At 56.0% G+C, this 113,311-nt stretch carries 115 protein-coding genes and 1 pseudogene (2 of these 116 running past the window's edge); 69 read left to right on the top strand and 47 right to left on the bottom strand.

What is annotated here, in order from left to right:
• The 3 genes in view from ACR3EM_RS13320 to ACR3EM_RS13310 are tightly spaced (at most 10 nt apart) and all read left to right on the top strand, a layout consistent with a single transcriptional unit that may run on beyond the window.
• A protein-coding gene (locus ACR3EM_RS13320; RefSeq protein ID WP_480471140.1) for a DUF6638 family protein crosses the window boundary here: on the top strand, positions 1–894 show its 3' portion. Its footprint begins 444 nt before the window's first position; only the last 894 of its 1,338 coding nucleotides appear in the window; its start codon lies off the left edge, out of view; the stop codon is at positions 892–894.
• A gap of 1 nt (position 895) precedes the next feature.
• Complete coding sequence (locus ACR3EM_RS13315; RefSeq protein ID WP_480471139.1) at positions 896–1,162, top strand: hypothetical protein; 267 nt, start codon at positions 896–898, stop codon at positions 1,160–1,162.
• Positions 1,163–1,172: 10 nt separating this feature from the next.
• Positions 1,173–1,817, top strand: coding sequence for a DUF1523 family protein (locus ACR3EM_RS13310; protein ID WP_480471138.1), 645 nt, complete (start codon positions 1,173–1,175; stop codon positions 1,815–1,817).
• A 31-nt stretch (positions 1,818–1,848) separates the two neighbouring features.
• Here ACR3EM_RS13310 and ACR3EM_RS13305 read toward each other — a convergent pair whose 3' ends face one another.
• The 6 genes from ACR3EM_RS13305 to ACR3EM_RS13280 form a co-directional block, all read right to left on the bottom strand.
• Positions 1,849–2,943, bottom strand: a complete 1,095-nt coding sequence (locus ACR3EM_RS13305) for a flagellar basal body P-ring protein FlgI (RefSeq protein WP_480471137.1) — start codon at positions 2,941–2,943, stop codon at positions 1,849–1,851.
• Complete coding sequence (locus ACR3EM_RS13300; RefSeq protein WP_480471136.1) at positions 2,940–3,947, bottom strand: flagellin; 1,008 nt, start codon at positions 3,945–3,947, stop codon at positions 2,940–2,942. The genes ACR3EM_RS13305 and ACR3EM_RS13300 overlap by 4 nt, the downstream gene beginning before the upstream one ends.
• A 2-nt stretch (positions 3,948–3,949) precedes the next feature.
• Positions 3,950–5,398, bottom strand: a complete 1,449-nt coding sequence (flgK, locus tag ACR3EM_RS13295; protein ID WP_480471135.1) for a flagellar hook-associated protein FlgK — start codon at positions 5,396–5,398, stop codon at positions 3,950–3,952.
• A gap of 33 nt (positions 5,399–5,431) precedes the next feature.
• Complete coding sequence (locus ACR3EM_RS13290; protein WP_480471134.1) at positions 5,432–6,727, bottom strand: flagellar hook protein FlgE; 1,296 nt, start codon at positions 6,725–6,727, stop codon at positions 5,432–5,434.
• Positions 6,728–6,819: 92 nt separating this feature from the next.
• Positions 6,820–7,665 (bottom strand): flagellar motor protein MotB, encoded by an 846-nt coding sequence (locus tag ACR3EM_RS13285; protein ID WP_480471133.1) that lies wholly within the window; start codon positions 7,663–7,665, stop codon positions 6,820–6,822.
• Between the two features lie 85 nt (positions 7,666–7,750).
• Positions 7,751–9,088, bottom strand: coding sequence for a FliI/YscN family ATPase (locus tag ACR3EM_RS13280; protein WP_480471132.1), 1,338 nt, complete (start codon positions 9,086–9,088; stop codon positions 7,751–7,753).
• A gap of 89 nt (positions 9,089–9,177) precedes the next feature.
• On the opposite strand from ACR3EM_RS13280, the gene ACR3EM_RS13275 reads away from it, so the two are divergent.
• The 9 genes from ACR3EM_RS13275 to ACR3EM_RS13235 are packed head-to-tail and all read left to right on the top strand — an operon-like array spanning position 9,178 to position 13,723.
• Positions 9,178–9,564 (top strand): FlgB family protein, encoded by a 387-nt coding sequence (locus tag ACR3EM_RS13275; protein WP_480471131.1) that lies wholly within the window; start codon positions 9,178–9,180, stop codon positions 9,562–9,564.
• A 12-nt stretch (positions 9,565–9,576) separates the two neighbouring features.
• A complete protein-coding gene (gene flgC / locus ACR3EM_RS13270; RefSeq protein WP_480471130.1) occupies positions 9,577–9,963 on the top strand; it encodes a flagellar basal body rod protein FlgC in 387 nt (128 codons plus the stop codon).
• 12 nt (positions 9,964–9,975) lie between these two features.
• Positions 9,976–10,266: a flagellar hook-basal body complex protein FliE gene (fliE, locus tag ACR3EM_RS13265; RefSeq protein WP_480471129.1), complete on the top strand. Its 291-nt coding sequence runs from the start codon at positions 9,976–9,978 to the stop codon at positions 10,264–10,266.
• Between the two features lie 4 nt (positions 10,267–10,270).
• Positions 10,271–10,543, top strand: a complete 273-nt coding sequence (locus ACR3EM_RS13260; RefSeq protein ID WP_480471128.1) for a flagellar biosynthetic protein FliQ — start codon at positions 10,271–10,273, stop codon at positions 10,541–10,543.
• On the top strand, positions 10,543–11,253 hold the full coding sequence (locus ACR3EM_RS13255; RefSeq protein ID WP_480471127.1) for a flagellar hook-basal body complex protein: 711 nt from the start codon (positions 10,543–10,545) through the stop codon (positions 11,251–11,253). Before ACR3EM_RS13260 ends, ACR3EM_RS13255 begins: the two co-directional genes overlap by 1 nt.
• Positions 11,254–11,274: 21 nt before the next feature.
• Positions 11,275–12,060, top strand: coding sequence for a flagellar basal-body rod protein FlgG (gene flgG, locus ACR3EM_RS13250; protein ID WP_480471126.1), 786 nt, complete (start codon positions 11,275–11,277; stop codon positions 12,058–12,060).
• Complete coding sequence (gene flgA, locus ACR3EM_RS13245) at positions 12,060–12,473, top strand: flagellar basal body P-ring formation chaperone FlgA (RefSeq protein ID WP_480471125.1); 414 nt, start codon at positions 12,060–12,062, stop codon at positions 12,471–12,473. Before flgG ends, flgA begins: the two co-directional genes overlap by 1 nt.
• Entirely contained in the window at positions 12,473–13,204 is a 732-nt protein-coding gene (gene flgH / locus ACR3EM_RS13240; RefSeq protein ID WP_480471124.1) for a flagellar basal body L-ring protein FlgH, read from the top strand. The genes flgA and flgH overlap by 1 nt, the downstream gene beginning before the upstream one ends.
• Positions 13,205–13,216: 12 nt before the next feature.
• Entirely contained in the window at positions 13,217–13,723 is a 507-nt protein-coding gene (locus ACR3EM_RS13235) for a flagellar basal body-associated FliL family protein (RefSeq protein WP_480471123.1), read from the top strand.
• Between the two features lie 16 nt (positions 13,724–13,739).
• Here ACR3EM_RS13235 and ACR3EM_RS13230 read toward each other — a convergent pair whose 3' ends face one another.
• From ACR3EM_RS13230 to ACR3EM_RS13195, 8 genes are all read right to left on the bottom strand, one after another.
• Positions 13,740–14,087 carry a hypothetical protein gene (locus tag ACR3EM_RS13230; RefSeq protein ID WP_480471122.1) on the bottom strand — a complete coding sequence of 116 codons (348 nt, stop codon included), beginning with the start codon at positions 14,085–14,087 and terminating at the stop codon, positions 13,740–13,742.
• Positions 14,088–14,098: 11 nt separating this feature from the next.
• Positions 14,099–15,187 carry a flagellar type III secretion system protein FlhB gene (gene flhB, locus ACR3EM_RS13225; protein WP_480471121.1) on the bottom strand — a complete coding sequence of 363 codons (1,089 nt, stop codon included), beginning with the start codon at positions 15,185–15,187 and terminating at the stop codon, positions 14,099–14,101.
• Positions 15,184–15,957 carry a flagellar biosynthetic protein FliR gene (locus ACR3EM_RS13220; RefSeq protein ID WP_480471120.1) on the bottom strand — a complete coding sequence of 258 codons (774 nt, stop codon included), beginning with the start codon at positions 15,955–15,957 and terminating at the stop codon, positions 15,184–15,186. Before ACR3EM_RS13220 ends, flhB begins: the two co-directional genes overlap by 4 nt.
• Positions 15,954–17,981 carry a flagellar biosynthesis protein FlhA gene (gene flhA / locus ACR3EM_RS13215; protein WP_480471931.1) on the bottom strand — a complete coding sequence of 676 codons (2,028 nt, stop codon included), beginning with the start codon at positions 17,979–17,981 and terminating at the stop codon, positions 15,954–15,956. The genes ACR3EM_RS13220 and flhA overlap by 4 nt, the downstream gene beginning before the upstream one ends.
• 69 nt (positions 17,982–18,050) lie before the next feature.
• Positions 18,051–18,731, bottom strand: coding sequence for a transglycosylase SLT domain-containing protein (locus ACR3EM_RS13210; RefSeq protein WP_480471119.1), 681 nt, complete (start codon positions 18,729–18,731; stop codon positions 18,051–18,053).
• A 72-nt stretch (positions 18,732–18,803) separates the two neighbouring features.
• Complete coding sequence (locus ACR3EM_RS13205; RefSeq protein WP_480471118.1) at positions 18,804–19,232, bottom strand: Lrp/AsnC family transcriptional regulator; 429 nt, start codon at positions 19,230–19,232, stop codon at positions 18,804–18,806.
• A gap of 63 nt (positions 19,233–19,295) precedes the next feature.
• Positions 19,296–20,609 (bottom strand): MFS transporter, encoded by a 1,314-nt coding sequence (locus ACR3EM_RS13200; protein WP_480471117.1) that lies wholly within the window; start codon positions 20,607–20,609, stop codon positions 19,296–19,298.
• Positions 20,610–20,612: 3 nt separating this feature from the next.
• Entirely contained in the window at positions 20,613–20,870 is a 258-nt protein-coding gene (locus ACR3EM_RS13195; RefSeq protein WP_480471116.1) for a metal-sensing transcriptional repressor, read from the bottom strand.
• 132 nt (positions 20,871–21,002) lie between these two features.
• Between ACR3EM_RS13195 and ACR3EM_RS13190 the strand changes: the two genes are divergently transcribed.
• The 7 genes from ACR3EM_RS13190 (at position 21,003) to ACR3EM_RS13160 (ending at position 25,787) form a co-directional block, all read left to right on the top strand.
• Positions 21,003–21,617 (top strand): ribonuclease D, encoded by a 615-nt coding sequence (locus ACR3EM_RS13190; protein ID WP_480471115.1) that lies wholly within the window; start codon positions 21,003–21,005, stop codon positions 21,615–21,617.
• Positions 21,614–22,582: a KpsF/GutQ family sugar-phosphate isomerase gene (locus tag ACR3EM_RS13185; protein ID WP_480471114.1), complete on the top strand. Its 969-nt coding sequence runs from the start codon at positions 21,614–21,616 to the stop codon at positions 22,580–22,582. Before ACR3EM_RS13190 ends, ACR3EM_RS13185 begins: the two co-directional genes overlap by 4 nt.
• 13 nt (positions 22,583–22,595) lie before the next feature.
• Positions 22,596–23,195 carry an LPS export ABC transporter periplasmic protein LptC gene (gene lptC, locus ACR3EM_RS13180; RefSeq protein ID WP_480471113.1) on the top strand — a complete coding sequence of 200 codons (600 nt, stop codon included), beginning with the start codon at positions 22,596–22,598 and terminating at the stop codon, positions 23,193–23,195.
• A 3-nt stretch (positions 23,196–23,198) separates the two neighbouring features.
• Positions 23,199–23,690 (top strand): LptA/OstA family protein, encoded by a 492-nt coding sequence (locus tag ACR3EM_RS13175; RefSeq protein WP_480471112.1) that lies wholly within the window; start codon positions 23,199–23,201, stop codon positions 23,688–23,690.
• Complete coding sequence (gene lptB / locus ACR3EM_RS13170) at positions 23,690–24,448, top strand: LPS export ABC transporter ATP-binding protein (protein WP_480471111.1); 759 nt, start codon at positions 23,690–23,692, stop codon at positions 24,446–24,448. Before ACR3EM_RS13175 ends, lptB begins: the two co-directional genes overlap by 1 nt.
• Positions 24,449–24,700: 252 nt before the next feature.
• Positions 24,701–25,264, top strand: coding sequence for a ribosome hibernation-promoting factor, HPF/YfiA family (gene hpf / locus ACR3EM_RS13165; RefSeq protein WP_170428456.1), 564 nt, complete (start codon positions 24,701–24,703; stop codon positions 25,262–25,264).
• A 58-nt stretch (positions 25,265–25,322) separates the two neighbouring features.
• Positions 25,323–25,787: a PTS sugar transporter subunit IIA gene (locus ACR3EM_RS13160; protein WP_480471110.1), complete on the top strand. Its 465-nt coding sequence runs from the start codon at positions 25,323–25,325 to the stop codon at positions 25,785–25,787.
• A 66-nt stretch (positions 25,788–25,853) separates the two neighbouring features.
• On the opposite strand, the gene dalA is transcribed toward ACR3EM_RS13160, so the two are convergent.
• Positions 25,854–26,369 (bottom strand): divisome-associated lipoprotein DalA, encoded by a 516-nt coding sequence (gene dalA, locus ACR3EM_RS13155; protein WP_480471109.1) that lies wholly within the window; start codon positions 26,367–26,369, stop codon positions 25,854–25,856.
• A 168-nt stretch (positions 26,370–26,537) separates the two neighbouring features.
• Between dalA and ACR3EM_RS13150 the strand changes: the two genes are divergently transcribed.
• Both ACR3EM_RS13150 and ACR3EM_RS13145 read left to right on the top strand, forming a co-directional pair.
• Complete coding sequence (locus ACR3EM_RS13150; protein WP_480471108.1) at positions 26,538–27,137, top strand: L,D-transpeptidase; 600 nt, start codon at positions 26,538–26,540, stop codon at positions 27,135–27,137.
• A 139-nt stretch (positions 27,138–27,276) separates the two neighbouring features.
• On the top strand, positions 27,277–27,459 hold the full coding sequence (locus ACR3EM_RS13145; protein ID WP_005979327.1) for a hypothetical protein: 183 nt from the start codon (positions 27,277–27,279) through the stop codon (positions 27,457–27,459).
• 82 nt (positions 27,460–27,541) lie between these two features.
• Here ACR3EM_RS13145 and hemH read toward each other — a convergent pair whose 3' ends face one another.
• On the bottom strand, positions 27,542–28,591 hold the full coding sequence (hemH, locus tag ACR3EM_RS13140) for a ferrochelatase (RefSeq protein ID WP_480471107.1): 1,050 nt from the start codon (positions 28,589–28,591) through the stop codon (positions 27,542–27,544).
• 56 nt (positions 28,592–28,647) lie between these two features.
• Positions 28,648–29,478 (bottom strand): methyltransferase domain-containing protein, encoded by an 831-nt coding sequence (locus ACR3EM_RS13135; protein ID WP_480471106.1) that lies wholly within the window; start codon positions 29,476–29,478, stop codon positions 28,648–28,650.
• Here ACR3EM_RS13135 and ACR3EM_RS13130 point away from each other — a divergent pair.
• The 5 genes from ACR3EM_RS13130 to ACR3EM_RS13110 all read left to right on the top strand — a co-directional run bounded on the left by ACR3EM_RS13130 (position 29,459) and on the right by ACR3EM_RS13110 (position 32,509).
• The gene (locus ACR3EM_RS13130; protein WP_480471105.1) at positions 29,459–30,223 is read left to right on the top strand and encodes a double zinc ribbon domain-containing protein; all 765 of its coding nucleotides are present in this window, start codon (positions 29,459–29,461) and stop codon (positions 30,221–30,223) included. The two genes, ACR3EM_RS13135 and ACR3EM_RS13130, sit on opposite strands and share 20 nt — an antisense overlap.
• A gap of 37 nt (positions 30,224–30,260) precedes the next feature.
• Complete coding sequence (grxC, locus tag ACR3EM_RS13125; protein ID WP_480471104.1) at positions 30,261–30,518, top strand: glutaredoxin 3; 258 nt, start codon at positions 30,261–30,263, stop codon at positions 30,516–30,518.
• The gene (locus ACR3EM_RS13120; protein WP_480471103.1) at positions 30,518–31,348 is read left to right on the top strand and encodes a carbon-nitrogen hydrolase family protein; all 831 of its coding nucleotides are present in this window, start codon (positions 30,518–30,520) and stop codon (positions 31,346–31,348) included. Before grxC ends, ACR3EM_RS13120 begins: the two co-directional genes overlap by 1 nt.
• 14 nt (positions 31,349–31,362) lie before the next feature.
• Positions 31,363–31,803 carry a MarR family winged helix-turn-helix transcriptional regulator gene (locus ACR3EM_RS13115; protein WP_170327795.1) on the top strand — a complete coding sequence of 147 codons (441 nt, stop codon included), beginning with the start codon at positions 31,363–31,365 and terminating at the stop codon, positions 31,801–31,803.
• Positions 31,804–31,912: 109 nt separating this feature from the next.
• Complete coding sequence (locus tag ACR3EM_RS13110) at positions 31,913–32,509, top strand: imm11 family protein (RefSeq protein WP_480471102.1); 597 nt, start codon at positions 31,913–31,915, stop codon at positions 32,507–32,509.
• Positions 32,510–32,597: 88 nt separating this feature from the next.
• Here the strand turns inward: ACR3EM_RS13110 and ubiG are convergent, their stop codons facing one another.
• Positions 32,598–33,347 carry a bifunctional 2-polyprenyl-6-hydroxyphenol methylase/3-demethylubiquinol 3-O-methyltransferase UbiG gene (ubiG, locus tag ACR3EM_RS13105; RefSeq protein WP_480471101.1) on the bottom strand — a complete coding sequence of 250 codons (750 nt, stop codon included), beginning with the start codon at positions 33,345–33,347 and terminating at the stop codon, positions 32,598–32,600.
• A 48-nt stretch (positions 33,348–33,395) separates the two neighbouring features.
• Here ubiG and pip point away from each other — a divergent pair, with 48 nt between their 5' ends.
• From pip to infB, 6 genes are all read left to right on the top strand, one after another.
• Positions 33,396–34,373: a prolyl aminopeptidase gene (gene pip, locus ACR3EM_RS13100; protein WP_480471100.1), complete on the top strand. Its 978-nt coding sequence runs from the start codon at positions 33,396–33,398 to the stop codon at positions 34,371–34,373.
• Positions 34,370–35,182 carry an ABC transporter substrate-binding protein gene (locus ACR3EM_RS13095; protein ID WP_480471099.1) on the top strand — a complete coding sequence of 271 codons (813 nt, stop codon included), beginning with the start codon at positions 34,370–34,372 and terminating at the stop codon, positions 35,180–35,182. The genes pip and ACR3EM_RS13095 overlap by 4 nt, the downstream gene beginning before the upstream one ends.
• Before the next feature lie 160 nt (positions 35,183–35,342).
• The gene (gene rimP, locus ACR3EM_RS13090; protein ID WP_480471098.1) at positions 35,343–35,933 is read left to right on the top strand and encodes a ribosome maturation factor RimP; all 591 of its coding nucleotides are present in this window, start codon (positions 35,343–35,345) and stop codon (positions 35,931–35,933) included.
• Entirely contained in the window at positions 35,933–37,546 is a 1,614-nt protein-coding gene (gene nusA, locus ACR3EM_RS13085; protein ID WP_480471097.1) for a transcription termination factor NusA, read from the top strand. The genes rimP and nusA overlap by 1 nt, the downstream gene beginning before the upstream one ends.
• 22 nt (positions 37,547–37,568) lie before the next feature.
• Complete coding sequence (locus tag ACR3EM_RS13080) at positions 37,569–38,192, top strand: RNA-binding protein (protein ID WP_170395356.1); 624 nt, start codon at positions 37,569–37,571, stop codon at positions 38,190–38,192.
• Positions 38,193–38,200: 8 nt separating this feature from the next.
• Positions 38,201–40,675 (top strand): translation initiation factor IF-2, encoded by a 2,475-nt coding sequence (gene infB, locus ACR3EM_RS13075; protein WP_480471096.1) that lies wholly within the window; start codon positions 38,201–38,203, stop codon positions 40,673–40,675.
• Between the two features lie 61 nt (positions 40,676–40,736).
• Here the strand turns inward: infB and ACR3EM_RS13070 are convergent, their stop codons facing one another.
• From ACR3EM_RS13070 to ACR3EM_RS13045, 6 genes are all read right to left on the bottom strand, one after another.
• Positions 40,737–41,567 (bottom strand): alpha/beta hydrolase, encoded by an 831-nt coding sequence (locus tag ACR3EM_RS13070; RefSeq protein WP_480471095.1) that lies wholly within the window; start codon positions 41,565–41,567, stop codon positions 40,737–40,739.
• 3 nt (positions 41,568–41,570) lie between these two features.
• The gene (locus ACR3EM_RS13065; RefSeq protein ID WP_480471094.1) at positions 41,571–42,446 is read right to left on the bottom strand and encodes a tryptophan 2,3-dioxygenase; all 876 of its coding nucleotides are present in this window, start codon (positions 42,444–42,446) and stop codon (positions 41,571–41,573) included.
• 63 nt (positions 42,447–42,509) lie between these two features.
• Positions 42,510–43,538, bottom strand: a complete 1,029-nt coding sequence (tdh, locus tag ACR3EM_RS13060) for an L-threonine 3-dehydrogenase (protein ID WP_480471930.1) — start codon at positions 43,536–43,538, stop codon at positions 42,510–42,512.
• 19 nt (positions 43,539–43,557) lie between these two features.
• Positions 43,558–44,508, bottom strand: a complete 951-nt coding sequence (locus ACR3EM_RS13055) for a PLP-dependent cysteine synthase family protein (RefSeq protein WP_480471093.1) — start codon at positions 44,506–44,508, stop codon at positions 43,558–43,560.
• On the bottom strand, positions 44,505–45,692 hold the full coding sequence (locus ACR3EM_RS13050; protein WP_480471092.1) for a glycine C-acetyltransferase: 1,188 nt from the start codon (positions 45,690–45,692) through the stop codon (positions 44,505–44,507). The genes ACR3EM_RS13055 and ACR3EM_RS13050 overlap by 4 nt, the downstream gene beginning before the upstream one ends.
• A 109-nt stretch (positions 45,693–45,801) precedes the next feature.
• A complete protein-coding gene (locus ACR3EM_RS13045; RefSeq protein WP_480471091.1) occupies positions 45,802–46,365 on the bottom strand; it encodes a helix-turn-helix domain-containing protein in 564 nt (187 codons plus the stop codon).
• 112 nt (positions 46,366–46,477) lie between these two features.
• Between ACR3EM_RS13045 and ACR3EM_RS13040 the strand changes: the two genes are divergently transcribed.
• Positions 46,478–47,653: an acetyl-CoA C-acyltransferase family protein gene (locus ACR3EM_RS13040; RefSeq protein ID WP_480471090.1), complete on the top strand. Its 1,176-nt coding sequence runs from the start codon at positions 46,478–46,480 to the stop codon at positions 47,651–47,653.
• 96 nt (positions 47,654–47,749) lie between these two features.
• Here the strand turns inward: ACR3EM_RS13040 and ubiB are convergent, their stop codons facing one another.
• Entirely contained in the window at positions 47,750–49,279 is a 1,530-nt protein-coding gene (gene ubiB, locus ACR3EM_RS13035) for a 2-polyprenylphenol 6-hydroxylase (RefSeq protein ID WP_480471089.1), read from the bottom strand.
• On the bottom strand, positions 49,280–50,032 hold the full coding sequence (gene ubiE / locus ACR3EM_RS13030; RefSeq protein WP_480471088.1) for a bifunctional demethylmenaquinone methyltransferase/2-methoxy-6-polyprenyl-1,4-benzoquinol methylase UbiE: 753 nt from the start codon (positions 50,030–50,032) through the stop codon (positions 49,280–49,282). It abuts the gene before it with no gap.
• An 85-nt stretch (positions 50,033–50,117) separates the two neighbouring features.
• On the opposite strand from ubiE, the gene mutM reads away from it, so the two are divergent.
• The 6 genes from mutM to recF all read left to right on the top strand — a co-directional run bounded on the left by mutM (position 50,118) and on the right by recF (position 56,705).
• Positions 50,118–50,969: a bifunctional DNA-formamidopyrimidine glycosylase/DNA-(apurinic or apyrimidinic site) lyase gene (gene mutM, locus ACR3EM_RS13025; RefSeq protein WP_480471087.1), complete on the top strand. Its 852-nt coding sequence runs from the start codon at positions 50,118–50,120 to the stop codon at positions 50,967–50,969.
• A 66-nt stretch (positions 50,970–51,035) separates the two neighbouring features.
• Positions 51,036–51,812 (top strand): enoyl-CoA hydratase, encoded by a 777-nt coding sequence (locus ACR3EM_RS13020; protein WP_480471086.1) that lies wholly within the window; start codon positions 51,036–51,038, stop codon positions 51,810–51,812.
• Between the two features lie 231 nt (positions 51,813–52,043).
• The gene (rpsT, locus tag ACR3EM_RS13015) at positions 52,044–52,307 is read left to right on the top strand and encodes a 30S ribosomal protein S20 (RefSeq protein ID WP_142638226.1); all 264 of its coding nucleotides are present in this window, start codon (positions 52,044–52,046) and stop codon (positions 52,305–52,307) included.
• Positions 52,308–52,844: 537 nt separating this feature from the next.
• The gene (dnaA, locus tag ACR3EM_RS13010; protein WP_480471085.1) at positions 52,845–54,221 is read left to right on the top strand and encodes a chromosomal replication initiator protein DnaA; all 1,377 of its coding nucleotides are present in this window, start codon (positions 52,845–52,847) and stop codon (positions 54,219–54,221) included.
• 225 nt (positions 54,222–54,446) lie between these two features.
• The gene (gene dnaN / locus ACR3EM_RS13005; RefSeq protein ID WP_480471084.1) at positions 54,447–55,568 is read left to right on the top strand and encodes a DNA polymerase III subunit beta; all 1,122 of its coding nucleotides are present in this window, start codon (positions 54,447–54,449) and stop codon (positions 55,566–55,568) included.
• A gap of 39 nt (positions 55,569–55,607) precedes the next feature.
• Positions 55,608–56,705, top strand: a complete 1,098-nt coding sequence (recF, locus tag ACR3EM_RS13000) for a DNA replication/repair protein RecF (protein WP_480471083.1) — start codon at positions 55,608–55,610, stop codon at positions 56,703–56,705.
• Here the strand turns inward: recF and ACR3EM_RS12995 are convergent.
• Positions 56,702–57,268, bottom strand: coding sequence for a carboxymuconolactone decarboxylase family protein (locus ACR3EM_RS12995; protein ID WP_480471082.1), 567 nt, complete (start codon positions 57,266–57,268; stop codon positions 56,702–56,704). The genes recF and ACR3EM_RS12995 overlap by 4 nt on opposite strands.
• A gap of 100 nt (positions 57,269–57,368) precedes the next feature.
• Between ACR3EM_RS12995 and ACR3EM_RS12990 the strand changes: the two genes are divergently transcribed.
• The 3 genes from ACR3EM_RS12990 to ACR3EM_RS12980 all read left to right on the top strand — a co-directional run bounded on the left by ACR3EM_RS12990 (position 57,369) and on the right by ACR3EM_RS12980 (position 61,293).
• Complete coding sequence (locus ACR3EM_RS12990) at positions 57,369–57,941, top strand: TetR/AcrR family transcriptional regulator (protein WP_480471081.1); 573 nt, start codon at positions 57,369–57,371, stop codon at positions 57,939–57,941.
• A gap of 102 nt (positions 57,942–58,043) precedes the next feature.
• A complete protein-coding gene (gene gyrB, locus ACR3EM_RS12985; RefSeq protein ID WP_480471080.1) occupies positions 58,044–60,461 on the top strand; it encodes a DNA topoisomerase (ATP-hydrolyzing) subunit B in 2,418 nt (805 codons plus the stop codon).
• Positions 60,462–60,864: 403 nt separating this feature from the next.
• The gene (locus ACR3EM_RS12980; RefSeq protein WP_170769020.1) at positions 60,865–61,293 is read left to right on the top strand and encodes a LysR substrate-binding domain-containing protein; all 429 of its coding nucleotides are present in this window, start codon (positions 60,865–60,867) and stop codon (positions 61,291–61,293) included.
• Positions 61,294–61,304: 11 nt separating this feature from the next.
• On the opposite strand, the gene ACR3EM_RS12975 is transcribed toward ACR3EM_RS12980, so the two are convergent.
• From ACR3EM_RS12975 to ACR3EM_RS12960, 4 genes are all read right to left on the bottom strand, one after another.
• Positions 61,305–61,874 carry a carboxymuconolactone decarboxylase family protein gene (locus tag ACR3EM_RS12975; protein WP_170473744.1) on the bottom strand — a complete coding sequence of 190 codons (570 nt, stop codon included), beginning with the start codon at positions 61,872–61,874 and terminating at the stop codon, positions 61,305–61,307.
• Between the two features lie 137 nt (positions 61,875–62,011).
• Positions 62,012–62,497, bottom strand: coding sequence for a YHS domain-containing (seleno)protein (locus ACR3EM_RS12970; protein WP_480471079.1), 486 nt, complete (start codon positions 62,495–62,497; stop codon positions 62,012–62,014).
• A gap of 48 nt (positions 62,498–62,545) precedes the next feature.
• A complete protein-coding gene (locus tag ACR3EM_RS12965; RefSeq protein ID WP_480471078.1) occupies positions 62,546–63,412 on the bottom strand; it encodes a cysteine hydrolase family protein in 867 nt (288 codons plus the stop codon).
• Between the two features lie 161 nt (positions 63,413–63,573).
• Positions 63,574–64,551, bottom strand: a complete 978-nt coding sequence (locus ACR3EM_RS12960; protein ID WP_237217123.1) for an AraC family transcriptional regulator — start codon at positions 64,549–64,551, stop codon at positions 63,574–63,576.
• A 227-nt stretch (positions 64,552–64,778) separates the two neighbouring features.
• Between ACR3EM_RS12960 and ACR3EM_RS12955 the strand changes: the two genes are divergently transcribed.
• From ACR3EM_RS12955 to ACR3EM_RS12945, 3 genes are all read left to right on the top strand, one after another.
• Positions 64,779–65,651, top strand: a complete 873-nt coding sequence (locus ACR3EM_RS12955) for a bile acid:sodium symporter family protein (protein WP_170379994.1) — start codon at positions 64,779–64,781, stop codon at positions 65,649–65,651.
• A 478-nt stretch (positions 65,652–66,129) separates the two neighbouring features.
• A complete protein-coding gene (locus ACR3EM_RS12950) occupies positions 66,130–66,702 on the top strand; it encodes a carboxymuconolactone decarboxylase family protein (protein WP_170379995.1) in 573 nt (190 codons plus the stop codon).
• A 222-nt stretch (positions 66,703–66,924) separates the two neighbouring features.
• A complete protein-coding gene (locus tag ACR3EM_RS12945) occupies positions 66,925–67,704 on the top strand; it encodes a methyltransferase domain-containing protein (protein ID WP_480471077.1) in 780 nt (259 codons plus the stop codon).
• 169 nt (positions 67,705–67,873) lie between these two features.
• Here the strand turns inward: ACR3EM_RS12945 and ACR3EM_RS12940 are convergent, their stop codons facing one another.
• The gene (locus tag ACR3EM_RS12940; RefSeq protein ID WP_480471929.1) at positions 67,874–68,665 is read right to left on the bottom strand and encodes a methyltransferase domain-containing protein; all 792 of its coding nucleotides are present in this window, start codon (positions 68,663–68,665) and stop codon (positions 67,874–67,876) included.
• A 148-nt stretch (positions 68,666–68,813) separates the two neighbouring features.
• Between ACR3EM_RS12940 and ACR3EM_RS12935 the strand changes: the two genes are divergently transcribed.
• Positions 68,814–70,511: an adenylate/guanylate cyclase domain-containing protein gene (locus tag ACR3EM_RS12935; RefSeq protein ID WP_480471076.1), complete on the top strand. Its 1,698-nt coding sequence runs from the start codon at positions 68,814–68,816 to the stop codon at positions 70,509–70,511.
• A gap of 187 nt (positions 70,512–70,698) precedes the next feature.
• Here the strand turns inward: ACR3EM_RS12935 and ACR3EM_RS12930 are convergent, their stop codons facing one another.
• Complete coding sequence (locus tag ACR3EM_RS12930; RefSeq protein ID WP_170379999.1) at positions 70,699–71,580, bottom strand: LysR family transcriptional regulator; 882 nt, start codon at positions 71,578–71,580, stop codon at positions 70,699–70,701.
• Between the two features lie 104 nt (positions 71,581–71,684).
• Between ACR3EM_RS12930 and ACR3EM_RS12925 the strand changes: the two genes are divergently transcribed.
• Genes ACR3EM_RS12925 through ACR3EM_RS12915 form a run of 3 tightly spaced genes read left to right on the top strand, consistent with a single transcriptional unit; the run spans position 71,685 to position 73,648 of the window.
• The gene (locus ACR3EM_RS12925; RefSeq protein WP_170380000.1) at positions 71,685–72,479 is read left to right on the top strand and encodes a VOC family protein; all 795 of its coding nucleotides are present in this window, start codon (positions 71,685–71,687) and stop codon (positions 72,477–72,479) included.
• 35 nt (positions 72,480–72,514) lie between these two features.
• On the top strand, positions 72,515–73,285 hold the full coding sequence (locus ACR3EM_RS12920) for a nuclear transport factor 2 family protein (RefSeq protein WP_170380001.1): 771 nt from the start codon (positions 72,515–72,517) through the stop codon (positions 73,283–73,285).
• A 60-nt stretch (positions 73,286–73,345) separates the two neighbouring features.
• Complete coding sequence (locus ACR3EM_RS12915) at positions 73,346–73,648, top strand: hypothetical protein (protein WP_214648679.1); 303 nt, start codon at positions 73,346–73,348, stop codon at positions 73,646–73,648.
• A gap of 138 nt (positions 73,649–73,786) precedes the next feature.
• Here ACR3EM_RS12915 and ACR3EM_RS12910 read toward each other — a convergent pair whose 3' ends face one another.
• Complete coding sequence (locus ACR3EM_RS12910) at positions 73,787–75,280, bottom strand: DUF1254 domain-containing protein (RefSeq protein ID WP_480471075.1); 1,494 nt, start codon at positions 75,278–75,280, stop codon at positions 73,787–73,789.
• A 34-nt stretch (positions 75,281–75,314) separates the two neighbouring features.
• Positions 75,315–76,826 carry a DUF1214 domain-containing protein gene (locus ACR3EM_RS12905; RefSeq protein ID WP_217360881.1) on the bottom strand — a complete coding sequence of 504 codons (1,512 nt, stop codon included), beginning with the start codon at positions 76,824–76,826 and terminating at the stop codon, positions 75,315–75,317.
• A 96-nt stretch (positions 76,827–76,922) separates the two neighbouring features.
• Here ACR3EM_RS12905 and ACR3EM_RS12900 point away from each other — a divergent pair, with 96 nt between their 5' ends.
• Entirely contained in the window at positions 76,923–77,945 is a 1,023-nt protein-coding gene (locus ACR3EM_RS12900; protein WP_171212500.1) for a helix-turn-helix domain-containing protein, read from the top strand.
• A gap of 315 nt (positions 77,946–78,260) precedes the next feature.
• Here ACR3EM_RS12900 and ACR3EM_RS12895 read toward each other — a convergent pair whose 3' ends face one another.
• The 6 genes from ACR3EM_RS12895 to ACR3EM_RS12870 form a co-directional block, all read right to left on the bottom strand.
• Positions 78,261–78,854, bottom strand: a complete 594-nt coding sequence (locus ACR3EM_RS12895; RefSeq protein WP_480471074.1) for a hypothetical protein — start codon at positions 78,852–78,854, stop codon at positions 78,261–78,263.
• 198 nt (positions 78,855–79,052) lie between these two features.
• Positions 79,053–79,364, bottom strand: a complete 312-nt coding sequence (locus ACR3EM_RS12890) for a hypothetical protein (RefSeq protein WP_170334771.1) — start codon at positions 79,362–79,364, stop codon at positions 79,053–79,055.
• A gap of 144 nt (positions 79,365–79,508) precedes the next feature.
• Positions 79,509–79,673 (bottom strand): hypothetical protein, encoded by a 165-nt coding sequence (locus ACR3EM_RS12885; protein WP_170334772.1) that lies wholly within the window; start codon positions 79,671–79,673, stop codon positions 79,509–79,511.
• Positions 79,666–80,724: a hypothetical protein gene (locus ACR3EM_RS12880; RefSeq protein WP_170334773.1), complete on the bottom strand. Its 1,059-nt coding sequence runs from the start codon at positions 80,722–80,724 to the stop codon at positions 79,666–79,668. Before ACR3EM_RS12880 ends, ACR3EM_RS12885 begins: the two co-directional genes overlap by 8 nt.
• A gap of 3 nt (positions 80,725–80,727) precedes the next feature.
• Entirely contained in the window at positions 80,728–80,907 is a 180-nt protein-coding gene (locus ACR3EM_RS12875; protein ID WP_170334774.1) for a hypothetical protein, read from the bottom strand.
• Positions 80,907–81,413, bottom strand: a complete 507-nt coding sequence (locus tag ACR3EM_RS12870; protein WP_170334775.1) for a hypothetical protein — start codon at positions 81,411–81,413, stop codon at positions 80,907–80,909. Before ACR3EM_RS12870 ends, ACR3EM_RS12875 begins: the two co-directional genes overlap by 1 nt.
• A 1,241-nt stretch (positions 81,414–82,654) precedes the next feature.
• Between ACR3EM_RS12870 and ACR3EM_RS12865 the strand changes: the two genes are divergently transcribed.
• The gene (locus ACR3EM_RS12865) at positions 82,655–84,586 is read left to right on the top strand and encodes an amidohydrolase (protein WP_480471073.1); all 1,932 of its coding nucleotides are present in this window, start codon (positions 82,655–82,657) and stop codon (positions 84,584–84,586) included.
• Positions 84,587–85,062: 476 nt separating this feature from the next.
• Here ACR3EM_RS12865 and ACR3EM_RS12860 read toward each other — a convergent pair whose 3' ends face one another.
• Positions 85,063–86,070 carry an AraC family transcriptional regulator gene (locus ACR3EM_RS12860; protein ID WP_170367315.1) on the bottom strand — a complete coding sequence of 336 codons (1,008 nt, stop codon included), beginning with the start codon at positions 86,068–86,070 and terminating at the stop codon, positions 85,063–85,065.
• Between the two features lie 133 nt (positions 86,071–86,203).
• Between ACR3EM_RS12860 and ACR3EM_RS12855 the strand changes: the two genes are divergently transcribed.
• The 13 genes from ACR3EM_RS12855 (at position 86,204) to ACR3EM_RS12795 (ending at position 99,988) form a co-directional block, all read left to right on the top strand.
• Positions 86,204–87,601 carry an amidohydrolase family protein gene (locus tag ACR3EM_RS12855; protein WP_170367314.1) on the top strand — a complete coding sequence of 466 codons (1,398 nt, stop codon included), beginning with the start codon at positions 86,204–86,206 and terminating at the stop codon, positions 87,599–87,601.
• 26 nt (positions 87,602–87,627) lie between these two features.
• A complete protein-coding gene (locus tag ACR3EM_RS12850) occupies positions 87,628–88,392 on the top strand; it encodes a DUF3299 domain-containing protein (RefSeq protein WP_170367313.1) in 765 nt (254 codons plus the stop codon).
• Positions 88,389–89,567 (top strand): carbohydrate porin, encoded by a 1,179-nt coding sequence (locus ACR3EM_RS12845; protein ID WP_480471072.1) that lies wholly within the window; start codon positions 88,389–88,391, stop codon positions 89,565–89,567. Before ACR3EM_RS12850 ends, ACR3EM_RS12845 begins: the two co-directional genes overlap by 4 nt.
• A 114-nt stretch (positions 89,568–89,681) precedes the next feature.
• Positions 89,682–90,062: a hypothetical protein gene (locus tag ACR3EM_RS12840; RefSeq protein ID WP_480471071.1), complete on the top strand. Its 381-nt coding sequence runs from the start codon at positions 89,682–89,684 to the stop codon at positions 90,060–90,062.
• A 230-nt stretch (positions 90,063–90,292) separates the two neighbouring features.
• A complete protein-coding gene (repC, locus tag ACR3EM_RS12835) occupies positions 90,293–91,267 on the top strand; it encodes a plasmid replication protein RepC (RefSeq protein ID WP_480471070.1) in 975 nt (324 codons plus the stop codon).
• Positions 91,268–91,401: 134 nt separating this feature from the next.
• Positions 91,402–92,493, top strand: a complete 1,092-nt coding sequence (locus tag ACR3EM_RS12830; protein ID WP_480471069.1) for a MarR family transcriptional regulator — start codon at positions 91,402–91,404, stop codon at positions 92,491–92,493.
• Positions 92,490–93,377 carry a hypothetical protein gene (locus tag ACR3EM_RS12825; protein ID WP_480471068.1) on the top strand — a complete coding sequence of 296 codons (888 nt, stop codon included), beginning with the start codon at positions 92,490–92,492 and terminating at the stop codon, positions 93,375–93,377. Before ACR3EM_RS12830 ends, ACR3EM_RS12825 begins: the two co-directional genes overlap by 4 nt.
• 347 nt (positions 93,378–93,724) lie before the next feature.
• Positions 93,725–94,798 carry a DNA (cytosine-5-)-methyltransferase gene (dcm, locus tag ACR3EM_RS12820; RefSeq protein WP_480471067.1) on the top strand — a complete coding sequence of 358 codons (1,074 nt, stop codon included), beginning with the start codon at positions 93,725–93,727 and terminating at the stop codon, positions 94,796–94,798.
• Complete coding sequence (locus ACR3EM_RS12815; RefSeq protein WP_480471066.1) at positions 94,791–95,249, top strand: very short patch repair endonuclease; 459 nt, start codon at positions 94,791–94,793, stop codon at positions 95,247–95,249. The genes dcm and ACR3EM_RS12815 overlap by 8 nt, the downstream gene beginning before the upstream one ends.
• Before the next feature lie 48 nt (positions 95,250–95,297).
• Complete coding sequence (locus tag ACR3EM_RS12810; RefSeq protein ID WP_480471065.1) at positions 95,298–96,929, top strand: ATP-binding protein; 1,632 nt, start codon at positions 95,298–95,300, stop codon at positions 96,927–96,929.
• The gene (locus ACR3EM_RS12805; RefSeq protein ID WP_480471064.1) at positions 96,929–97,756 is read left to right on the top strand and encodes an HNH endonuclease; all 828 of its coding nucleotides are present in this window, start codon (positions 96,929–96,931) and stop codon (positions 97,754–97,756) included. The genes ACR3EM_RS12810 and ACR3EM_RS12805 overlap by 1 nt, the downstream gene beginning before the upstream one ends.
• Positions 97,749–99,560, top strand: a complete 1,812-nt coding sequence (locus ACR3EM_RS12800) for a DEAD/DEAH box helicase (RefSeq protein WP_480471063.1) — start codon at positions 97,749–97,751, stop codon at positions 99,558–99,560. Before ACR3EM_RS12805 ends, ACR3EM_RS12800 begins: the two co-directional genes overlap by 8 nt.
• Positions 99,557–99,988 carry an EcoRII N-terminal effector-binding domain-containing protein gene (locus ACR3EM_RS12795; RefSeq protein WP_480471062.1) on the top strand — a complete coding sequence of 144 codons (432 nt, stop codon included), beginning with the start codon at positions 99,557–99,559 and terminating at the stop codon, positions 99,986–99,988. The genes ACR3EM_RS12800 and ACR3EM_RS12795 overlap by 4 nt, the downstream gene beginning before the upstream one ends.
• A gap of 16 nt (positions 99,989–100,004) precedes the next feature.
• Here ACR3EM_RS12795 and ACR3EM_RS12790 read toward each other — a convergent pair whose 3' ends face one another.
• Positions 100,005–102,119 carry an AIPR family protein gene (locus tag ACR3EM_RS12790; RefSeq protein WP_480471061.1) on the bottom strand — a complete coding sequence of 705 codons (2,115 nt, stop codon included), beginning with the start codon at positions 102,117–102,119 and terminating at the stop codon, positions 100,005–100,007.
• 496 nt (positions 102,120–102,615) lie between these two features.
• Entirely contained in the window at positions 102,616–103,104 is a 489-nt protein-coding gene (locus tag ACR3EM_RS12785) for a hypothetical protein (RefSeq protein ID WP_480471060.1), read from the bottom strand.
• Between the two features lie 507 nt (positions 103,105–103,611).
• On the opposite strand from ACR3EM_RS12785, the gene ACR3EM_RS12780 reads away from it, so the two are divergent.
• From ACR3EM_RS12780 to ACR3EM_RS12760, 5 genes are all read left to right on the top strand, one after another.
• Positions 103,612–105,402 carry a M20/M25/M40 family metallo-hydrolase gene (locus tag ACR3EM_RS12780; protein WP_480471059.1) on the top strand — a complete coding sequence of 597 codons (1,791 nt, stop codon included), beginning with the start codon at positions 103,612–103,614 and terminating at the stop codon, positions 105,400–105,402.
• 229 nt (positions 105,403–105,631) lie between these two features.
• Positions 105,632–107,683, top strand: coding sequence for a pyridoxal-dependent decarboxylase (locus ACR3EM_RS12775; RefSeq protein WP_480471058.1), 2,052 nt, complete (start codon positions 105,632–105,634; stop codon positions 107,681–107,683).
• A 124-nt stretch (positions 107,684–107,807) separates the two neighbouring features.
• Entirely contained in the window at positions 107,808–108,644 is an 837-nt protein-coding gene (locus ACR3EM_RS12770) for a hypothetical protein (protein WP_480471057.1), read from the top strand.
• Between the two features lie 60 nt (positions 108,645–108,704).
• Positions 108,705–109,817, top strand: coding sequence for a M4 family metallopeptidase (locus tag ACR3EM_RS12765; protein WP_480471056.1), 1,113 nt, complete (start codon positions 108,705–108,707; stop codon positions 109,815–109,817).
• An 86-nt stretch (positions 109,818–109,903) separates the two neighbouring features.
• Complete coding sequence (locus ACR3EM_RS12760) at positions 109,904–110,251, top strand: protealysin inhibitor emfourin (protein ID WP_480471055.1); 348 nt, start codon at positions 109,904–109,906, stop codon at positions 110,249–110,251.
• Between the two features lie 122 nt (positions 110,252–110,373).
• Here ACR3EM_RS12760 and ACR3EM_RS12755 read toward each other — a convergent pair whose 3' ends face one another.
• From ACR3EM_RS12755 to ACR3EM_RS12745, 3 genes and pseudogenes are all read right to left on the bottom strand, one after another.
• Entirely contained in the window at positions 110,374–110,745 is a 372-nt protein-coding gene (locus ACR3EM_RS12755) for a hypothetical protein (protein ID WP_480471054.1), read from the bottom strand.
• 139 nt (positions 110,746–110,884) lie between these two features.
• Positions 110,885–112,240, bottom strand: a pseudogene (locus ACR3EM_RS12750) (30S ribosomal protein S1); the annotation flags it as partial.
• Positions 112,241–112,794: 554 nt separating this feature from the next.
• Positions 112,795–113,311, bottom strand: the end of a protein-coding gene (locus tag ACR3EM_RS12745) for an ISNCY family transposase (RefSeq protein ID WP_480471928.1). The gene runs 845 nt beyond the window's last position; the window shows 517 of its 1,362 coding nt (coding positions 846–1,362); its start codon lies off the right edge, out of view; the stop codon is at positions 112,795–112,797.

Genomic DNA, 113,311 nt, shown 5'->3' with positions numbered 1-113,311 from the left:
GGCACTCTGCGCAAGGCTGAGCAACTGGCGGGTATGGTCGAACGGTTCAAAACCGAAGAGGACGCCTGGTTCGATGACGTTCTGATCGCCAAGATGATCGAAACGGCCAAGGAAACCGGCGACGTCACCCGCAACCCCGTCCGCCTGCGCCACACTGCGTTCGAGCAGCGGAATTTCTGGACCGCGCATTTCGGTGGGCTCTATCTGTTTCCCGATCTCGATCACCCGGCGGCGATTTGCAAGGGCGAAACGCCGGACGATCTGCCTTTGAAGCACGTGTTTCAAAAGACGCAGCACAATCAGATCGCCAAGTTCCTTGGATTGAATAATCTGGTAGAAACGATCATCGAAGCGCGGGGCGTGAACTCGGCGGCGATCCTTCAGCAAAAAATGGATTTTCTGACCATTTCCGCCGCTGCGGATGCGGATGTCGATTTGGCGGGACTTGATCGCAGCGATATGCGCCGTCTGGCGCGAAACCACGCGGATCGCCTGCCTGAGGCGTATCACGGGCTTGCTCAACTTCTGCGCTGGGCAACCGATGGGGGGCCATGGCCGCGCATCGCCTCGGATCATCCGGCCTATTTCTACACGCTGCGTGCAACCGATACGCCGCATCGGGATCTGGTCAACATGCTCCTTTCCGAACTGGCCCCGCTGGATCCTCGGCAGCTGTTCATTTGCCACAAAGAGCTGTTCTACAACACCTACAAATCCTGGCCCGAGAGCAAGAAAGCCTATGTTGCCGACTTCCTCGCGCGCGAGTATCAGGTGGACAAATCAGGCGCCCGCGCCGCACTGTTCGGGCATGAGCCGGACATGAGCGGCAATGATCGTGCCAGTGATGCAGTCATTGCTCGGGTTGGTCCTTGGGGCGCGATAAGGAAGGGTTGAGATGTTCGGAGCGATGCGCCTGATAGTGATCCTGCTGATCCTCCAGACGATAGCTTATGTCGCTTTGTCCTTGTATTCGCGCGGTGTGCGTCGCCGCAAGCTTGAGGACTGGTGGGATGCAAAGGGTAAGACCGGCGACAAGGATGCCTTTGTCGCGCGGGGGCTGCATGTCTATGATAACTCGTTCCGGCGCAAGCTGATCCTGGGCATCTATATCGTGCCTTGGGTGGCGATCGGCGCGCTGATCTATATAGTGAATTACATGTGAGAGGTACGGCATGGCCTATGTGAAATGGGCATTCATTATCATCTTTTGGGTCACCGTTGGCGCGATCCTGCAATACTCGCTGCCGCAGCATGACATCGTGCGGATCGTGAATACCTATGAAGAACGACAGGATCTGAATGATTGGACCCGGATTTTCTGGTCCGAGCCCGAGGATCAATCGACCAGCCTGTCCAATCGCGACGTGCAGTTCATTCAGGCCGTCCGCGCCAATGGCAAACCAATCGTCTATCGCAACGAGGATACCGGCTGGGGTTGGCCGCCCTACTTCAAGTTCGATACCGCGAACCTGTATACTGAGGCGAACGATGCCAAATCCACCAAAGACAATCCGGATTGGGTGGTTGTAACCCACTATGGCTGGCGCAATGAATTCATGTCGATCTTTCCCAACGCTGTATTCATCCGGCATGTTGATGGGCCGGATGTGCGGATCATCCCTTGGTTCAACATTATCTTCCTGACCGTGCTCGCAGCCGTTCTCTGGGCGATCTGGGTCCGGTGGCGCCGGTTTCGGCAGAAACGGATTGATCCTGTATTGGAGAACATGGAAGACGGTATCTATGCCGCAGGCGATGCGATCGGCGAAAAGCGCAGAGGTTTCCGTCGCTGGATTGACAGTTGGAAATCAAAGTAGCGCGTGTGTGACGCGGCCCGAGGCCGCCCGCTCATCTGACGATGAACTCGGCGTGCAGGGCACCTGCGGCTTTGATCGTTTTCAGGACGTCGATCATGTCACGTGGCGAAACCCCCAATGCGTTCAGGCCTGCAACCACCTCGGAGAGTGTGGTTGCCTCGGGGATTTCGGCCAGGCCGGTGCCTTCTTCTTCTTCGATTCCGGCGAAAGTACGGGGGACGACAACCGTTTCACCTCGGGCAAACGGGTTGGGTTGCACTGCAATGGGGGCTTCTTCGACTGTCAGCGTCAGGTTCCCTTGCGACACAGCAACACGCGAAATCCTGACGTCCTGACCCATTACAATAGTCCCTGACCTCTGATCCACGACCACACGCGCTTTGCTCTCGGGTTCGACAAGGATGTTTTCGATCCGGCCAATCGCGTGTGCCGTTGAGACCGCCTGTGTCGCGGTGATGCTCAACTCGACCGTTCCGGAATCCCGCATCAGCGCCACTGCGCGATTGAATTCAGCATTGATGGCGGCTTCGATGCGACCCGCTGTTGTGAAATCCGGTTCCCGCAAGGCCAGTCTGAGCTGCGTTAATTCGGACAGCTCAAAATCAATCTCGCGCTCAACCCGAGCGCCAGAGGGAATGACTCCCGAGGTCGGCACGCCGCGCGTAACGGTGGCCGCTTCACCTTCGGCAACCGCGCCGCCCGCCAGCACAGTGCCCTGTGCTACTGCGTAAATCTGACCATCCGCTGCGTTGAGGGGCGTCATCACCAGCGTTCCGCCCAACAAGCTCTTGGAATCTCCGATGGCGGAGACCGTGATATCAATCTGCCCTCCGACGCGCGCGAAAGGAGGCAGGCTGGCGGTAACCAGTACGGCGGCCACGTTTTTTGGGCGAAAATCCTCACCATTCACGTTGACGCCCAGCCGTTCGAGGATGTTGGACATGATTTCTTCAGTGAAGGGCGAATTGCGCAACCCATCGCCTGTTCCGTTCAATCCGACAACCAAGCCGTAACCCACCAGATCGTTGCCACGCACGCCGTCAAAATCCACCAGGTCCTTGAGGCGGATCGCCCCGGCGGTGACGATGCCGGGCAGCAAACATAGTATCAGGGCAAGAACCTTCATCTCAGGAAATTCACCAGCGACAGGTTTGCGTTGCGGACGGTGACGGAATAGAGGCTTTCCAGCTGAAACTGTACGGTTTGCAGCCGGGCTGCAGTCTCGTAGGGGTCAGCAGAAATCAGGTTGTTTCTTGCACCTTCGGCGCTGGTTGTTGCCGCAGCGTTGCGAATCGCGGCCTGCTCTATGCGCGCCTCGGCCGCACCAACTTCGGCGCGTATCTTGATCGTGGCGTCTTGTGCGTTGGCAAGATCAACGCCCATTTGGGTAAACAATGCTGTACGCAGCGTGGGGGACCAGTTCAATGCATCCTCGGACGCGAGCGCGGCGACTGCGACATCGCGAACTGCGGCCTTCAAAGCGGGATCAGTTGCCGTGATCGGCAGATCAATCCGTTCGTTTTCGGAGATTTGCATTGACGAAAGCGGTGTCGCGCTGCCCCGGTAGATCACCGCATCAAACCCGGCGGGGTCATTGAACCAATCCTCGGCAGCTTGTCGGATATCGCTTGCCGTGGTCAGCCCGCTCAGCTCTGTCTGCAACGCGTTCAACAGCACATCGGCTGATGGCAGGGGCGAAACATCGGTTGAGGTACCGGAAAACAGGCTTCGCCCTCCTGCACGGCTGTTTAGGGCCGACATCATCGTGTCCAACTCGTTTCGTGCCTGAACGGAGGCCTGTTCATGAGTCACCGTCTGATTGGCGGTCCCGAACGACAGCAGCGACGCAGAGACTTCAGACATGGACTCACCGAAGGTTTTCAGGCTCAGTTGCATCGCATCGGTGAACAATCCAGCTTCGGCAGTGGCGACCGAAAAGGCCTGCAACCGTTCGAGGTTGCGTTCCAGAGCCAGCAGATGCGAATAGTCGCCCGCCAGTCGGCCCGAGATATCCTGCACTTTGCCCGATGACATTTCATAAGAAAGGGTTTCGATCTGCGATTTGATCTCAGTGCTGCGGGTTCGCAGGGTCAGGCCGCGTGCCAGATCGCCAATAGAATTCAATGTCATGTTCAGAGCCTCAGCAAGATGTCCATCAGTTCATCGACCACCGACACGATGCGGGCATTCGCGGCGTAGGCCTGTTCGATCTGCATCAGGTTTTGTAACTCGGTGTCGCTGTCGACGCCTTGTTCGGCTACTAGTTGCTCCATTCTTTGCTGAGCGTTTGTGGCAAAGGTGTTGCGTGTATCAGCAGCATGTGCGCTGGCCCCGGCCTGCGAAATGAGGGCTGCAGCTAAATCGGTGGCGCGCATGTTGCCTGTGCCAAGACCTGTCGCTATTGGTCGCGCTTCGGTCAGAATTGTACTGAACGCTTGCAGCTGACGGGCTTCACCCGGTGCGCCCGGTGTAACGGCACCCAGACCAGCGCGCAGCCTCCAGCTGTCGCCTCCCGAGTCGGGATCAACGATCGTGTTCAGCGCAATACGCGAGGCAAGACCTGTCTGCGTGGCAGGATCAAACCGGTTGCCTGCATCGGTAAAAAGGCCGGGATCGGTCGCCGTCGTGGTTGGATCAAGGCCCGCAGTCTCGAACCGTTCGATCAGATCTCGGGCAACAGTATCCAGGTCGGTCTGCGCCTCGATTGCCAGGCTATCGCGGATCTCGAACTGCGCCATCAGCGCCCCGCCCCTTATCTGCGCGAAATCTCCGGTGATGCGAACGGGCTGACCGTTGACTTCAAGCCCAGACAACAACCCGTTGCCGACTGTCATATGAGGCATGGTATCGCCAGTTGTCGAAAACGAGAATGTGGCGGCGGTCCCTTCCAACAGAATCAAACCACCGTCGGCATAGAGAGAGACCTGTTCGTTGTCGCGGGCGACCACATGCACGGGCACCAGTTCATTGATCTGGTCAACCAGCACCTGACGTTGATCCAACAGCGCGCCAATATCTCCGCCAGAATTCCGGATGGCGGGTATGCGCGCGTTCAGTTGTTCGATGTCCTGCAATGTCTGGTTGAGAGTGCCGACCTGTTCGCCAATTGTCCGATCTGCATCGGATCGCATCTTCCGAACCCCTTCAGATGCCTGATTGAGCGCGGTGCTCAACGCGCGCCCGGCGCGGGCCACCTGATCCAGGCGCTGGGTCGAACCGGGGAGGCTGGCAGCCGTGGTCAAGCTGTTTTCGAAATCCGTCAATCTGGCCGCGATCGATATGGCATCGTCGGCAGTGCCTACCAGATTTTCGAAGCCTGAATGGAACGCCGACAGCGGTCTGGTAGAGGCAAGTTCCGCATCGGTCGTGCGGCGGTTGGCCAGCAGAACCGGATCCTGATGCCGTGTAATCCCCGCAACGCGTACACCGTTGCCTGAGATTGCGCTGGTTGTCAGTTCCAGCGACCTTCGGGAATAGCCCGGTGTCAGCGCATTTGCGATGTTTCCCGAGATTACCGCCGCTCCGCGGCTCGCCGCGCTCAGCCCACCAAGGGCGTTGTTCAGTGCTGTCGACATGTTCATCGGACGACTCCCTTTGGTCGGCTAGATGTTGGTTCAGCGTTTGATGTTGGTGGTTTCCTGCAGCATCTCATCCACGGTCTGAATGACCTTGGCGCTTGAGGAATAGGCCCGTTGGGTCTGGATCATCGAGGTCAGCTCGGTTGCGACGTCGGTGGTCGATTCCTCGCGCGCGAAAGACACAAGATCGCCAGTTGGGCCTTCTCCGGCGTTCCACAAGAAGAACGTTCCACTGTCGCGCGAAGGCGCGTAGGTTTGGCTATCCAACGCTGTAAGACCATTCGGATTTGGCACATCAGCCAGTGGGATCTGGAACATGCGGCGGCTGACGCCGGTGTCGTAGAACGCGTAGACATATCCGTTCTCATCGACCTGAACACTGGTCATTGTACCTACGGCCGAACCATCGCGTGTGATGGACACCGGGGCAAACGTATCCGACAACTGGGTAATCCCGTCTGCATCACCGATCTCGCCGATATTGATCTCCATCGGGCCGCCTGCCACGTTGACAACGAAGCTGCCGGTTGCCGGGTCATAAGCCCCGCCAGACACTGCTGTGACACTGGCCAGGGTTCCTCCGGCTGTGCGGCTGTCCGTGAAAGTCAGTGTGTATTCCCCGATCACAGCGCCGCCAGATGCAGAATCACGTAGCGTTAGAGTCCATTCTTTGCTGGACCCTGTTGCTGGGACGTTGGGTATCAGTTCGATATCGACGCTTTCGGATTTGCCCAGATTATCGAAATACTCGACCGAAAGGGGTTGCGTATCACCCGGAGCGCCAGCATCGGTCGCGGTAGCGGGCAAATTCATGCGCAGATTCATCGATGTGGTCGGCGCACCTGACAGCTGATTGACGCTCAATTGGATGGGTTCCAATGCGGCGGGTGTGTCCCGTGGAACGCTGGGAATCGAGCCATCCGCCGCGGCACGCCAGCCCAGCAGCACAAGGCCGGATTCGGTGACCAGATATCCTTCGTCATTGGTGCGGAACGAACCGGTCGTGGTTAACAACATCTCGTTCGAACCCGACGCGATCTGAGAGCTGGGTCGCACCGGCAACATGCCACGCCCACGCACGGCCAGATCGGTCGAGTTGTTGGTTGTCACCAGCGAACCACGCTGATCGATCATCCGCTGGCTGGTGGTCCGGACGCCACCCGCCGAATAGCTGCCGCCCTGACCCGACGTGACCATGGAATGAAAATCAGTCTCGACCCGCTTGTAACCAAATGTCGAAGAGTTGGCGATGTTGTCCGAGATGGTGGCCAGCCTGTTGGCATTGGCCTTTAACGCCGCCACACCGGCATTCAGCGAAGAGGAAATGGTCATCGGCACGCCCTTTTATTGCATCGGTCCGTAATGCAACACGTACCGTACCGGCCCTTAACAGCGCGCTAACAGCTAAAATGCGTACTATCCTTTCAAGATCGGGGAGAGCGCAGAAAGATGATCTCGATCCTATTGTTGCGCACCGACATCGGGTTTTCGACCGCCAGATGCCGATCTGCATGACCTGTCACCCTATCCAGGCGCAATGGTCTGACGCCCTTGTCCTGCAGCAACTGGCGGGCGACCTGTGCCCTCGCAGTCGACAGATCCCAGACAGGGTTCTCGGCCAGAACGATGGGTGAGGATCGGACATGCCCCTCGACGGCGATGGGGTTCGTGACCAGATCCGATGAGCGTGCCACCAACAGCGCCAGAGCCCGCATCATTTGTGATGGCTTGTCGGTGCCTGGTTCGAACAGAGGCTGTTCATCAGTCGCGAACAATTCCACCACCAGCCCTTCATCCGTGACGCGGGTCACAATGTGTTTGAGCATCTTGTCCGAAATCAGGCTTTCTCCGCTCCGACCCAGAAGCTGCGCCTCAAGTGACGAGAAATCGTCGAACGCACCCTTACCGCCACCCTTCGCATCAACCCCGGTCGATCCGCGCGCCTGTTTCGACTGGGTCGGGTTGCGATTGCTGGCACCCGAACCGTCCATGACCAGTGTTTTTTCCGAGAACATGTTATCGCCGCCAAAGGCTCCGTCGCCGCCGCCAGAGACTGGATTGACGGGGATCGTCGGCGAAAAGTAATCCGCCAGACCCTTGCGTTGTTTCTCGGTCGTTGCGTTCAGCAGCCACATCAACATGAAGAAGGCCATCATGGCCGTCACGAAGTCCGCATACGCGACCTTCCACGCGCCGCTGTGGTGACCATCGCCACCCGACACACGTTTCTTCTTGATGATGATTGGCGCCGCATTGGTTTGCGCACCCATCTCCACCACCTTTGTATCACCCGTCTATCGGCGTAGCAGGGCAGGTCTTAAGGCGGGCTTAACACTTAAAACTGTCTCGAAATCCCTAGCGCGGCAGGTTGGTCCCAGCGCGACGCAGGATTAACTGCAGGCGGTCGAAGCTGTTGGAAATGCTGTCAGCCTCAGATTTGCCGAAAAACACATCAAGCTCTTCATGCACGCGAACGGCCTGATCCAGCAACGGATCAGAGCCTTCAGCATAGAGCCCTGCTTTGATCATGACTTCGGATTGTTCATAACTGCCGACGAGTTTGCGGGTTTCGGCGATCAACTGATTTTCCCTTTCGCTTGCCGCGCGGGGCAGGCTGCGTGAAACTGAGCGGCTGAGATCGATGGCGGGAAAGCGCCCGCGCTCGGCGATTTCGCGGCTTAGCACGATATGGCCGTCAAGCACGCCGCGCAGGATATCTGCAACCGGCTCATCCATGTCAGAACCTGCGACCAACACGCTGAATACGGCGGTGATGTCGCCCTGGTCGGCGGTGCCGGGGCCAGCGCGTTCGCACAGATTGGCGATCATCGGAGTAACCGAAGGCGGGAATCCTCGCAGTGATGCTGCTTCGCCCATGGCGACGGCAATCTCGCGGTGGGCTTCGGCGAAACGTGTAACCGAATCGGCTAGGAACAGGACATTCAGCCCCTCGTCGCGTAGAGATTCGGCCACCGCCATTGCCGACCAGGCGCAGCGTCTGCGGGCCACCGCGGACTGGTCCGAAGTTGCTGTCACCACGACCGATCGTTTCATTCCTTCCACGCCCAGCGCGGTTTCGACAAATTCATTCACTTCGCGCCCGCGTTCACCGATCAGTGCGACCACCACCGCATCAGCCTGCATTGAGCGGGCGAGCGTGGCCAGCAGCGTCGATTTGCCGACGCCAGAGCCTGCAAAGAGCCCAACGCGCTGGCCTTGCACGAATGGCAGAAGGGTGTTGAGCATGGCCATCCCCGTCTCCATCCGTTCTCCCAGCGGCTTACGGGCAACGGCGGCTGGCGGGGCGTGCATCAGATCCCGCCCCTGCACGCCGGGCAATAGCGGTTTGCCGTCTAAAGGCACTCCAAACGGATCGACGACCCGGCCCAGCCAATGCCGCCCTGGTGCAAAAATTGGCGTTTTCTCCAGAACCACCGGATCCCCCAGGCAAACACCATCAGAGGCAGCGCCGGGCAGCATGTGGATCAAATCAGATTCCACATGCAGGACTTCTCCGCGCAGGTTCGGTCCGCTGCGACGGCGCAGCGTCAGATGATCTCCGATTCGGGCATGTCTGGCCAAACCGTCAATTTCGATTACTCCGCGCGCAACGCTGGTGACGCGACCCATATGTCGAGTCGCTGACATTCTGTCGAAGACAGCTTTCAGACGTGCCGGATCGAGATCAGCCATCGCAGGCCCTCCAAATTGCTTTCTCGAAAACGGTTTCTAAAGGAATCGGGGTTAAGCCTTGATTGAAATTGATCGAGGGAGAAGCCCCGATGTTCTATGACCTGAACGTCTTTAAAACAGCGTACGCAATGGCAACCCATGCCGGGCAACGGCAGACTGTCATCTCACGCAATATGGCAAATGCGGATACGCCCGGCTATCAGCCCCGCGATATCGAGGCCTTCGGGACAGCGTTTGATAAGACCGGAGGCGAGGTTGCGATGACCACCACCCGCGCCGGTCATCAGAATGGCGATTCGGGTGCTTGGAACTGGGCGGAATATGTGGCCGATCCGTCAGGTGACCCCAACGGCAACGGTGTCTCGCTGGAAGAAGAGATGTTGAAAGCGGTCGACGTCAAACGGCAGCATGACCGGGCGTTGGCGATTTATCGTTCGTCGATCGGCATTCTGCGTACCTCTCTTGGCCGATCGTAAGGGAGAAGCAGCATGAGCGATTTTTCCCATTCTCTGACAGCCTCGGCCAGCGCCCTGCGTGCGCAGGCAGCGCGGCTACGTCATGTGTCCGAGAATATTTCGAACGCGGATACGCCGGGTTATCGGCGTAAGACTGTGCCGTTTGAAACCGTCGAAAAGGGTAGTCAGCAGACGGTGCAGGCTGGGCGCGTCAAACTCGACCGCCGTGATCTGACCCGCATCTATGATCCGGGTCATCCGATGGCGGATGACTCGGGGCATTATCAGGGCTCGAATGTCGATCTGATGATCGAGATTGCGGACGCCCGCGAGGCACAGCGCAGTTACGAGGCCAATCTCAAAATGTTCGATCAGACTCGGAAGATGTCATCGAGTCTGATGGATTTACTTCGAAAATAAAGGAAAGCCAGAATGGATATCCGATCTCTTACCGCCGCGCAGAACTATGCAGGCGCGCGCCCGGCTACACAGGCTGATCCCGATCACCAGGGCATTGGCCAGGGGCTGCAATCCACGTTCCGGGATTTTGCGGCAACACTGAAGAACAGCGAGCAGGTAGCGCAGTCTTCAATGATCGGTCAGGCCGACCCGCATGCGTTGGTTCAGGCGCTGGCGCAGACCGAATTGGCGGTGGAAACAGCCGTGATCGTTCGCAATAAGGTGGTTGAAGCCTATCAGGAAATCCTGCGGATGCCGGTCTGACGCGATGCTCAGCGAGGGCCTCTTCTATGACATCGTACGTCAGGCTTTGTGGGTTGCGGTCATCACCTCGGTCCCGATCCTGGCGGTGGCGCTCGTCTCGGGGCTTGCCGTCGGTCTGTTCCAGGCGCTGACCTCGGTACAAGAGATGACGCTGACCTTCGTTCCCAAGCTGATCGCCATCGTCATCGTGTTCTGGATCTCGATGGGTTTCATGACCCAGACCCTCGTCACTTTTTTCACCGGGACGCTGATCCCGCTTATCGCAGGAGGTCGCTGATGGACACTGCTTATGTCACCCTGTCTCGTCAGTCGGGTCTTATGAACGAAATGCGGCTGGTCGCCAATAACATCGCCAACGCCAACACCACCGGATACCGCCAGCAGGGATTGGTGTTTTCAGAGTTCGTTCGGGACATGCCAGGCGATCCGTCGTTGTCGCTCAGTCGGGCACAGGTGCGTAATACCTCGTTACAGCAAGGCGTGTTGACCGAAACCGGTGGGACGTTTGATTTTGCCATTGAAGGCGACGGTTTTTTCCTGATCGAAACGTCGGCAGGCAATCGTCTGACTCGCGCGGGCAGCTTCTCACCCAGTGCCGAGGGCGATCTGGTCACCATGGAAGGTCATCGCGTTCTGGACGGCAATGGCGCGCCGGTTTTTATCCCACCTGATGCTGCAACGATTGATGTTGGCAGCGATGGTACGTTGAGTGTCAATGGCCAGCTTCTGGGGCAGATTGGTGTCTATTCCGTCGCTGAGCCGGAAAACCTTGTGCGCGAAGGCAGCACCTATTTCCGTCCCGGTGGGCAGATCAATCCGGTGGACGAACCGGTTGTGCTGCACAGGTTCCTCGAAAGCTCGAACGTGAATGCCATTGGACAGGTCACGCGGATGATCGAGATCCAGCGTGCCTATGAGTTGGGTCAAAGTTTTATGGATGCCGAGGATGAACGGGTGCGCGGCGCCCTCAAGGCGCTGATGCGCTGATCTGAGAGAGGAGATACTTACATGCGGGCTTTGAAAATCGCCGCGACCGGTATGACCGCGCAGCAGATGCGGGTCGAGACCATCTCGAACAACCTCGCGAATATGAATACCACAGGCTATAACGCACGCCGGGCTGAGTTTGCCGATCTTCACTATCAGCAAATGGCGCGGGCAGGGGCGGTGAATGCCTCGGACGGAACGGTGCTGCCAACGGGTATCCAATTGGGTCTGGGTGTGCGTCCGGCCGCCGTGACTGTGCAGTTGGAACAGGGCGGATTGTCGGCAACCGGAAGTGACCTGGACGTCGCGATTGAAGGCCACGGTTATCTTGAGGTGACCCTGCCTAACGGACAATCTGCCTTCACGCGAGACGGCAGCCTGAAGCGGTCCGCAGAAGGTCTTATCGTCACTTCGGACGGCTTTGCCGTCGCACCGGAAATCACCATCCCGGACGACGCCAGATCCATCTCGATCAACGCCGCGGGCGAGGTTTATGCCTATTTTGACGATACCGCCGAAGGGCAATTACTGGGGGAGTTCACGTTGGCCAGTTTCTCCAATGCCAAAGGGCTTGAGGCTGTGGGCAGCAACCTGTTCAAAGAGACTGAAGCCTCGGGTGCACCTGTCGTCGGTACTCCGGGCGAGGATGGTCTGGGCACGTTGCGGCAGGGGTATCTTGAGGACAGCTCGGTCGACGCGGTGCGCGAGGTGACCGAGCTGATCGAGGCACAGCGCGGGTATGAGATGAATGCCAAGGTCATCTCGGCAGTGGACCAGATGATGGGTGCCACGACGCAGGTCCGCTGATGCGAATTCTGGTTTGTATCCTCGCGCTGAGCCCTTTCGCGGTTTTCGCAGAAATTGTCGTGCCGACACGAACGATCCGCGCGAAAGAGATTATCGTCGCCTCGGATCTGGAGATCAAAACCATCGAGATCGCCGGTGCGGCCCAACAGATTTCCAGCCTTGTCGGGCAGGAGGCGCGCGTGGCGCTCTACCCCGGCAGGCCGATCAGTTTGTCGGATATCGGCCCGCCCGCGATCGTGGATCGGAACGATCTGGTGACGTTGGTGTTCGATCGTGTCGCGCTTTCGATTACCGCCGAGGGTCGTGCCTTGGGGCGTGGCGCAGTGGGTGAGCGTATCCGGGTGATGAACTTATCATCGCGCACAACGGTAACGGGCGTGATCCGTGCCGATGGTCAAATCGAGGTCAAGTGATGTCAAATCTATCGAAACTCATGCTCTGCACAGTGATGGGCATTACGGCCTGTGGACGGCTGGATCATCTGGGTAAACCTCCAAGCCTGACACCCAATACTGAATCGCCCGAACATGTCGCAATGCTGTGGCCTGGTTTGCCATTGCACAGTCAGCCGCAGCGCACAGTCGATCGCGCCTCGCTATGGAGCGGTGGTCAGCATTCGTTGCTCGGGGATCAACGGGCGATGAAGAAGGGTGATATTCTGACAGTCGTGATTGAGCTGGATGAAAAAGCTGAAATTTCGAACGACACAAACCGCTCACGCGCGGGTTCGGAAAGTCTGTCTGTACCCGGCCTCTTCGGGTTGCCGCAACGCGCGGCGGAACGTTTACCTGAAGGAGCCTCTCTGGATGAGGCTGTATCGATCGACTCGGCCTCTGTCAGCAAGGGCAAAGGATCGGTCAAGCGCAAAGAGAAACTGACACTACGTGTGGCCGCAACGGTTGTCGACGTGCTGCCCAATGGTGTGTTGTCGATCACTGGTTCGCAGGAGTTGCGCGTGAATTTCGAACTGCGTGAGTTACTGGTTGCGGGATATGTTCGCCCCGAAGACATCTCACGCCAGAACGAGATCACCTACGACAAGATTGCCTCGGCGCGCGTGTCCTATGGAGGCCGCGGCCAGATCACGGATGTACAACAGCCGCGATATGGGCAACAGGTTCTTGATACGGTTTTGCCGTTCTGAGGTGGTGATGTGATGGGAAAACTGTTGCCAATCATCTGCCTGATGGCGGGCCTCGCAGCGGGTGTCGGGGTTGGCGTTATTCTGGCTCCCGCTGGAAAGGTGGAAAAGGCCGAGGATAAGACCGATGCCAAACCAGTCAAAGCTGACCAAGGGAAACAGAAGAACTCCAAGTCTAGTAAGGAAGATAACGAGAAGACACAGGAATACCTGAAGCTTACCAAGCAATTTGTGGTTCCGGTTGTTGCAGAGGATGAAATTTCTGCGCTGGTCACAATGTCGCTCAGCCTTGAGGTAAGTCCGGGTATCGAGGATGTCTTTTACGAGATCGAACCCAAGCTCAGAGACAGATTCTTGCAGGTGCTATTTGATCACGCCAATAGCGGTGGATTTAATGGGACGTTCACGCGGTCGGATAACCTGGCTGCCCTGCGGAAAGCACTGCTTGAGGTCGCGCAGAAGGATTTGGGGCAGGACGTGTCTCAGGTTTTGATCATGAGCGTCAGCCGGCAGGATACCTGAGCTGGTTTTAATGTTCTTATGCGCGGCGCTTGCCCTGTTGCAGGCGTTGCGCCAGTTCTGTCACGGCCTGTTTGCGGCCGAATGCCTGGCGCAGATCATCCATGGCCGAAAGCTTCTGCGACCTAAGGCGTGCTAGCTCTGTGTTCAGCTCCCGCCGTGCAGCAGATTCCCAGCTGTGCCACAGTAGATCGGTGCCCGTGACACGGTATCCTTCGGTTTGCGTGCACTGCATATTCACCTCTGCCAACTGTTTATCCAGCTGCGACAGCCGACCGAGAATTCTAGCCTCCTGCTGCAACAATGGATGCAGCTTTTGGTGTTCGCGCTGGTAGCCAGCTTCGGTGACTGTCAGCAGGTCCGTCATCCGTCTACGCATCACGTCACTTGCTCTTTTGCGCGTTTGCGCATGGTTTCGGCAAAGCGAATGGCGGCCGCGACCGGACGGTAATAGTCTTCGCTGATCTCATGGCCGATTTCGACCGTGGCGTGCAGTGCGCGCGCGGTGGGCGGATCTGAGTGGATGGGTACTCTGGCCTGATTTGCCGTGGCCCGGATCGTGGCGGCGATTTCGTCTACCCCTTTGGCAATGCAGACCGGGGCGGTTCCGCTGGCGCGCGACCATTTAAGGGCGACGGCGTAATGCGTCGGGTTGACGATCACCACATCGGCCTTGGGCACGTCCGCCATCATCTGATTGGTGGCGATGTCTTGCGCGCGCTGGCGGCGCTGTTGTTTGACATGCGGGTCTCCTTCAGCGTCCTTTGTCTCATCCTGGATTTCCTTGCGCGACATCCGGTTCTTGCGCAGATGCTCGGCGTGCTGCCAGAGGTAGTCGATAATGCCGATTGCCAGAGCAATGGTGATAACGATGAACATAAAGCGGAATAGCAGGTTCATCATCAACACCACGGAAGATCGTGCGGGTGCCGCGCTGGATGACAGGATTTCTGGCAGGTTTGCGTGCAGAAATAGGGTCAAACAAGTGCCATAGATCAGTAGCTTCACAAAGCTCTTTGCAAACTCAAACAAACCGCCGCGTCCAAATTTGTTTTTCGCATTGGAGACAAGCGAGACGCGCGAGGGCTTGGGTTTCAGTTTCTCAGGTGCAAAGACCAAACCACGCTGTGCAATCAGGCCAAGGATCACCGCGGCAGCGGGCACGGTGAACAAGGCTGCCACCGGCACGAGTGCGGATTGCAGGATCCCAGTTACCGGCGCGGTGGCGGGACCGGTTGTCAGCAATTCGCCCAAGCGTTCAGATTGATCTATCAGAACCATAAACAGGGTTCCGAGGTGTTGCGCCGTGTATTGCCCCGCCAACACAACCGCGATGAGTAGTCCGGCATACGCAGCCACAGCCGACAGATCATTGGATTTGGCGACCTCACCCTTCTTGCGCGCCTTTTCCAGCTTTTGAGGGGTCGCCTCAAATGATTTGTCGCTGTCATCGTCCTGTGCGCTCATCTTGGCCCTCCGAGCGGGTTTTCGAGGAAGGCGAACAGAGCGTCTGACCAGACAGACAGGATCAACGGTGTACCGGCAAACAGCAGAAAGAGACCTGCAAACGTGATCGCGGGGGCACCGACGAAAGCAACCATCAGCTGCGGCATGGCGCGATTGATGACACCGAGGGCCAGGTTGTAGATCAGCGAGGCGATGACGAAGGGCATCGCCAGCGCAAAAGCCAATCTGAAACTGCGTGATATCTGCGTTACGCCCCATTGCGCCAGATCTGGGGCAAGTGGCAGGGTGCCCATGGGGAACAGCATATAGCTGTGGATCATGAATTGCGCGGCCCGGATATGAAGACCCAGCAAGGCTGCAAGCGCCAGTCCCGCCAGCGTCAGCAAATATCCCATCGCAGGTACGGGTTCGGCTGCCGCTCCGCCCAGAATCTGAGACAGCGATGTGGCTTGTGCTGCGATGGATCCGGCTGTTTGCAATGCCAACACAAACAGGCGAAGGCCAATTCCAAGTGCCAGACCGGTCGCGATTTCTGTCCCGATCAGGCCGATCATGTTACCGAAACTGGGTGATACTTCAGCGCTTGGCACTGCAGGTGCCACAACCAGGGAAAACGCGACGGAGAGCCCAAGCTTGACGCGCACGGGAATATTGCGTTCACCAAAAGCGGGCAGCAGGGACACCATGGTCGAGATGCGCAGCAAGATGGCAAAGAGGTGCCAAAGAGTCTGCCCGAGATACGGCAAAAGCTCGGGTGGCAGAGCGATCACGCAGGCACCGTACCGACCAGCGCCGGGCGCGCTTCCAGCCCGATTTCCTCGAAGGACAGAACCGGATTGGCAATGCCGCGGGCATGCATGATCGTACGCAGCAATCGCCGACGCCGGGTCGAGGTGACGACGGCCGGAAACAGCCCGTGATCGGCGGATTTGGCAACACTGTCATGCACTCCATCAGCGAGCTTGTTGAACAGGTTTGGCGGCAGTGCGACATCCAGGCCGGTATTTGGGGCGTCGATCTGATAGCTGGCGAAAGTGTCTTCCCATTCCGGTGCCAGTTGGATCAGCGGGATTGAGCCATCTTCGCGTTTCATGTCGGCCACCAATTGAAAGCCCAGCCGCTGGCGAACCAGTTCGCAAATCCCCTCGGGTTGAGTTGTGGTCATCCGCGCCTCGGCTACGCTTTCCAGAATGAGCGCCATGTTGCGGATCGAGACCCTCTCGTCGAGCAATAGACGCAACACGGCGTGCAGGGTATCGATCGGCACCTTGTCGGGGATCAATTCGTCTAGAAGCTTGCGATTGGCTTCGGCGCGCATGGGATCGCTGAGGCGGGTCATCTCGGACAGCAGGCGGCGCAGGGATTTCAGCGTCAGCAGGCGCGAGAAATTCTGTTTGATGATCTCAAGCAGGTGGGTGGCCAAAATCTCGGGCGGGGTCACGATGGTGGCCCCGTTCATGGCTGCGGCTTCTTGATCTTTGGGCAGGATCCAGCGTGCAGGTGCTCCATAAACCGGTTCAGTCACATCGGTGCCGTCGGGCAGCAGATCCTGGCCTTCCTGCACCAGCGCCAACACCAGTTCCGAGTTCAGGACACCGCGCGCCTGTTCGACGCCTTGTACCTTGATGACATAAGTTCCGGTGGGTAGGTCGGCGCGGTCGGTCAGGCGAATTTCGGGCAAGATCAGGCCGAAGCTTGACGCCACATACGTGCGCATATTGGCAATCCTCGCATCCAGCCCGGTACCGGGATTCAGCACCATGCTGACCAGATCGGGGGCGAATTCCAGATGTACGTCATCCAGGTCCAGCACATCGCCGATGGCTTGTGAGACAGGGGTGTCGGTCTCGGTTGTTGCAACCTCGGCTCGGGTCTCTTCAGCTTTTCGTTTCTTCAGGCCGGAATAGGCGGCATAACCCAGCGCCGCCGCGCCAAGAATGAAGGGAAGGAACGGCAGACCGGGCACCAGCGCAAAAAGAACCATCAGAACCGCAACGGTTGCCAGGGCTGCGGGGTGTCGCCCGAGTTGCGAGAAAATCGCGCTGTCAGTGGCGCCCTGCGTACCGCCGCGTGCCAGCAGCAAGGCCGAAGCAATCGAGATGATCACCGCTGGAATCTGCGACACCAGTCCATCGCCAACAGTCAGGATCGCGTATGTCTCAAACGCCGAGGAAACTGGCATCCCATGTACGATCACGCCCATGACCAGACCCATCACGAGGTTCAGCAAAGTGATCAGCAGCCCAGCGATGGCATCACCTTTGACGAACTTCGATGCACCGTCGAGCGAGCCGAAAAAAGTGGTCTCCTGCTGTTCGAGTTCACGCCGTTCCTTGGCCTGTTGGTGGTCAATGGCGCCGGCGGACATATCGCTGTCGATGGCCAGCTGCTTGCCGGGCATGCCGTCCAACGCAAAGCGCGCCCCGACCTCGGCCATGCGGGCAGCGCCTTTGGTAATGACCATGAAGTTCACGATCAGCAGGACACCGAACACCACGAGGCCCAGAAAGATGCTGCCGCTCATGACGAATTGCGCGAACCCCTCGATGACGTCTCCGGCAGCGTTTGTGCCGGTATGCCCTTGTCCGATGATCAGTTTGGTCGATGACACGTTCAGCGACAGCCGCAGCATCAGCGAGGCCAGTAGGATGGTCGGGAAGGAAGAGAAATCCAGTGGCCGTTCAATGAACAGGGTCAGGGTAAAGATCAGGATTGCCAGCGCGAATGAAGCTGCAAGGCCAACGTCCAGCACCCAGGCGGGCATCGGCAGGATCATCATCACAATGACGGTCATCAGCGCCAGCGCCAGCAGGACGGTCGGAGAAAACAGGGTGCGGATATCGATCCGGGGCACAGGGACCTCTTAGTTGAAAGGGATGAACGCCGTCGCGCCGGTGGATTGAGGCACGAGGGACCCCAATGTAGTGCGTGCGACAGGTGAGGATGGGCGTGAGATCAACGGGGATGCCGATGCGGTGAACGGGTCGCCGTCCACGCGGGCACCTTCCAGCTGTGCGAGAATCGTCTGAAAGCGGTTGGAATAGGATGCAGCGAGATGTTCAGTGCGCGAATGATAGGCCCCGGCAGCAGCGGGCCATGAGCCGAGCTCAGCATATAGCTCGTTCAGGAAGCGTGCGGCATAGGTGGCGTTCTCGTCCGGGTCGAACATCGCCTCGATCGAGCGGAAGGCGCTGCCATGCCAGCGATAGTTGATCTGGAAACAGCCGACGTCAAAGCTGCGGGCGCCGGATTTGAAGATGTTGAAGACATAGGATTTCGCTTCGGTTGCGGAGGCGAACCAATATCCCTGCCCTTCACGATTGACGGTCCAGGGCCAGGGGTGCAATGCACCGTCGACCGTGCGGCCCGTTTCAACCCGCGCAATGGCCCTAAGCACCTTCAGCGGCACACCCTCCGCCCGTGCGGCCCGCTGCGCGGCCTGATCGCACAAAGCTGCCGTCTCAACACCCGGCGCAGAATGGCCGGGCTTTGCCAGTGCAATAAGCGCCAGACTTAGCGCAAACAGGGTTTCACGATGGGGCATTCTGCCGGTCCGAGATTCTGATCAATCCCGGCCAAGCTAGTCCGTCTTCGGTTTACAGAGGGTTAGCGCACCTCAGCTCCGATCGATTCTGCGGCCAAAAACAACGCTGGTGTTGGTACGCAGCACACCGGGGATGCGGGCCAGCTCGTCGACGAGGATATCGAGGTCTTCGATCCGGGGGGCCTCGGCAGACAGCAGCAGGTCAAACTCGCCATTGATCGACAGGCAAAGCTTGACCTCTGGGTAGGCCTCAAGCCGCTTGATGATCCGTGTGGTTTCCTTTTGCTGCACTTCCAGCAGGACAACGACCTGAACCCGGGGTGTGTCCTCGGTTTCGCGCAGAACGACCGAATAGCCTGCGATGATCCCGCGCTCTTCCATGCGATTGATGCGTTCGTGCACGGTGGTCCGGGCCACACCCAGCGTTGCCGCGATGCGGGTCGTTGAATCGCGCGCATTATGTTGCAGGGCGGCGATGATGCGACGGTCAAGCTGGTCCATGCAGGCTCCGGACATTTCAGGGGCATGTCTCGGTTTACGGCAGTTTGCGGGGCGGGCTCAAGCCTAGCGCGGGATCTGCGGATGCAACTCGTCGATCACCACAGGGTGCACGTGCGGTCCTGAACCTGTGAGGTGCGGGTGATCCGGCGGTAAATCCGGGTGATTGTGCGCCACTGCAGCACGGCTGTTGCGCGGCCATAGCCGCACGGCCAGCGACAGACCAAGGACTGCGGCAGTTGCCATTACAGCCATGACCACTGTTGCGCCGAATTGAGTCATCAACCACCCGGCCAGCGGGTAGAGAAACAGCCAACACGCATGAGACAGGGTAAATTGCGCCGCGAACAGTGCCGGACGATCTTCGGGATGGGCAGAACGGGTCAACAGGCGACCGGATGGTGTGAGTGTGGCGGAATAGCCAAAGCCCACGGCAGCCCAGATCAGCGTCAACAGCCCCAGCGTCATCGGTAGGGCTGTGGACAGCACCGCAGCGACAGCCATGGCGCCGGTCGCCAGAGCGGCACCGCTCAGCATCACCTGACGGTCTGAAATGCGCTCCAGCAGTCGGGGCAGGGTGAACGCCGCCAGCATTGATCCGCCGCCGAAGCCAGCCAGGGCAATCGCGACAGCGCTTTCCGAAAGGCCCAGATCAGCGCGTACGATCACCACGGTGTTGACGATCACCATCGCGCTCAGTGCTGCTGCGCTCCAGCTGAGCGCCAGCAACCCGTGCAAACGTGGCGTTTTCAGATAAATGCGGATGCCGCGCGTGGTTCTGTCATAGATGCCGCGCTGTGCCGATGGCTTGGGCGAGGGAAGAGCAACGGATACCACCAACAGCGCTGAGGCGACAAACCCAACACCCGTGCCCAAGAACAGACTGTCGAAACTGACCAGAAGCAGCAGCGCGGCAGCCAGCATCGGACTCAGCAGGCTTTCAAGATCATAGGCCAAACGCGACAGTGACAGGGCCTTGGTATAGTCCTGTTCGTCGGTCAGTACGTCGGGAATGGTGGCCTGAAAAGTCGGGGTAAATCCGGCAGAGGCGGATTGCAGCAGGAAGATCAGCACGTAAACCTGCCAGATTTCGGTCACAAAAGGCAGGCAGAGCGCCACCAGAGCGCGCACCAGATCCAGCGCCACAAGCATGCGGCGACGATCCAGCCGCTCAGCAAAGGCGGCCGCCAGCGGCGCGATTGTAACGTAGGCCACCATCTTGATGGTAAGCGCGGTGCCCAGCACCATCCCGGCGGCCTCTCCGGCCAGATCGAAGGCCAGAAGACCCAAGGCAACGGTGGCCAGCCCGGTTCCAGACAATGCAACGACCTGTGCGGCCAGCAGATGACGATAGGTGCGGTTCTTCAGGACGCTAAGCATGGCTCAAAGGTATTTCGTGATGGTTTTGAAGTCTTCGACACTCTGACCGTCTGCCCCGGCGGACAGGCAGTGGTCGACATGGTCATGGATCAGGGCGCGTTTGGCGTTGGTGATCGCTTTTTCAACCGCAAAGAGCTGTTGGGCGATGTCACCACAAGGGGCCTGGCTTTCCAGCATTGTGATAACCTTGGCCAGATGGCCATGCGCGCGCTTCAGCCGCGCAGTGATCTGAGGATGCGAAGGGTGGGTATGAGTCGTCATGGCGCATCCCTATCCTCCCCTAGGGGATATGTCAATGCTGGGAAACTCCGGAAACAACCTTTGAGCTGATGACGTTGAGTTTGTTCGTGAAACCTCCTATTTCGGGGACGAAAGCGCACAAAGGACAATTCCGTGGCGAACCACCTTTATAAGAATGACCTGCCGGACGGGTTGGATCTGGGCCCTGTAGTGGCCATCGACTGTGAAACCATGGGGCTGAACCCGCATCGGGACCGCCTCTGTGTGATCCAGATGTCCGGCGGGGATGGCAACAGCCATATCGTGCAGGTCGAGAAAGGGCAGACGCGTGCTCCGAACCTGTGTGCGATGCTGGAAAACCCCGATGTTTTGAAGCTGTTCCACTTTGGCCGCTTCGATATTGCTGCGATGTATCATGCATTCGGCGCGCTGGCTGCACCGGTCTATTGCACCAAGATCGCCAGTCGCCTGGTGCGCACCTATACCGACCGGCACGGGCTCAAGAACCTGTGCCAGGAGCTGATCGGCGTCGATATCTCGAAGCAACAGCAGATGAGCGACTGGGGTGCGGAAACCCTGACTGACGCCCAGCTGGATTATGCGGCCTCGGATGTGCTGTATCTGCATCGCCTGCGCGAGGCGCTGGACGGGCGACTGGCGCGTGAAGGCCGGACCGAGATGGCACAGGCCTGTTTTGACTTCCTGCCGATGCGTGCGAAACTCGATCTCGCTGGTTGGCCCGAAACGGATATCTTTGCGCACTCATGACTGATACCGAAGCTTTCCTGAAAACCGCCCGACAGGTTGTCACCGACGAAGCCCGCGCGCTGGATGTTCTGGCCGAGGGGCTGGATGAGCATTTTGCCGAGGCTGTGCAACTGATCCTGCAGGCGACTGGCCGCATCATCATCAGCGGCATTGGCAAGTCGGGTCATATCGGCCACAAGATAGCGGCAACTCTGGCCAGCACCGGTACACCTGCCTATTTCGTCCATCCTGCCGAGGCGAGTCATGGCGATCTGGGCATGGTGTCCAAAGGCGACGTGGTTCTGGCGATCTCGAACTCCGGCGAAGCGCCGGAACTGGCCAACCTGCTGGCTTTTACCCGCCGCTTTGGCATCCCTCTGATTGGCCTGTCCAGCAAACCCGAAAGCACGCTGATGAAACAGGCCGACGTGCATCTGCTGATTCCGTCACTGGGAGAGGCCTGCGGTTTTGGCATGGTGCCTTCGATCTCGACCACGCTGACGCTGGCGATGGGGGATGCGCTGGCGATTGCGTTGATGAAGTATCGGGACTTCAAGCCCGAAAACTTCCGCGACTTCCATCCAGGTGGCAAACTGGGCGCACAGTTGAGCAAGGTGCGTGATTTGATGCATACAGATACACCGATTGTACCCACTGGTACCGCGATGAGCGAAGCGCTTCTGATTATGAGCCAGAAGGGGTTCGGAGTCGTTGGTGTGACAGATGAACGTGGTCGTCTGTTGGGGATTGTCACTGATGGTGACTTGCGGCGGCACATGGAAGGTCTACTTGATCTGACGGTTGATCAGGTCATGACGGCTGACCCGCGCACGATTGGACCAGATGAGCTGGCTGAAGGCGCTGTTGCGTTGATGACCATGGAAACCCCAAAAATTACCTGCCTCTTTGTGGTCGACCCGGCCGCGGATGGTCGTGCTGAAGGTATTCTGCACATCCACGATTGCCTGCGCGTTGGTCTGGGCTGAGGGAGGGTCTGCGGTGGACCGTCATTCCCGTTGGGTACAGTTTCTGAAAGTGGTGCTGCCTCTGGCCGCCATTTTGCTGCTGTCCACCGTGTTCCTTTTGTCGCGCAGCATCGACACCAATGTTTCGGTCCCGTTCAGCGGACAGGAGATTGACGAACGGTTGACCGATCAGGTCATAACCAGACCCGACTACAAGGGGGTAACCCGCAAGGGCGAAGAAATTCGCGTCGAAGCGCGCCGTGCCAGCCAGGGTAGTACAGGCGACAACCCTACCGCAGCTGAAGTGCAGGGCAGGTTCGGTCTGAGCAATGGGGGTGAGATCACGCTGGAATCCAACACCGGCATGATCCGGCCCGATAAGGGCACCGCCACCTTCTCAGGCAATGTGGTCATCACCACCGCTGATGGCATTCAGGTTACCACTGAGCTCTTGAACACATCTCTGGAAGAAATACGTGGTGATAGTCCGGGCAAGATTGACGGCACCGGCCCGATCGGTGACTTTACCGCTGGGCGGATGACATTTGGTACGGAAAAAACGGACGGCCCGGTCCATATTCTTTTTACAGATGGCGTGAAGCTGATATACGAGCCGCAAAAAGCTGAAAGATAACCCGTGTTTGATTTTCGTGTTGCCTCTGTTTGTTTCGCTCTGATCGCCGGAGCAGCGCCCCTGTCAGCGCAAGAAGCACAAGTTGCCTTTGGGGCGGTCAAAGCCGACCCGACCTTGCCCGTCGAGGTGACGTCCGAGACTTTGAATGTGAACCAGGAAGACGGCTCGGCCGAGTTTCTGGGCAATGTGATCGTCATCCAGGGTGAAATGCGCCTGACCGCTGAGCGGGTGCTGGTGATCTATAATGAAGAACGTTCGGCCATTGAACGGATGGAGGCCACCGAAAATGTGGTTCTGGTCAGCCCACCGGACGCGGCTGAGGGCGATTGGGCCGAATACACCATCGATACTGGTGTGATCGAGATGAAAGGGAATGTGCTGCTGACGCAGGGGCCCAGCGTGATCAGCGGAGATCAGATGATCGCGAACCTGACCTCGGGCACGGCAACGATGTCAGGGCGGGTGAAGACCATATTGCAGCAGGGCCAGAATTGATGAACCGCCCGAACCTGTCTGTCGCTGAGGGCACTTCCGGTCTAAAGATCGAGAAGTTGCGGAAATCCTACCGCAAAAAGACCGTAATCCGGGATGTCTCGATGACACTGGGCCGGTCCGAGGTGGTTGCGCTGCTCGGACCAAACGGTTCGGGTAAGACCACGACATTCTATTCGGTTGCCGGGCTTGTCTTCCCCGAAGCGGGCAGCGTGACGATTGACGGCCAGAACGTCACGACCCTGCCGATGTACCGCCGCGCGCGTCTGGGGATCGGCTATCTGCCACAAGAGATGTCGATTTTCCGCGGCATGAGCGTTGAAGACAACATCGCTGCCGTGCTGGACATCACCGTCAAACATGCTCATCGCCGCAAAGAGCGGCTGGAAGAGCTGCTGTCGGACTTCTCGATTGAACATCTGCGCCGCGCACCCGCGCTCGCGCTTTCAGGGGGTGAACGTCGCCGGGTTGAGATTGCGCGTTGTCTGGCTGCGGATCCGAAATATCTGCTGCTGGATGAACCCTTTGCTGGGGTCGACCCGATCAGTGTCGGGGATATCCGCCTTTTGGTGGCCGATCTGAAGAAACGCGGTATCGGTGTTCTGATCACCGACCATAACGTGCGTGAAACACTCGAAATTGTGGACCGCGCCTATATTCTGCACGATGGTCAGGTTCTGATGTCCGGCACCCCTGACGAGGTGGTGGAAAACGAAAATGTGCGTCGGGTTTATTTGGGCGAAAACTTCCGTATTTCATGAGCTTGCGCGGGATTGCGCCGGGCGCATGGCGGAAATTTGGTATATACACACCTGTTTTGATTGACTCTTCCCCCGCCTCTTGGCTCAATTGGGGTATGGCAAGTCTTCGGTTCCAGACTGGATCGCGATGCCCCTTCTTTGAAGGGCTGGATCAACGGCAACCGCAGACTCTGCTGCGACCCCCCACCCGATAAAAACAAGTCCGCCACGCTATGTGGCGTCAGAATGGGTGTGAATTGTGAAGGAGATCACATGCGTTACCAAATCAGCGGAAAACAGATCGACATCGGTGCGGCCCTGCAAACTCATGTGCAGACCGAACTGGGCGAGGTCGTCGGCAAATATGCCCAGCGACCAACGGACGCCAACGTCGTCTTTTCCCGTTCGGCGCATGAATATGTATGCGAGACCACCGTGCATCTGTCGACCGGTCTGACCGCTCAGGCAAAGGCGCACGCGACCGAGATCTATGCAGCATTTGAGGGCTGCTGTGACAAGATGGAGACACAACTGCGTCGCTATAAGCGCCGCCTGAAAGACCACCACAAGGATCGGTCCGAGCCAGTTGAACTCTTCGGCGCGTCCTCTTATATCCTCGCTTCTGACGAATCGGAGACGGCAGATGAGCCCGAATCGTTGCAGCCGATGATTGTGGCTGAGATGGAAACCAAGATCCCATCGCTGAGTGTTGGTGAAGCCGTTATGCAGATGGAACTCGCCGGTGCCCCGGTGCTGGTGTTCCGGAATGAGAACAAGGACGGATTGAATGTCGTTTATCGTCGTGATGACGGCAATATCGGATGGATCGATCCGTAACAGGCAAGGATAACTGGCCTGCCCCCAAAAGCTGGGGGCATGGTCGAGGAGCAAGATCATGGAGCTTTCGAGCATTCTGAAGCCCGAGGCGGTGCGTGTGCTGTCAGCCGCGTCCAGCAAGAAGCGTCTGTTTCAGGAAATCGGCGATGTCGCCGCCGCTACGCTGGGTCTGGAAGCACAGGCCGTCGTTGACAGCCTGCTTGAGCGCGAGAGCCTGGGGCCGACGGGCGTGGGCCATGGTGTTGCCTTGCCGCACGCGCGATTGCCCGAGCTGGAGGAGGTTTCGGGGGTTTTCGTGATGTTGGAAAAGCCCATCGATTTCGGCTCGGTCGACCGTCAGCCCGTTGATCTGGCCTTTTCGCTTTTTGCGCCGGAAGAGGCAGGCGTCGAACACCTGAAAGCACTGGCCTTGGTTTCTCGCACACTGCGCGAACAGACCGTTTGCGCCAAGCTGCGGGCCAACCCCGATCCAGTTAAGTTGTATGCGATTTTAACTGAGGCCCAATCGGTACAGGCTGCCTAATTGGGCGCAACACAAACAAGAAAGCCCCCGAAATTCGGGGGCTTTCTTGTTTCAAGCGATGGGTGCTCAGCCGCCGGTTCCCATTTCCAGCGTCCACCAGATCTTGCCGCCACCTTCCTGGTGCCAGGCAAATCCCATTTGGGTTGCTTTCGGATCCATGATGACCGAGCGCGGCCCGGGCTCCTGCATCCAGGCCGCCAGCGTTTCGGTTTCGGTTTCATAGGTTTCCGAGATCGCCTCGCCCAGAAACGTACCGAAATATCCGACCCGCGCCGCTCGATCGAGCGGTGACGAACCGTCTGAGCCGAAGTGCCAGGGACGGTTCTGCCGGGCCATGTCTTTCGCATGAGTGGCGGCAGCCGCGTTCAGTTGTGAGTTCAATTGGACCTGTTGCAGGCCGGATGCCTGCCGCAGGGCATTCACTGAATCCAGCATGCGGAACTGCAGTTTTTCTGGATTGCCGCGAATCTTGTAGACCGAAGGCAGAGGTCTGCCGTCAGCCCCAATCGTCGTGGTGCCCGAATCGGTGCATGCCGCCAGAGCGAGGGTACAAATCGTCAGAAGAGAAAGAATACGTGTCATGATTGGCCTGAATTCTGTGTTTCAAGGGAAATAGCTCGCTTGAAGGCTCGGGGCAAATGCACAATGGCCCAAGCTTGCATGATTCTGCCGGTTTGATTTGCGACTGAAGCATTCTGGCCATAAAATGTTCCAGAATTTGCATTCGACCTTAGCAAAGGACCGCTCGTCATGGTCAAGAAACCGATTGTTACCCAAACGCGCCGCGCATTTCTGGCAGCTGCCTCGGCTAGCCTCGCGTCACCGGCGCTGGCTCAGTACATCCCAGGTGATCCGCTGCGCCCTGCCCCGGAACCCGAAGCACCTGTGCGCCGCAATGTGTCCGGGTTCCGTGCACTCGATTGGCAGCCGTACTTCTCAAACACCAATAACGGGGCCATTCTGGTCGATACCGTCTCGCGGGCGCTGCATTATTGGTCAGAAGATCAATCCGTGTACAAACTTTACCCATCTTCGGTGCCATTGACCGAAGAGTTGACCCGCCGCGGACGCACCAGCGTTATCCGCAAAGTCGAAGGTCCAAGCTGGTCACCAACGCCGTCGATGAAAAAGCGTAATCCGGAATGGCCGGATTATATTCCGCCGGGTCCGGATAACCCATTGGGAACACACGCTTTGTATCTGAGTTGGAAATATTACCGCATCCACGGCACCCACGATACGCGCAAAATCGGGCGCCGGTCGTCAAATGGCTGCATCGGACTGTTCAACGAAGACATCGCTGAGCTGTTTGCAATGGCCAATGTTGGCACGCAAGTGTTGCTAATTTGACGACATTTTCGCGCACGAACCCGCTTGTGGCGCAAGTTGCAATTGCAATCCGGCGGTATTGCTGATTAGAAAAACTCACGAGGTAAGTCTTAGATGTGCGGTTTCGCTATTGGGAATCGCGCAAATTCTGGAGGTTAATATGAAGAAACTCGTTCTCGCCGCTGCTCTGACTGCTGCTGCTTCGACCGCTTATGCTGGCAACCTGGAAGAGCCGGTTGTTGAAGCACCTGTTGTTGTCGAAGAAACTCAGGGTTCGTCGCAGGGCATCATCCTGCCGCTGATCCTGCTGGTTGTTGTTGCTGCAGCTGTTGCCGCAGGCTAATCGACGAGCATTAACTCAGGGAAAAGGCGGTGGGTTGTCCCTCCGCCTTTTTTCATGCCTGCAAGACGCGGCTTAGTGCCGGTTAGTCCAGCCAGCCGCGCAGATTGTCTTCGATCACTTTGCCCAGTGCCGCGATATGCGCATCCTCGTCGTTAAGGCAGGGGATATAGGTGAACGATTGGCCTCCGGCTTCCTCAAAGCTTTCCTTGATCTCTTCATTGATCTCTTCCAGCGTCTCGATGCAATCGGCCGAGAAGGCGGGTGCGATGACAGCGATGTTCTTCTTCCCCTGACGCGCCAGATCAGCCACGTGATCTACGGTATAAGGTTTCAGCCATTCCTCGGGTCCAAAACGCGACTGGAAGGTCGAGACCAGCTGATCATCCGACCAACCGAGCCGTTCTTTCAGCAGTCTTGAAGTTTTGACGCATTGGCAGTGATAGGGATCGCCCTGCTGCAGATAGCGTTCCGGCATCCCGTGGTAGGAACATACAAGGATATCCGGCTTGGTCTCCATGGCGGCATATGCGCGCTCGACCGAGCCTGCCAGCGCGTCGATATAGGCCGGTTGGTCGAAATATGCGGGCACCGTGCGGCTGGCCGGTTGCCAGGCCTCGGCCATCAGAGCGCGGAAGAACTGGTCATTCGCGGTCGCCGTCGTGGCGCCCGCATATTGAGGGTAGAGTGGAAAGAAGAGGATGCGGTCGCAGCCCTCTGCCACCATCTCGCGCACCTTCGAGGGGGTTGAAGGGTTGCCGTAACGCATGCAAAAATCGACCATCACCTGATCGCCGTAGCGTTCTTGCAGCGCGGCGCGCAGCTTGGCGGTTTGATCCTTGGTGATCGTCATCAACGGGCTCTCGCCCTTGTCGTGGTTCCAGATCGACTTGTAGGCTTCGCCCGAGCTGAAAGGTCGTTTGGTCAGGATGATCCCCTGCAGGATCGGCTGCCATTTCCATGCTGGGTAGTCGATCACCCGCTTGTCCGACAGAAACTCGTTCAGATAGCGACGCATGGGCCAATAGCTGTAATCGTCTGGCGTGCCCAGATTGGCCAGCAGAATGCCGACACGCCCCATTTTGACCTTGGGATGATCGGTCGGTGCATGCGTTGGGCGAGTGGCGTCAAACATATGAAGCTTCCTGAGTTTTCGTGTTCTGGCCTGAGATAAAGGGAAATGCCCAGCCGTCAATCGGGCAGTTTGCCCTCTTCCGTCTTCAACGCATCTGCCAGACGCATTTGCGCCGATCCCTGGCGCAGGGGTTTGGGCTGACTTTCGTCCGGCGACCATCCGGTCAGGCACACCAGTTCAAACGTAGCGGCCAGCCGCCCCGAAGCGGTGGCGAAGTGATCCGCATAGATACGTTGCGCAGCCTCGAACACCGCACTTGATGTCGGGCGTTTCAACCGCCCGCTGAGCGCATTGGTTTCACCCATATCCCTGAGATCGCGCATCAGGTGCCAGATATCCCGGTATTCGGCCGTCAGCGGGACGGCATCCGCCACGGGTAAGGCCAGCCCGGCTCGCTGCAGCAGCCCTCCCAGATCGCGTAGCTCGCCCATGGGCGCGATTCGCGGGCTGAGGCCGCCGGTTATCTCAATCTCGGCTTGCCCAAGGGCTGCGCGCAATTGATGCAGGGTTTCTCCACCCAGACATACGACCAGCAGCAGTCCATCGGGCTTCAGCGCACGATGGCATTGGATCAATTGCCCAACCGGATCATTGGCGCAATGCAGCGCCATCGCGTGGATCACCAGATCATGTGCGCCGGGTTGCAGCGGCAGGGTGTCTTCATCTGCCACAACCACCGCGCTAGGCAGAATATCAGACCAGAGATGCGGAAATGGGCTCACGATAGCGGGCGCCGTAAAGGCTTTGTTAACCATGGAGAGCCGATCCTGCACTTCATCAACAGCAGCGCGGTGCAGGAACAGCGCGTTATCCTGCGCGCGCGCGCGGTGCTGCAGGATGGCGGCGCGGTCAAACAAAGAGGGTGCAGTGGACTCGGGCAGTTTCATAGCTCGCAAGTATCGCATAGCGCAGCGGATTCAAACCGCTATCCAACTTATCTATCCACCGCGTTGTATGGGCTGCGGCGCATTGACGAACACCGATTTCGGCCTGTGCGGCCCCTGCTGGCGGGACACGCCCTTCATCGGAGGCACGGTCTGCGAGAGCTGCGGCGTACCGGTCGTCGGCGATCGTGACGGGTTCCGGATCGAATGTGACGATTGCCTGAAACGGCCTCCGCCGTGGCAAGCCGGGCGAGCGGCGCTACTCTATCAGGGAAAAGCGCGATCACTAATTTTGGCGCTGAAACACGGCGATCGACCGGAACTGGCGCGCCCTGCGGCGCGCTGGATGGCTCAGGCGGGGCGTGAGCTGTTGCGGTCTGACATGCTGATCGCACCCGTGCCGCTGCATTGGTCGCGCTTGCTGAAGCGACGCTACAACCAATCTGCCCTGTTGGCGCAGCATTTGGCGCGTGAGGTCGGTCTGGACTGCGTGCCTGACCTGCTTAGGCGTACCAGGCGCACCCCGGTACTGGATGGTAAAACGGCGCACGAGCGGGCAGAGATCCTGCAGGACGCGATTTCAGTCCATCCTCGGCGTTTGCAGCATATGCAGAGGCGAGACGTCCTGCTGGTTGATGATGTCATGACCTCTGGCGCGACGCTGGCGGCCTGCACCCGTGTGTGTCAGGTCGCAGGGGCAAATCATATTTTCGTGTTGGCTCTGGCGCGCGTTGCCAAGGATGCCTAATTCGCCCAAGATTGCGCGAAACCCGAAGGGACGGAATATGAAACCGGTAGAAATCTATACCTCGCCGCTATGCGGCTTTTGCCACGCGGCCAAGCGTCTGCTGAAACAGAAGGGTGTCGAGTTCAAGGAGGTCGATGTCTTGATGCACCCCAAACGCAAGCCCGAGATGATCAAACGTGCGGGTGGAAAACGCACTGTGCCGCAGATCTTCATCGGTACGACCCATGTAGGCGGTTGCGATGACCTCTATGAGCTGGAGCGTCAGGGCAAGCTGGACCGTCTGCTCGCGGCCTGATGAAAACCGCTCTGCTGCAGATCACTTCGTCGGACGACCCGGCCGGAAATCTGGATATGGTGCGCGCCATGATGGCCGAGGCGGTCAATCAGGGCGCGCGTTTCATTCTGACGCCAGAGGTGACGAATTGCGTGTCCACCAGCACCACGCGGCAGCGCGAGGTTCTGCAGCATGAAGAAGAAGACATTACCCTGGCGGGTCTGCGTGCGCAGGCTGCTGAATTAGGTGTCTGGCTTCTGATCGGTTCGTTGGGCATTAAGACTCACGATGCTGATGAACGCTTTGCGAACCGCTCCTTTATGATTGAACCGCAGGGGCAGATCGTAGCGCGTTATGACAAGATTCACATGTTCGACGTGCAGGTCACCGAATCCGAGACCTTCCGCGAATCGAAAAACTACCGCCCCGGCCAGAAAGCGGTGATTGCTGACACCGATTTCGGCAAGGTCGGCCTGACGATCTGCTACGACATCCGCTTTCCCTATCTGCATGCTGCTCTTGCGCAGGAAGGCGCGCGAATTCTCACCGTCCCGGCTGCGTTCTCTCCGGTGACCGGTGCAGCGCATTGGGAACCATTGCTGCGCGCGCGCGCGATTGAGACCGGGTGTTGGGTGCTCGCCCCGGCTCAGACCGGAGAGCATCCGAAAACGCGCGGCAAGACGCGCTATACCCACGGTCACAGCATGGTTGTCGCCCCATGGGGGGAGGTGCTGATCGACGCAGGTACCGATCCGGGCATTCACATTTTCGATTTGGATGATAGTTCTGTGACGGAGGCGCGCCGTCGCGTGCCCTCATTGACTCACGTGCGGCCCTTCGATGGGCCCTGATCCAGAACCGGACTATGACTGACGAACACAATGCCCTTGCGGTCACGCTGTTCAGCGAGATTCTGACTGCAGACCAACTGTTGCGCAACCGGCTGAGCCGGGTGCTGCCCAAGGGTATGGAAATCTCGCATTTTTCGGTGCTGAACCATCTGGTCTTTGTCGGAGACGAGCGCACGCCTGCCCAACTGGCCAGCACGTTCCACGTCACACGCGGAGCGATGACCAACACCTTGGCCAAGCTGGAATGGGCCGGATACATCCACATCCGCCCCGATTGGGACGACGCCCGCCGCAAGATGGTGGCAATCAGCCCCGCCGGTCGGAGGGCTCGGGATCAGGCGATTTCCTCGATTGCCCCGCTAATCAACCGCGTGGTCGGAGAGCTTGGGCTGGAGCGGGTGCGTAGTACATTGCCCGTGCTGCGGGATTTGCGGTTGCAGTTGGAGGGGGAGTAAGGCTTGGAAGCAGCCCCGCGCCAGACAATTGAATTCAACCAATTGACAATGTTCGTCCAAAGAACGGGATAAATTATTCTGCCTGGTGAGAGTTTAGGGATGAGCAAGAATGCCATGGATTTTGCATGAGAGTATTTCAGACCAAGAAGATGTGACATGGGCGTTGCGGGATCTAACGAACGGCGCTGACAGATCGATTCCTAAAATTCACATGCCGGCATTTGAAATTTCTGAAGATCAATACCCTTTGGATTTTCAGCAAACCTCATCGCACACAGAGTTAACGGACTTTATGAGAGGCGGAAGTTTGGGCGTTGTGCTTGTCAGCCAAGCGTTCCGCGACTTGATCGAAGAAATGGACCCGGGGCACAGCCTTTACTTCCCAGTCGTCCTGCAATGCGATGATGGGCGCGTTATCAAGGACGAGTATTTTCTTCATAAGTTCTCGGACTTCATCGACGACGGAGTCATCGTCGACGAGTCTGATGTCCAGCCAGTCGCGCGTAAAGGAAGGATTAGATTCTACAGCAGTTCGGCTTGGCCCAAGCTGGTTTGGTGCAACGACAAAATCAAGAACCGCCACGTATTTGCCGACTGTTATTTGCGAGACCGCTTTTGTGTTTCCGACGCGTTTTTAGAAGCTGCTGAGAATAGAGGTTTCAAGGGTTTTAAGAAAATCGAATCCTTCGTCCGGTATCTGTCTTAGTGGCGCATGGACCAGCGATTGCAGGATGGGTGCTTGCACCCATCACTCCCGTTCATTGATGCTTGCATGACAGGTGCGAACACCCAATCTACGACCGCGGTTTCACACTCGCCGTCACATAATTCACGCTCAAATCCCGGTCCGAGATCGACCAGCTCCACAGGATCGGGTTGAAGACGAATCCCTTGCGGTCCACCGGCTCCAGCCCGGCTTGGCGCAGCAGGTCGAACAGCTCGTCGGGGGTAATAAACTTGTTCCACTCATGCGTGCCGCGCGGCAGCCAGCGCATGACGACCTCGGCCCCGAAGATGGCCATCGCGTAGGATTTCGGGTTGCGGTTGATGGTTGAGCAGATCAGCAACCCGCCCGGCCTCAGCAAGTGCTGCGATGCGGTCAGAAAACCCAACGGATCGGCGACGTGTTCGACTACCTCCATGTTCAGCACCACATCGAATTGCTCGCCCGCGGCGGCCATGTCCTCGGCGGTCGTGTGGCGGTAGTCGATCTGCAAACCCGATTGCTCGGCGTGGATGCGGGCGACGGGCAGGTTGCCCTCGGCGGCGTCCGCGCCGACGACCTCGGCCCCAAGGCGCGCCATGGGCTCGCTCAGCAACCCTCCGCCGCAGCCGATATCCAGAAGGCGTAGGCCCTCGAATGGCTTCGCGACTTTAAGATCACGGTCAAACTCACCTGCGATCTGCTGTGTGATATAATCCAGACGACACGGATTCAGCATGTGCAGAGGTTTGAATTTCCCATGCGGGTCCCACCATTCTGCGGCCATCGCCTCGAATTTTGCGATCTCGGACGGGTCCACCGTGTTCGGATGCGCTTGCATTCCTGTCTCCGTGTGCTCTTTTACGCTTAAGGACTATATAGGGCCGTAATGGATAAGTACCCGGACCAAAAGCGCGCAGTTCAATATCTTTACCCGCCGATCGATCCCTTCGATCAGCGCGTGGTCGATATGGGCGATGGGCACCGTATTTATGTGGAACAATGCGGTAATCCCAATGGGATACCCGTGGTGATCCTGCATGGCGGGCCGGGCGGTGGCTGCAGCCCCGCGATGCGGCGTTATTTCAACCCGGATGTGTATCGGGTGATTCTCTTTGATCAGCGCGGGTGTGGCCGGTCGCGGCCCACCGCGTCAGTCGAAAACAACACGACCTGGCATCTGGTGGCGGATATCGAGCGTCTGCGCAAATTGTTCGACATCGAAGGCTGGATCGTATTTGGCGGTAGTTGGGGCGCGACCCTGGCGCTGATCTATGCCCAAACACATCCGGATCGGGTCAATCGGCTGGTATTGCGCGGGGTGTTTCTGGCCACGCAGGCCGAACTGGATTGGTTTTATGGCGGCGGCGCGGGCAAGTTCTGGCCCGAACAATGGGCCAAGTTCACCTCTCTCTTGCCTGAACAAGAGGTGGATGACGCTATCGCGGCCTACAACAAGCGCTTGTTTTCAGGCGATCGCGCGACCGAGATCCTGTATGCCCGCGCCTGGTCGCATTGGGAAAACGCTTTGGCATCGATCCACACCAATGGGTCGGTTGGGGAAAGCCCCGGCGAATATGCGCGGACCTTTGCTCGGCTTGAGAACCACTATTTCACCAACAAAGCGTTTCTTGAATACGACGGGCAAATTCTGGATCAGATGGATCGGATCGCCCATATTCCCGGTCACATCGTTCAGGGACGTTATGACATGATCTGCCCACCGCAGGCTGCATGGAACCTTTCCGAGCGCTGGCCCAATGTCGAACTGAAGATGGTGCGGCAGGCCGGTCACGCTTTGTCGGAACCCGGGATCAGCGCCGAACTGGTTCGGATCATGGATGGCGTGGCGGAGGGGACGGTATGACTCGCATCGACCGTCGCGCATTATTCGCCTCCGGCGCCGCCGCCGCTTTGCTGGCGGCGACGGGGGCATCTTTGGCCGATACGCCGAAGCAGGGCGGTACGTTGCGGCTGGCGGTGCCGCGCGACAACAGTCTGGAACAGGTGGCGCGGGGCGCTGTCTTTGACAGCCTGACCGAGATCGCGCCCGATGGTACCCTGCGTGGAGAGCTGGCGACCGGCTGGCAGACCGATGCTGATGCGCGGGTCTGGAGCTTTGATCTGCGCGACGATGCCGTGTTCCACGATGGCACCAAGCTGGACGTGAACGACGTTCTAGCTGTTCTGGATGACATTGGGCAGACCGAAGCCATCGCGCCTAATCGTGTGCAGCTGCAATTGGCCGAGGGCAACCCGGGCCTGCCATTCTGGCTGGCCGAGTCGCGGTTTGTCATTGCGCGAGGTGGTGTGACGCCATTGGCTCAGGCCAACGGTACTGGATGCTACCGGGTTGAGCGCGCCGAGGATGGGCGCCACTTTCTGGCACGTAGGGTGACAGATCACTATAAGGCCGGATCGGCGGGCTGGGCCGATACCATCGAGATCATTGTGATCCCGGACGCCAAGGTGCGGGCCGAAGCGTTACGAGATGGATATGTAGACATTGCCGCGCTCCCTGCCGGTGAGGATCTGATCGCGCAGCGCGGATTGCGGTTTCATCCATCTGAGGTCGATGTGGCGCTGGCCGTGGCCTCTCATGTCGGTATGCCGCGCCAGATCGGCCCGGCGACTCTGGACGATGGGCGCATCGCTGAAAGGTGGTGGTTGGCGTAAATCCGATCACGATTTGCGCCGGGGGTTGCAGACTCGGAAACTCCTGCGTATATGCAGTTGCAACAGCGGCGCGTTGGACTTCTGGTCCGGGGCTCCACCGGAAAATTCGACGGGCCGCGCGCCCGTTTTTTTGTGCCCGATGACAGGGTAGAGAACCTGAATGACAAACGACCTGATAGCCAAAGCAGCGATTGACCGGCGACTGGCCGAGATCATCACCCCTGTGATTGAGGATCTGGGGTATGAGCTTGTCCGCATTCGGTTGATGAGTGGCAAGACCACCACGATGCAGATCATGGCCGACAAGCCCGATGGCGGCATCGAAGTGGATGACTGCGCCGAGATTTCCAACGCGATCAGCGCCACGCTGGACGTCGAGGATCCCATTTTGGACGCCTATACGCTGGAAGTGTCCAGCCCCGGCATCGACCGCCCGCTGACCCGTCTCAAGGATTTTGAGACGTTCGAAGGGTATGAGGCCAAGATCGAGACCGCCGAGCTGATCGATGGTCGCCGCCGCTTTAAGGGTGAGTTGGCCGGGATCGAAGGGGATGAGGTTCTGATCAACATCCCCGAGGGGGATGAGACGATCACCATCGGTCTGCAGTTTGATTGGCTGAGCGACGCCAAGCTGGTCCTGACCGATGATCTGATCAAGGAAATGCTGCGCCAGCGCAAAGACGCCGGTGCCCTGAACGAAAACGCTTTCGACGAGATTGAGACCGAAGGGTCCGAAGAGGAGACGAACTGATGGCAATCACCTCAGCCAACCAGCTGGAGCTGCTGCAGACCGCCGAGGCCGTGGCCCGCGAAAAGATGATCGACCCCGGTCTGGTTGTCGAAGCGATGGAGGAATCGCTCGCCCGTGCCGCCAAGAGCCGTTACGGCGCCGAGATGGACATTCGCGTGTCGATCGACCGCAAGACTGGCAAGGCGACCTTCACCCGCGTCCGCACCGTGGTCGAGGATGAAGAGCTTGAGAATTATCAGGCCGAGATGACCGTCGAGCAGGCGAAGCAGTACATGGAAGCGCCCGAGGTTGGTGACGTCTTCGTGGAAGAAGTTCCGCCGGTTGAAATGGGTCGTATCGCGGCGCAATCCGCCAAGCAGGTGATCCTGCAGAAGGTGCGTGAAGCGGAACGCGACCGTCAGTACGAAGAATTCAAGGATCGCGCGGGCACCATCATCAACGGTGCGGTCAAGCGTGAAGAGTTTGGCAACGTCATCGTCGATCTGGGCGGTGCCGAAGCCGTTCTGCGCCGCAACGACAAGATCGGCCGCGAAAGCTATCGCCCGAATGACCGTGTGCGTGCCTATATCAAGGAAGTGCGCCGCGAAGTGCGTGGCCACCAGATCTTCCTGTCGCGCACCGCGCCGGAATTCATGGCTGAGCTGTTCAAGATGGAAGTGCCAGAAATCTATGACGGCATCATCGAGGTCAAGGCCGTGGCCCGTGACCCCGGTTCGCGCGCCAAGATTGCCGTGATCTCTTATGACGGTTCGATTGATCCCGTCGGCGCTTGCGTTGGTATGCGCGGCAGCCGTGTGCAGGCCGTTGTCAACGAGCTGCAGGGTGAAAAGATTGACATCATCCCGTGGAACGAAGATCAACCGACTTTCCTGGTAAACGCGCTGCAGCCTGCAGAAGTTTCCAAAGTGGTTCTGGACGAAGAAGCCGGCAAGATCGAAGTTGTGGTTCCCGAGGAACAGCTGTCGCTGGCTATCGGTCGTCGCGGTCAGAACGTGCGTCTGGCGAGCCAGCTGACCGGTCTGGATATCGACATCATGACCGAAGCCGAAGAATCGGCGCGCCGTCAGAAGGAATTCGAGGCCCGTACTCAGCTGTTCATGGAAACGCTCGATCTGGACGAATTCTTTGCTCAGCTGCTGGTTTCCGAAGGCTTCTCCAACCTCGAAGAAGTGGCATACGTTGAAATCGACGAACTGCTGGTGATCGACGGTGTGGACGAAGGCACCGCGCAGGAACTGCAGACCCGTGCGCGCGAATTCCTGGAAGCTCAGGCCAAGGCGGCGCTGGATGCAGCCCGTGCGCTGGGTGCCGAGGACAGTCTTATTGAATTCGAGGGCCTGACACCCCAGATGGTAGAGGCGCTGGCCAAGGATGATGTGAAGACTCTGGAAGACTTCGCAACCTGCGCCGACTGGGAACTGGCCGGTGGCTGGACTACGGTCGATGGCGAACGCATCAAGGATGATGGTGTACTGGAGCCCTTCGGCGTGACGCTGGAAGAGGCGCAGGATCTGGTCATGACCGCGCGCATCATGCTGGGTTGGGTCGATCCGGCCGAGCTGGAGCAGGCCGAAGAAGACGGTGAAGCAACAGATGAGGAGGTCGAGGCCTGATCTCAGGCCTCGGGTGGCTGACATGGGTCGCGGTGGCGTCCATAAGGATCGGTCGGAAGGCCCTGAACGCAAGTGCATCGCCACGGGCGAGGTTCAGCCCAAATATGGCTTGATCCGCTTTGTGACGGGGCCGGATGGTCAGGTCTTTCCCGATGTCGCGGCGAAATTGCCGGGGCGTGGGGTTTACGTGGCGGCGGATCGCGCGGCGCTGGACAAGGCGGTGAACAAGAAACTGTTCTCGCGCGGGTTTAAGGCGCAGGTGAGTGCCGCCAAGGACCTGACCGATGAGGTCGAGAAACAGGTGGCGCGTCGTGTGATCGAACTGATCAGTCTGGCGCGCAAATCCGGAGATGCGGTCGCCGGGTATGAAAAGGTCAAGTCTTGGCTGGACCGGGAAGAGGCCCAGGTGCTGATTCAGGCGTCTGATGGATCGGGACGCGGCAAGTCGAAACTCAGTACGCCGCATTTCGGGAAATACATCGGCTGGCTGACTGCGGATGAGCTTGGGGCGGCATTTGGGCGCCAAACCGTGATTCATGCGGCCTTGGCCTCTGGCGGACTCGCCAAACGTGTTGTAGAGGAAGCGCAGCGCCTGCGTGGCTTGCGCGAAAAGGATGACGGCGGCAAGGGCCGCTCGGAAGGGTAAGAAGCTTTATGAGCGATAGTGACGGCAAAAAGACATTGGGTCTTCGTGGCGGGGCGCGCCCCGGAAATGTGAAACAGAGTTTCAGCCACGGACGCACCAAGAATGTCGTGGTGGAGACCAAACGCAAACGCGTGGTCGTTCCCAAGCCGGGCGCGACCAAACCAAGTGGTGGTGCGGCACCCTCGGGTGATCCTTCGCGTCGTCCGGCGGGTATTTCCGATGCGGAAATGGCGCGCCGTATGAAGGCGTTGCAAGCCGCCAAGGCGCGTGAGGCCGAAGAGGCCGCAGCCCGCGAGGCCGAGGAAAAGGCACGCGAGGAAGAACGCGCACGCCGCCGGGCTGAACAGGAAGCCAAAGAGCGCGAGCAGCGCGAGGCTGAAGAAAAAGCACGTGCCAAGGCCGAAGAGGAAGAGCGCAAGCGCAAGGAGGCGGAAGAAGCCGCCAAGCGCGCTGCCGCAGCGCCGCCGCCGGAAGAGGCAAAGCCGGCCCGTGGTCCGGCGAACAAGCCTGCGCCTTCTGCCGCGCCGCGTAAGCAGGATCGCGAACGCGAACAGCGTGGTCGTGGCAAGGGTCGTGATGACAACCGCCGCTCGGGCAAGCTGACACTGGGTCAGGCCACAGGTGGCGAGGGCAACCGCCAGCGCTCAATGGCTGCGATGAAGCGTAAGCAGGAACGTGCGCGTCAGAAAGCCATGGGCGGCCCGGTCGAGCGGGAAAAGGTAATTCGCGATGTGCAGCTACCCGAGGCGATCATGGTCTCGGAACTGGCCAACCGTATGGCCGAGCGTGTGGCTGACGTTGTCAAATCGCTGATGCAGATGGGCATGATGGTCACGCAGAATCAGACCATCGACGCTGATACAGCTGAACTGATCATCGAAGAGTTCGGCCACAAGGTCACGCGCGTCTCTGATTCGGATGTTGAAGACGTCATCAAAGAGGTCGAAGACAGCGACGAAGATCTGAAGCCACGTCCGCCGGTCATTACCATTATGGGTCACGTTGACCACGGTAAGACCTCTTTGCTGGACGCAATCCGCGATGCGCGGGTTGTGGCTGGCGAAGCCGGGGGTATCACCCAGCATATCGGCGCCTATCAGGTGAAAACCGATGGCGGCACCACGCTGACCTTCCTGGATACGCCGGGCCACGCGGCCTTTACTTCGATGCGCTCACGCGGTGCTCAGGTGACGGATATCGTGGTTCTGGTTGTTGCCGCGGATGACGCGGTGATGCCGCAGACGATCGAGGCGATCAACCACGCGAAAGCGGCCGAAGTGCCGATGATCGTGGCGATCAACAAGATCGACAAGCCCGAAGCCAACCCGGACAAAGTGCGCACCGATCTGTTGCAGCACGAAGTGATCGTCGAGAAGATGTCGGGTGAGGTTCAGGACGTTGAGGTCTCGGCCATGACCGGTCAGGGTCTGGATGAACTGCTGGAGGCCATCGCGCTGCAGGCCGAGATTCTGGAACTGAAAGCCAACCCCGACCGCGCCGCCCAAGGTGCCGTGATCGAGGCGCAGCTGGATGTGGGCCGTGGTCCCGTCGCCACCGTTCTGGTTCAGACCGGTACGCTGCGTCAGGGCGATATCTTTGTTGTGGGTGAGCAGTACGGTAAGGTCCGTGCGCTGATCAACGACAAGGGCGACCGTGTGAAGGAAGCCGGTCCGTCGGTTCCGGTCGAGGTTCTGGGTCTGAATGGTACGCCCGAAGCGGGCGACGTTCTGAACGTGACCGAGACCGAAGCACAGGCCCGTGAAATCGCCGCCTATCGTGAACAGGCCGCCAAGGACAAACGCGCCGCCGCTGGTGCCGCGACCACCCTTGAGCAGCTGATGCAGAAGGCCAAGGAAGACGAGAACGTGGCCGAGCTGCCGATCCTCGTCAAAGCCGACGTGCAGGGTTCAGCCGAAGCCATCGTTCAGGCGATGGAAAAGATCGGCAACGACGAAGTACGCGTACGCGTTCTGCACTCGGGCGTGGGTGCGATCACCGAAACCGATGTTGGTCTTGCCGAAGCCTCGGGCGCGCCGGTCATGGGCTTCAACGTCCGCGCCAACGCATCGGCCCGGAACACGGCGAACCAGAAGGGCGTCGAGATCCGCTATTATTCGGTGATCTATGACCTCGTGGATGACGTAAAAGCGGCCGCTTCGGGCCTGCTGAGCGCCGAAATCCGCGAGAAGTTCATCGGTTACGCCGAGATCCGCGAAGTCTTCAAGGTCACCGGTGTTGGCAAGGTTGCTGGCTGTCTGGTCACCGAAGGCGTAGCGCGCCGTTCCGCAGGCGTCCGTCTGCTGCGCGACAACGTGGTTATCCACGAAGGCACGCTGAAGACGCTGAAGCGCTTCAAGGACGAAGTGGCCGAAGTTCAGTCGGGTCAGGAATGCGGTATGGCGTTCGAGAACTATGACGACATCCGTCAGGGTGACGTGATCGAGATTTTCGAACGCGAAGAGGTTACCCGCACGCTGGATTGATCCGGTTCAGTATTGAAACACGAAGCAGCGGCCCATTCGGGCCGCTGTTTTCGTTTGAGTATCATTCGGCGCGCGACGACAGAAACGTTCCCGAGGGCATGATGATGTCGAAATGATGCTTGCCCCGTTGCAGATCGAAACTGATCGAATGCCCTGCCTTGCGCAGTAGCTCTGCGTACTCTCGGCTTTGGCGGATGAATTCGGGCGTGTCCCGTTCCGCTACCGTCACTCTGTAGCGCGGCCCCGGTGCGGGTAGGTTCAGGCAAGGGGAGAGGTCGTGGATCTCGACCTTGGTCAGTTGCAGGGGATCATTCACCGAAGTCAGACTGATCGGTTCGAGGTCGTACACTCCGCTGATCAGAATAACATTGCGCACCCGCAGACCCGCTTGGGCAAACGCGCTGGAAGAGGTCGCCATAACCATTGCCGCCAGATGGGCGCCAGCACTGTGGCCCGATAGAATGATGTTTGATGGATCAAAGCCCAGCGATTCAGCCTGCGATCCAAGCCATAGCAATGCATCACGGCATTCGTTGACCATCTGCCCCAAACGGGCTTCAGGAGCGAGCGTGTAATTCAAAGTGGCAAATGCTTGCCCGTTCTCATGCAATACTGGAGCCATCAGAGCCGACTCGCGTTGGCTGAGCGCTTGCCAGTAGCCACCATGGATGAAGACATGCAAAGGCGCATCTGCGCCGGGGGCCGGGAAGAAATCCAAAACCTGCTCTGGGCCATCACCATAGGAGATGTTTTCCCGAACCATCATCTCGGCCCGCGCCTGCGCGCTGAGTGCCGAATAGCTGGTCAGATAAGGCGTCAGATCGCCGCCGACCATAGAGCTGGGGGAATATTCCTGCTCAAGCTCGGCCTGGGTGAAACCGCGATACAGCATGGCTTAATCCCCCGCATACATCAGTTCGGTCCGTACATCGTAGAGATCATGGAAGAACCGTAGTTCCAGCGCCTTGCGCAGAAAGGCCACACCGCTGGAACCACCCGTTCCGGGCTGCATGCCGATCACGCGCTCAACTGCCGTTGCATGGTCGAACCGCCAACGCTGGAACAGGGATTCCACATCCATCAGCTTTTCGGCCAGAGCGTAGAGATCCCAGTGTTTGTCGGTGTTGCGGAACACCTCGACCCAGATTTTCACGACGCGTGGATCGCCGGAATATGGCTGTCCATAATCCCGCTCGATCAGGTCCCGGGGCACGTCAAATCCCTGCCGGGCCAGCATGTGTAATACTTCGTCATAGAGCGACGGCTTGGTGAGCGCTGCGTTCAGCATCTCCATGACTTCGGGGTCATGTGCGTGCACTTTCAGAGTCGAGGCATCCTTGTTGCCCAGAATGAACTCAATCTGGCGATACCCATAGCTTTGGAAACCCGAAGAACTGCCCAAAGCCTGCCGAAACGTCATGTAATCGGCGGGCGTCATGGTCAGTAGTGTTTCCCACGACGCGATCAATTGCCGCTGGATCGCTTTCACCCGGTCGAGGTTCTTCATCGCCGGACCAAACGCATCCTGCTGCAGGAACCGGCGTACTTCGACGAGTTGGTGGTGCATCAGTTTCAGCCACAGCTCGCTGACCTGATGGATGATGATAAACAGCATCTCGTCGGGTTGGGCGGGGTCCTGAAAGGTTTTTTGCAGATTCAGCAGTGTCTTGAGCTGCAGAAAATCGCCGTAGCTTTTGCGGTGAGTTTCTGTGAAGTCGGTGACCAAAGACTCTTCGATCCCTCGTTCCAGATACCTGTCCTTATCGCCCATGTGCTCCTCCAAACGCGCGGGTTCACCCTTGTTTAGGGACAAAACCCGCGCGGTTCCAGAGCGTTAGATCCAGTCGAGAACCACCTTGCCCGACTGACCGGACTTCATCGCCGCAAAACCCTGGGCAAAATCATCGACCGAGAACCGGTGAGTGATCACCCGGCTCACGTCCAGCCCGTTTTGCAGCATGGCGATCATCTTGTACCAGGTCTCGAACATCTCGCGGCCATAGACACCCTTGATCGTTATGGCCTTGAACACGATCCGCGACCAATCGACCGGAGATTTCCCGGGGGGAATCCCCAGCAATGCGATCTTGCCGCCCATCACCAAAGCCTCGACCATCTGGTCCAACGCCGCTTGCGAGCCGGACATCTCCAGCCCCACGTCAAAGCCTTGTGACATGCCCAGTTCGGCAATCACGTCCTGCAAATCCTCTTTCGAGACATTGACGGTGCGCAGGGTTGGCACAACATGCTGGGCCAATGTCAGGCGATCGGGGTTGATATCGGTAATCACGACATGCCGTGCCCCCGCATGCCGCACGACTGCAGCGGCCATGATGCCGATAGGACCTGCACCCGTTATCAGCACGTCTTCGCCCAGAAGATCGAAGCTGAGCGCGGTGTGCACGGCATTGCCCAGCGGATCGAGGATCGCCCCAATTTCATCGGGCACATCGTCGGGCAGGGGGACGACATTGAAGGCAGGCAGTTTCAGGTATTGCGCGAAGGCACCCTGTTCATTGACCCCAATCCCCCGCGTACCAGGGTCGAGATGAAACTTGCCCGCGCGGCTCTGACGGCTGTCGGTGGTGATCAGATGCCCCTCGCCCGAGCAGCGCTGACCGATTTCCAGACCAGTCACATTGCGCCCGATCTCGACAATCTCTCCGGCGAATTCGTGACCGGTGATCATCGGGACGGGCACCGTGTGCGAGGCCCATTCATCCCAGTTCCAGATATGTATGTCGGTGCCGCAGATGCCGGTTTTATTGATGCGGATCAGAACCTCGTCCGGGCCGATTTCCGGGACCGGAGCCTGCACCATCCACAAACCTTCCTCTGGCTTGGATTTCTCCAGCGCTTTCATAGTGTTGGATCTCATAGGCTCACTCCCACAAATCGGTGGACAGGTATTTCAGGCCGCTGTCACACATGACGATGGCGACGCAGCCGCCCTTTTCCGGTCCGCGTAGCAGTTCGACGGCCGCAGCAAGGTTTGCACCAGCTGAGTAGCCCGCAAAAATGCCCTCGGTCCGGGCCAGAAGTCGGGCGCAGTCCCGCGCGGCGTCCCCGGAAACCGACAGGTGACCAGCAAGCGTTGTTGCACGTAAATGAGTCAGATCGGCCATCGCGTAGCCTCCGCCCTGGATGGGGTGATCTGGAATGTCTACCGTTGCCCCCGCCAACGCGCGCGCTCCGGCAGGTTCGACTACATAGCATCGGACACCGCGAGGCGTAAGGTACTCCGCGGCTCCGGCCAAAGTTCCGCCGGACCCTGCGAAGTCACAGAATGCTGTTACAGCCCCGTCTGACTGTACCCATATTTCGGGTCCGGTTCCGGTGGCATGGGCCGTGGGGTTGCCGGAATGACCGAATTGATCGGCTCGAAAGGCGCGGCGTTCGATCGTGATACGCTGCGCCGCCTCGTCCACCAGTGCCAGATCGGCACCCGAGACTTCGCCGGGCCTACTGCCTTCGGCTTGCGGAACGATAACAACTTCGGCCCCCAGTGCCCGCATCATGCGGGCGCGTTCGACCGAGTTTCCAGCACTCATCACAGCGATGAACGGATGACCAAGAATGCCGCAGACAATGGCCAGACCGGTGCCCATATTGCCCGAAGTCAGCTCGACAACCGTTTGCCCAGGTGTCAGAGTTCCGTCTGCGCGGGCCAACTCAATAATCGACTTTGCGGCGCGATCCTTCTTGGAGAATCCGGGCAGCAGATAGTCCAGCTTGGCCAGAATGCGCCCGTCCAGATCCAGTTTCTTGCATACGCGTTTCAGGTCGACCAGAGGCGTGTTCCCGATTGCGTCAATGACAGAAGGCAGGATCACGAAATCACTCCTAACTCTTTGCCAACTTTTCCAAAGGCGGCAAGCGCGCGATCCAACTCATCCCGGGTCAGGGCGGCGTTCATCTGCGTTCTTATCCGGGCCTGACCGCGCGGAACGACCGGGAAGAAGAAGCCTGAGACATAGACCCTTTCATCAAACAACCGCGACGCCATTTCTTGCGCCAGAGTTGCTTCGCCCAGCATCACCGGGATGATCGGATGCTCACCGGGCAACAGGTCGAAGCCCAGTTTCTCCAAACCAGCGCGCCAGTATCTGGCGTTGCCGAACAGCTGGGCGCGCAGCATGTCTCCCTCTTCAACCAGACGGATCGCTTCGAGCCCGGCAGCAACGATGGATGGCGGCAGCGAGTTTGAGAACAGATAGGGCCGCGCCCGCTGCCGCAGCAGGTCGATCACTGGCTGCGGCCCGGCGATATAACCGCCGATTGCCCCCCCAAGTGCCTTGCCCAAAGTTCCTGTCAGAATGTCCACATCGACGCCGAAATGGTCTGGTGTACCCGCACCGTTTGGCCCCATGAAGCCCGTCGCGTGGCAGTCATCGACCATGACGATTGCATCATATTTGTCGGCCAGTTCGCGGATTTTCGGCAGGTTGGCCAGATAACCGTCCATTGAAAACACACCGTCAGTGGCGATCATGATGTGCCGCGCCCCGTCTTCGCGCGCCTGTTTCAGCCAGGCTTCGAGGTCGTTCATGTCGTTGTTCAGGTAGCGATAGCGTTTCGCCTTGCACAGACGCACCCCGTCGATGATCGAGGCATGGTTCAGGCTGTCCGAGATGATGGCGTCTTCAGGCCCTAACAAGGGCTCAAACAGTCCTCCGTTGGCATCGAAACAGGCGGCGAACAGGATCGCGTCGTCCTTGTTCAGGAACCTGGCCAGCTTCTGTTCCAACTCACGGTGAATATCCTGTGTGCCGCAGATGAACCGGACCGAGGCCATGCCGAACCCTTTCGGCTCCATCGTCGCTTTGGCGGCGTCGATCAGCGCGGGATGATCGGCGAGACCCAGATAGTTGTTGGCGCATAGGTTGATGACCCGTTTGTCGCCCACCGTAATCTCACCGCCCTGAGGCGAGGTGATCATTCGTTCGCGCTTGTAGAGACCCTCAGCCTCAATCTGTGCGAGTGTATCCGAGATATGGGACAGGAATGAATCAGCCATGGCGACCTCCGTTTAACTGAGTCGCACGTCTAACATAGCGGACAAATTTCCCAAATAGGGGAATTACAGTATCAAGGAAAAAATTCCGTGAAGGCGGAATTTCGCCAAGTCAGGCGTTCTTTACAATCAGGAAAACCCGGGCCGGACCATCGGCGGCGATGGAATGCGCGATATCGGCAGCATACCGAGCGGTGTCCCCTTGTTGCAGATCGCTGACAGCGGTGCCCGAGGTGACGCGGACCGCGCCTTCCAACACGGTCAGCTGTTCGCGCGCGCCCCGCGCATGGGGTTGGCTGTTCAGGCTTCCACCCGCTTGAAGTTGTATATCGTAGACCTCGTGCCCGCCTGCTTCTTCCGGCGGAGAGAGGATGCGAATCCGGCATTTCTCGCCCATGTTGTCGATGCTGGGCACTTCCGATTTTCTGAGGGTCTCGATCTGATCACTTGTCTTGGTTTCCTCAAGCAATCCCGCGAAATCAACCTGCAGAGCGCGGGTCAGATTCCAAAGAGTCGAGATGGTTGGGCTGCTTTCGCCACGCTCGATCTGGCTGACCATGGAGCGGGAGACGCCGCTTAGATTGGCAACAGCCTCCAAAGACAAACCCTTGGCTCGGCGCGCCTCTTTCAGTCGGGCGGGCAGGCGGTTCAGGATATCGTCTGTATTTTCCGTCATGACGGAATCCATGCGTGTTGCGCAACGTAATGTCAATTCCGGGCGTGACAGAGAGTCTAATATGAAGATCATGCTGCAAGTGCATAATGCGCAGGATTTTGGAGGAGAGAACATGACTGACGTAGTGATTCTGGATGGTGCGCGTACGGCCATAGGCACATTTGGTGGCGCTTTGGCATCAACAGCGCCGATCGATCTGGCAACTGTCGCAACAGAAGCGGCACTGGAGCGTTCGGGTGTCGAAGGCGCGCAGGTTGGTCATGTTGTTTTTGGTCACGTGATCAATACCGAACCGCGTGACATGTATCTGTCTCGGGTTGCTGCCATGCAGGCCGGAATTCCAAATGGCACGCCAGCGATGAATGTGAACCGTCTGTGTGGTTCCGGAGCACAGGCGATAGTCTCGGCTGTGCAATCGCTGATGCTGGGTGATGCAGATTTCGCTGTAGCAGGCGGGGCCGAGAGCATGTCGCGGAGCCCTTATATCGTACCCCAATCGCGTTGGGGTGCGAAGATGGGCGACATCACCTCGCTGGACATGATGCTGGGCGCGCTGAACTGTCCCTTCGGCACTGGGCATATGGGCGTGACCGCGGAAAACGTCGCAGATGAACACCAGATCACGCGCGAACAGATGGATGAGTTTGCGGTTGTCAGCCAGAGTCGCGCTGCGGCGGCGATAGAGGCCGGATATTTCGAAACCCAGATCGCCCCGGTTCAGGTCAAGGTCAGGCGCGACATGGTCGACTTCAAGGTGGACGAGCATCCCAAGGCAACCACGGCCGAAGTACTGGCTGGCCTGCGCCCGGTCTTTAAGAAAGAGGGCCGCGTGACGGCGGGGAACGCCTCGGGCATCAATGACGGTGCAGCGGCGATGGTTCTGGCCACAGCAGATGCGGCTGAGAAAGCCGGTTTGAAACCGAAGGCGCGGATTCTGGGTTATGCCCATGCGGGTGTTCGGCCCGAGGTTATGGGGATCGGTCCGGTCCCGGCGGTGCAGAACCTGATGGCCAAAACCGGTTTGTCGGTGAGCGACTTTGACGTGATCGAAAGCAACGAGGCCTTTGCAGCCCAAGCGCTGGCGGTGAACAAAGAGCTGGGGCTGGATGCCGCGAAGGTCAACCCGAATGGCGGTGCGATTGCATTGGGCCATCCGGTGGGCGCAACCGGTGCGATCATTACGCTGAAAGCTCTGTATGAGTTGGAGCGCACGGGTGGTTCAAAAGGCCTGATCACCATGTGTATCGGTGGTGGTCAGGGGATTGCTATTGCCATAGAGCGGCTCTGACGTTGGGTCGGGCAGGGGGGCTGTCTGCCCCCCATCGCGCTTGGGCGCGATTCCCCCCGAAGATATTTTTAGCCAGATGAAGAAGGCGGATCGGTGTCAGCCGAGAGCCGAGATCAACAGCGTTATTGCGATTCCTGCGGCCGCGCCAATTGCCACTGGCAAGAGGCTTGCGGTGAAACCGTTCGCCTTTGAATCGTCTTTCTGAGTCTGGGCGATCAAGGCATTTTCGACCAGCGCGGGTAGGCGGGGGCCAAAGCGGGCCAGCACCAGAGCCGTTTTGCCGAAATCCCTAAGGGCGGCGCGGGGGCCGATGGACTTCTTGATGTAATCCTCGACCACAGGGCGGGCGACTTCCCAGATGTTGATATGCGGATCCAGCGAGCGCGCGACGCCTTCGACCACCACCATCGTACGTTGCAGCAGGATCAGTTCGGTGCGGGTTTCCATGCCGAAGCGCTCGGTCACCTCGAACAGGTAGTTCAGCAGGCGGCCCATTGAGATATGGGTGGCGTCCATGCCGAATATGGGCTCTCCGACAGCGCGCAGGGCGCGGGCGAATTCGTCCACGTCCTGATCGGCGGGGACATACCCGGCTTCGAAATGGACCTCGGCCACGCGTTTATAGTCGCGGCGGATGAAGCCGAAGAGGATCTCCGCGTAGACCCGGCGGGTGTATTCGTCGATATGGCCCATGATGCCGTAATCATAAGCGATGATGTCTCCGTTTGCGGCGACCTTCAGGTTGCCCTGATGCATGTCGGCGTGGAAAAAGCCGTCACGCAGGGCGTGAAGAAGGAACATGCGCAGGACACGTTCGGCGAGGTCGGGGCGATTGTGACCAGCGGCATCCAGGGCTGTGTTTTCGCCCAGTGGAACGCCATCGGCCCAGCTGAGCGTCATCACCCGGCGGGCTGACAGGGACCAGACCACGGGGGGAAGCCAGAACCCTGCATCATCCTTGGTATTGGCGGCGTACTCCGAGGCCGCAGCGCTTTCGAGACGCAGGTCCAGTTCTCCGCGCACGACGCCGTCGAAATGTTCGATCACTTCCATCGGGCGCAGGCGGCGCGCGCCGGGGGCGAAGAGTTGCACGATGCGGGCAGCGAAATAGAAGGCGTCGACATCCTTGCGGAAGGCGCGTTCGATACCGGGGCGCAGGACTTTGACGGCGACATACTCGCCGGTGCTGACCAGCTTGGCTTTGTGAACCTGTGCGATTGACGCCGCGGCGATGGGTTCGCTGAATTCGCTGAAAACCTCGGCGACGGGCTGGCCCAATTCCTTTTCCACCTCGGCCATCGCTTCGGATTTGGAGAAGGGCGGGAGCTTGTCCTGCAGCACACGCAACTGTTCTGCCAACTCGTCGCCAACCACGTCGGGGCGGGTCGAAAGCACCTGGCCGAATTTGATATAGGCCGGGCCCAAGGCCGTGAGGGCGCGGGTGGCAGGCGGCATCTCGGGGTCACCCTTGTAGCCCAGCCATTGGAAGGGTTTGCCCAATGTGTGTGCGACGATCCGCAGCGCACGCGGGGCCTCGAACGCGTCGAGCACCACGTTCATGGCGCCTGTGCGCTCCAAAGTGGCGCCTGTGCGGATCAGGCGGATGATGTTGTGAGGGCCGCGCATCTAGATTTTCCAGCCGGAATGCAAAGCGGCAATGCCCATGCTCAGGTTGCGGTACTTGGCGTTTTCGAACCCGGCAGTGCGGACCATGTTCAGAAATGTCTCCTGATCGGGGAACTTGCGGATTGATTCCACAAGGTACTGATAGCTGTCGTAGTCATTGGCGATCAGCTTGCCCATACGTGGGATGACGTTGAAGCTGTAGAGGTCATAGAGCTTTTGCAGCCCGTCATTGGGCAACTGACTGAATTCCAGCACCATCAGGCGACCACCGGGTTTCAACACGCGATAGGCTTCGTTCAGCGCCTCTTGCGGGCGGGTAACGTTCCGGATGCCGAAGGAGATTGTGTAGACGTCGAATGTGTTATCCTCGAAGGGCAGCGCCATCGCGTCGCCCACCACCCAGTTCAGGCTGTCGGCCATCTGATCGGCTTCGGCGCGCTGACGGCCTTCGACCAGCATCGGCTCAGTCAGATCCAGAACGGTGGCGTGGCCGTGACCCGCGCGTTTGAGGAAGCGGAAGGATATGTCGCCGGTGCCGCCCGCGACGTCCAGCAGGCGCTGTCCGGGGCGGGGGGCTAGCCAGTCCATCATCGCGTCTTTCCAAACCCGGTGGATGCCCATCGACATGACATCGTTCATCACGTCGTATTTCGAGGCGACCGAGTTGAACACGCCCTGCACACGCCCGGCCTTTTCAGCCTCGCGGACGGTTTCAAACCCGAAATGAGTGGTCTTGTCGCTGTTGTCGGACATTTGCCTTGCCGTTTGTCGAATTTCGCCTCTGTTATAGGGCTCTGGAACCGGGGCACAATGCGGCCCTTTGATTTAGGAGCACCAAATGCCCGAATTGCCCGAGGTCGAGACAGTAAGACGCGGCCTGAGCCCCGCGATGGAGGGCGTGGTGATCGATAGGGCGGATGTGAATCGCCCCGATCTGCGCTGGCCCTTCCCGGATCGGATGGCCGAGCGTCTGACGGGCCAGCGGGTGGAGCGGCTGTGGCGGCGGTCGAAATACATTCTTGCCGATCTCAGCAGCGGTGAGACGTTGCTGATCCATCTGGGCATGTCTGGGCGGATGACGGTGTCGGGTGACCCGCTGGGACAGTATGCACATGAACATCCGATGACGCAGAAACATGATCATGTGGTGATTCACATGGCCAATGGTGCGCGCATAACCTTCAACGATCCGCGCCGGTTCGGGGCGATGGATCTGCTGCCTACGGCAACGGCAGAACAGCACAAGCTGCTGTCGGTTCTGGGGCCCGAACCTTTGGGCAATGATTTTCACGAACAACACCTGATCGACGCCTTTCGAGGCAAGAACACGCCGACCAAATCGGCGCTTCTGGATCAGGGAATCGTTGCCGGACTGGGCAATATCTACGTCTGCGAGGCGCTTTATCGCGGCGGTGTGTCGCCACGTCGCAAAGCAGGTCAGATTTCTGTGCCGCGCGTTGCCGCGCTGGTTCCGATCATTCGGCAGGTGCTGCAGGAGGCCATCGAAGCGGGCGGCTCGTCCTTGCGCGATTTCCGGCAAGCCGATGGAGAGCTTGGATATTTTCAGCACAGCTTTGACGTCTACGGTCGCGAAGGTGAGCCCTGCCGCACCGAAGGATGTGGCGCGTCGATCAAGAGAATCACTCAGTCCGGTCGCTCATCCTTCTATTGTGCGCAATGCCAAAGATAACTTGATCCAGCGAAATCGCGTGGTAAGGAATCGTACCTGAACGGAACAACCGGAAGCTTTAACCTCATGGCTTTTGAGACGATCATCGTCGAAATCGAAGACCACGTCGCCCTTATCAAACTCGACCGACCCGACGCGATGAATGCGTTGAACACCCAGCTGGTGGGTGAACTTTGCGAGGCTCTTGAAGATGCCGATCGCAATGACAAGGTGCGGTGCATCGTACTCACTGGATCGGAAAAGGCCTTTGCCGCAGGCGCGGACATCAAGGAAATGTCCGAGATGAGCTTTGTCGACGTGTTCAACGCAGATCTCTTTGCATCTGCCAATGACCGTATCTCGGCAATCCGTAAGCCGATCATTGCGGCTGTGGCGGGATATGCGCTGGGCGGTGGCTGTGAAGTGGCCATGATGTGCGATTTCATCATCGCAGCGGATACGGCCAAGTTCGGCCAGCCAGAGATCAATCTGGGTGTGATCGCCGGTATTGGTGGCACGCAGCGACTGACGCGCTTTGTTGGCAAATCGAAAGCGATGGACATGAACCTGACCGGCCGCTTCATGGACGCCGAAGAGGCAGAACGCGCAGGTCTTGTCAGCCGCGTCGTCCCCGCGAAGAAGCTTATTGAAGAGGCTATGGGTGCCGCGCAGAAGATTGCCGAGAAATCCTTGCTGACGGCAGCGGCAGCCAAAGAGGCTGTGAACCGCAGTTATGAACTACCGCTCAGCGAAGGGCTGTTGTTCGAGCGCCGGGTGTTTCACTCGATGTTTGCGACGGAAGATCAGAAAGAGGGCATGGCTGCATTTCTGGAAAAACGCGCGGCGCAGTTCCGCGACAAATAGCAAGCAGCAAGACACGACGAGACAGGCGGGCATGGCCCGCCTTTTTTCATACCCGATGTGCTCGGCGCGAGAATTGGCTTGGCAAACCCTGCAAACTTGGATAGAGACCGCCGTCATACATGCGCGTGCGGCCCGCTTGGCCCGACTCACACTCGTGATTTCTGATCCGGTGCGGATAATTCCGTGGCGCGCAACCCTTGATAACCGTACCGAACAAAAGGTCAGAGACACATGGCAAACTCGCCCCAGGCTAAGAAGCGCGCACGTCAGAACGAAAAGCGTTTCGCTGTTAACAAAGCACGTCGTTCGCGCATCCGCACCTATCTGCGCAAAGTTGAAGAAGCCATCGCATCGGGCGACAAAGACGCGGCCACCGCAGCCCTGCGTGCCGCTCAGCCCGAGCTGATGCGTGGCGTCACCAAAGGCGTCTTCCACAAGAACACCGCGTCCCGCAAAATGTCGCGCCTGTCGGCGCGCGTCAAAGCGCTGGGCTGATTCTTTGAGAAAACGCGTCAAGCGTTGATCTGTAAAAAAGGCGCCGCATATCGCGGCGCCTTTTTCATTGTTGCCGGAAAGCCGCGCCTTCACGAAACCGAGAGATTCTTTCTGTCTCAGACACGAGTCAATATCAGAGTTTCATTGCTCGCGCCCTTGGCCTCTTGCTACCACTGTATCAGCGATTCACTCGCTTGGGGGGACAGGCTGTTCCAATGATCTGACCGACGGGCATCGGAAGGATTTCGGAACGAATGTTCGAAAACCGGCTTCGGCCGGGTGGACGATCTGCTCTGGGTGTCGGGTTTCCGATTATCCTAGCCCTGTCGAAAATTGGAATGTCATGCGCATCCCGGGTACCGGGTGTGCCCCCATTTCTGGGGCAGTTCGCATTGGGGTGTGCTGATATTCGACTTTACCCGCCAAACCATCCGGTTTGGTGCAGGTATCCTTGTGTGTGAGCGCGATAAGGCCCGGGAAGCGGGACACATTAATAAGGCCGGAAGGTCAATAAATATGGGATGCGTGAGGCGCCGAATGACACAAGAGAAATGGGGACAACTGCGAAACAAGTTGATGAAGGCTGTTGGTAAGAACAACTTCACCACCTGGATCGAACCTCTGAAATTTGAAGAGCTGCAGGACGGTGTGGCGGTTTTTTCGGCACCGACCAATTTCATGGGTAACTATGTCAGCCAGAATTTCGCCGACCTCATTTTGTACGAACTGAACACCGCAGGCGAGACCGTGCAGCGTTTGGCCTTTCGCACGGCCGCAAATTCTGCGGCGCGCCCGGCTCAGACCGAGACCGCTCAACCCGTGAGCGCACCACAACCGGTGATGGTTGATACGACCAACGATGCGCTGGAAGCGCTGCAGGCGGCCCCGCTGGATGCGCGTTTCACTTTTGACAGCTTCGTAGTGGGCAAGCCCAACGAACTGGCCCATGCCGCCGCACGCCGCGTGTCCGAAGGCGGTCCGGTCACCTTCAATCCGCTGGTGCTCTATGGTGGTGTCGGTCTGGGTAAGACACACCTGATGCATGCGATTGCGTGGGAGCTGAAGACCAAACATCCCGAACTGAACGTGCTGTACCTGTCGGCGGAACAGTTCATGTACCGTTTTGTGCAGGCCTTGCGCGAACGTCGGATGATGGATTTCAAACACCTTTTCCGCTCGGTCGATGTTCTGATGGTCGATGACGTGCAGTTCATCGCGGGCAAGGACTCCACCCAGGAAGAGTTCTTTCACACGTTCAACGCGCTAGTGGATCAGAACAAACAGATCATTATCTCGGCGGATCGCGCGCCGGGTGAGATCAAGGACCTTGAGGAGCGCGTGAAATCGCGCCTGCAATGTGGTCTGGTCGTCGATCTGCATCCCACCGATTACGAACTGCGCTTAGGCATCCTGCAGAACAAGGTTCAGCAATATAGCAGCACCTATCCTGATCTGACGATTGCCGATGGCGTGCTGGAATTCCTTGCCCATCGTATCTCGACCAATGTTCGCGTGCTGGAAGGTGCTCTTACCCGCCTGTTTGCCTTTGCTTCGCTGGTCGGGCGTGAGATCGATATGGAGCTGACGCAGGACTGTCTGGCCGATGTGCTGCGTGCCTCCGAGCGTAAGATTACGGTTGAAGAGATCCAGCGTAAGGTTTCGGAATACTACAACATCCGCCTCAGCGATATCATCGGCCCCAAGCGCCTACGGTCCTACGCCCGCCCGCGTCAAGTCGCGATGTATCTGTGCAAGCAGCTGACCAGCCGTTCATTGCCTGAGATTGGCCGCCGTTTTGGCGGGCGTGACCACACCACGGTCATGCATGGTGTCAAGCGCATCGAAGAGCTTAAGACAACCGATGGGCAGATTGCCGAAGATGTCGAAATGCTGCGCCGGGCGCTTGAGGCTTAAGCCCGCCCATTGATCAATAAAACGCCCCGGATCCTCGCGCCCGGGGCGTTTTCTTGTGCGCCATAATCCACGGTCGGCCCTGAACTGACGCCTTGCGGGCACGCGCCCCTTGACGCTTTGGGCATTACGACCCAGAAATCCATAAAAAATCCTTGTGCCTCAGGGCTGAGACGCTAACGTGCCAGTCCCGCCCATGGTGGCACGCAAGTCAGAGGAACTGAGGGTATGAAGATCAGCATCGAACGCGGCACCCTTCTCAAGGCCGTTTCACAGGCCCAATCCGTGGTGGAACGTCGCAATACGATCCCGATCCTGGCCAATGTGCTGATTGAGGCGGAAGGTGATCAGGTTCAGTTCCGCGCTACTGATCTGGATATCGAAGTGGTCGACAAGGCCCCGGCGCAGGTCGAGAAAGCGGGCGCGACGACCGTGGCCGCGACAACGCTGCACGAAATTGTCCGCAAGCTGCCTGATGGCGCGTTGGTCACCCTGACCGCCGACAGCGCGGCAGGGCGCCTGACGGTTGAGGCTGGCCGGTCGAATTTCTCTCTGGCGACCCTGCCGAAAGAAGATTTTCCGGTCATGGCATCCTCGGAATATGCGTCGAACTTTACCGCTTCGGCGGCGCTGCTTCGGCGGTTGTTCGACAAGTCGAAATTCGCCATCTCGACGGAAGAGACGCGTTACTATCTGAATGGCGTCTATATGCATGTCGCCGATGGTTCCGAGGGTGGCAAGGTGTTGCGCTGTGTGGCCACCGATGGGCACCGTCTGGCGCGGATCGACGCGGATTTACCGGATGGCGCGGCGGGTATGCCCGGCGTGATCGTGCCGCGCAAAACAGTTGGTGAGCTTCGCAAGTTGCTGGAAGATGACGAGATGGACATCGCCGTCTCGGTCAGCGAAACCAAGGTACGGTTTGCGACGCCGGATATCACCCTGACCTCGAAAGTGATCGACGGCACTTTCCCCGACTACACTCGCGTTATCCCGCAGGGCAACACCCGTAAGCTGGAAGTGGACGCAGCTGAATTTGCGCAGGCCGTGGATCGGGTGGCGACGGTTTCCTCGGAACGCTCGCGCGCGGTAAAACTGCAATTGGACGGTGACAAGCTGGTCCTGTCGGTGAACGCACCGGACAGCGGCGCGGCTGAGGAAGAACTGGCCGTGGCCTATGGCGATGAGCGATTGGAGATCGGGTTCAACGCCAAGTACCTGCTGGAGATCGCATCTCAGGTGGATCGTGAAAATGCGGTGTTCATGTTCAACTCGGCCGGCGATCCGACCCTGATGCGTGAGGGCAATGACCAAAGCGCGGTTTATGTTGTCATGCCGATGCGTGTCTGATTGCCTCATCCGGGTGATCTCGAACGATAGGGAGGGGTCATGGGATTGGCCCTGACCGAGCTTACGGTCTCGCATTTTCGGTCGCACAAGCTGGTGCGGTTGTCTCTGGATGGACGGCCTGTGGCGATCCATGGTCCGAACGGGGCCGGGAAGACCAATATTCTGGAAGCGGTGTCGCTGTTTTCACCCGGGCGCGGGATGCGGCGGGCGAGTGCGGCTGAGATGACGCGGCGGCCCGAGGCGCTGGGATGGAAGTTATCCGGGTTATTGCGGGCGCAAGGGCAGCAATATGAGATCGAGACCTGGTCTGAAGGCGGCGCGGCGCGGCAGGTTCGAATTGATGGCAAAGCCGCCAGTCAGATTGATCTGGGCAAGCTGGCGCGAGTAGTCTGGCTGATCCCTTCGATGGACCGGCTGTGGATCGAGGGGGCTGAAGGGCGCCGCCGGTTTCTGGACAGGATTGCGCTGAGTTTCGATCCCTCACACGCCGAAGCGTCCCTGACCTATGAAAAGGCGATGCGAGAGCGAAACCGGCTGTTGAAAGAACAGGTGCGCGACGCTCATTGGTATACGGCTTTGGAAAGTCAGATGGCCGAGACGGGGCATCGGATTCACACCACGCGGTTGACGGCGCTGGGGCGTTTGCGCGAGGCACAAGATCAGGCGGAAACGGCCTTTCCTTCTGCCGATCTGGAACTGGTGCAAACCGAAGGTGCGATGCCTGAGACGGCGGCAGACTTGCGCGAGGCGCTGAACGAAAGCCGGTTCCGCGATTTAGCTGCTGGCCGGACATTGGTAGGCCCGCATCGATCAGACCTGTATGGGGTGTTCGCTGCTAAAGGCGTACCTGCCAAGGATTGTTCTACCGGCGAGCAAAAGGCACTGCTGGTGTCATTGATCTTATCGAACGCACGGGCGTTGGCGGGGATGGTGGGTGCACCTCCGATCGTTTTGCTGGATGAGGTGGCTGCACATCTGGATGCTGGGCGACGCGCGGCGCTCTATGATGAGATCTGCGCGCTGAGCGCTCAGGCCTGGATGACGGGCACCGGGCCTGAGCTATTTGCGGAACTGGGGGATCGGGCCCAAACGCTGGTCGTTACCGAAGGCGATGAGGGCTCGGTCGTGGGCTCTTAGGCGGGCTCGCTGACTTTGCGTTCCCACAGGAAGCCGCGCATGACCTGATCGACCGGAGTTTTGGCCATGTGGTTGACGTAGTTCGACATGGTTTTCTGCGCCAGACCCAGAACTACGTCCAGAACTGCACGATGTGAGTAACCAGCGTTGAAGAACGCCTGCAGCTGTTCCTCGGTCGGGTTGCCGCGGGTCTCCATCACTTGCAGGGTGAAAGTGCGTAGCGCTTCAAGCTTGGCCGATGGCAGCGGCGTTTCGTTGCGCAGCGCTTCGGTGATCTCGTCCGAGACCTTCATCATCTTGGCGATGCCAGTATGGGCGGGCACGCAGTAGTGGCATTCGTTTTCCACGTTGATGGTCTGCCAGACAACGGTTTTCTCGTCATTATCGAAATCGGTTTGCAGGAACAGACCGTGCAGAACCTGATAGCCCTCAAGATGCTGGGGGCTTTCCGCCATAACCTTGTGCAGACCGGGCAGACGCCCGAAGGCGGCCTGAGACTTCTCCAGCAGCGGTTTGGAGGCTTCAGGGGCGGATTCAAGGTCGTGGGAAGGGAAGTTTGCCATGTCAAAACTCCTGTTTCTGGCGGGACGACTCACATTTAGGCTTTATTGAGTGATCACTCAAGTATATATTTGAGCGAACGTTCAAGAATTGGTGACGACAATGCCCCGCAAACCTTCGTATGACCGCGATGCGCTGATTGCGCAGGCCAGAGATTTGTTCTGGCGCCAGGGCTGGGCCGGAACATCACTGAAGGATCTGGAGCGCGAGTTGAATCTGAAGCCGGGCAGTTTCTACGCTGCCTTTGGCTCCAAGGATGCGCTGTACGCATTGACGTTGGAGCGTTACGCGCAAGATGGCGTGGCACGTTTGATGGCGATGGCGGAAGAGATGGGGCCGCTAGGCGCGTTGAAAGCACAGCCGCATGTGGTGGTTGACGAAAGTGAGATGCCTTCTCGGGCCTGTATGTTGGCGAAGACCTATGCGGAACTGCAGGCCAAGGGGCATGAGCTGGCGGACAAGGCCAGTTACCATATGACCGAGATGAAAGACTGCTTCGCCACCCTTTTTCGAAGAGCGCAGGCAGCGGGGGAAATCGGTGCTGAGCACGACCCCGACCGTCTTGCCGCGCGTTATCAATCCGACATTCTGGGCCTGCGTTTATCGGCAGAGCGCAGCGATGTGAATGCAACGGAAATCGCTGACGATATCGCGTCGGATCTGGATCGACTGTGATCAGCTAAAAACAGCGCCCGGCGGCACAAAATGTTGGGGGATGGCGTGACATTCCCCACCAGAAAACGTATAACATACCAAAATAATATAGGTACTAACGGCATGTCCGAAGACGCACAGGCACCCCAGGAATACGGCGCAGATTCCATTAAAGTTCTCAAAGGCTTAGAGGCTGTTCGCAAGCGCCCGGGCATGTATATCGGCGACACGGATGATGGTTCGGGTCTGCACCACATGGTGTATGAGGTTGTCGACAACGGAATTGACGAAGCTCTTGCAGGTCACGCCGACCATGTAACCGTCAAAATTCACGCCGATTCCAGCGTTTCAGTCAGCGATAACGGGCGCGGGATTCCGGTGGATATTCACCCGGAGGAGGGTGTGTCGGCAGCTGAGGTCATCATGACCCAATTGCATGCTGGCGGTAAGTTCGACAGCAATTCCTACAAGGTGTCGGGTGGCCTGCATGGTGTGGGCGTTTCGGTGGTAAACGCTCTGTCCGATTGGCTGGAACTGCGCATCTGGCGTGCCGGAAAAGAGCATGTCGCACGCTTTGAGGGTGGTGAGACAGCGGAACATTTGAAAGTCGTGGAAGAGTGCGGCGACCGCACGGGAACCGAAGTGCGGTTTCTGGCATCGACTAACACGTTCTCGAACCTTGAATACTCGTTTGAGACGCTAGAAAAGCGTCTGCGCGAGTTGGCCTTCCTGAATTCGGGTGTGCGGATCATCTTGATCGACGAACGCCCGGCGGAACGGCTGGAAACAGAGTTGTTCTATGAAGGCGGCGTCAAGGAATTCGTAAAGTACCTCGACCGCTCCAAGACCCCGGCCATGTCGGAGCCGATCTATATCAAGGGTGAGCGCGACGATATCGGCGTCGAAATCGCCATGTGGTGGAATGACAGCTACCACGAGACGGTGCTGCCCTTCACCAACAACATCCCGCAGCGCGATGGCGGCACTCATGTGGCTGGATTCCGGGGCGCGCTGACCCGAACGATCAACAACTATGCACAGTCCAGCGGCATTGCGAAAAAGGAAAAGGTCAGCTTCACCGGTGACGATGCGCGCGAAGGTTTGACCTGCGTGTTGTCTGTGAAAGTGCCTGATCCGAAATTCTCGTCGCAGACCAAAGACAAACTAGTTTCGTCCGAGGTGCGCCCGGCGGTCGAAGGTCTGATGAACGAAAAACTGGCCGAGTGGTTCGAGGAAAACCCGAACGAGGCCAAGGGGATTGTCGGTAAGATCATCGAGGCGGCTCTGGCCCGTGAGGCAGCGCGCAAGGCCCGTGAACTGACCCGCCGCAAGACGGCGATGGATGTGAACTATCTGGCGGGTAAGCTGAAGGATTGCTCCGAGAAAGATCCATCCAAGACCGAAGTCTTCCTGGTCGAGGGTGACTCGGCTGGTGGTTCGGCGCAAACGGGCCGGGACCGGCTGACGCAAGCCGTTCTGCCGCTACGCGGGAAAATCCTGAACGTGGAACGCGCGCGGTTTGATCGGATGTTGTCGTCTCAGGAAATCGGCAACCTCGTGATGGCGCTGGGCACTGGCATTGGCCGCGATGAGTTCAACATCGAAAAACTGCGTTACCACAAGATCGTCATCATGACCGATGCCGACGTGGACGGCGCGCATATCCGAACGCTGCTGCTGACCTTCTTCTACCGGCAAATGCCAGAGTTGATCGAGGGCGGGTATCTCTACATCGCGCAACCGCCGCTATACAAGGTTTCTCGGGGTAAATCAGAGGTTTACCTGAAAGATCAGGCCGCGCTGGACGATTACCTGATCAATCAGGGCGTCGAAGGGGCGGTGCTGAAACTCGGCTCAGGCGAGGAGATCATAGGTCAGGATCTGACGCGCGTGGTCGACGAAGCCCGTCAGTTGAAACGCGTATTGGATGCCTTCCCAACCCACTATCCGCGCCACATTCTGGAACAAGCTGCCGTGGCAGGGGCCTTTGTGCCAGGGGCGGTCGACGCCGACCTGCAAGGCGTGGCCGACAAGGTGGCGGCCCGTCTCGACCTGATCGCGCTGGAATATGAACGCGGATGGCAGGGTCGGATCACGCAGGATCACGGTATCCGTTTGGCCCGTATCTTGCGCGGTGTCGAAGAGGTCCGCACGCTGGATGGCCCCATGCTGCGTTCTGGTGAGGCCCGCAAGACCGGCAGCTTCACGCAAAGCCTGCAAGAGGTCTACAGTACGCCAGCCACCCTGATCCGCCGTGACCGTTCACAGATGATTCACGGCCCGCTGGATCTGTTGCGCGCCATTCTGGAAGAGGGTGAAAAGGGCCTGTCTCTGCAGCGCTACAAAGGTTTGGGCGAGATGAACCCAGATCAGCTGTGGGAAACCACACTGGACCCGGACGCCCGAACTTTGTTGCAGGTGCGGGTAGACGATATGGTTGAGGCAGACGATCTGTTTACCAAGTTGATGGGAGATGTGGTCGAACCGCGCCGCGAGTTCATTCAGCAAAATGCACTGAGCGTTGAGAACCTCGATTTCTGAGGCACTGTAGGTTTGCGCATAACACTTCGCGCACCCCATAAGTTTACGTAGTTCGCCCATAGTTTTGCGCTGCGCGTTTGTCTGCATTAGCGACGAATTCAATCAGTTTATGGCTTAGTCGTCGCGGTTATGGCCCTTTGCATTGCTCAATCCCGCAAAGGGCCTCCCTAAGGAACCTTGGATTCTCGCGAAGGTCTGCGATGCGCAGTAAGCGGACTTTGCAAAGTCTTTGGTACGGGTAGCAACAGAAGCCTATTTTCGCAGTATTCCGGGCCTACCCACAATGCCTCGACGAGAGACGAGGCGTTCCTCACCGCCTGCAAGGATGTAAGGACATGACGACACGCACATCGAGCCAGCTAGAACGGCTGTAGAAAGCTCAGCACCTCTCACCTGCTTACCAATGGACAGTGCCTCGGAAACCACTCCTCCCGGGCTGTGGAGAGCCACAAGGTCGGCGATCATTAATTCTACTGCCCTGAATGCATCCGCCCAATGGCATTTTCAAAGCGGTAGAAAGAGCATAACCAAACGAGTGAACCCACGCATCAGCATGAATACTAATGACGCCGTGATTGAGTTGGCGTTGCAAGGTCATGGGATCGGACGGCTTTTGTCGTATCAGGTGGCACCCTACATTGCAGATGGGCGGCTCAAGACTGTCATGAAGTCATATGAGCCACCCGAGGTTCCCATCCATCTTGTGCATCAAGAGGGTCGAACCGTGTCTGCGAAGGTACGCGCTTTTGTTGATTTTCGGTCGAACGTCTCAAATCGGATTCCCTTATTGGCCAGAACCAAACTCAGGCCTAAGCGCAAGACCAACAATTAGGCAATATCGCGTTATTCAGCCGCCGCCGCGGATGAGGCGGTCCATGCATTTGGGACAAACGCATCATCCAAAGCCGTTTCCGCCACATGGTTCGTATAGTTCGACAGGATTTTCAACGCTGTGCCAAGGATGACTTCCAGCATGGTCTGGCGGGTATAGCCAGCCGTCAGAAACGCCTCGACCTGTGCGTCGCTGGGCCAGCCTCGGCTTTCGTTGATCACGATGACGAATTTGCGCAGTGCTTCCAATTTGGGGTCGGCGATAGGGCTGCCATCGCGTAACGCTGCGATCACGTCTTCGGGGACACCGGCCATCTGTGAAAGAGTGGTATGGGCGGCCATGCAGTACTTGCACCCGTTCAACCGGTTGTTAGTCATAAGGATGATCTGGCGCTCAGTCTCTGACAGGCTGGTCTTTCCAAAGATGTTGGAAAGTGTCGTATAGCCTTCCAAAATTGCGGGCGCTTCGGCCATGGCCGCATAAAGGTTGGGCACAAAACCATATCCTTTCAGCGATGCTTCCAGAATTGGTTTCGCGGCATCAGGGGCTGAGGCGATTGTATAGGTCTCAAAATCAGTCATGTCTGGTTTCCTTTGGGAAGAGTTTTCGACGCTCGCGAATTGTCATTGCGGACAGGGCGTCTTGGAGAAATGCCGGCCTTTTGGGGAGGGGAGAGGCAGCGGTGGCTCCGACCGGCAAAAGCCACCAAATTCCTCGATCAAAGGCTGCTGACAGGCGTGTGGTGGATGTCTGCCCACTTGGCATGGGCGCCTTGGATCACGGTCTCTTTGTCCTCAAGGTATTTCTTGAAGATGTCCTCATTCACAAAGAGATAGAGCTTGTTGTCCACGATATCGGCATACCGAACATCGCCATCAAGCTTCTTGCCTACATAGACGCCAAAGGCGCAGAACCCGCCGAATTGAGGCAGATGTGCCGTCGGATCCGCCTCGAATGTGGCTTGCGCTGCCTGCGACGCAAAATAGTAGTCCACTCCATCATGGGCCGATGTAAAAGTGGCGTTGCCCATTTCGGGTTTTTCGGCTTCAAACATCGATACAGGATCGACGCCATGCATGCCGAGGGGCTGCCCGGTCAAGGTAAGACTGTTCGAAACGTTGTATTCATCGTCAGCCAATGCCGCCGCCGCCAGGGCGAGAGTCAACGCTGTTGTAAGTGCGGGAGATGTAAAGATGCGTGTCATGATATGTCCTTTCAGGATGTCGGGATCAAATTTGAAGATCGATTTGGGTCAGGCCGATTGGCCAATGCGCTCAACCGCGTCGTCGGTCCACCAGACGCCGTTGGCGACCATTCGGAAGTTGATTATGGCGGCGAGATACCCGTCACCTTCAGGCACCTTGGCCCCGGCTGTGGCATCGCGAACGACAGCGACTTCGTAGCCCAGCTCCAGCAGCTCGTAGAGATGCGCCTGCGTACACAGGTTCGCCGACATCCCCGCGAGGATCACCTTGTCGATCTTGCGTTTACGCAATTGCAGGTTCAGGTCATTCTGAGCAGGGCTATAAACCTTGTGTGGCGAGCAAGTGATGGTTTCGCCATCCTCGATGTACTTCTTGTATTGCGGCATCCAGTCGGCACCTGAGCCCTCGAAGTTGTCCAAATTGAGCGGTCCCAGGCGGTCAAACATGCCGATGCTGTGCATCGTGGCTTCCAGAGTGCCCTCGAACTCCCACTTGTGGTCATGCGGGTAGTAATAGTGGGGCGAGATGAAGACCGGCATCCCCGCAGCCTTGGCGGCAATGAAAAGCCGTTCGATATTATCGACCGTGCCCTGTTCGGTCACGCTTTCGCCAACGACACCCCACGTCACACCGTCTTCTGACAAAAAATCAATCTGGGGGTCGGTCACCACAAGCGCAGTACGCCCCGGCTCGATGGTCATGTCGATTTGGGGAAGGCCTGGATTTTCCGGGTCAGCATAGTAGGCGCGTGCTTCGTCGGTCGCGGCAAGGGCCTGCCCGCCAGCCACTATTGTTGTACCTGCCGCGGCCGCACCGGCGGCTTGTTGCAAGAGTCGCCGGCGCGCCATATCAACGCGTTCGGGCGTGACGTCGCAAGCGCAGCTTGCTCCATGTTTGTGGTCATGATTGCTCATTGCAAATTTCCTTTGTCTGAGAGGGGCAAATGGGTTTGCTTTACTCGGGAGCGCCCCAGGTGGATCTGACAAAGAAGAAGTTAGGCGCCACATCGATTGAGGTATCGGCCCGCCCTGCCAAGGTTTTGGCCGAACCTGCCATGTGGTCTTGAGGTGTGTGCCTAGTCGGAGGTCGCCTGCTGCCTGAATCGTGCCGGAGCCTGGCCAACCCAGCGCTTGAAGGCGCGGCTGAACGTGCTCTGTTCCGAAAACCCGGTCATAAAGGCGATCTCGGCTATGGAAGCCTTACCGTCACGGAGCAGGTCACGAGCGAGTGCAACTTGTGCCTGACCAAGAACGTCGCGATAGGTCAGCCCTTCTTCGGCCAACCTGCGGTAAAGAGTGCGCTCGCTCATTCCCATCTCTTGGGCGACATGCGCCGCCTGCGGTGCGCCGTTACTTAGGGCTGGCGTAAGCCGGTGGACAATTGCTTGGCTCAGTGAGGTGTCGTCATCGCGAGAGTTGAACTCCTCATCCAGGTGCTTCGTCATGAAATCTGACAAGCCCGGATCGCCAAGACGATTTTCGCTTTCCAGCATAGCAGGGCGCATAGCAATGGCGTTGTGGTCAGTACCAAATTGCACGGGACAAGCAAAATGCTGGGCGTAACGTTCATGCTCTTGTCGGCACGCATGTTTGAACGCGACATATTCGAGCGACAATCCAGCACCCACAAACCGATACATATTCCGTGCAAAGGCGGCAAGCGCGCATTCGTTGCGCAATTCCAAGGCGGCGCGATGTGGCGTTTGCCCTTCAAATATCCAAAGGACCGGATCGCCGGTTTCGTCAAGTCTGTAAACTGCGGTGTCCGTGACGAGACGAAAATAACGTTCAATCCGTTGCAAAGATTCCCGCAAGGTGGGAGCTGTCTTTACAGCCAGGCCAAGGACGCCGAGATCATCGGTCGCAATCGCGTTCGCATAGGCCTCAACCAACGCAACCTCATCCGCTTGTTGCGCACGAATCCAATCTATCAAATCGAAATACGCATCATCCGCCAATTGGCCGTCTTGAGCTTCTGGTAAACGCAGCACGACAGCGCCATTCGAAATCAGGGCGCCATCGTCGTTCAGCGTCATCCCGGCGGCGTTGGCCATCGCGCGGGCGAATGCGTAAGTTACACTTGCCATACAGTGAGATTAGCACTGGAATGCTCTTTCACACCAGATCGTCCCACCCAGTGATAGGTATAATAAATAAAGACAGCCTCGATCTTCGGGCGCTTGAGGATAAATGCGCCAAACTGATAAAACTCGTCATCAGGTTTTCTGAACGGTATCGTCCGAAAGCGTGAAGAAGCATGCAGTCATAGAGGTCATGGTAGATGGGCGAAATTTTTATATCTGTGCTGCTGCCGCTCGCAGTTGTTGTCATCATGTTCTGCCTTGGCCTCGGACTCACAGCGGCTGACTTTCAACGCATCGGACGACGTCCACGTGCCTTTTGCGTCGGGGCTCTCAACCAGATCATTTTGCTGCCTTGCATCGCTTTGATGGTGATCTTTATCTTTGGGATTTCCACCGAGACAGCCGTTGGCATTATGATTTTAGCGGCCTGTCCGGGCGGGGCGATCAGTAACATCGTAACCAAGCTTTCGAATTGGGATGTTGCTTTGTCCGTTACTCTTACAGCAGTCTTCAGTCTGACTTGTGTCGTTACCGTACCGCTTATCCTGGGGTTTTCGATGCAGATGTTCATGGGGGCAACTGCGCCCGCCATCGACATCTCTTCGACGGCTTTAGCAATGTTTTTTTTAACAGCTTCTCCAATCCTAGTCGGGGTGACCGCGCGGTCATTGGCGCCGCGTATTGTAGCCGCTGTCGAACCAGTCTTTAGCAAGGTCTCTATGCTACTTTTTGCGCTGGTCATTGGAGGCGCGATCATTTCAAACTGGGTGGTGGTCGCGGATAACTTCCTTAGGCTTGGACCCGCACTTTTGGTTGTAGGTGCGTCACTCACGTTTATTGGCATCATGAGTTCAGGGATGCTCGGATGCACAGACATCGAGGCGAAGACGATTTCAATTGAGACCGGCGTTCAAAACGGAGCTTTGGGGATCGCAATTGCCACCTTGCTGTTGCCTAACACCAATGGGTTAAGCGAATATGCCATCCCATCCGCAATTTATAGCGTGGTCTGGATCGTAACAATGTTGCCTGTGTTCGCTTTCCTTGCGCGAAGAAGCCCAATTTTATGATCCTGACGCCTATTTGCCAGCTCTGATTATGGGCTGGGCCAAGTCCCTTAGTTTCCATGCCGGAGCGCCATCTGGTCAAAGAGCGATCAAGGAGCTCCCAAGCCCTCTGTGGAACGGCCGCTTTGGCGATTTTCCCTGTTGGAGGGGAAAACTGTTGCCGCCAGTGCGGTGGATCCTGCGTCAGCGAAGGTGTAGACTCCAAGGTCAGTTTTGTCCGCAAGGCGGAAGTCACCACGCTTGGATGTGAAGCCCCGGTTTTGAGCTCAATCCATCCTTTGAAGACTTACGAGAACGGCTCAAATGAAATTGCCTTTAACCAAACGACGAACTTGCTGGGGTCTCGTTAGGCAAACCTGCCGTTCGTAGTGTTCCAACGGAAATTCTGTGCGGAACCCGGATTTGCGTTAAGGTTGCGTACACATCGTTGCTTCCTCATTTTGAGACGAAGTGATCCAAAGCAAGATTGAAAGAGAATTGAATGAAACGCCTGTTTCCATCTCTGCCCGAGAACGCGACACTGGGAAGTGTTTATCAAGCCTTTCCGGACAAGCTTTCTCCGCTTTGTGCGTACGAAAGCTTGGTGATGAGAGGAGAGAGCGACCTATCGGTTGCCCAACGTGAATTGATTGCAGCCTATGTCTCGGGCTTGAATGCTTGTGCGTATTGCCATGGCGCACACATCGTTTTCGCCAAAGCCTACGGCATTGAGGTCGAGACAATCGAGGCACTGATGGAAGACCGCGATACGGCACCAATCGAAGACCATCTCCAACCGTTACTGGCATACATTGAAAAGCTCACCGTCTCGCCATCGCGAATGACAGAAGCCGACGCAAATGCGGTCTACGCGGCAGGCTGGTCAGAGAGCGCGCTGTTCGATGCTATCCAAGTCTGTGGTGTCTTTAATCTCGTGAACCGTTTCATAGAAGGAACCGGTGTCCAGAGCCCTGGCAACGACCCAAGACAAGCAGACGAAGCCACTTTGGATCGATACCGCAGCGACACTTTCTATACCGATTTCGGACGAGAGAACGGCCTCGACATCCCTTGAATTGATGTTGCTCGAACTTTCGAACGACGACAAAAAGCTGGCCCGATATCGCGGCAGAAGCGGCCTTATCTCCCGAGGTTAACCAATACGTCGATACCAGTCGGCGCATTCATTTATTGTTGGTGGATCCATGCTCAAAACTCAACGATCCATCCTGCTTTTCTTAGATAACCCAATTTCTGATAAGTTTTGGAGACTTGTGGTCTTTGTAAGGGGAGCGAGTTGCTTAAATTTGACGCTGAAACAACGAAATTACTTGAAATCGCCTATCAAGGCGCAGAACTGACGCGGCGAAGACAGGCTTCATTTGATGCGCTGTGCCCGGCTCCTGGTGAAACTATTTTGGACATCGGTTGTGGCAACGGGATGTTAACAGTTGAGTTGGCCCGGGCAGTTGGCTCGGATGGCTATGTCATCGGGATCGACCCAAGCGCTGACATGACGGCAGCTGCTAGAGAACGGTGCAGCGACTACGCAAACGTGGAGTTTCGTGCTGGTGCCGCAAATAGCTTGCCCATTGAGGATGAGAGTGCTGACAAGGCCGTCTCGGTACAGGTCTTTGAGTACATCGAAGACGTAGACGGTGCGTTGGCTGACACGCTGCGTTGCGTCAAACCCGGCGGGCGCCTCGTCATCAGCGATCTACACTTTGGCAGCTTGATCTGGTTCAGCGATGAGCCCGACAGAATGCAAAAGATGCTGACTTCCTGGAACCAGCACTTTGTGAGTGGTTCCCTCCCGGAAAGACTGCCCGCACTGATCAAAGCGCGTGGCGACCATGTGGAAGATGTATTGTCGTTCACAATGACAGATCACCAGTTAAAGCCTGATGGCCTCGCAATCATGATGATGCACCTCATGAAGCAATACGCTGTTGCAAATGATCATGTTGACCCCGCTTCTGCACTATCGTGGTTTGACGAACAGTTCAGCCTTGCAAAAGTTGGGCGCTTCTTCTTTTCGATGACCCAATTTATCGTCGTGGTGCGCAAAAAGGATTGATCGTTCTACAACGCGCCCCTTGACCTCGGCTGCGCTCGCTAAACCATCTTATGGAGCAGGGTTGGTGGCTGACTGTTGTCTACCGTCGCAACTCGAATGCCAAGAGTTAGGGCCGCCTCGAAATCAGTGTTGCAAATACCTGATAGCCAAAAAGTGTGCGCTCTCTTGCTCAACGGCGATACTCGGCGACCAATCCATTGTGCAGATCCTCTCCAATTTCACCGCGTTTCATTAGCACCTTTCCAGTCTCTTCGACCCAAGGGAGCATTTGGTCGTTGTCCAGAATGCTTCTGCTTTGAAGACTGAAGTCTTCAACTGTGAACCCCGCATTGGAGGCCAGGCCGCGCAGCTTGGCGACAACAAATGGGTCGGTCACGAACTCGTTCACAAATATCTTGGCGCAGGCGCCCAGGGGATCGTTCGGCATGTTTCCCAGTGACGCTTTCGAAAAGTCAGCGTCACACACTACGAGACACCCCCCCGACCGAAGGACGCGCCCTGCTTCGGCTAAAAGAGGTGCCGGATCTTCCACATGGGTAAGCACTGTGTGCATTATCACGTTATCAACTGAGCCATCATCCAGGGGAAGCGACGCTCCTCCTGCGACCTCAAACTCCACATTGTCGTGGCCCCCAACCCGCGCCCTTGCTTCGGTCACAAAGCCTACAGACGGCTCGAAACCAATAACACGCGCGGGTTTGGCCTTCTCCGCAATGCGGCGCGTGACAGCTCCTGCACCGCATCCGACTTCAATCGTTAGGCTATCTTTCGCAAACAAAAGTTTGGCCAGATAGTCTGAAACGATCTTTTCCATTGTGGGGTCGGCCTGACGCGCGTCCATCGAGTCGGCAAATGCGGAAATGAACTCCGCTCCCGCAGCATCTACATCTTGAAACGGATCAGCCATCCCCACCAGCCTCCAATACTGCTCAGTATTCTCTACCAAAAATCCTAGCATCACCTGAATCAAGCACAAGCCGTGCCGAAATGCTTAACTTGGGGCAAATAGGAGGTTTATGCCAAGGGCAAGGAGCTTCAGTAAAAAGCCCTGAGCGAACCTCGTATTCAGGCAGTTGGAGTAGAGGGCCGCATCATCTATCGTCGAACGCATGTCGAACAAGGGGCAACAGTTGCAACGAAGGTTGGCGGCAATTCTAGCCGCGGATGTCGTTGGGTATTCGGCGCTTATGCACCAAGATGAGCAAGCCACAATTCTAATGCTTGATCACCTGGAAAGCGACATCTTCGCCCCAACGATAGCAGGCCAGTCAGGTCGTGTCGTGAAAAGCATGGGCGATGGTTGGTTGGTGCAATTTGACAGCGCGGCGCGAGCTGTAACCGCAGCAATCCGGCTACAAGAGCAGTTGGCTGAACACTCGTTAATGAACCTGCGGATCGGCGTTCATGTGGGCGATGTCACAGAAAAAGGTGACGACATTCTGGGCGACGGCGTGAATATTGCCGCTCGGCTTGAGAGCATTGCGCCAACCGGTGGCATCGCAATTTCTGAACCCGTACACTTGAACCTTGAACACACTCTGGCAGACGCATTCAAAGCTGTAGGGAAGAAGAGGCTTAAGAACATCCAGCGCAGCCTGGATGTGTGGATTCACGATGGACCACACCTGGGTGCATCGCAAAGCTCGCCTTCTTTCACAGAGACGAGCTTGCCAAAGTTATCCATCCATCCTGTCACGTGCAGCGACCAAAGCACTGAGTTAAAGGAAATGGCCGCGGCTCTCACTTCAGATTTCGGTTCTTATTTTCGAACGATCAACTGGTTAAACGCAGCGATATCTTCCACAGAACCATCAGAGGGATATGCACTTCGCGGTGTGTTGCGTGGACACGGCGACCGATTGCGTCTGGAAGCCCGCTTAAGTGACTCTTCTAGTTCTGAAATCTGGACCCAGAAGTTCGACGGTTCGGTCGATGCCATCTTTGATTGGCAGGACGAGGTCGTGGAAAAGCTATTGGATGCGGTTAGCGGAATCTTGATCCAGTCTGAGACCGCAAAGCTCTCCGCGTTGCCAGAAGACGAACTGACAGCCGAGCAATGCGTTTTGATGGGCATGATCGCTTGGTCGGATGCCGGCATCGGCAGCTACGAAGAGGCGCTATCGTACCACGCCAGGGCCATAGAAACCAAACCAACCCTCGCGGCGGCCTATGCGGAAGCTATTTGGACAATGAATGGCGCGAGCACCTATGATCTTCGTCGCGAACTGTCATCCTACTATGAGAAACTGCCAGACTGGATCGAGGCCGGACGACACATGGCGGGGCAAAGCCCAACTCTTGATCTGAGTGTCGCTGTGGCTGACTACAATGTAGACAGAGATGCGGATCGGCTCTCCGTGGCGCTTGAGCAAATCCGGCAAAGGGCGCCATTGGATGCCCGTCTGCATTTGTTTATGGGGTGGGGGTACAACTGGGCTGGGTTTCCTAAAATGGCACTAAGCTGTTTTCAGACGGCGCTTCGGTTGGGCCGATATGGTGCCGTTTTCGTGGGGGCTTCCGGAGGTGCTGCCACCTCTTGCGTAATGCTTGCTCGAGACCGCGATGCTATCGCCTACGCAGAGGCAGGTTTGCGCTTTTCAAAGAACTATGCCCCGCTCCACAGCACGAGGGCTGCTGCTCACGCAATGCTTGGGGAACCTGAAGAGGCGTCTGCTGCTTTGACGCAAATGCTGCAAATGGAACCTGGTGAGACGATTTCGAAGTGGCGTAGCAACGTGGACTATGGTGGCTCTGAAGGCGCTGAACGTTACTTTGAAGCGCTTCGCAGGGCAGGGTTGCCAGAATAGCAGTGCCGGAACCAAGTTGAGTTGGTTAATTCGAAAGCTTGTTAACGCATCTTTTTTACTAAAAGGCTCGGATTTGATTGTCCGCTTCGGGCTGCGACCAGTCAATCATGCAAGCCGCAGAGAACGGAAACACTGAGCCCATACCTACCAAATGCTGCGCATAGCGCGAGTGACTGCTTTGGACTTCCTACGCTCGAATCTCTTCACGCATAAACTCGACAAAGGACTTAACACGCGGCTTTCGAAAGGCCGAAGGCAACTGCACGCTTTGGATCGGCAAAGTGCGGGAATGGAACTCCGGAAAGAGTTGCACAAGACGTCCGGTTTCAAGGTCGTCCCCCAAAAACACATCTGGGCATATGAAGATGCCGCTCCCTGCGCGCGTCGGAACGAGGCAGGCGGGAGGACTGTTTGCGAGAAATGGGCCAGAGACAGGCACCTGCACGGTTTGCCCTTCGATCTGGAAGGGCCAGCGGTTTGGATCCGGGTTGTTCGCATCTCGAATGCAAATGTGGTCCGAGAGTTCCGCAGGATGTGAAGGTGCGCCATGTTCTTCAAGGTAGGAAGGGGTCGCGACGACTTTCATATGCGTTTCACCAAGCTTGCGAACGACCAAACTGGAGTCACTGAGCGCGCCGATCCGTATTGCGATATCGAAACCGCCCTTGGCCAGATCGGCATAATGATCCGACAAGTCCAATTCGACCGTGACGTTCGGGTGTTGCTCTACGAAGCGGCTTGCTGCTTTAGCCACCGCCGTGTCGCCATAGGTAAGGGGCGCGGCCACACGAACGATGCCCTTCAAGCCCTCTGAAGCGTCAAACTCAGTCTCCAACTGCTCCATCTCAGCCAGCACTCGTCGCGCTCCTTCCAGATATCGCTCCCCCTCGTGGGTCAGCGACATAGACCTGGTGGTGCGATGGAGAAGATTCAGCCCAACCATGTTTTCGAGCTGTGCGACACGCTTGCTGACCAGCTTGTTTGAAATGCCAAGCCGTTGTCCGGCGGCGGCAAAAGAACCGGATTCCACAACAGCCACGAAGCTCTGCATCCCGTCGATCCGGTCCATAGAATTGTCTCCATTTGCGCGATACACACTCGCTCTTATCGCCATTTTATGGAGAAAAGACCATCGCTAAGTTCCTCTCAAGCTTAATCGCAGGAGAAAAGAACATGGCAGCGTCAGACGCCCCCATCTCAATAGGTCAGGTCGCCCTGACGGTGCGCGATCTGGATAAGACCGCCACCTTCTATGAAGACGTGATTGGCCTCGGCCTGATCGAACGCGACGGTGAAAGCGCCTACCTCGGCACCGAGGCTGGAACGCTGATCGAGCTGCGCCAGGACCGAAACGCCAAACCCTTTCCTAAAGAGGCGGGGCTGTTTCACACGGCATTTCTGTTGCCTTCCAAACAAGACCTCGGCGCATGGCTGATCTACGCGGATGAGCGCGGTGTTCGCCTGGACGGGGCATCCCACCACGGTGTCAGCGAGGCGCTTTATCTGAACGATCCCGAAGGAAACGGCATCGAAATCTATCGTGACCTGCCTCGCAAAATGTGGAAACGCGAGGGCGATACCGTCCACATGACAACGCACCCGCTCGATCTGAAATCACTCACAGAAGATGCCACACAGTGGCAAGGCGCACCACAAGGCACAGTCATCGGACACGTTCATTTACGTGTCGGTGATGTCAGCAAAGCAGCGAAATTCGTTACTGACGAACTGAGTATGGTTCAGACCTTTGAGCTGCCCTCAGCCCGCTGGTTCGGGTCCGGTGGCTACCATCACCACCTAGCTACAAACGCTTGGCAATCCAAGGGAGCAGGCTCGCGCTCTGCTGGGGCCACTGGTCTCACAAGTGTTGAGCTGTTGGCAGACCCCAAAACTCTCACGCCCGGCCGCAAGGTCGACCCGTGGGGCACTGAATTCACGATCAACTCGGCGCAAGCCTGCGCCGCGTGAATATCGTCAAATCAAACCAAGAGAGGACAACAACAATGACACCTAAAGAGCTCGTATTGGAGGCTGTAGCCGCCATTTTCGTCAACTTCGACGCAACCGCAGCCGAACAACTGCTGGCAAATGACTACATTCAGCACAACCCTGCTGTACCCACAGGTGCCGCTCCAATCCTGGGGTTTATCCCCGGTCTTAAGGAAAGCGGGATCGAGGTGGACATCCACCGGGTCATCACGGAGGGCGATATCGTCGTCCTGCATACCACCTACAACAACGCCCAGGCGTTTGGTGCAGACACCTTGGTTGGCTTTGATGTCTTCCGCGTCGAGGACGGAAAGGTTGCAGAACACTGGGACAACCTGACACCAATCACACCGCCGAACCCGTCGGGTCATACTCAGACCGATGGTCCAACTGAGATAACCGATCTGGATAAGACCGCTGAGAACAAGGCGCTGGTCACAGACTTTGTGCACACCATCCTGAAGGATGGCGACGTTGACCGGATAACCGAATTTCTGTCGACGGAGACCTACATACAGCACAACAGCAACATTGCTGACGGTCTGGACGGTTTGGGTGCGGCTCTTGCAGGCATGGCCGAGCAAGGCATCCAGATGATCTACACGGACGTCCACATTGTTGTGGCCGAGGGCAACTTTGTCTTCACCGCCTCCGAGGGCACGTTTGCCGACAAGCCGACTGCCTTCTATGACCTGTTCCGCGTCGAAGACGGCAAGATCGTTGAGCATTGGGACGTAATCGCGGACATCCCGTCCGAGATGGCCCACGACAATGGAAAGTTTTGATCGGGTGCCATCATGAAAGCGTTCTTGATCACCCTGATAATGCTCGTAGGAGGTAACGCAATGGCACAAGACGTCGGCGTCATTGAAATTGTGACGATGGACCTTGCTGAAGGCGTTACACCGCAAGAGTTCGAACCTGTTGATAAAGTCATCGAAGATGAGCATGTCAGCAAACAACCAGGCTTTGTCTCGCGCCAAGCTGCATTCACAGATGGCAAATGGGCAGTGGTAGTTAACTGGGAAAGTGCCGAAGACGCCCAAGCGTCCATGGATAGCTTTGCATCAGCACCCGCTGCTGAACGATTCATGAGCATGATCGATGCAACCACAATGTCGATGACACGCTACAATTTAGCGCGATAGCAGACAAACAGAAGGGCGGCACTACGAGGTAGTTGCCGCCCTCCCCTGGTTGTTGTCGCGTTGTTCGGGATGCGCACTCACATGGCACGACATCTCGTTCTCGATAGCGAACTGTTAGGGCGCTAAATTGACAGTCTATCACTCCATAAGTTCGATCTCGCCCGGGCGCCACGATCCGTCGAACCAAGGCTCGAGAGGGCCATACAATCGCAGTACGGTCGACCAAGATTTGCCCGGCATCGTCTGTATCCAGTTGCCCTCTTTGCCTTCAGGCGCTTCAGGCGCGAACCAGACAGTGTAACTTCCGTCTTCATTCGCTTCCAATGTAGCTTGGTTGCTGTCGACCCCTGCGAGTTTCTGATCAGTTTCGAGCAGTGAACGGGTTTGGGTGTCGTAAACGACGAAAGACCAGTAATCCTGCGCGGGCGGATTTGGCGGGATGGTGACGGAATAGGTGTTGCTCCCATCGAAGTAGTTCCCGTCACTGTCCCGGTTTGCCAGCGCATATTGCGACCCGACACCAACCTTTTGTGCAACCATGGCAGGCGTAATGCCAGTCGCGTAGTAGTGGAACAGGGTCCGCGCATCGAGGATTTTCACGTCCCCCGCCTGGAACTCATGATTGCCACCGACGAACGCCGTCTTCCAATACCCTTCGTCATAGTAGAATGGCGCACGCGAGCGAGGAGCAAAATTCAACGACTTAGCCGCCGCCGTGCCCAATGCGACTGCCTCTGTGAGCAGCAGCCTCAGTTCGTCATCGGGTTCAAATGGTTCACCTTTTCGGATACCCAGCGCGAACATTGCTCCCATCAATTCATCGGGAAGTGCTCCTTCCGCTTCGTTGTCTACAACGGCCTTCATCTCTTCAAAGAAGGAAAAGTCATTGGCGTGTATCGTGTTGAACTGAAGATCAGTCAGGTTCACAAATTCCTGATCGGGCGGCGCGTCGCGGTCTTCCCACCGGTAAACACGAAGAGTTTCCTTCACACGATCCACTGCGGCTCCAACGCCGTCTTCCCCATAAAACGCACGCAACAGAAACCAGTTCCGATAGCTTGGCGGCTTCACAATATAGTAACCGTCGTCCGGCAACTCACCTTCATAGTCGGGCGGAACGATCAAGAACTTCCCACCCTCGCCAGCGTCAGGCCCAGCGTTCCCGATGTCAGTGACATAACGCATATAGGCATCGTTCACGAACCCCAGCATGCCCGGCGGCACGTCGTAAACCACTGGCCCTTCGGACAGGTCCGTACAGTTAAGAATGTAGATTGTCGTGGTGTTCGGCGTGAGAAGAAGCGAACGGGCGTTATACAGGTCTTCAAAGATCCCGATCTTCATCGGATCAACGCCAGCGCCCTCTTCGAGCCCGTGACACATTGCATATGTTGAGGCTGCAGGCATTCCATCCATGAATACCTGCATGCCACGCATGAAATTTAATGCGTTATACGACAGCTTAGCTGTATCCGGCGTCGGCAAGCCGTCAAAATATTCCAACGTTCCAAATCGTGTCTCCACCTGATCCGGTACGATTATGCTATCCGGAACTTCAGCCTTGTACTCTTGGGCTGGAGATTGCGATGCGAGTACCAGGGCGGTCAGCACGGCTAACGACTTTGTTTTCATTGTTCACTCCATTGGGAATTTTTGTTTGTTTTGATCAGTTTACTTTTTCTAGATCGCCCAGCATCCAGCCACTTTCCAACCATCCGTCTTGCGGCCCATATAGACGGAACAAAAGGAAGTACGGCTCTGTGGTTGGTATCCAGTTGCTTTCCTTGCCTTCCGGTGCCTCCGGTCCAAAAAAGATGTCGTAAGAACCGTCTTCATCGGCTTGCATAGAGTCTGTGTCGCGCTCGGACAGACCCACTGGATCAACGTTCCGGATGAAGCTCTTGGTCTCCATCGAATAAACAATCACGGACCAGAAATCGTCGGCAGGTGTGTCTGCTGGCACGTTAAGTCTGTAAGTCTGATTGTGGTCGTACATGTCGCCGTCGCTGTCGCGAAGGCCCGTCAGATAAAAGGTGCCGCCACCGAGTTGTTTCGGCAGGTACGTGATCCAGAAGTAGCTGCCGCCCGCACGCGCATCCACAAGTACCTCTGTCTCAGTCTCATACGGGAAGCCTGCCTCGGGTTGACCTTCGGCAAAGTCCCATATCAGCCACTGGCTTTTCATCTCGCCGCTATCGTCGACCCAGAGCGGTATCATGGCTTTGCCGGGCGTAACAAAGTAGTTCTGCATAGAGGCATACGCCAACAACAAACCCTCATTCATTGCTTTCAACTGAATTTCCGATGGTTCGAAAGGTTTTCCCTTTTCGATCCCGAGATCCTTCAGGAAATTTACCATGACCTTGTCTTGTTGTCTGACGGGGTTGTTTTGAACGTAATCATTCAAGTCCTGAAAGAAGGTCTCGTTGTAGTATGGAAGCGAGTCGTACGGCACTTCTGACGCTTCGAGATAGTTGTTGGGTGGTGGATTGTCAGCCTCAGACAGGTAGTACACTTTGATCGTCTGAGCGTACTCGGCCGCATCGGTGTCCGTTCCGCCATTCGTCAGTTTTGGCCGGAACGAAAAACCATATTCGTAGGTATCTGTTTCAAAGGGAAGGTATCCCGCTTCAGTTATTTCCTCCAGCGACATTTCCCCTTCGTAGCCTGGGGGTAGCATGAGGTACTTGCCGCCGGCACCTTCATCGAAACCATCGGGACCTACGTCCACAATAGGAACATCCCAAGCATTCACGATTGTACCGAAGTAGTTCACCTTGTCGGTGGCAGCGGGCACTTCAATGACAAGGGGACCGGGTTCGGAGGTCATTGAAGCCCAAGCATAGGCCGTAACATCGTTGGCCGTAAGAAACCCATGTTTGGAGTCGAACGGCTTGTTGAGATAAATGATGTCATTGTAGTCGCCACCGAGGTCGCGGCGAATGCCCTTGAGGAAATCGATCATACCGGCGGCAGGCATTCCCCAGATGGCCGTCTGGGTGGCACGCTGCACCATAATCTTGTACTCGATGTCCTCGACCTCGGCTGATCGTGCAAGGATGTCGCCCGTGTCGTTGAAGGACTGGGAGAAAACTGGTGAAGCAGAAATACCTGCGCCGAGCACCATTCCCAAAAAATGCATCGAAAAACCGCCGTGTAATGGCCGAAGTATTTTCATATTGCAATGCTCCCTGCTGTTTAGGGAAAGCTTGCACATCCGTTCAGCCGATGCGTATCATTTCACGACACGCGGGCGAACAAGCGGGTTGACGGATTGAACCTACCACCGATGATTTCGGCTAAGGCCTTGGGCGCGATGCCCCAGTTTGTGCTTGAGGCCGCTGGGGAAAGACGCTTGTTGCGTGCTTTTGACTCTGCCGTTCTTCCTGTTCACTTCATTGAGGAAAGAGGCGGTTACATCTCGGAGCATGCCTTGGCGACCTTTGTGCACGAAGCCGCACGATCCACGGGACAACAAAACATCGGATTGTTGTGGTCACCGTATCTCACTGTCGCTGACTACGGCGCCTGGGGGAGTTACGTTCTTTCTGCTCCAACGCTGGGGGCAGCGCTAATACGAGCTTCTGCCGTCATGCCATTTCATTCGTCTACGGATCGCGCGTGGCTTGAAACTTCGGGCACAAGCGCGCGCTACTGTTATCGTTTTGGACTTCGCTCGCATTTCGCGTATCCGGACATCGGCTTCTCGGCCGTTGGGGTTTTTTTGAGCATATTCCGCGCGTATTTAGGAAGCGACTGGAAGCCATCTGCCGTGCTCTTGGACTTCCCGAAGGTTCCTGGATTTGTCGAGGCAGAAGACACCTACGCTTGTCCTGTAATCTGGAACGCCTCCCGGCTTGGGGTTGATTTTGATGCATCGGCTTTGCGAGCCGAAACCACGCCCAAAAAACTTACCGGCGGCTCGACAACCGTCGGAGATATTTCTCGCGAACGATTGGGCGGCCCACCTCAAACACTTAGAGGACAAGTCGAGGAAGTGGTTTGGCAACAACTTCATCGGGAGGAAATGTCGATTGATGCCACCGCGCGTTCGCTCGATCTTGGCGTTCGCACACTACAACGGAAGTTAGCAACCGAAGGGGTTCGTTTTCGCGAAATCGTCAACGATGTCAGGGTAGCAAGGGCCGAGGAACTCCTCACAGATACGCGCGAGACAGTCTCCAGTATCTCCTCCATGCTAGGATATGAAACCGCAAATAATTTCAGCCGCGCATTTAGGAAGGTGACGGGACTGACGCCCTCTGACTATCGCAAGATGAACTCCGACAATAGTTGACTTGTGGGTCGCGAGAGCAATCTTCCAATGTCTGCTTTGTCCGCATAGCCGACTTTGATCCAATGGCAATAAAGTCCGCATCTCAGAGGGTGCAAAGCTCATAGTGAAGGTCCGCTTTGGGCTGGTTGCGGTCAACCATACTCATAGTAGAGACTGGTGGTACATAGTTCCGCAGAGCAGTGCTGGCGAAATGCTTATCTGGGGCGCTTTGGTTCCTAGCAGGAGAGGAGCTTAGAAGAAGCACGCACTACTACGACGACAGTCGCCATAGACTTCTTATGTCAAATATTGGTTAAGAGCGGCAGGTACGCTGTACTAGCGGTCTGGGTCTGTATCGAGTTTGCCCCAGAGATCATCAACCATATCTGAGAAGCCATCATTCGAGGCCTCCTTGGGCAGTAGACCAGCTCTTCGCCGGCGTTCGACCTCGGCCATTAGTTCTTCCTCTGTGGCTGTCTCAACCACATCACATCGAAGAGCTTCAATCTCGTCCGCTGTCCACGACTCAAATTTGTCAGCGTAGAAGCCCAGGGAATACGGCTCGTCATCAGAAATCTGCTTGATCACAGCATTCCAATCTTCGCTTTGGTTCGATTCCTTCTCGACCCTCTCATCTAGTTCGCGAATGGACTCACGGATCAACGACAGCAGCTTTGCCTGAGCGCTTTCTTCACCAGCACCAGTCCCTGCAAGCCAAAGGTCTGCGATCTTGCGGACGAGCGCCCAGACCGTCTGACTTCGAGGGTGGCCTTCAATCTGGCCGCCCAGACCTTTTTCTTGAATGCCCAGCTGTTCAGCGGCCCGTTCGTTCATCCGGATATTGTAATCAGACACGTCCGCGAGTTCTGAATCGTTCTCAGCCACAGCTCGGGCGACCTCTTGATCACCAACATAGACAACCACCTTCAACATCCCACTACCTCTTCCTTCGCCGGTTCATCACTCGGTCCAGGTGGCTGTAGTCTAGATCTCGCATTATCCTTTGAACTCGCTCTGGATCGACTTCGCGATCTTTTCCAGCAGTGTGGACGATGTGTCTGACGTAGATCGTCAACGCGACAATGATCACGGCGGATAAGATCAAGCTGATAGGCTCCGCCCGCATCACTAAGTCTTCTTCCTTGGGTCTTCGATCCCGAGGTCGTCGAACACGTTGCCGCTACCATCAGTGATCTCGACATCATCGTCGTCAGTCACTAGACCCCAGGTGTTCTCTTTGACCCATTCATCCCGCCATTTGGGCGCGTCGGCCGGACGCTGTGCAAAATCGGCGATTTGCTCGAAAATCATTTTGCGCAATGCAAGCCAGACGTCCGGACCCTCTTTGCGACGAGCTTGCAACTCTGCGATCAAGTCATTTAGAGGAACATCCTGTAACGGGCGCCCGAAGATATCTTCTTCTGAAAAATCATCTATCATCGCTCAACATCCTCGACACTGATCGATAAAACTAAGATCTTGTTTGGTTTTACGGTGATCTGTTTTCCTTCAATCTCTCGAAGTTGGCCGTTCACCGAAGTCTCGCAGATTACGAAAATTGGGATTTCCTCTTCTGTAGTCATGTCACTCATCTGGCTTACCCTTCGGATCAGGCACCTTTCGCGACCGGATCTCATCCGAGGTAATCGGCTTGGTTAGTTTTGCTCGACCGGCCGCAATTTCAGCCTCCCGAAGTCTAAGCAAACGCAAGGTTTGTTCATCCAGCTCAACGTCGTCGTCATCACCCATCAGACTTCTCCCGAGTACAGTAACAGTGAGAACAGAGTACTTGAGACCCGTCGGCTGTCCGAACGATGTCACCAACGTGGCCACACTCTTCACACGTCACACCGCATCGAAATTCCATCCAGACAGCGTACTCCTGAATGAGATCGTGGTATCGACTGAAACCGATGCAAATCTTGCCATCCTGGCCTTTCTTAATGTCCGAAATCTGAATAGTTCCAGGGTCCAGTGCCCTGAAGTCCTGACTGAAGGAAAGCTTGTGGAGTGCTTGCGAAATCATGACGAGCCAGCCCTTTCCGACAGCAGGAACAAGAGATGCGCAATCCGGAGAAACGAGGTCTGGATAGTTTTCCACAATGTCCAGCCTCAGGCTGTCGGGCCAGGATTCTTCGGCGCCCTCAAATCGCCGCCGCAGAGCATCATTGTAGCACCAACTGCAAAGCGTCGTCACAAACCCAAGGATGCTCTGGCGTTGTGCAGAATTAGAACAACCTTCACAGGTTTGCTCAATCTGATCGACACGCCATTGAATCTCTTCACTCGTAGCCTGGTTGCAGCCCTGGCCCTCATAGACGCGCAAGCCTCCCCATTTCTGTTTGATCTGAACGATGGGCGGGTATTCACCACCAAACAGGTCGGGCTGCTCGTCGATCAACCTTTTCACTTTCTCAAGTGCAAGCGTAAGCTGCTCCGCCCACCCGGCACGATACTCACCAAGCTGCTTGAAGACGCTTCCATGAATATCATTCCAGTCGACAACACTGCTCATCACTGACCTCCAGGCCCGCGCCTCTTTGAGATCGTGTGAAACCTCCGCCATAGCAGTCATCATACGGTCGACCACTTCGCGTTCATCACACTCGACATGCAGACCCTCGGTCGACCATGTGACGTCAGAGACGTGCGGAGCTGGGTAGTTGTGCGCCATCACCAAACGCATTTCTTCGGCGTACCAGGCGTCAAATGAGCGGAGATCATCTGGCGCTCCATGGTCCTCGATCACACCTCGGACCTTTTCCCGGAATTCCTTCCAGCTCTTTTCGATATCATCCATCAGTCACATTCTCCAGAACTTGGTCTTGTTGAGATGGAAGCCCCCTCTCGAGACTTGGCAAAGGGCAATCGGCGGGACATGACCTGTGGCCAGCGAGCCAGTATTCATGAGCTTCCGGGCGTAGTCCTCATCATCGTTGCCTTCCATAATTCTATTGAAGATCACCTGTTGTTCGGCGGTCATCACCAGTCCTTCTTCACGCACGCGGGGCACCGATTACGGTCATCCGTTCGGTCAATCTGGCCGTAATATCCGCAGACACCGCAGGTCATTCGATCTCGAATGGGCTTCTGTCGAACGCCAAAAAGCCTCTTCCTTTCAGGGTGGCGCTTGCTTGCGACTTCATGCGCGCACCAACAACACAGTGTAGTGTACCAGCCGTCCAACAGCTGGGTCTCGGCAGCGTTTGAGCATCGCTCACAGGTACGATTTGCTCGTGCAATCGTCGCAGCAATCATCGACTGGATGCATCGATCATCACACCTGTGGTAGATGCGGAGCTCTCCCAGCTTTTCCTTGATCTGGAGGATGAAGGGGTAGGTGGCATCCTTTAGATCGCAGTGTTCTTTGATCTCTGTGAAGAGCGTCGTGACCAAGCCGGACCACCCTTCGGGTGTGCGGCCGAGGTTCTTCTCGACCGACTGCTTGATGTCGTTGAAATCAATTGTGTTCGTGACGTCGTTCGCCATGTCTGACGCCTCCTGAGGATGGTAGGAGGCGTCGGAATCGAACCGATTCGTGCACTCTAATCTGGAGCAATTACAAGGATATAAGCCTCGCCCGCATACCAATGCTGCCTCCCGCGGATTTCGCGTGGGTTATCGACCTCAGGCCGATATTCGATGGCAGTGGATGCGTGTGAACGTCATGACCGCAAGCTGAACCAGTTCGTATAACCATGTCAAGACGGAGCATGCTGCACTTCGAAATTCACCGCGTAGTTCTGGGAACCTTCTAGCTTAGCGTGTGCTAAATTGAATTAGGCAACTTATCTGGGGTCGCTCTCAGAGCGTAAAACGATTCGATGCTCTGCGTTCCGGACTCGAGCTCTGAAGCTTCGCCAAAGATCAAAACTCACCTCAGTGATCGAGTTTCTGGAGATAGTTCAAACACCGCAGCATGTCCGCATCGGATTGATAGTCGCAGGCCCAACATTGGACTCCATCAAGCTGCGACCAGTCTATGGTGCGCATCCGCTCTTTTAGCGCTTCTAAGTCTAGCGTTCTGTTTCGACCGATATGTTCTATGACGTGACGTATCAGCGGAATGCATATCGAGCCCCCACCGCCGGAATTTTATTTTGGGATCTATCGCAAGCGTGCAAGTGAGCTGCATTCTGCAAACGTGAGTTGAAATTTGCCAATCAAAGCGTAGCTGTGATTGAAGGAAAATACCAAAAAGTTGTAGGGCTTGTTCAGAAACCACTGCCAATTGAGCGTGTACTTTGAACCACGCAAACTTATGGGCAAATCGTGCAAAGTAATGCGCAAACGTCGCGTAAAGTTATGGGCGAGCACACTTGAATTTCATGAATGAAATCAACGAAAGGAATGCAGCGTTATGCGCGTACCTACAGGCACTTGTAAGTGCGCCCATAGCTTTGCATTTCGCCCAAAGAATTGCATTTTTGGCCCAAAACTTTGGGCGCATTAACCTTCAACTTTCTTGGTTCGAGGCTCCATATCTTCGGGTCTCATTCTTTGCCTGTTTCGCGCCATCGCCGTATTGCCGGGGAAGGTTTTCGGATGGCCGCTTCCAGCTTAAATCGATCGTTCAGAAAAGATTATTCTGGTCAAGTTGAAGGATTCCGATGCTACAGTTCTCTTGTCGAATGGCTGTTTGCGTCGCTGCTAAAAAATAGAAACGCACCGAATATGCCCTTGTGGCGACCGACTGTGTTTATTTTGATGTAAATTGAAGGAGCGAACAGATGTCATTTAGACTTTTTGGATCAGTAGTTGTCGCTGCCACTACGATAATCGCGGCTTCTTCGACCGCACAAGAAATTGCCGACACGATCTATACGGGCGGACCAATCCTGACGATCAACGATGAACAGCCGACCGTAGAGGCTGTAGCTGTCAAGGACGGGCGCATTCTTGCGGTAGGGGACCTGACAGAGGTTATGAGCAAGCAGGGTGATGCCACCGAACTGTTCGACTTGGATGGTCGGGCGATGCTTCCGGGGTTCATAGACAGTCATGGGCACGTCGTATTTGGCGGATTGCAAGCGCTCTCAGCCAATTTGCTGGCCCCGCCTGACGGCAACGTCACGGACATAGCAAGTCTACAAGAGACGTTGCGCGTATGGGTTGAAGAAAACACCGAAGCTGTCGAACGCGCAGGTGTTGTCATCGGGTTTGGCTACGATAACGCTCAACTCGCTGAGCTGCGGCATCCAACCCGCGAGGACCTGGACGCAGTAACAACTGACCTGCCAATTATTATTGTGCATCAATCCGGGCACATCGGGGTCGCCAACTCCAGGGCGCTGGAACTTGTGGGTTTTGACGCGGCCACGCCGGATCCTGCCGGTGGCATCATACAGCGAGACGCAAACGGAGAGCCAAACGGAGTTCTTGAGGAATATGCGTTCTTCGGCGCGCTTGTTCCAATTTTGGGTCAACTTGGCCCGGACGCCCTGTTGGCCTTCGCCGAGGCAGGCGCGGAGCTCTGGGCAAGTTTTGGTTATACGACGGCTCAAGACGGGCGTTCTTCTGGAGAAGTGGTGGAAGCCCTCAAAGCTGTGGCCGCCGAAGGCAAAATCCCGATCGATGTCGTGGCGTTTCCAGACGTGTTGGAGGCACAAGACTACATCGCTGAAAATACTTCATCCGAATACGCAGACGGTATCCGCGTTGGCGGCTGTAAATTGACCATCGACGGGTCACCGCAAGGCTTCACGGCACTTCGGGATCGACCCTATTACGATCCGGTAGGTGACTATCCCGCAGGCTACGCTGGCTATGCCGCCGTAACCATGGAGCAAGTGCAGGAGGCTGTGAACTGGTGCTACGAGCGCGGCTTCCAGATCATCACGCATGCCAATGGCGAAGGTGCTTCGGATATGCTGATCGCGGCGCTGGAGGTTGCTCAAACCAAATACGGCGACCCGGGAAACCGCCCGGTACTGATCCACGGTCAGTTTTTGCGTGAAGATCAGGTGGATGCATATAAACGTCTCGGCGTGTTTCCGTCGCTTTTTCCGATGCACACGTTTTATTGGGGTGATTGGCATCGTGATCACACGGTTGGACCGGTCAACGCAGACAATATTTCGCCCATAGGCTGGCTCGTTGAACGGGACATGATGTTCGGGTCGCACCATGATGCTCCGGTGGCGTTCCCCGACAGTATGCGCATACTCGATGCGACCGTTACACGCCGGACCCGTTCCGGAGACATTCTTGGGCCACACCAGCGCGTTGACGTAATGACAGCCTTGAAGGCTTTGACAATCTGGCCAGCCTGGCAGCATTTTGAGGAAGTTCAAAAAGGCTCAATCGAGGTCGGGAAGCTCGCGGATTTTGTTCTGTTGGCGCAAGACCCCACCGCTATTGATCCTGAAAAGCTGGATCAGAACCGGGTCGTTGCCACCATCAAAGAAGATGAAACGATCTACGTGGAAGGAATACGGGAGGGGCGACTGAACTACGAACCACGCGGTAATGGCAGCGATCCCTATGCGGATTTCCTGCGGTCGTTCGCAATTGCCCAAGAAATGCAGAAATCGCCTAGTGCGTTGAGCCGGATGCGGCCATCGGTTTTGTCCCGAGCACCGCATTCAGGCGCCTGCGTGGTTCGCACTTTAGGAGACATTGTCAATGCATCGCTTGTCGCGCCGACCGAAGGCAACCAATAGCTAACAACGCTTGAGTATGTCATAACAAACAGAACGGGCTGAGGGCTTCCTGCATTGAGTTTGTTAGAAGGGCCACAGGTGTGGCGTTCGCAGCGAACATCTGGTCTAACGCGCCATAGCTCAGATTGGCCAATCGATGCCTAACGACAGGTTTGGACCGACGGCCAAAATTTGACTTGTCTGCTTTCTGCGTATTGCAGCCATTCGGGCATCGCGCAGCATCGGTCAAAGTGGGCTCGCATTCGACCTTCGCTGCTTCCCGCGCCTATGACTGTTTGCAGCCCAAACCGGACCTTCGCAACCAAGCTTTGCTGACTCCGAAATACACAACGAAACGGCCAGTTGCAGAGGTTGTATCGGCGGTGGCAACCAACCATTCGTGTCGTCGACTAACCTGTTCAACGTCGCACTACAACTTCTCCGAACTGATCCCACGAGGACCTAATCTTCGAAGCGTTCATTTGGCTCGACCACATTTACTTGCTTCGGAACTTGGTCGGTGTCATTCCGGTCTGACTTCGGAAAAAGCGAGTGAAATGGGACTTGTCAGAATAGCCGAGCATCAGACCAATCTCCGCAATTGTCATCTGGTCATCTTTGAGGTGCTCCTTGGCGACATCGATACGCAGCCGTTTGATTTCGCGCGGTAACGTTGTGCCTTGTTGTTGAAGCGCTTTCAGGAACCGTTCCGGCTGTATTCCCAGCAACTCGGCCACCATCTCCGGCCCCAAATCGGTTTCATCCAGTTTGCCGCGCAAGACAGAGCGCAAAGCAGCCACCACAGTTACTTCTTCATCTTGTCGCGGTGAGACCATCGGCTTGGCAGAGCCGTCAGAGACATGGTGCAAAAACAACCATTCCACAGGAAAACTAATTTGCATTCCGGGATCGGTTCCAAGGCCAACCTCGATCCCTTTGTAGTTGACAGGCAAACCATTGATGTATCTGCTTTCCCATCGCACACGCGAAGAGTCCCAGGAATCGCCGACGACGGTCTGCAACAGGCGTACATAGATTGCAGCACCAAAACCGGTTACCTGAATGGGCGGGACTGTTGGTTCCTGTTGCCTATCGATACGATAAGTCGCTTTGTCCGCTTCAATGATAAGGCTGTGCCGCACAGAATTGGACTCCTGCGGTACAAGCCCAACAAAGCGGGTAAAAAACTCGAACAGCGTTTTTGTAGTTTGCAGGGCTTGAGCGAATGGAGGCCACTCTTGCAGGTCAAACGTCTCCCCTACATTCAGTCCAAGGTATCGATCCCCTGACACTTCTGAGAAAGCATTTACCAAGCCGTAAACCAACTCTGAGTGAACGAACACGGATGGGTTAGTCAACAGTTCGGCTTTCAAGCCGACCTGATCCAATGCTGGTTGCGGATTGATCTTACGTTCGGTGAGATATTGCAGAAACGGAGCAGCTAAAGAGAGGCGAATAAAGCCCTCGCTATGCTCTCGGGAGGTGGAGTTGAAAGGCAAGCTCATAACCCTTGTCTGGATTAGCTTTAAGAAGTGGCCATTTTTGCAGTCACATTCGCACATCCTAATTCAAAAGGGGCAACCGAGCCAATGAATTCCAGACTATAGTTGGCAAAACATGAATATGAAGGGAGTACTTATGTCCGGCTTACGAATGTCTCTTTGCTCGACGGCAATTGTCGCGGCAGTTCTTTCTTTTTCGACGACCGCGCAGGCTCAGGATCAAGAAGAACCCCAAACGCTGTTTACCAACGTGCATGTCTTCGACGGTGTGAATGAGCAACGCATTGAGAATGCCAGTGTTCTGGTCGAGGGCAATCTGATCAAGTCCGTCTCAACCGATGCCATTGATGCGCCGAGTGCGAAGGTTATCGACGGTGGCGGACGCACTCTGACACCGGGCTTTATCGAGAATCACGCGCACCTGATGCTCATGGGGCCATCGATTGCCGAGATGGAAACCAACTCGACCTGGGAGGATTTCGCCATCCACGGGACACGGATGGCCGAAATGTACCTGATGCAGGGCTTCACGACCGTTCGCGATGCCGGGGGCGCTGGTGGCGGGCTGCGGCGTGCCATAGACGCAGGCCAGATCGTCGGCCCCCGCTTTTATCCTTCCGGCGCATTTCTCGGGACGCGCGGCGGCCATGCCGACTTCGCATCTTTCACATCTCCGCCGGGCGGGGTGACCAACTTTGGCACTCTGAATATGGCCCAACAGGTCAACGGTGTTGACGAAATTTACATGTATGGCCGCAACAACTTGCGCATGGGTGCCACGCAACTGAAGTTCATGCAATCAGGTGGGGTGATTTCGGCATTCGATCCATGGCAGTTGCTCGCCGGTTCGAAGGAAGAGATCGAGGCTGCTGTTCAGGTTGCCAACGAGTACGGCACCTATGTCATGGCACATTCCTACCGCAAAGAAGCGATCATCAATGCCCTGAATGCAGGGGTTAGAACCATTGAACACGGATTTCACTTTGACTGCGAAATTTCTGCTTTGATGAAAGAAAAAGGAGCGTACATCACGACGAACATCACGGCATTTGATCCGGGCCTTCTTGACGTTCCGTCCGTGAAAAACAACCCTAACAGTTTGAGGAAAGCCAAATCGGCCTCGGCGACCTTCGAAGCCTATATTCCCAGCATGAAGGAATGCCCGGCGCCGCGCGGGTTCCAAACCGATTGCGTGGGCTCAGTCGAGGCGTGCAACATTCAGATCGCCTACGAGAAGCATCTGAACAACCATTTCTTCGGCCCCTATGCGTCGATGGTAACCTTGACTTCGGTAGGCGGCGAGATCGCGGCACTTAGCGGTGATTTCATGAACCCCTATCCAGAAGGCAAACTGGGTGTGATCGAAGAAGGCGCCTATGCCGACATCCTACTGATAGACGGCAACCCCCTCGAAGACTTCTCGGTCGTTGGAACAGGTGATCAGTGGTTTGGTGCGGACCCGAGGCCGGACAGCCCGGAAACAATCCGCCTGATCATGAAGGACGGTGTGATCTACAAAAACACACTGGATTGACCAGATAAAGCAGCCGGAGAGCATTCATGCGAAATTGGTTTTGCTCCGCAGTATTCGCAGGGTTGGTTTTGTGCGGTTATGATGCTGCGGCGACGCCTGGAACCGCGTTGGACTGGGCAGACCTGCCAGATCCGTCTGCGCAGGTCTTTGAAGACCCCTATCGCGAACTTAGCGCCGAACAATTCGACGATGTCCTTTACGTCGTACGGCTGCGCGGCAGGTTACAGCAGGATAGTGGCAGCGAAGAAGAGAGGCAGAAATGGCAAGAGCTTCTGACCGAGACTGAGGATGCCTTGGCGGCTGATGGGATTGATGTCGACTGGCTACTCGATCAGCGAGAGGTCGTGACGGAGCGGCGAAGAAAGGCTGGAACGAGCGGAAACGCGCAATTCGACGGCCGAACAATCACACTCGCGGGCTTTGCCATTCCTGCTCCGAGCGATCCGGACGGCCGGCCTGTGGCGTATTTGGTGCCAGAAAGAGGGATGTGCAGCCACATGCCTCCACCTCCGCCTAACCAGATGATCCGTGTGCGGTTGAACGGGGACTGGGCGCCTAGCTATTTCCACGAACCCGTTCGGCTGACAGGCACGCTGACCATCGATCCTTCTGTTCAGAATATGATGGTTGTTGACGGCCTCATGCCTATGAATGCGACTTTCCAGCTAGAGACGGAACGTGTCGAAACTCTGGAAACCGAGGCAGACAGGTTGGAATGGCAGCAGCGTGCTGCTGATCGCATCCGCGCGGCGGGAAATCGCAAGACCGGTGGGGCACAGGCGTCAAAATGATAAGACTTCTGGTTGCCGCATTGAGCATTGCTTTTGCTGGCGCAGCGTCGGCTCAGGGACTATCCGGGCCATCTTCAGTCGAAGCTGATCTTGCGCCCGGAGACGGGCTCACCGATCCGCAATATCGTTCCGATTTTCCACGCAACATCGCACCGGGTTGGTTTCAGTGGAAAGACCGACTGGCTGAGGGTGGTTTTCGGTTCAACATTGACTACCTGGCATTGGGCCAAACCACGGATGCTGATCTGGGAACCGGCGAAGCAGCCAGCGGAATTGCGCGGTTCTACGGCAGTTGGCAGGCAACTGAACAGGGTTCTCTGACATTCAAGATCGAAGACCGGCACAGTTACACGGATGTTGCCCCGCAATTTCTCGGTCTGGATGGCGGAGCGCTTTCTATCACGGGGACAGCCTTCAACGATAATGGTTTGCTGCTGACCAACCTGTTCTGGACCCAAAGGGCCGAGGACGGCTCGTGGACGCTGCAAGTCGGGCAGATCGATGTAACGGACTTTGTGGATATCTATGGGTTGGTAAGCCCCTACAGTGGTTTTCAGAACCTGTCTTTCAACACCAATCCGACAATCAACGCGCCCAATCAAGGCCTTGGAATTGCTGGCGGGATAAAGCTGAGCGAAAACTTCTACGCTATTACGAGCATCTCAGACGCAAACGCCGACCCGTCCGATCCAAATTTTGATGTGTTTAGCGATGGCAATCTCTTCAAATCACTCGAGCTTGGGTACACGTCCGGCTTTGATCGCATCTATTTTGACAATGTCCATTTGACTCTCTGGCATGCGGATGCGGCTGACGATGGTAGCCGTCCAGAAGATTACGGCGCTGCGTTTTCTGCCGCATGGTTTGTTGACAATAAGTGGATGCCGTTCTTTCGGGCTGGGGCCTCGAAGGGGACCGCAGCGCTTTATGAACGGTCGATTTCTGCCGGTCTCGGTTACTATGGTCGCAACACCGATTTGGCCGGTCTGGGCCTAAACTGGGCCGAAGCAAGAGGCATAGATGGCGATCAGTTCACGCTTGAAGCTTTCTACCGTTTTTCAATCTCACCCGGATTGCAGATCACGCCATCGGTACAATTCATTTCCGACCCGCTTCTAAATCCCGATCAGGACCGGATTACCCTGTTCGGTCTAAGAACCCGGATAGTTTTCTAATGCGGGGTGAAGGCAGTCACTAAGGGGTGTGCCAAAGGGCAACTAAGAGAGATCAAGCGCGTGCCGGAATTTTCAACGCCGGTCGAATGAAGTTGGGAAGCAAAGGAACAATCTATGAAGATCGCCTACGGAATTCTCGCAGCCTTAGCAGTTGTGTTTTTCATCCTTGGAGGCGGCGATGCCCATGCCAAAGACAACAAGGGTAAAAAGCCGAACAAGGGGGGCAAGAACGGTGATGTCAGCATTCAGATCGAAGACAAACCCGGCAAAGGCCCAAAGGCTGTGCCGCCTGGCCAGATCAAGCGCTACACGCGCGGTGCCAAGCTCCCATCTGATCTGGAGTTCGAAGAATTTGGGGACCTTTCCAAATGGAAGCTGGGGGAGCCCGGCAAAGGAAACCGCTACATTCAGGTCGATGGCGAAGTCCTCGAAGTTACGAATGATCTGTCTACCGTTGTCGATGCCGTCGGCATCGTCGGTGATCTTCTCAACTAGACGAAAGTACGATGTTTCAGGGCAAGAACTACCTCGTTTGTCCTGACGCTGGCCGGGGCGATCATTTGTGAACCCCGGCCCAAGTTCAAAACCCGGATCCGAGGCGCTACGATGATAAAGGCCCTTCTTGTTCTTTTTGCGCTTGCTACCTTTTCGTCAGCACGCGCCCTACTCGCTCAGGAAAACGGTGCAACTGAAGTCCCGCAAACAATACGCTTTGAGGGCTATGTATGATCTCCTTTAAGGACAGCCCCAACGGCAAGCGTTGGGGCTGTAGGGACGCTGACGGGCGCATCATCGAGGCCTACGGCTTCGATCTGTCCCCGCTGTCAGCACGCGTTGAAGAATTCGAGCAGCTCCAGACCGAATTGCAGGCCGAGCGCGAACTCTGTCAGCGCCTGAAGCGCCAGATTACGGTTGCACGCCGTATGATCCGCGCCCGGATCGAAGCGGCCTTCGGCAGCTCGCTGAGAGGGCCTTGGGAGCATCTTTCGGAGTTGTTTGAAGATCTCCTGGGCAGACTGCCGCGTCGAAACACCGCCTCTGAGGTGCTTGAGCGGCTCCTGGCATGGTTCAAAGAGCTTCAGGAGAGCGTCGAGTCGACTTACCTCAAGGCAGTTCGGGCAGAAGAGGTTGTGGAAAACACCGCTGGAACTACTAAACAAGTCAGTGAAAAGACTCAAGAAATGAACCCCAAGGAGGTCAATTCTGAACCTCATATACTAATTACAACCGAACTTAATCCTGTAACCTGTAATCGCTCAGAAACTGAGCAAACGGTGGGCGTGGTGCCCAATACGCCACCCGAAGAGCAGGTGGATAGCGAGTTGGAAGATTGGGTTGCCGAGACGCGCAAAAACCGTGGTGCTGCGCTTGATTTGCCGACGGTGATGCAGGCTTGTCCTGAATTCGCGTCCTGGGCGCGCAATATGGGCGGTTACCTGAAGGATTGGGGCGATCTGCACCGGATTGCCGGGCAGTTGAGACCGATGATTGGCGTCTCGGAGCATGCCTGGAACCTCGCGCAAGACAGACTTGGGCCTCAAATCGCCACGGCAGCGCTGGTTCTGACCTTCGATAAGCATTGTGCAGGCGAAGTGGCGTCTCCGGGCGGATATCTGCGTGGCATTGTCCAGAAAGCCGGGGCAGGGGAGTTGCATCTCGAGCGCAGTTTCTACGGTAGGCTCAGTGGGCAAGCGGCGTGACTGGGTCGTCACCGAACTTGCTGGAGATGGGCTTTGACGGTCGGGATGTTGATATGCGTAAGTTTGCTGAACAGTGAATATTGACTATTTTGCGAATATAGGAGAAAAACAGCTAAATCTGCTGAACAGTGAATATGGAAGAAATTGCGAATATAGAGCCGGAACTTCTGGAAAGCCTGAGCGATAGCTTTGAGGCAGTTCCCGAGGCGCACTTGGGCGAAATCTCCTGGGAAGCGGGGGTTGGCAGCCGATTGCGTCCGGATGCAATTCTTGAAGCTGTCGTGGCAGGACGCGAAATCACCTTCGTGGTGGAAACCCGAGGCGATGTATTTCCCCGAGACGCAAGAGAGATTGTCTGGCAGCTCAAACGGTACCTGCGGGAGTTGGACAGTTCCAACCGGCGGTATGTTCCGATGATCCTTGCACGTTCGGTTTCGGACGGGGCTCGGAACTTCCTTCAAGAAGAGCAGGTCGCCTATCACGACCTGAGTGGATCGCTCTTTGTCAGTGTCGATGAGACGTTTGTGCTGATCGAGAGGCCGAAACCCAAGCGTACCAAGCGGCGGGCCATGAACGTGTTCAAAGGAACCCGTGCACAAGTCTTGCACGCCTTGTTCGATCGTCCAGGCGAATGGGTGAGTGGCTCGGAGATTGCCGAATATGCCGGTGTGTCTGCGGCAACCGTTTCCGAGACCTTCAAGGATCTTGAGCACCGCGATTGGCTGGATGTGAGAGGGGAGGGGCCTGCGAAACGGCGCAGACTGATCCGGCCGGATGTCCTCTTGGATGCCTGGCGTGACAGCATTCTGGCCAGCCGTGCGTCGAAGCGGAGCCGGTATTACGTTCCGCGGATGAAACCCGAGGACATGGCCCGCGAGATCGAGGGTGCGAACTATTATGACGATTTCGATCTGGAGTTCACCGGACAGTTTGCCGCCCAGGCATATGCGCCGTTTCTTTCAAATGTCTCTGACCTGACGGTGCGGGCCTTTGGAAAGCGGTCACACGATTGGCTCATCTCCACTTTGGGCGCCCGCGAGGTTTCCGAAGGTGCGAACCTAGTGGTGATCGACGCAAAAACCATGAAGCAACGTCACAGGATGTTTGACGAGAGAACACGCTTGTTGGCCTCGCCCCTGCAAGTCTATCTCGACCTGCTGGAATATCATGGTCGTTCGAGGGAAATGGCAGAGCATCTGCGGTCTCAGAAACTGGTGTGGCAATGAAGAAACCGACGGCCATTCAAGGCTACAACCAAACAGTCACCGAGGCCTGTGAGCGCGTTCTGGTCACGCTGATCCGCCATTTGGGACCGTGGCGCGACTCCATCTTTCTCGTGGGCGGTCTGACGCCACGCTACCTCATCAAGGAACGCCCGCCGGCGGTGCCCGCGCACGCGGGAACCGGTGACGTAGATGTCGTTGTGGACATGAAGCTGCTGGCAGATACCGAGGCCTACCGGACGCTTGAGGACAACATCAGAGCCATCGGGTTCAAACGGTCAGAAAACGATGAGGGCAAAAAACTCTCATGGCGCTGGCAGCAGGAGTTGGTCGACGGCACGGTTCTGATTTTGGAATTCCTGGCGGATGCAGGCGATGAGAGGGGTGGGGCGCTTCAGGAATTGCCCTCGGAAGGTGCAGTTTCGGCAATCCACATTCCGCATTCGGCGATGGTGCTGGATCATCATGAGACCGTGGATATCACGGCTGAACTGCTGGGCGACGGTGGCGTCACGACTGAAACCATTCGGCATGCCGACATTGTCAGTTTCACCTGCCTCAAGGCGCTCGCTTTCGATCACCGGGCCGAACCCAAGGATGCGCACGACCTTTGCTATTGCCTTGAGCACTACAAGGGTGGAACGGAGGTTTTGCGTTTTGCATTCGAAGCCGCACTGGCTGGCAAGCACGCTGAAACCGTTCAAGCGGCGATCGACATCCTCGCGCGGCGCTTTTGCGATGGCGATGGTTTTGAGGGCTATCAGAAAGATGGTCCTGTCGCCGCAGCGCGATTTGAGGGCGCAGAAGAGTGGAATCCTGACAACCGGATTCTTCGGCAGCGTGACTTGAGCGCTGTTGTTCACGATGCCATCGCGCCGTTCGTTTGATCTAGGACGGGCGCGGTAGATGGGATGGTTGCCACCCTCCCATCTACCGGAGCAGACCCCTTTTAGAGGCTGCTGTTCGGCCCTGTCGGCACAGTGTTCTCGCCGACGTATACCATCACCGAACTGGCGGAATACGAGGGGATCGCAACTGCCTTTCAGCATGCCTCTAAGTTGACCAGCATGCTCAATGTCTTTCGCGAGACCACTGTCCAAACGGTCCGTCCTTCAATTCTGTTGGAGGCGGAACGGATTCATTGTTCACAGACGATGTTCACGATTTATTCCGAAACTCTTGTTATTCCATCTAGATTGAAAGCTAGATATGGTGTCATGAGAGAGGTTCGCACATGCATAATACACAATCAACTTTCAGCTTCATCGATCTATTTGCCGGTATCGGAGGTTTGCGGATTGGTTTTGAAGCTGCTGGCGGAACCTGTGTATTCACCAGCGAGTGGAACCGCTTCTCGCAAGAAACCTACTCCGCCAATTTCGGTGACCAGCACCCACTCACTGGGGACATCACAGAGATTCACGAATCAAAGATCCCAGCTCACGATGTCTTGCTTGCTGGCTTTCCATGTCAGCCATTTAGCATCGCCGGGGTGAGCAAGAAGAACTCACTTGGCCGTGCACATGGCTTTCTGGATGAGACGCAAGGAACGCTGTTTTTTGACGTAGTGAGAATAATCGCCCACCATCGCCCGCGCGCCTTTCTCCTCGAAAACGTCAAGAACCTCCTGTCCCACGACAAGGGCAACACCATGAGGGTGATCCTGCATGCGCTTGACGAACTCGGTTACGATGTTGATCACAAGGTGATTGACGCACGCTCCTGGGTGCCGCAACACCGTGAGCGGATCTTCATATCGGGCTTCCGGCGCGATGTTCCCACGCGTTTCTGCCTCGACGATGTGGTGATCCCTCCAAGTCCGAACCCGCGGCTTTCGGACATCCTTCATCCCCAGAACGGGTCCGAGATCGCCGAGCCTCCCTATACAGAAGGTCGGCTAGCGCGGGTTGCCGACAAGTACACACTGTCGGACAAGCTTTGGGTCTATCTCCAGAATTACGCCGCAAAACATAAAGCAGCTGGTAACGGTTTCGGCTTCGGCCTATGTACTCCCGAAAGCGTCGCCCGAACGCTCAGCGCAAGGTATTACAAGGACGGGTCAGAAATTTTGATCGCGCAACCAGGAAAGAACCCTCGGCGACTGACGCCACGCGAATGCGCACGTCTCATGGGTTTCGACCGTCCAGGCTCCAACCGTCCATGGATCATCCCGGTTTCCGACGCACAGGCATACCGTCAATTCGGCAATGCGGTTGCGGCACCGGTCGCGATTGCGATCGCCGAAGCCATGGCCCCGTGGATTGAGAATACTGTCGCATTGAGGCCGCGGAGAAATCAGAGTGCCTGAAAAACGATCACCGATGACCAGATCTGAAATGATGGCTGGGATTGGGCCAAAAAATACAAGGCCCGAGATGATTGTCCGCAAAGGATTGCATGGTCTCGGGTTCAGGTTCTGTCTCCACAGCAGCCATCTTGTAGGCAAGCCCGATGTCGTGTTGCCGAAATACCGGGCTGCGATTTTCGTTCACGGTTGCTTTTGGCACGCCCACAGAGATTGTTCCTATTTTCGATTGCCAAAGACCCGTACTGAATTCTGGCGGGAAAAGTTGGCAAAAAACGTCGAACGTGATCAGAAGACAGTAGAGACGCTCATCGCATCAGGGTGGCGGGTACTGACAGTTTGGGAATGTGCGACAAAGCGCTTGTCCTTTGAAGACCTCTTTAGTGAGATCGCCGGTTGGTTGCGTGGAAAAGAGATTTTTGGCGAGATCCCAAATAAGCGAGAAATTGTTTAATTGATAATTCCGGCTTTCCGGAACGACGCTATAGAGAGGAAAAGCGGGATGGATGATTTGATAAATGAACCGGATGCCCCACGCCTTATATTCGGGCTACGCGACACTGGTTACAATGTAAAGACCGCCGCTGCCGACATTATTGACAATTCAATTGCTGCCAAAGCGGACCAAATCAATGTCGAGATTGTCCTGCACGAAGACGGCAGAAAACTGGTCTATTTTGGTGACAACGGTATCGGGATGGATGAAGAAACGATCCATCGCGCTATGCGCTACGGCGCTCCTGTACGCGAGAATCCTGAAAGCCTGGGGAAATTCGGACTCGGACTCAAGACGGCGTCAAGTTCGGTCTGCCTGAAATTCACCATCGTTTCGCGAGCAGCCACGGAGCAGCCCTTGGTAAAACTCGCGTGGGATCTTGACCATGTGAAGGAACGCGGCAGGTGGGAAATGCTGCGCGAGCCGGTCTCGACTGATGAAAAAGAAATGTTCGATGAGCTCTGCGGAGATACGGGAACCCTCGTAATTTGGGAAAAATGCGACCGGATCCTGTCCAAGGAATACGAAGCTGGGGGGACAAAGGAACACGCTGCAATAAAGCGGCTGGCTGACACCCTTAGCAAACATCTTTCTCTGGTCTACCACCGCTTTACCGAAAAATCGGACAAGCGCGAGCGGAATATCGATATTTTCATTAACAGCAGCCCAGTCGTGCCGTGGAATCCTTTTTACCCGAAAAGGTCCGAACAGGTTCTACCGGAAAAAAAGCAGACTCTATTGGTTGAGATGCCGGATGGATCGGAGGAACGTGCCGCTATCCGCGCTTGGATCCTTCCACACCGTCGCGACATGACAAAGGATGAGGAACGTGAATACGCCCGCATTTCGAACCGGGCTCAAGGCTTCTACGTATTCCGCGAGGGACGGTTAATCCAAGATGGCGGCTGGATGGATGTCTTCGGTGCGCCGGAACCTCACACTTCCCTTTTGAGGATCGAGTTCGATTTCGGGCACGAGCTGGACGACGCTTTCAGAATTGATGTGAAGAAATCTCGCATTCTTTTCCACCCTGATCTCGAGGACGGGCTGCGAACTCTTCTCCAGCCGATATACCGCGAGGCAGGGAACCGATATCGGCGGCAGAGCCGAGCACAGGCCAATGCGAAAAACAAGGTGGACCACGGTAGTTCTAATAAGAATATCGCGGCGACGACGAATGCCGCTAAGGCACAGGTGACGTCGGTGGATCCAGAAGGCCAGTCCGCCGAGATATCCAACAACATGGGCCCGAAGATCCGGATCAAGTCACCGATCCAGAACAATGTCAGTCCCGAATACGTACATGTTGAAGCAGTTGAGTCGATCAATAGTGGGGAACTCTGGCAGCCCGCGTTCCGGAGCACTGGCGACGATGGGCATGTGCCCTCCGTTCTTTTGAATAAACACCACGACTTCTACCAAAAAGTTTATCAGCGAGCCGCCGCAAACGGATATGCGGTGGAAGGAATGGACCTTTTGCTGTGGGCATTCGCAGCGGCCGAACAGAACAATACAAATGATGAACTAGAGCCTATTTTCGAAGACATCCGCACCGAGATATCAAACAACCTCCGTAAACTTCTGCGGAACTTGCCGGATCCTGAACCAAGCGAACTGGCAGAAGATGATGACGACTGATGCTGGCGGCGAAGCAGGAACTCATCGTTCGTGAACTGGAGGAAGGCACAGGTGCCATCGTCGCAGTCGCCATAGACAATGGCGGGCTACGGTCCGGCATGAAAATATGGTTCGACGACCTTGATCAGCAACACGGTCCTGTTGCCGAAATTAGACCCCATGGCCTCAAAGCACATCGGGTAAATCTGGCATTCGGAAATTTCTCCGGCGCCGTAATTCGCCAAATTCGTCAGGCGTCGAGCGAAGATCGCCAGCTAGCCAGGGCGTTGGTCGCATCCATTGATCAAGCCGTGGGTCTCTCCATATCGGCACAGGCGCTCGATGATTGGACCGTAAACGATGGTTCCTTCCGCATCGCTGCAACGATACGGCACGACGTTCGACCCGACTCGGATGAAGCAGTTTCCCATACTTGCCGCGAAGTGATCGTACCCATGATGGCGGCGATGGCAGAACTCATCGGGTACGACGTGGTCGAAGATGATGCGATCTGCGATGAGCCGGCGTTCGAGGGAGCGATAAAGCCTTCTCTCGTCAATCGCCGAGAGCGCAACCCTCGCAACCGACTTCTCTGCATCCGCTTGCACGGTGAGACTTGCGCAGCTTGTGGTCTCGAACCTCGTCGACGTTACGGCGACGATGCTGGCGGAATCATTGAAGTGCACCATCTGGAGCCATTAGCAAATATTGCGGCTCCCAGACCCTATGACCCCGCAACCGACCTTTTGCCTCTATGTCCATCTTGTCATCGGGCGGTCCACACCCGGCGACCGGTACCGTGGGATATCGAAGACATCAAGCGTATGCTGGAGGAACACGTTGGTTGACTATACGAAACTACCCGAGTCTTTTGCCGACCTGAAAGAGGCTCCTCCCGGTGGTCATACAATTTCGGAAAGACTTCTGGAGCCAATCGTCCGCCTCGAGCGTAAGGAGAACCGTATCGTAGCGCGATTGGGCGGCGCCAGAATAGTACGGGGCGTGCGGCATGAGTTCATTGCCCCTACCAATCGCCATTGCTGGGTGGTTGATGGTACGGTACTTCGGCCCCTCCCGCGTGATGCAGCGCAGGTGCTCGTGCAAAAAATCGGTGATGCCGATCCCGCTGACATTTCATTCAGCACTGCAATCCGGCTCATGAGGTCCGATGAGGATGGCATCGCCACCGCGCCGTCGGAATCGATCATGAAGCCGGGCAAGGAGGCTGCAGAGCTAAAAGGCGATACGATCGGTATCGCGGGCTTGGAGGCGGAGCTATTTCCTTATCAGGCGAGGGGTGTCCAATGGATGTGGGACACGGTCTCCCGAACTGGCGGACTGATCCTCGCCGATGAGATGGGCCTTGGCAAGACGCTCCAAATCATCGCGCTGCTCATGATCGATCCGCCGGGTGCCCAGGCACCGGCGCTGATTGTCTGTCCCACCAGCCTCATTGCCAACTGGGTACGCGAGATTGCTAGGTTTGCGCCGACCTTGGACGTAGCCGTTCATAAAGGAGCGCACAGGACTGGGGTGGTTTCAGGGCTGCAAGCGTCCCAAGTGCTGATCACAACCTATGATACTATGGTAAATGATATCGCCATTTTTTCGTGCCTCGAATGGTCTTGGGTGATTTGCGATGAGGCACAGGCAATCAAGAACCCGCAATCGAACCGTCGCCAAGCAATCGCAACCATCCCTCGAAAACGGGCCATTCCAATGACCGGGACACCGGTCGAAAATAGCCTGGTCGACCTTTGGTCTTTGACGGACTTCGCTATTCCAGGGCTTTTGGGCAGCCTGTCGGAGTTCGAAAGCACTTTTCCTGATAGTCTGGACTCAGGCCAACAGTTGAAGCTTCTCACCGACCCAATTATCCTGAAACGCCGGGTGGCGGACGTGGCTAGCGATCTTCCAGACAGGATTGACGTGGATGTTCCGCTCGAACTCGACGATCGGCTGATCGACCACTATCGCGATGTACGTGACGTTACTATGGCAAAGTATCCCGTCGCGGGCGCTCTTGTTGCTACTCTCCAGTTGCAGCTAGTTTGCGCTCATCCATGGTTGCGCAACTCGGAGGAAAACGAAGAGGATGCGACCATTGTCTCAACCTCAGGCATGCCTCTTATTACACCCAAGATGGAGCGAGCAGTCGACCTTCTTCGTGAGGCGTTTGGCAATGGTCGAAAGGTCATTGTTTTCTCTCTTTTCAATCGGATCGGTGACCTCCTTGAGCAAGCGTGTTCCCATATACCCGGTACCCATTGGGGGGCCATAAATGGTTCAACCCCTCAGGAGGACAGGCAAACCATAATCGATGTATTCGCAGCTCACGAAGGACCGGCCTGCTTGGTCCTCAACCCGAAAGCGGCGGGGGCGGGATTGAATATTACTGCGGCAACTGTTGTTATCCATTTCACTCCGGTGTGGAATCCCGCGCTTGAAGCCCAAGCAAGTGCACGGGCACACCGAAGAGGGCAGACCGAACCAGTTACTGTCTATCGGCTTTTCTATTTGGATACCGTAGAGGAAGTAATGATCGATCGGTCCGCATGGAAAAACGACCTTGCGAACGAGACCGTTCCAGTCTCGACCCGTGACGCCGATGATCTCAAACGTGCCCTCGAAATAATGCCGGTGAAGTCATGAGCAGTGAAAAATTCAGAAAGCGACTGAGTGCCAATGATGTCGGAGCAACCGGTGGACACCAAGGTGGCGTCTTGATCCCTAAAGGCGAGAAGGAACTTCTCGCAATGCTGCCGGCTCTTGACCAGGACATAAAGAACCCTGACGCGTGGATTGAGTGCATCGACGAAACCGGGCACACGTTAAAATTCCGTTTCGTCTACTACAACAACCGCCTTCACGATCCGAGTGGCACCAGAAATGAATACCGGATTACACACATGACGAGCTGGTTTCGGGACGTTGGTGCTCGGGAAGGTGACGAGTTCGAAATATCACGAGCCAGCTTCGGCAACCAGTATTCGATCGGGATCAGACCGAAAGACACTGAAGAGCCTGAACCTGATCAAGGTGTTCGAATCCGTTTGACGGCCTGGCGGCGGGTCCATTGATGCTGACAGTTGTATCCTAGTGCTGTCGTGACAAGGAGGATATCCGGATCCTCGGAGATTCATCCTCATCCACGTAGCCTTCCTCTCGGGCCCGCTCCAGAAGGTCGAGTGCGATGACCGATTGTTTTTCCGACGGCAGCTTGGACGGGAACAGGCCGCAAGCCTTAAGAATGCCATCCTCCTTTGGACTGAATATCCTCTTGCCTCCCCCCCATTCCCTGAGCTGGTTCCAGAATTCACCTCCGGCCTCAATCACCGAAGTCTGGGCCTCGATGCCAGAAATTACAGCTTCTTCGCGACGGCCATCTCTCTGAACGGCGCGTGCTTGCTCTGGCTCAACGAGGCAATTCATAAACTCAGGCCCATAGTCGATTTCAGCCCGCTGTAAGGTCGCCCAACACGCCTGTTTCTTTCCCCATTCCGTTATATTGTTCACGCCCGCTTCGGGGTGGGTGATTACTTCCACTGCCGCTTCGGCCGCGATCAATAATGCGTCACCTAGATCCCGAGATACCGATTGGCGCCGCCATACGGCATCAAGATCAATAACATGATCCCTTTCATCTGCGTCCGAGACCAATTTGGAGATAGAATAAGTAACAATGTTCGCGCGATATCCACCGGGATACCACGGCTGTTTCGGAATTGTCTTTTCGAGATGCCGGAAGATTATCAGTTTTGAAATTAGGCGCCGATACCATGTCTCATCGAACTTCTTGTCACTCCGGTTCCATTCCGCCCCGATCATTTGAGCAAACTCGCCGAAGTTTTTCTGCGCGCCCTTGCTGACCGTATCAGGCCGCATGCGGAAACTCATCTCGACCTTCGCAAGGTCGGTTTTGACGAAATATTGCGGTTTCGGGTTTTCGAGATCAAAACGCCGACGTTCAGCTTGGGATTTCTTGGCGCGTTCGACAAGGTACTGGCCTCTAGCGCGCTCGTAGAACCATTTTGTCTCGCGGTTTGTACCTTCGGCGGCCGGAGCCAAAACTCGTCTCGAGTATTCTTCCATCCTCATATGGAAAGGGTGGTTCGAGAAGAAATCCGCCGCGCTGACCTTGTTCTGACTGTTGGCGTATTTCGAGATGAACGGGACGACCTCTTCAGAAGCATCCGATGGAACAACTGTCAACTTCATCTGCACGTGGACTTGTTCGAGCGTTTCTGGCGAGATTTTCCGAGCCGCGTGGAGAGAAGCTGTGGTTTGACCACCATTTACTACCTGCAGGTTTGTCGCGGACACGATCCTGAGACCGTCCGATGTCTTCTCTACCTCGACACAGTCGGCCGTTGCCGACAGCCCGTTGTTATAGCTGAAGAACATTGCCGGTTCATCCTTGATGGTGTCCCGAATACCCCGGTTCACAGCGCCGCGCGCCTGAAGGAAGCTCCGAACGTTCGACTCCAAAAGTCGCGCCCCCCATTTGTCATAAATTTCGGCCAATTGATGGCCGCTGATCACAACAAGATAACTGTCGAGGTGTTCGCCGCTGCTCGAAGCAGCCAGTGCCGGGACGCTTGCGCCAAAATCTTCCCGGAAATTGACGATGATCTTTTCCCGAGCGTGTCCCGACGTCTCGTAGCGATGGAAGCGTGTAAGATCCCAGATGTTGTAGGTGACTGGAATGCCATCAATCTTGCCCGCAAGAACCGCGTCTGTCCTGGCACTATAGGCCGCGTTGGTCATGAGAATGAGTTTGATCTTCGTGATAGATGGCCACGCAGATGTAATAATCGAGGCGGCACCTGCCTCAGCACTCCCTTCGATCAGGTCCTCCCGGAAAGCAGCTCGACGCGCAGCGGCGACAAAGTTGATCAGGTGGCCGAAGGCCTTCTTGGCATCGCTCGCATTAATCTTGACCGCCGCATCTCCATCAAAAAAATCGCTGACGATGACGCTAAGGATACCGTCGGACTCACGAGGGTCTCCACCGATTCCATCAATCCTGACGGTCTTGCCTTGACTGTTGGCGAGAAAAGTAACCCGATTAAACGTTGCAATCTCACCCTCTGTCTCCAGAAGGGTCGCCATCCGCTCAAAAAAGGTGTCGGCCTGTGAAATGCCGCTTGCTGATGCTCCTGCTGCGACTTCCTCAACCAATGAATTATTGAATTCTACAAGTTCATCCAATTAGTTTCATCTCCTAGTAAATATCGAAGTTCGGCGCACCGTTTTTATGGCACGCTGGAGACAAGCGCCTGTACGCATGTTCCTGCATTCCGACGAACATATCGTCGACCTCAAAATCAGGAAGGTCAAGCGCCGGATCCAAAATCAACCAAGAAGGTGACCCCTTCACGACGTGCCTGTGGCGTCACAGACTTGCTTTGACCCAACCTATGAAAAGAGCTTTCCGGAGTTCTGTTTTGTTTCCAGGAAATCGGGATGCGGCGGCAGCAGAAACGAAGAAAAAAGTAGGAAGCCACTTTTACCAGTCCCATTCTAACGATTGGTTGTTTGGGACGGTTTTGGCATAAGAAATATCCATGGGCTAAGGGCGAAAAAATCCAATGGGTTCAAACGGGACGTTGTCGCCGGATTTCTTTATGCTGCACTCCTTCCCACAGCCGGAACAGACCCCCGGTAGCTCTGCCACGTCAATCCCGGTTAACTTTTCGCAAAAGCTTCAATCCTGATAGTGCACACATGCCGGGTGACCCACTGTTGTCTGGACCCAAGCCCCACCAAAGATAGCGCATGTGGTGCTGTTGGTTGCTGAGAAACGAGGAAGCACCACCGCCAGCGCAAGAGCCAAAACAACAGCGCCCAGACCAAACCAGGGCAGGCGGGTTTTGAAGCGCTCGATCTCTCTTTCCTGTTCCCTAATGTCTTTGAAGACTTCCCATTTGTCCTGTTCAGCCTTTTTGAGAACCGCATCCGTGTGTCTGCTTTGTGCTTCAAGAGAGTTGGCAACCTGGGACATCGCTTCCAGCGGCTGGAGAACACGGGCATTGATCGCATGCCCAACCAGATCCCCATAGTGCTCCGGATCGGTCTGGTTCTGTGCCGCGAAGGCTGCCTGCCGCGCCTCTGTCGCCGTCTTGTGCAACCGGTCGAGCACCCGTGTCTGAGCATCGACCCGATCCGACACGCTGGCCAGCACGGTGCCGACCATATCGAGGGTTTCGCGCAGCTCTTCGTCAGAGAGCCGCCCGTGAACGAGCACTTGAAGGACGTGCTGAAAAAAAACGCGTGAGAAGCTGGAATTCGAGGGCGACTGCGAGCGGGATAAGGTTCAAGATATCGAAAAGATCGCTATCTAGGTTCTGGACCCATCGATTTGGTTGCGGGCATCTGATCCAAATGATTCGTCATATGATCACAGCAGTCGATAGCTGGCTTATATGCGCAGGTCGGGTAACGACTACTACATCTTGGCTAATAGAATGTCTGGGAGGGAGGTTATCAGAAATCTCTTAACAAACGCGTTTTGGCTGTTAACGTAGACGTCTATAGTGTAATTTCATTTTTTTTGCCTGACAAAGAAATTTAGGGGGGGAGAGCCTTGGGACGGTTCGTTTTTTTTGATGTCGGAGGAACAATTGGGAGCCTGATAAACTCTTCTCCACCTATTAAACTACGAAGTCTGGAGTTGTACCCATATATAACAAATACAATTGCGATGTTGCGGGATTCCCAAGTTTCAATTGGGATAATCGCAGATACGGTCGAAGGGACGCTTCCTGAATTAATTGAAGTAATTGAATCCACGGGCATATCCGAGTTTATAAGTAGGGATATGATCTTTTCGAGTTCCGCATTGGGGTTAGCCAAAGCTTCAACCGAACTCTTTGAGTTGGTGAAAGAAAGAGCTAGGCAGGTCGATCCTCAAGCAAAATGTACTTTCGTGGGCGAGGACAGCCGAGAGAGAGTTTTTGCATTGAAAGCAGGGTGGGATGTTTGTCCGCACCCGTTGCTGGTGCGAGATATGTTAGAGGGCGATAGTCTCAACTACATAAAAATTACTGCACAAGATGACGTTGAGAAACCATGGCGTGATCGTTTGCGCAGCCTTCCCGTAGTTCCGCTGCATACGTCTGGGGTAGATGGTAGCGTTCTCTACGGTATCGTGCCGCGGCGAAAGGTGGCATTAGTTGTAAATCAACTTTTTGATGTCCAACTTTTCGGTGCATCTGATGAACCGCTATCTACAGATCTCTATTTCCTTAAAGATGATCTGGCGACTGAAACGGGGTATCTGAGTGATGATGGACAATCTGCTAGCCTAATTGAAGCCGATGAAAGTACAGGCTGGATACATGGCGCGACAGATGAAGGGCTTCTGGTTGCGCTGCCAGGTGATAGGTCAGTCGAGGAGTTTCATTTTGATCATGCTCGGCACGGCCATAACTTAAAACTTATTCCAGACTTGAGTTTGCTAGAACCATTTGGTTCGGGCCCTAACTTCCGTGAAACACCATGGCTATCAATAGGAGGCACGGAGCCAAACCTTTCAGATGATGAAATTCAAGCCTTTTCAGAGATTACTGCTTCCGAAATCAAAAGTGTTCTCGATCGTTATGCTGGATTTGAGCCCCTCAGTGACGAAGATAATCGGCATGTGTACAGCCGTCATATTCACAGCAGCGACAACACTCGTGCGGTGGCACAGTTGGCAAGGGATTTTCAGCAGCTAGGCGACGACAAGCTTTCTGTCACCATCCACTCATTTACTCATGAGGGCCAGACGCTCTCAAATGTTGTGGCCGAGTTACCCGGCGACAATGGACACGAGTTTGTTCTCATAACAGCGCATCTGGACTCAACTGCTGCCAATAGTCCACCTTATGAACCGTCAAACGATCCGGCTCCAGGGGCAGATGACGATGCTAGTGGGGTTGCAGGTGTTCTGGCTGCAGCAAAGGCCATACTATCTCTTTCAATATCCCAAAGTCCTAAACGCTCGTTTCGCTTTGTCTTATTCAACGCTGAGGAGCATGGTTTGGTTGGGAGCAACGCATATGCTCGAGACGCTGCCGCTGCTGGGGATGGCATCGTGGCAGTGTTTCAAATGGACATGATAGGATACAATAGGGTCCCTCCAAGGTCGTTCGAAGTTCATGTTGGATTTCGTTCATCTTCCGATGTTCAGGCTCGTTCAAGGCTCTTGGCTGACCGAATTCATTCACTAACAGGGACAGTAGCTTCAAGTTTGGAAGCACCTCAGATTTATCCGGGGGATGATGGGATTGATCCAGCAGATGGGCGCAGCGACCATGCCTCGTTTCAACAACGTGGCTATGCTGCTTGTGTCGCCTCGGAGGACTTCTTTGTCGGACCCAACCAAAATTCGCCAGCTCCCGAGGACAATCCCAACTATCACAAGTCGACCGACACCTTTGTGGACCCAGAATACGCAGCGGATATTGCGCGAGTCGTAGCGGCTGCGGCATGGGTGAGTGCAAGAGATTAGATGATTAAGCTAAGCTAATGATGGCTTCTGCTATTCGTTGAACTGATAAGTAAAATAGGAGGCGATTATGTCTACGACTCCGCGTGACGCAGAGAGCCAAGCGTACTTAAGGGCTTTGTCCACGTTGCAGAAGTTTAGTGACGCAAACGTGCGACCGAGTTTCGATTCTTCAGGTAGCCGGTCTCTTGAAGCTTGGTTCCTAGGTCCGAAAGCCGAAAATGCAGAGCTCTTGGAACGTTTAGTTTCAGAGGCAGTGCGCGATCAGGCATTTTGGCGTAGGAACTATCATCCGAGCGATCCCTCCCACATTACTGAAGACACTCGCCGTTCACCTGAGTTTTTGGAGGCAACAGATACACTAAAAGAGAGTTATTATGAACTACTCGCATTCCTGAAAAAGTCTGTTCCGTTTTTTAGCATGCGCTACCAGGGTCACATGAACTGGGACCTGACATTGCCAGGTATTCTTGGCTACTTCGCTGCCATGTTATACAATCCAAATAATGTGGCTTTCGAAGGGTCGACAGCTACAACGCTACTCGAAATCCTTGTCGGAGACGATCTCTGTCGAATGTTGGGGTTCGAAATCCCAGATGGGGATGACGTCGAGCGAGGAGCCATTAGACCTTGGGGTCATATTACATGTGATGGAACGGTCGCGAACATAGAAGCTATTTGGTCAGCTCGAAATTTGAAGTTCTACCCGATTGCTTTGAGGGAAGCATTGAACAGAGACGAGAGGCTTTCTGCGGCAAAATCCCTAACGGTGCGACTGTCAGGAGGTGAAGTTGTCGCTTTGGCAGACGTTGCTGAAACTTGGCCACTGATGAACATCAAAGCTGATGACATATTGGCCCTTCCAACTCGCCTCTCATCAGAATTTGATATTTCTAGGGAAATACTCAGTGATGCGCTCCAAAAATATTCTCTCCAGAGCCTCGGAATCTTAGAGTTCTCTAGACAATTGCTAAGGGACACAGCTGCTCCAGTTCTCTTCGTCCCAGGAACAAAGCACTACTCGTTCCCAAAAGCCGCTGCCTTGCTCGGTATTGGCGCTGCGAACATGATAGATGTTCCTTTGGATTTAGATACTCGGATGAATGTAGAGGCTTTGCGTGAGCTCTTGGACAAATGCCTCGAAGAGCAAAGACCCGTTATTAGCGTAGTATGCGTGATTGGTAGCACTGAAGAGAGTTCCATTGATCCGATCGCAGATGTCCTGGAGCTTCGGGAGGCTTATCGGAAACGTGGGCTGGAGTTTACCGTACATGCTGATGGAGCCTGGGGCGGCTACCACGCGTCAGTAATACGGGATGATTTTGATATGCCAGAACCGCTGGGTTTTGTGCCAGTCCCGCCCCCGGCCGTCCCGCTCAAAGCATATGTCCAAGAGCAATTCGCAGTTCTTGGTGAAGTTGACTCTATCACAGTAGATCCTCACAAATCAGGTTACATTCCGTATCCCGCAGGCGCACTTTGCTACCGCAATTCAGCTATGCGTGACCTAGTCACCTTCAGCGCACCCGTTGTATTCCATGGTGACGCCGAGCCAACCGTAGGGATTTATGGTATTGAAGGCTCTAAACCTGGCGCAGCCGCAGCCGCTGTTTATCTCAGTCATCGTGTCATTCGCCCCTCCAAAAGCGGATACGGAAAGATAATTGGGCAAGCACTCTTTAGTTGTCGCAAATACTATGCGCGTTTGCTGAGCATGTCGCGTCAAGATGATCCGTTTGTAGTTGTTCCGGTGGCCCGTTTGCCTGCGGAGATATCTGGCGGTGATGTGGAATCTCAACTCGAATTCATCCGGGAACGGATCGATGGTAGATCAAACGATGAAATACTGGCTGACCATAAGGCCTTGGCTCTACTAACTGAAATCGGCCCGGACGAGAATATTCTGGCATATGCAGTAAACTTTCGACATTCAGACGGAACGTTGAACCAAGAGCTTGATCTTGCCAATAGATTGAATAAGGCGCTCTACAACCGTTTAAGCATTGATCCGGGTCAGGACATATATGGTTACGACTTTATCGTCAGCACAACTGATCTGGATGTTAAACACTACGATCAACCCTTCATTGATGATTACAAGAGGCGTTTAGGTGTCTCAGGATCACCCGGTGACAAGATCACTGTCTTGCGATCTGTAATTATGGACCCTTGGCTGACGGAGACGAGAAAGGGTTCGTTTATTGATGTATTGGAACACGAACTTCGAAAGGCGATTACAGGGTCCTTGGAAGAAATAATCCCCACAATTACGAAGGGATATTGAAATGACAGGGCGTAGGATTGCAGTCTACTTCTCGTGGAGCCGTTCAAAGGAGATAGGTGCAAATCTTGGTGCACTAGAAAATCGATATCCAACACTCTTTGAGTTCCGTAGGGCGATTTGGCCCATGTACGAATGGGCAAGTAAGATAGAAAACTACGATCAAGGAATTTCTGGGTTTCTAGATCATGTAATACTCTTTGATTTCGAGGAGTTCAATAAAGTTGTCCAAAGTGAGGTTGGGACTTCGGTTGAAATTCTTCAGCGCGAGGGTAACAAACCTCCAGTAACAGAATGGGATGATGAATTCTTTGAGAACATTGATACGCTCATAGTAGTGAGCTTAGATCACTTAATCACGGAACAGAATCCGTCGGATGGTGAGGTGGAAGCGCTCAAGAGCTGGCTCGCGCAAGAAGGAAAATGCCTAGTCATCTGCCCTCATCATGACGTTGGAAATATTGATGATCTAAATCTAAAGGAAGAAGAGTTTAAACATCACGGAGACCGGCTTGTACCGTCCCAACAACGAATAGGTGGATTTGCACGTTACTTGCTGGATCAGCTCAATCTGCCCATCGAAAACAAGTATGGTTTAAACCCAGCGGCCAGCTCGGATGGTTCACCTGCACCACTGCAAGTCTTTCGTGACATCGACGAACTTGGCGTGTTGAATAGCGTTGAGACGTTCAATTTACATCCTCACCTCCCTCATTTGTCAGTTGATTCTACCAGGAGTAGCGAGGTGAAGATTCTCGCGCGACAAAAGATCAACCCGACTGCATCCACTCATCCATTTGTTAGAGCTGGAAACAGAGAATTTAACTCATTCGTATGGGTTCCGCCTTCGGGACAGCGCGCTGGAAACATATTTGTGTGTGATGCAACATTGTGGAGCGCTGCTTTTCAAGGAACTTCCAGCTTGAAAGCGCTGTGGCGTAATCTTGCAGTTATGAGAGATTAACGTTCAAGGTATGTGAGAAATATAAATAAATCAAAGTGTTAGAAGAGAAAGGAGATATTTATGTGCAATAATCACGTCAACCCGCTTAACTGTTTCGTTCCACCGGACATTTTGAAAGACTTGGCGAAGTCGCAAGATACCAATGTCCGTGACAGCGCGTTGGAAACGCTACAAATATCGGAACTGTCTCGAGGTATGGCAGTAGTTAGCAGCATGATGCCTGGTGCGTTTAGGAGTCGTTCAACAAATGGCGGAAAAGAGCGTTTCATTTATGACATGGAAGGCAACCCATCACCGTTCGCACTACCGGGAAAACTTGTGCGACAAGAAGGAGATGGACCTACAGGTGATGCTGCAGTCGATGAAGCATATGATTATTCAGGCCTAACATATGACTTCTTCAGCGATATATTTGACAGAAATTCGCTCGATGATGACGCTATGCGTTTGATTTCTAGTGTTCATTTTGGTCAAAAATATAACAATGCGGCCTGGAACGGGCAACAAATGTTCTATGGTGATGGTGACGGTCAGGTTTTCATTCGTTTTACAGCATCACTGGATGTCGTGGCTCATGAATTGACGCACGGAGTTATTACGCACACTTCAAACCTAAAATATCAAAACGAATCCGGTGCTCTAAATGAGAGCTTCGCAGATATTATGAGTGCTTTGGTAACACAATGGAGCCGGGGTCAATCGGTTGAAGAGGCAGATTGGCTGATGGGTGATGAACTCCTAGGACCGGCACTAGGTGATGGAGTTAGGGCGTTTCGTGTTTTCGATGGAGGTAAAGCCTACGAGGACCATCCAATTCTGGGAACAGATAGGCAACCAAAGCATATTAGTGACAAGTACACAGGCTCAGACGACTATGGTGGCGTTCACATAAATTCAGGTATCCCAAACCATGCGTTTTACCAAGTTGCCAAAGCCTTAGGAGGAAACGCGTGGGAGGTAGCTGGAGCGATTTGGTACGAAACGCTCCTGGCTTTGCATCAAACTAGCGATTTCAATCATTGCGCCGAAACAACAGTCGCTGTTGCACGTGCTCGATACGGAATTGGTAGCCGAGAGGAGCAAGCTGTAATTGAAGGGTGGCGTGCAGTCGGCCTCCTAGAAAACCCTAGTCACTTCAGTGTTAATGTTGCGCGTCACAACCTCATGATGTAGCGTCGGTCGCCTGATCGTTGAGTGAGCGCCCAAGTTATTTGACTCTTTTTCTTGGGCGCCGCGCGATACCTAGTTGCTCTTCAGCGATGGCTGGTGAGTTTTCGAAGCTCAGCGGGGAGTGCGTTGGAATGTTGGTTACAATGCAAAGGTCGCCGAATATTCTTGGTGTATCCTTTGGTGCCGAGATTCGTACGGAAGACTTGGAAGATGGACGTGCCGATGTCCTGTTAAGGCTTGTAAAAGAGATCGATTATACAGAGAATCTTGAGCAACCCACCATCGAAAATTTTCCAGATGCAAGAGAAGTATATATAACTATTGAAGAAAACGGTCGTACGTATAGGGTTACCTTCCGTGAAGACAATCCACCGCCAGCTATTCAGCCTTTGCTCGAGTTTTTGGGGGAATATGAGCGCGTCATTCCTAGTACGTGAACGATTGTGCATCAAACCGTGACACGTCCAAAATATGAGAACCAAGCCCGCAGACTCTCGTTATGAATGAGGGAGCCTCGGGGGGCAGGTCAGTCACGTAGGCCAAGTGGTGTCGCAAACAGTCAATTGCTTTCTTCTTTGGTGCCATGAAGCAGTTTTTTCGTGCTTGTCGAACTGACAGACCTCAACTCGTTTGATGGCATAGCATCAAGTACTTTATCAACGTCTGCCCTAATATCGGAGACCTTCTGAACCAAGGGACCGTGCACGTTGCTAACTAGCTGGCTTGCAGACTCCACTGCTTTTTCCACTGCCGCCAGTTTGGCATCAGACGCTGAAACTTTTAGTTCTGCTCTGAGTTCAATAATGTGGGCTTCAGCCTGTCTTATCTGTTGATCCTGAGACTTCATCGCTTCAGACAAATGATCGCAGCTGGCTCGAAGCTCGCCAAGTGTCTCATTGAGCTTCCATAAGGTCTCGGCTACTGCCGTCATATTCTTTAGGTCAAACAACTTTCATCGATCTTTCTGCTGTATCAGACATTCGCCGAGCTGAAACTTTCAGTTCCTCAATCTCAGCATTCAAACTCAGTAATGCCCTCTCCAAATCGAGTGAAAAAAGCTCGTCTACCCCCCCGCCCACGGCTTCAGCGAACTTGTCGCCACCCACAGCCTTGATTGAGAGAGAAATACGTTCTTTCTCGACATCGATCTCGGAGACCACGGCCTGGACCACATCGCCTTTACGATAGTCCTGGATCGCGTCCTCGCCGCGCTCGTCCCAGCTGAGATCGCTGAGGTGCACCATGCCGTCGATGTCTCCGGGCAGGCCTACGAAGAGACCGAATTCGGTGATGTTCTTGACCTCGCCTTCGACCTCGGTGCCCTCGGGGTGTGTTTCTGAAAACACTTCCCAAGGGTTGCGCATGGTCTGCTTGAGGCCCAGAGACACGCGTCGCTTGGCACCGTCGATTTCCAGAACCATGACTTCGACCTCTTGGCCGGTCGACACGATCTTGCCCGGATGCACGTTTTTCTTGGTCCAGGACATCTCGGAGATATGCACGAGACCTTCGACACCGGCTTCCAGCTCAACAAAGGCACCGTAGTCGGTGATGTTGGTCACGCGGCCTGTGTGGACCGATTGTAGCGGGTAGCGCAACTCGACGGCATCCCACGGGTCATCGTGCAACTGCTTCATGCCAAGGCTGATGCGGTGGGTTTCTCTGTTGATCTTGATGACCTGTACCTTGATCATCTCGCCGACCGACAGGATCTCGGAGGGGTGGCTAACCCGGTGCCACGCCATGTCGGTCACGTGCAAGAGGCCCTCGACACCGCCTAGGTCCACAAACACACCGTATTCGGTGATGTGCTTGACCACCCCGTCCACAGTCTGGCCTTCGGAGAGATTGCCGATCACCTTAGCGCGCTGCTCGGCACGGCTTTTTTCAAGGATCGCCTTGCGGGATACGACTATGTTGCCCCTGCGGCGATCCATCTTGAGGATTTGGAAGGGTTGCTTGAGGCCCACGAGCGGTCCGGGGTCACGCACGGGGCGCACATCGACCTGAGTGCCGGGCAGGAACGCCACGGCACCGCCAAGATCGACAGTGAAGCCGCCTTTGACGCGGCCAAAGATGGCACCTTCGACGTGGGCGTCGTCGGCATATGCTTTTTCCAGGCGATCCCAGGCTTCTTCGCGGCGGGCCATCTCGCGCGAGATGACAGCTTCGCCACGGGCGTTCTCGGTCGCACGCAGGTAGACTTCGACTTCGTCACCGACTTCCAGCTTGGGCGCTTCGCCGGGCTTTGCAAATTCTTTGAGGTCGACGCGACCTTCCATCTTGTAGCCGACATCGATGACGGCTTGGCCCGCCTCGATGGCGATGACTTTGCCTTTGACGACACTGCCCTCGTCAGGCCTATCGCCCTCAAAAAGGTCGGAGAGCAACCCTTCAACCGCTTTAGAGAAATCTGGCGTAGCCATTTTGATCCGTGCTTTGTTTCTTCTTTTAAGAATAAACATGCTTGCAAAAAAAAGCCATCGCCTGCGTGTCTAGCCCCCTTGTTCTGGGCCATTTCGGACTAGAGTTTCGGGGACTGGTGGGCGCATGTTGAGGGCCTGATGGGGTCGGGTGTGGTTGTATTGCCTGGCAGAAATGGTTGAGTTTTGCCCCATCCTTCGCAGATCCTTGGCGGAGCGCATTGATCATTCTGCGAGGCGAGATCATGGACCACGCATTCAGCGGTACTCTCTCGGCTGTCTACCGAAAACCTAACTGTCAAAGACGGCTAACCTAAATTTGCAGGTCAAAAACGGTCCGTTGTGACCAGTCCAAAGGACCAACGGGAAATCAATCACTTGGTTGTGGCAAAAACGTCATGCAAAACACTCCCAGTTTTGGCAGGTTATTGGCTTGGGGAGGGCAAGAATTTTATGTCACTGAATTGTTGCAACCAAGTAGAAATGTCCCTGGGTCTGCAAAGTAGAAATGTCCCGGTTGCCGGGAAACGGTAGTGCAGCCTGGCAGGGTGGAGACCTCAAACATCGGAGCCCTGGCTGGCTGCGCGGTCCTTTTTCGCCACTCTTGCGAGCTTTGAATTCCAGCCGTTGTTGCGCCGACCTGTTGGGTTGTAGCGTGTGGCCTGAGTGCCGACGCGGCGCTTCTTCGGGGGTGCTTTGTCCTGCTCTTGCTTGATGTGCTCCAGCACTGCGCTCAGCCGCTTGTTCCCGATGATCGCCGCGTGGCTCACACGTTGATCTTTGTCGTAAGCGGAGTAGGGCAGTGGAACACCCTTTGACCGGAATTCCAGCGTACCGTCCTGGAATTCATAGCTGTCCACATATTTGCCAACGAGGCCACGGGTGAGGTCGTTCTCTTCAAGCGTGATCCGCTTGCGGTCGTAACGCAGCACCAGGTTCCGGTCGACGTAGCGCTCGTCGCGCCAGCACAGGATGTCCCGCAGACGGTCGGGCTCGACATTCAGGGCCCGGTGCAGATTGTCCGGACGTCGCGGCGATTTGGCAAACCTGGCATTATAGCATTGCATGAACCCC

It is taken from the genome of Ruegeria sp. AH3, from assembly GCF_056536265.1.
Note: the sequence above shows the minus strand (reverse complement) of the source record. Positions and strands in the feature narration are given on the sequence as shown.

Bases quoted from the DNA above. Each gene is read 5' to 3' on its own strand.
- ACR3EM_RS12805 (WP_480471064.1), top strand. From the start codon at position 96,929: ATGCTGGCGGCGAAGCAGGAACTCATCGTTCGTGAACTGGAGGAAGGC.
- lptB (WP_480471111.1), top strand. From the start codon at position 23,690: ATGAACCGCCCGAACCTGTCTGTCGCTGAGGGCACTTCCGGTCTAAAG.
- flgC (WP_480471130.1), top strand. From the start codon at position 9,577: ATGAGCGATTTTTCCCATTCTCTGACAGCCTCGGCCAGCGCCCTGCGT.
- ACR3EM_RS13070 (WP_480471095.1), bottom strand. From the start codon at position 41,567: ATGCTGTATCGCGGTTTCACCCAGGCCGAGCTTGAGCAGGAATATTCC.
- ACR3EM_RS12920 (WP_170380001.1), top strand. From the start codon at position 72,515: ATGACACCTAAAGAGCTCGTATTGGAGGCTGTAGCCGCCATTTTCGTC.
- ubiE (WP_480471088.1), bottom strand. From the start codon at position 50,032: ATGTCCGACAACAGCGACAAGACCACTCATTTCGGGTTTGAAACCGTC.
- dcm (WP_480471067.1), top strand. From the start codon at position 93,725: ATGCATAATACACAATCAACTTTCAGCTTCATCGATCTATTTGCCGGT.
- ACR3EM_RS13135 (WP_480471106.1), bottom strand. From the start codon at position 29,478: ATGAAACTGCCCGAGTCCACTGCACCCTCTTTGTTTGACCGCGCCGCC.
- ACR3EM_RS13020 (WP_480471086.1), top strand. From the start codon at position 51,036: ATGGCTTTTGAGACGATCATCGTCGAAATCGAAGACCACGTCGCCCTT.
- ACR3EM_RS12950 (WP_170379995.1), top strand. From the start codon at position 66,130: ATGAAACGCCTGTTTCCATCTCTGCCCGAGAACGCGACACTGGGAAGT.
- ACR3EM_RS13185 (WP_480471114.1), top strand. From the start codon at position 21,614: ATGACTGATACCGAAGCTTTCCTGAAAACCGCCCGACAGGTTGTCACC.
- ACR3EM_RS12960 (WP_237217123.1), bottom strand. From the start codon at position 64,551: ATGGCCAACGCCGCCGGGATGACGCTGAACGACGATGGCGCCCTGATT.
- ACR3EM_RS13045 (WP_480471091.1), bottom strand. From the start codon at position 46,365: ATGACGGAAAATACAGACGATATCCTGAACCGCCTGCCCGCCCGACTG.
- flhB (WP_480471121.1), bottom strand. From the start codon at position 15,187: ATGAGCGCACAGGACGATGACAGCGACAAATCATTTGAGGCGACCCCT.
- ACR3EM_RS13275 (WP_480471131.1), top strand. From the start codon at position 9,178: ATGTTCTATGACCTGAACGTCTTTAAAACAGCGTACGCAATGGCAACC.
- repC (WP_480471070.1), top strand. From the start codon at position 90,293: ATGATCTCCTTTAAGGACAGCCCCAACGGCAAGCGTTGGGGCTGTAGG.
- fliE (WP_480471129.1), top strand. From the start codon at position 9,976: ATGGATATCCGATCTCTTACCGCCGCGCAGAACTATGCAGGCGCGCGC.
- ACR3EM_RS13210 (WP_480471119.1), bottom strand. From the start codon at position 18,731: ATGCCCCATCGTGAAACCCTGTTTGCGCTAAGTCTGGCGCTTATTGCA.
- ACR3EM_RS13145 (WP_005979327.1), top strand. From the start codon at position 27,277: ATGAAGAAACTCGTTCTCGCCGCTGCTCTGACTGCTGCTGCTTCGACC.
- ACR3EM_RS12845 (WP_480471072.1), top strand. From the start codon at position 88,389: ATGATAAGACTTCTGGTTGCCGCATTGAGCATTGCTTTTGCTGGCGCA.
- grxC (WP_480471104.1), top strand. From the start codon at position 30,261: ATGAAACCGGTAGAAATCTATACCTCGCCGCTATGCGGCTTTTGCCAC.
- ACR3EM_RS13255 (WP_480471127.1), top strand. From the start codon at position 10,543: ATGGACACTGCTTATGTCACCCTGTCTCGTCAGTCGGGTCTTATGAAC.
- ACR3EM_RS12915 (WP_214648679.1), top strand. From the start codon at position 73,346: ATGGCACAAGACGTCGGCGTCATTGAAATTGTGACGATGGACCTTGCT.
- ACR3EM_RS12875 (WP_170334774.1), bottom strand. From the start codon at position 80,907: ATGACCGCCGAACAACAGGTGATCTTCAATAGAATTATGGAAGGCAAC.
- mutM (WP_480471087.1), top strand. From the start codon at position 50,118: ATGCCCGAATTGCCCGAGGTCGAGACAGTAAGACGCGGCCTGAGCCCC.
- ACR3EM_RS13120 (WP_480471103.1), top strand. From the start codon at position 30,518: ATGAAAACCGCTCTGCTGCAGATCACTTCGTCGGACGACCCGGCCGGA.
- ACR3EM_RS12865 (WP_480471073.1), top strand. From the start codon at position 82,655: ATGTCATTTAGACTTTTTGGATCAGTAGTTGTCGCTGCCACTACGATA.
- ACR3EM_RS12970 (WP_480471079.1), bottom strand. From the start codon at position 62,497: ATGACACGCATCTTTACATCTCCCGCACTTACAACAGCGTTGACTCTC.
- ACR3EM_RS12930 (WP_170379999.1), bottom strand. From the start codon at position 71,580: ATGGACCGGATCGACGGGATGCAGAGCTTCGTGGCTGTTGTGGAATCC.
- ACR3EM_RS12995 (WP_480471082.1), bottom strand. From the start codon at position 57,268: ATGGCAAACTTCCCTTCCCACGACCTTGAATCCGCCCCTGAAGCCTCC.
- ACR3EM_RS12770 (WP_480471057.1), top strand. From the start codon at position 107,808: ATGTACGAATGGGCAAGTAAGATAGAAAACTACGATCAAGGAATTTCT.
- ubiG (WP_480471101.1), bottom strand. From the start codon at position 33,347: ATGCAAGCGCATCCGAACACGGTGGACCCGTCCGAGATCGCAAAATTC.
- ACR3EM_RS13080 (WP_170395356.1), top strand. From the start codon at position 37,569: ATGGGTCGCGGTGGCGTCCATAAGGATCGGTCGGAAGGCCCTGAACGC.
- hpf (WP_170428456.1), top strand. From the start codon at position 24,701: ATGCGTTACCAAATCAGCGGAAAACAGATCGACATCGGTGCGGCCCTG.
- ACR3EM_RS12935 (WP_480471076.1), top strand. From the start codon at position 68,814: ATGTCGAACAAGGGGCAACAGTTGCAACGAAGGTTGGCGGCAATTCTA.
- dnaN (WP_480471084.1), top strand. From the start codon at position 54,447: ATGAAGATCAGCATCGAACGCGGCACCCTTCTCAAGGCCGTTTCACAG.
- ACR3EM_RS13150 (WP_480471108.1), top strand. From the start codon at position 26,538: ATGGTCAAGAAACCGATTGTTACCCAAACGCGCCGCGCATTTCTGGCA.
- ACR3EM_RS12965 (WP_480471078.1), bottom strand. From the start codon at position 63,412: ATGAGCAATCATGACCACAAACATGGAGCAAGCTGCGCTTGCGACGTC.
- ACR3EM_RS13040 (WP_480471090.1), top strand. From the start codon at position 46,478: ATGACTGACGTAGTGATTCTGGATGGTGCGCGTACGGCCATAGGCACA.
- ACR3EM_RS13160 (WP_480471110.1), top strand. From the start codon at position 25,323: ATGGAGCTTTCGAGCATTCTGAAGCCCGAGGCGGTGCGTGTGCTGTCA.
- gyrB (WP_480471080.1), top strand. From the start codon at position 58,044: ATGTCCGAAGACGCACAGGCACCCCAGGAATACGGCGCAGATTCCATT.
- ACR3EM_RS13310 (WP_480471138.1), top strand. From the start codon at position 1,173: ATGGCCTATGTGAAATGGGCATTCATTATCATCTTTTGGGTCACCGTT.
- flgG (WP_480471126.1), top strand. From the start codon at position 11,275: ATGCGGGCTTTGAAAATCGCCGCGACCGGTATGACCGCGCAGCAGATG.
- flgH (WP_480471124.1), top strand. From the start codon at position 12,473: ATGTCAAATCTATCGAAACTCATGCTCTGCACAGTGATGGGCATTACG.
- ACR3EM_RS12910 (WP_480471075.1), bottom strand. From the start codon at position 75,280: ATGAAAACAAAGTCGTTAGCCGTGCTGACCGCCCTGGTACTCGCATCG.
- ACR3EM_RS12955 (WP_170379994.1), top strand. From the start codon at position 64,779: ATGGGCGAAATTTTTATATCTGTGCTGCTGCCGCTCGCAGTTGTTGTC.
- nusA (WP_480471097.1), top strand. From the start codon at position 35,933: ATGGCAATCACCTCAGCCAACCAGCTGGAGCTGCTGCAGACCGCCGAG.
- ACR3EM_RS12880 (WP_170334773.1), bottom strand. From the start codon at position 80,724: ATGGATGATATCGAAAAGAGCTGGAAGGAATTCCGGGAAAAGGTCCGA.
- ACR3EM_RS13200 (WP_480471117.1), bottom strand. From the start codon at position 20,609: ATGCTTAGCGTCCTGAAGAACCGCACCTATCGTCATCTGCTGGCCGCA.
- rimP (WP_480471098.1), top strand. From the start codon at position 35,343: ATGACAAACGACCTGATAGCCAAAGCAGCGATTGACCGGCGACTGGCC.
- dalA (WP_480471109.1), bottom strand. From the start codon at position 26,369: ATGACACGTATTCTTTCTCTTCTGACGATTTGTACCCTCGCTCTGGCG.
- ACR3EM_RS12810 (WP_480471065.1), top strand. From the start codon at position 95,298: ATGGATGATTTGATAAATGAACCGGATGCCCCACGCCTTATATTCGGG.
- ACR3EM_RS13050 (WP_480471092.1), bottom strand. From the start codon at position 45,692: ATGGCTGATTCATTCCTGTCCCATATCTCGGATACACTCGCACAGATT.
- ACR3EM_RS12755 (WP_480471054.1), bottom strand. From the start codon at position 110,745: ATGACGGCAGTAGCCGAGACCTTATGGAAGCTCAATGAGACACTTGGC.
- ACR3EM_RS12980 (WP_170769020.1), top strand. From the start codon at position 60,865: ATGGACAGTGCCTCGGAAACCACTCCTCCCGGGCTGTGGAGAGCCACA.
- ACR3EM_RS12885 (WP_170334772.1), bottom strand. From the start codon at position 79,673: ATGGGTGATGACGACGACGTTGAGCTGGATGAACAAACCTTGCGTTTG.
- ACR3EM_RS12760 (WP_480471055.1), top strand. From the start codon at position 109,904: ATGGCTGGTGAGTTTTCGAAGCTCAGCGGGGAGTGCGTTGGAATGTTG.
- dnaA (WP_480471085.1), top strand. From the start codon at position 52,845: ATGACACAAGAGAAATGGGGACAACTGCGAAACAAGTTGATGAAGGCT.
- ACR3EM_RS12860 (WP_170367315.1), bottom strand. From the start codon at position 86,070: ATGAGCTTGCCTTTCAACTCCACCTCCCGAGAGCATAGCGAGGGCTTT.
- ACR3EM_RS13115 (WP_170327795.1), top strand. From the start codon at position 31,363: ATGACTGACGAACACAATGCCCTTGCGGTCACGCTGTTCAGCGAGATT.
- flhA (WP_480471931.1), bottom strand. From the start codon at position 17,981: ATGACCGTCATTGTGATGATGATCCTGCCGATGCCCGCCTGGGTGCTG.
- ACR3EM_RS13305 (WP_480471137.1), bottom strand. From the start codon at position 2,943: ATGAAGGTTCTTGCCCTGATACTATGTTTGCTGCCCGGCATCGTCACC.
- ACR3EM_RS12870 (WP_170334775.1), bottom strand. From the start codon at position 81,413: ATGGCGAACGACGTCACGAACACAATTGATTTCAACGACATCAAGCAG.
- ACR3EM_RS13230 (WP_480471122.1), bottom strand. From the start codon at position 14,087: ATGACGGACCTGCTGACAGTCACCGAAGCTGGCTACCAGCGCGAACAC.
- ACR3EM_RS13315 (WP_480471139.1), top strand. From the start codon at position 896: ATGTTCGGAGCGATGCGCCTGATAGTGATCCTGCTGATCCTCCAGACG.
- ACR3EM_RS13095 (WP_480471099.1), top strand. From the start codon at position 34,370: ATGACTCGCATCGACCGTCGCGCATTATTCGCCTCCGGCGCCGCCGCC.
- ACR3EM_RS13260 (WP_480471128.1), top strand. From the start codon at position 10,271: ATGCTCAGCGAGGGCCTCTTCTATGACATCGTACGTCAGGCTTTGTGG.
- ACR3EM_RS12840 (WP_480471071.1), top strand. From the start codon at position 89,682: ATGAAGATCGCCTACGGAATTCTCGCAGCCTTAGCAGTTGTGTTTTTC.
- ACR3EM_RS12890 (WP_170334771.1), bottom strand. From the start codon at position 79,364: ATGATAGATGATTTTTCAGAAGAAGATATCTTCGGGCGCCCGTTACAG.
- flgA (WP_480471125.1), top strand. From the start codon at position 12,060: ATGCGAATTCTGGTTTGTATCCTCGCGCTGAGCCCTTTCGCGGTTTTC.
- ACR3EM_RS13065 (WP_480471094.1), bottom strand. From the start codon at position 42,446: ATGGGCGATAAGGACAGGTATCTGGAACGAGGGATCGAAGAGTCTTTG.
- ACR3EM_RS13300 (WP_480471136.1), bottom strand. From the start codon at position 3,947: ATGACATTGAATTCTATTGGCGATCTGGCACGCGGCCTGACCCTGCGA.
- ACR3EM_RS13235 (WP_480471123.1), top strand. From the start codon at position 13,217: ATGGGAAAACTGTTGCCAATCATCTGCCTGATGGCGGGCCTCGCAGCG.
- ACR3EM_RS12975 (WP_170473744.1), bottom strand. From the start codon at position 61,874: ATGACTGATTTTGAGACCTATACAATCGCCTCAGCCCCTGATGCCGCG.
- ACR3EM_RS13195 (WP_480471116.1), bottom strand. From the start codon at position 20,870: ATGACGACTCATACCCACCCTTCGCATCCTCAGATCACTGCGCGGCTG.
- tdh (WP_480471930.1), bottom strand. From the start codon at position 43,538: ATGAAAGCGCTGGAGAAATCCAAGCCAGAGGAAGGTTTGTGGATGGTG.
- ACR3EM_RS12990 (WP_480471081.1), top strand. From the start codon at position 57,369: ATGCCCCGCAAACCTTCGTATGACCGCGATGCGCTGATTGCGCAGGCC.
- ACR3EM_RS12830 (WP_480471069.1), top strand. From the start codon at position 91,402: ATGGAAGAAATTGCGAATATAGAGCCGGAACTTCTGGAAAGCCTGAGC.
- pip (WP_480471100.1), top strand. From the start codon at position 33,396: ATGGATAAGTACCCGGACCAAAAGCGCGCAGTTCAATATCTTTACCCG.
- hemH (WP_480471107.1), bottom strand. From the start codon at position 28,591: ATGTTTGACGCCACTCGCCCAACGCATGCACCGACCGATCATCCCAAG.
- infB (WP_480471096.1), top strand. From the start codon at position 38,201: ATGAGCGATAGTGACGGCAAAAAGACATTGGGTCTTCGTGGCGGGGCG.
- ACR3EM_RS13280 (WP_480471132.1), bottom strand. From the start codon at position 9,088: ATGGCTGATCTCGATCCGGCACGTCTGAAAGCTGTCTTCGACAGAATG.
- ACR3EM_RS12925 (WP_170380000.1), top strand. From the start codon at position 71,685: ATGGCAGCGTCAGACGCCCCCATCTCAATAGGTCAGGTCGCCCTGACG.
- ACR3EM_RS13285 (WP_480471133.1), bottom strand. From the start codon at position 7,665: ATGGGTGCGCAAACCAATGCGGCGCCAATCATCATCAAGAAGAAACGT.
- ACR3EM_RS13110 (WP_480471102.1), top strand. From the start codon at position 31,913: ATGCCATGGATTTTGCATGAGAGTATTTCAGACCAAGAAGATGTGACA.
- ACR3EM_RS12855 (WP_170367314.1), top strand. From the start codon at position 86,204: ATGTCCGGCTTACGAATGTCTCTTTGCTCGACGGCAATTGTCGCGGCA.
- ACR3EM_RS12780 (WP_480471059.1), top strand. From the start codon at position 103,612: ATGTTGCGGGATTCCCAAGTTTCAATTGGGATAATCGCAGATACGGTC.
- rpsT (WP_142638226.1), top strand. From the start codon at position 52,044: ATGGCAAACTCGCCCCAGGCTAAGAAGCGCGCACGTCAGAACGAAAAG.
- flgK (WP_480471135.1), bottom strand. From the start codon at position 5,398: ATGAACATGTCGACAGCACTGAACAACGCCCTTGGTGGGCTGAGCGCG.
- ACR3EM_RS12795 (WP_480471062.1), top strand. From the start codon at position 99,557: ATGAGCAGTGAAAAATTCAGAAAGCGACTGAGTGCCAATGATGTCGGA.
- ACR3EM_RS12765 (WP_480471056.1), top strand. From the start codon at position 108,705: ATGTGCAATAATCACGTCAACCCGCTTAACTGTTTCGTTCCACCGGAC.
- ACR3EM_RS12785 (WP_480471060.1), bottom strand. From the start codon at position 103,104: ATGGTCGGCACCGTGCTGGCCAGCGTGTCGGATCGGGTCGATGCTCAG.
- ACR3EM_RS12825 (WP_480471068.1), top strand. From the start codon at position 92,490: ATGAAGAAACCGACGGCCATTCAAGGCTACAACCAAACAGTCACCGAG.
- ACR3EM_RS13290 (WP_480471134.1), bottom strand. From the start codon at position 6,727: ATGACCATTTCCTCTTCGCTGAATGCCGGTGTGGCGGCGTTAAAGGCC.
- ubiB (WP_480471089.1), bottom strand. From the start codon at position 49,279: ATGCGCGGCCCTCACAACATCATCCGCCTGATCCGCACAGGCGCCACT.
- ACR3EM_RS12850 (WP_170367313.1), top strand. From the start codon at position 87,628: ATGCGAAATTGGTTTTGCTCCGCAGTATTCGCAGGGTTGGTTTTGTGC.
- recF (WP_480471083.1), top strand. From the start codon at position 55,608: ATGGGATTGGCCCTGACCGAGCTTACGGTCTCGCATTTTCGGTCGCAC.
- ACR3EM_RS12905 (WP_217360881.1), bottom strand. From the start codon at position 76,826: ATGAAAATACTTCGGCCATTACACGGCGGTTTTTCGATGCATTTTTTG.
- ACR3EM_RS13205 (WP_480471118.1), bottom strand. From the start codon at position 19,232: ATGGACCAGCTTGACCGTCGCATCATCGCCGCCCTGCAACATAATGCG.